Below are 115,343 nucleotides of genomic sequence, written 5' to 3'. Positions count from 1 at the left end.
GGCGCCACGCCTTCCGCGTGCGCCTGCAGGAGCTGGGCTACGAGCTCTCGGAGGAGGAGCTCAACGCCGCCTTCCAGCGCTTTAAGGAACTCTGCGACCGCAAAAAGGAGATCACCGACGACGACCTGCTGGCGCTGGTGGAGGAGGAGATAGGGCAGGTGCCTTCCACTTACGAGCTCCGTTACTTCCACATCTCCAGCGGCACTACTGTGGTGCCCACCGCCACCGTGGCCTTGAAGATAGGGGAAGAGGTAAAAGAGGAGGCCGCCTGCGGCAACGGCCCGGTAGACGCCATCTACAAAGCCATCGACAAGTTGACCGGCCGACACCTGCGCCTGGACTCTTACAGCATAGAAGCGGTGACTGAGGGTAAAGACGCCATCGGCAGCGTCACCGTCCGGGTGACTGACGAAGACAGGGGGAAGACCTACCTGGGAAGAGGTATTAGTACCGACGTCCTGGAGGCCAGCGCCCGAGCTTACATCGATGCCCTCAACAAGCTGGCGGCAGACTTCAACGGCAACCGGACCAAGCAAGCAGAGGGAGAGGTGTGAAGGCTTTATGGGGATGACCATCACCGAAAAGATCTTGGCCTTTCACGCCGGCAAAGAGTACGTGGAGCCGGGGGAGATCGTAAAGTGCCGGGTAGACGTGCTCCTGGCCAACGACATCACCGCTCCTTTGGCCATAAAGGAGTTCGAGCGCCTGGGAGTTCCCCTCTTCGACCCGAACGCCCTGGTGCTCGTACCCGACCACTTCACGCCCAACAAGGACATAAAGTCGGCCGAGCAAGCTAAGACGGTGCGCGAGTTCGCCCGCCGCCACCGGATCCCTCACTATTTCGAAGTGGGCCGGATGGGCATCGAGCATTGCCTTCTCCCCGAGCAGGGGTTGGTAGTAGCGGGGGATGTGGTCATAGGGGCCGACTCTCACACCTGCACCTACGGCGCTTTAGGGGCCTTCGCCACCGGAGTGGGCTCCACCGACCTGGCGGCGGCTATGGCCCTGGGGGAGACCTGGTTCCGGGTGCCTCCCTCCCTCAAGTTTGTCTACACCGGCAAGCTCAAGCCCTGGGTGGGGGGCAAGGACCTCATCCTTTATACCATAGGGCAAATAGGGGTGGAAGGAGCTCTTTACTGTGCCATGGAGTTCACCGGACCGGTGATCGAGGGACTCTCCATGGACGGGCGCTTCACCATGTGCAACATGGCGGTGGAGGCCGGGGCTAAAAACGGAATCATTGCTCCCGACGAAAAAACCGCCGCTTACCTGGAAGGCCGGGCCCGCCGCCCCTACAAGTTTTTCCGTAGCGACCCCGATGCCCGCTACCAGGCGGTTTACGAGTTCGACGTGAGCCAACTCGAACCCCAGGTGGCCTTGCCCCACTCTCCGGCTAACGCCCGCCCGGTAACCGAGGTTACCCATATAACCATCGACCAGGCGGTTATAGGATCTTGCACCAACGGGCGCCTGGAAGACCTGAGGGTGGCGGCCCAGGTGCTCAAGGGGAAGAAGGTTCACCCTTATGTGCGCCTGATCGTCATCCCGGGCACTCAGGAGATTTACCGCCAGGCTTTAAAGGAAGGCCTGATCGAGGTTTTCCTGGAGGCAGGAGGGGCTGTTTCCACCCCCACCTGCGGGCCCTGCCTGGGAGGGCATATGGGAGTCCTGGCGAAGGGAGAGCGGGCGGTGGCCACCACCAACCGCAACTTCGTGGGCAGGATGGGACATCCCGAAAGCGAGGTATACTTGGCCAGCCCGGCGGTGGCGGCGGCTTCGGCCGTGCTCGGCCGCCTAGCCCATCCTTCGGAGGTGGTACAAGCGTGATCGAGGGCAGGGTTTTTAAATTCGGCGACCACATCGACACCGACCTCATCATCCCGGCCCGCTACCTTAATACCAGCGACCCGGCGGAGCTGGCGAAGCACTGCTTGGAAGATGCCGACCCCAGCTTCGCCAAAGAGGTGCGCCCGGGGGATGTCATCGTGGCGGGGGTGAACTTCGGCTGCGGCTCTTCCAGAGAGCACGCTCCCCTAGCCATCAAGGCGGCGGGGGTGGCCTGCGTCGTAGCCCAGAGCTTCGCCCGGATCTTTTACCGCAACGCCTTCAACATCGGCCTTCCCCTGCTGGAGTGTCCCGATGCCCCCCGCATTCCGGCGGGGAGCCGGGTGCGGGTGGATCTCCAGAGCGGCCGAATAGAGGTGCTGGATACCGGAGAGGTGTTCACAGCTCGCCCTATTCCTCCCTTCATGCAGGAGATCATCGCGGCGGGAGGGCTTATCCCTTACGTGGAAAAGCGGCTTAAAACGAGGTGAGCGCCTTTGGACAAGGTAGTGGTCTACGATACCACTTTGCGCGACGGTGCCCAGACGGAAGGGATCTCCTTCTCGGTGGCCGACAAGCTCAAGATAGCCCGGAGGCTTGTGGAGCTCGGCTTCGATTACGTGGAAGGGGGGTGGCCGGGCTCCAATCCAAAGGACCTGGAATTTTTCGGCCAGGTAGCGGGGGATCCAGTTTTGCGGGAGAGGGTCACCGCCTTCGGCTCCACCCGGCGCAAGAACACGCGCCCCGCCGATGATGAGAATCTGCAGCGCCTCTGCTCCTGCGGGGTGAAGACCGTCACTCTTTTCGGCAAGACCTGGGATCTGCACGTCACCCGGGCGCTCAACACCACCCTGGAAGAAAACTTGGCCATGATCCGGGAGTCGGTGGCCTACCTCAAGGAGCAGGGGTTAGAGGTCATCTACGACGCCGAGCACTTCTTCGACGGCTATAAGGAGAATCCCGACTACGCCTTGGCCACCCTAGAGGCGGCGGTTAATGCGGGGGCCTCTACCCTTGTCCTCTGCGATACCAACGGGGGGAGCATGCCCTGGGAGGTAGAGGCGGCGGTGCGACGGGTGGTGGAGAGGTTCCCGGGGGTCACGGTGGGTATTCACGCCCACAACGACACTGGCATGGCGGTGGCCAACACGGTGGTGGCGGTCAAGGCGGGGGCGCGGCACGTCCAGGGAACGGTCAACGGCTACGGCGAGCGCTGCGGTAACGCCGACCTCTGCGCCGTCCTCCCCAACCTCACCTTCAAGTGCGGCTTCGCCACCTTGCCCCGTGAGAGCTTTGCGCGTCTCGTGGAGCTTTCCCGCTACGTGAGCGAGTTGGCCAATGTCCACCCCTATCCCCAGCAACCCTACGTGGGGATGAGCGCCTTTGCCCACAAGGGTGGGGTGCACGTGAGCGCCATCATGAAGGAGCCCCGCTGCTACGAGCACATCGACCCCGCTCTGGTGGGGAATCGGCGGCGGGTGCTGGTCTCGGAGCTGGCGGGGCAGTCCAACTTACTCTACAAGCTCAGGGAGCTCAACCTCGACCTTCCCTCGCAGGGGGAGGTCGCCCGGCAGATCCTGGCCGAGCTTAAGGAGCTGGAGCGGCAGGGCTTCCAGTTTGAGAGCGCGGAGGCTTCCTTTGAGCTTCTGGTGCGCCGAGCGGCCAACAGCTACGAGCGCCCCTTCGTCCTGGAGAGCCTGCGTATCCTTACCGAGTTGAAGGAAGGTGGGGCGGTGCACGCCGAAGCCACCATCAAGCTCCGGGTAGGAGACAAAGTGGTGCACACGGCGGCGGAGGGGAACGGCCCGGTGAACGCTCTGGACAACGCGCTACGTAAGGCCTTGGAGCAGTTTTATCCGGCCATCAGGCGCATGCGCCTGGTCGACTACAAGGTGCGCGTGCTGGACGGTGCTGCTGGCACGGGAGCAGTAGTGCGGGTGCTCATAGAGACCGGGGACGGGCAGAGGACTTGGGTCACCGTGGGGGTATCTCCCAACATCATCGAGGCCAGCTGGCAGGCCTTGGCGGACAGCTTCACCTACGGCCTGCTGAAACAAGCTGAGTAGCCTTATTCTCCCCTCCCGCGTAGAATGAAAGTGACAACCGGTTGACACCGGTGACGGTAGCGTAATAAAGTTTTGGGCAGAAGGGAGGGGGGATAAGCTTGGGGGTACTTTTTGGCACCGACGGGGTGCGCGGGGTAGCCAACCGGGAACTCACCCCGGAGCTGGCCTTCCGTCTGGGACGAGCCGGTGCCTTCGTACTGGCCGAGAAAACGGGGAAGAAGACCATCCTGGTAGGGCGCGATACGCGGGCTTCCGGCGACATGCTGGAGGCGGCGCTGGTAGCGGGTATAACCTCAGCCGGTCTTAACGTCTGTCTCCTCGGTGTCCTTCCTACGCCGGCCGTGGCCTTCCTTACCCGGGCGCGCGGTGCGGCGGGCGGGATCGTCATCTCCGCCTCGCACAATCCCGCCGAAGACAATGGGATCAAATTCTTCGGTCCCGACGGTTACAAACTCCCCGATGCGCTAGAGGAGGAAATAGAAAACCTGGTGCTGGGCTCAATGGAGAGGATTCCTTCCCCTACGGGGACGGGGGTAGGGCGGGCCTATTCTTGTGCCGAGGCAGTGGAGGAGTATCTGGAGCACGTGCGCCGGATCGGTCCTCCCGGTCTTAAGGGGATGAAGATAGCGGTGGACTGTGCCCACGGGGCCGCTTACGCTTTAGCTCCTACCCTACTGGAGGGCTTGGGCGCCAAAGTCATCCCCCTGGGAGTGGAGCCTGATGGCCACAACATCAATGACGGTTGCGGTTCCACCAAACCCCACAGGCTTTCCCTACTAGTAAAAGAGACGGGGGCTGACTTGGGCCTAGCCTTTGACGGAGATGCCGACCGTCTCATCGGGGTGGACGGAAGGGGCGAGGTGGCCGATGGCGATGTTGTAATTTGGGGTTGTGCACGCTACCTTAAGTCCCACCGCAGGTTGAAAGAGAACACGGTAGTAGTGACCGTGATGTCGAACCTGGGGTTGAAACGAGCTCTGCAGGCCGAGAGCATCCGGGTGCTGGAGACCAGGGTAGGAGACCGCTATGTTCTGGAGGCCATGCTCAAAAGCGGCGCCTGTCTTGGCGGGGAACAGTCGGGGCATATCATCTTTCTCGATCACAACACTACCGGCGACGGGCTCATAACCGCCATGATGCTCCTGCGCCTGCTGGTGGAGACAGGTCAGCGCCTGGAGGATCTCAACCGGTCGCTTGTTCGCTACCCGCAGCTTTTGGAAAACGTGCGGGTGAGGGATAAGGGGCGCGTCATGCAAAGCCCCAAGCTTTTGGCGGCCATCGAGGCCGAAAAGATCCGGCTGGGAGAGGAAGGGAGGGTGCTCGTCCGCCCTTCTGGCACAGAGCCGGTAATCCGGGTAATGGTGGAGGCTTTAGATCCGGAAAAGGCACGTAGCGTTCTTGATTCTCTAGTTGACGTCATAAGGGAAATCGAGGAGGGGGGTGAGTTGGCGGCGGCAGCGCAGGGGAGCTGGGGCTAGAAGGCGAAGAGGTTCATAGACTTTAAGCGCCAGGACCGGCCTCGACTTAAGCAAAAGGCCGGTTGACGAGGTGGAGGTTTATCGAGCTTTCGGCGGATGCCTCCCGGCTGGCCACGGCCGTTAGCGGTGTTACAAAACCGGCAGGCGACTGCCGGGACAAAAGCACCAGGTGGCAAAAGAGGTATTGTTGCCTTCGTCAGGAGAACGCCGGCGGTAGGCACGGCGTTCTTTAGCCTTTTTTAGGGGGTGCGAACGAGCCGTGTGTGGCATTATGGGATATACCGGGTACCGGCAGGCCCTTCCCCTTCTGCTGGAGGGGCTCAAGCGCCTGGAGTACCGGGGTTACGATTCGGCGGGCGTGGCGGTGCTGGAGGAAGGAGGTCTCTTCCTCCAAAAGAAGGCGGGAAAAATAGCGGTGCTGGAGGCTTGTCTTGACGGCTTCTGCCCTTCGGGCAAGGCGGGAATAGGGCACACCCGCTGGGCTACCCACGGCGCGCCCTGCGACCACAACGCCCACCCCCACCTCGACTGCCGGGGTGAGGTGGCGGTGGTGCACAACGGGATCATCGAGAACTACGTTTCCCTGCGGGCGGAGCTCGTAAAGCGAGGCCACCGCTTCCTCTCAGAGACCGATACCGAGGTGATACCTCACCTGCTGGAAGAAGCTTATGAGGACGACCTCCTTTCGGCCCTGCGCCGGGTACTTCCCCGCCTGCATGGTTCCTACGCCCTGGCCGCCCTTTCCGTCCGCGAACCCGGGCGTCTGGTAGTGGCGCGGCGGGACAGCCCCCTGGTCCTGGGGCTAGGAGAGGGAGAAAACTTTCTCGCCTCCGACATACCGGCGCTTCTTCCCTACACCCGCCGCACCTACATTTTGGAGGACGGGGAATTGGCGGAGATCTGGCCCGACGGGATAAAGGTTTACGACGCGGCGGGGCACCCGCTTGAAAAGAAGGTCTTCCTGGTGGAGTGGGACGCGGCGGCGGCGGAAAAGGCCCCTTATCCCCACTTCATGATCAAGGAGATCCACGAGCAGCCCCGCGCCCTGCGGGACACCCTGAGGGGGAGGATAGAAGGGGGTAGGGTGGTCTTTCCCGAACTCGAAGAAGCGGTTTCCCATCTTCGGAGGTGCCGGCGGTTCTTTCTCACCGCCTGCGGCACGGCCTTCCACGCGGGGCTGGTAGGCAAATACCTTCTGGAAAAGCTGGCCCGCCTGCCGGTGGAGGCGGACATCGCTTCCGAGTTCCGTTACCGCGACCTCATTCTGGATCCGGGCGACGTGGTATTGGTCATCAGTCAGTCGGGGGAGACGGCGGACACGCTGGCGGCCCTGCGCCTGGCTAAAGAGCGAGGGGCCAAGGTGCTGGCCATCACCAACGTGGTGGGGAGTTCGGTGGCGCGGGAGGCCGACTGGGTGCTCTACACCTGGGCGGGACCGGAAATCGCCGTGGCCTCCACCAAGGCCTACACGGCCCAGGTGCTGCTCGTCACCTTGCTGGCCCTTTACCTGGCGGAGCTAAAGGTAACCCTTCCTCCCGAGGAAATTGCTTCTCTGGTGGAGGAGATCAAGCTCCTGCCCGAGCGGGTGGCTCAGGTGCTGGCGTGGGAGGAGGAAATAGCCCGCCTGGCTCAGGCCTTGAAGGAACAGCAGCACTTCTTCTTCATCGGCCGGGGTCTGGACTGGGCCGTGGCCGAAGAAGGGGCCCTGAAGCTCAAGGAGATCTCCTACATACACGCCGAGGCCTACCCGGCGGGGGAGCTTAAGCACGGCACTCTGGCTCTCGTAACTGAGGGGGTGCCGGTGGTGGCCTTAGCCACTCAGCCCCATCTTTTGGAGAAGATGCTCAGCAACATAAAGGAGGTGAAGGCGCGGGGCGCCTGGGTCTTGGCCGTCACGGCCGACGGGCAGGTGGTAGCCGGGGAAACGGATGTCTGCTTTCACCTGCCGCCGGGAAACCCGCTCCTCATGCCGGCGGTGGCGGTGGTGCCGCTGCAGCTCCTGGCCTACCATGTGGCGGTGGCCCGGGGCTGCGACGTGGATCAGCCGCGCAACCTGGCCAAAAGCGTCACGGTGGAATGAAAAAGAAGGGGGTTCGCCCCCCTTAATCTTTTTGCTCCGGTGTGAAGCCCGGCCAAAGGTGTCGGGGGTTATCTAAGTAGCTTTGCACGTGCTGCAGGGCTTCGCCGAAGCGCTGGAAGTGCACCACTTCCCGCTCTCGCAGGAAGCTTAACACCTCGCGGACGTCCGGATCGCTGGTGGAGCAGAGCAGGCGCTCGTAGGCGGCGCGAGCCTTTTGCTCGGCGGCCATATCTTCGGTTAGGTCTGCTACCGGATCTCCCGTGGCCTGGATATAAGACGAGGTCCAGGGCTCGCCCCCGGGAGAGTTAAGGAAGTTGGCGAAGCCGTGAACGGCGTATTGCTCTCCCAGACCGGCACTGCGAAGCTGCTGCGGGGTGGCATCCCGGATCAACATATGGAAAAGCGTACCAACCATCTCCAGATGCGCCAGCTCTTCGGTCCCGATGTCAATGAGAAGGGCCTTGGTGCGCCCGGTAGGCATGGTGAAGGCCTGGGTTATGTAGCGCCAGGAGGCGGAGAACTCCCCATCGGGCCCCCCAAACTGAGTCAGAATGAGCTTAGCCAAGCCTACGTCGCATCGCGAGACGCGCACCGGCCGCTGAAGGTGTTTCACGTAGATCCACATATCTTCCTTCCCTCCTATGTTCCGATCTCCCAGGGCCAGGGCTCTTCTATCCAGGTCCAGGTGTGCCCACCAGAAGCCCCGCTAAAATTCATCAAGGGACCGTAGCGTTCCTCATAGGTCCGCTGCAAAGAATGCAGGCGCTTCGCCGCCTCGTTGTAATCCTCCAGGGCACGGCTGTCATCAGGGTGGGTATCGAGAAAAAGGGCGAGTTCCAGCACCCGGAAGCGCCACTTTTGGATTTCGTGCAAGAGTTCATACTTCTCCTTAAGGTGGGTGCCGTTCATTTCCGGTCACCCTCCTTTTCCGGAAAATAGGTTTTGACGTAGCGGCGGTACGACGTGCAGGGCACCACGTACTCCGGCTGGTAAAGGGAGGGGAACATTGTGCCTCTGCTCAGCGCTTCGTCCAGATCATAGTCCGGGTCATAGCACTGGATAGCTACATAAGCCCGGGCTAGCTTAGGATGCGGGGGCAGGGTGCCGCAGGGAGGCTGTGAGCTGAGCTTGGCGGTGGCAGGCTGCTCCATACCTTCACCTCCCCCTATAAATGGGATGATTTGCCAATATACTATGCTCCGGGGAAGCCGATAGTGCTGGAATTATACTGTGTGCGAAGAGCCTTTGCAGGAGTCGGCTACTGAAATACGGACTGCTTAGGACGTTTCTGACCCTCCCCTTCGCTAACGGGCCACCCCATGGTAACTTAGAAATTAAAAGGTAAGAGAGGGGACGAAGATTGGCGGAGAGGGGGAAGAGAGCAGTAATCGCTGCTCTCACGGCCAATAGCTTGATAGCTGCTGCTAAATTCGTGGCGGCCTGGTTGACCCACAGCTCGGCCATGTTCGCCGAGGGCTTGCACTCTCTGGCGGACGTTGGGAACCAGGTCTTGCTGCTGGTGGGGATCAACCGGAGCAGCCGCCCGCCCGACCACGAGCATCCTTTCGGCTACGGGAAGGAAAAGTACTTCTGGTCCTTCCTCGTGGCGGTCACCATGTTCTTCGTAGGCTCCGTTCTTTCTATTTACAGGGGGCTGGAGGGCATTCTTAATCCCCGCCAACTCGAAGATCCACTGGTCAACTATGTGGTCCTGGGCCTTTCGCTTCTGTTCGAAGGCTACTCTTTGCGCGTTGCCTTGAGCGAAGTGAAACAGGTAGTGCGGGGAGCCTGGCTGCACGGCCTCAAGGAGATCAAGGATCCCACCCTTCTGGTGGTCCTCTTTGAAGATAGTGCGGCTCTTCTCGGCCTCCTTCTAGCCCTTCTGGGAGTTTCTTTGAGCGCCCTTTCGGGCAAGGCCATTTTCGACGCCCTCGCCTCCATACTCATCGGGCTAATTCTGGGAGCGGTGGCCTTTTACCTGGCCAGGCACACCATGGATTTCCTCATCGGCCGGAGCGCTTCGCCAGAGCAGTGCAGACTCATCGCCGCTGCTGTCAGGGAAGTGCCCGAGGTGGCGGAGTTGGTGGAGCTGTTGACGATGCATATTGGCCCCGACCAGATACTCGTCAATCTCAGCGTAAACTTTAAAGATGGATTGGACACCGACCAGATAGAGCAAGCTATAGACAAAATAGAAAGAAACATCCGCCAGGCGGTTCCCGAGGTTAGTCGCATTTTTGTCGAGGCGGAATCCATCCGGAGAACTACCAGGGGCTAAAAGGGAGATTTTCGGGAGCAGTAAGGCTTGCGTCGGGCCTTCCGGTTGTGGTATTTTGAATTCAGCGGTAAAAACTTGCTAGGGTTAAAGGCGAGGAAGGGGCAAAGTAGCCCTGGAATGGTTTTCCCAGCGAGCCGGGGAGGGTGCGAGCCCGGTAAAGCCACCAGGCGTGAAGTTCGCCCCGGAGCTGCCGGGTGAAGCCCGGGAAAGAAAAGGGTTCCCGGGTGCGTAGTCTAGGCCGGAACTCCCACCGTTAAAAGGGAGGGGATATCGGAGAAGGTGGAACGCTTCTCCCGTATCCTGCAGAGAGTGGGTCGCCTCGATGGCGGCCAAGTAGGGTGGTACCGCGGGAAAAAATTCCCGTCCCTAAGCTTAGGGACGGGAAAAATTTTTTAAGGGGGGATGCGAGGTTGATCGTAGTGATGCGGCGAGGGGCTACCCCTCAAGAAGTGCGGCAGGTGGAGAAGCGCCTGCGGGAGCTGGGCTTCGCTACCCATCCCATCGTGGGGGTGGAGCTTACGGTTATCGGAGCCGTCGGCAGTCGGCGAGACGAGGTCATGGAGCAGGTGGCTAATCTTCCCGGGGTGGAACGGGTGGTTCCCGTGCTGCGCCCCTATAAGCTCGTGGCGCGCGAAGTGAAAGAAGAAACAACGACCATCCGCGTGGGGGACGTAGTCATCGGGGGACCGGAGGTGGTGGTGATCGCTGGCCCCTGCGCGGTAGAAAGCGAGGTGCAACTTCTCACCACCGCCAAGGCGGTAAAAGAGGCCGGGGCGCACCTCCTTCGGGGAGGCGCTTTCAAGCCCCGCACTTCCCCCTATTCGTTCCAGGGTCTGGGACTGGAGGGCCTGAAGCTTCTGGCCCAGGCGCGGGAAGTGACTGGGCTGCCGGTGGTCACCGAGGTGCTGGATACCCGGGATGTGGAGTTGGTGGCGCGTTACGCCGACGTTCTTCAGGTGGGGGCGCGGAACATGCAGAACTTCCGGTTGCTGCAGGAGGTGGGGCAGTCTGGCAAGCCGGTTTTGTTGAAGCGAGGTTTAGCGGCCACGGTGGAGGAGTGGCTCTTGGCGGCCGAATACATCGCCGCTACCGGCAACCAGCAGATAATTCTCTGCGAGCGGGGCATCCGCACCTACGAAAACAGTTTACGGAACACACTGGACATAAGTGCGGTTCCCCTGGTGAAGGAGCTCTCGCACCTGCCCATCATCGTCGACCCCAGCCACGCTACCGGCAACCAGCGGATGGTTCTGCCCCTCGCCCGAGCGGCGGTAGCAGCGGGAGCGGACGGCCTTATGATCGAGGTTCACCCCGATCCGGCCCGCGCCCTTTCTGACGGCCCTCAGTCCTTAACCCCAGCTCAGTTTTCCCGCCTCATGGGGGAGCTTCGCCGCGTGGCTCTGGCGGTGGGAAGGCATTCCCTTCCGCAGGTATCGCTTTCCTGCCAGGCGAGGTAAACGGAGTTTCGCTGGCTATTTTCGGCCGTTCAACTTCCGACCCTTTACCCTGCTCCCGGCAGCAGGTTAAGGTAGGGGATGAGGAAGAAGGGCCACGAAGGCTTGAAGGTGGCCCTATTTTTGTTTCCAGGGGCAAAAGGGGGAAGAAATGGTGTTGTGGCTGGAGTTGGCCCGGAGAAAGTATTTGCTGGGAGAGGTGGTCGAAGCAAAACTTTTAACCAAAGCTTTTCCTTTCGCCGCGGTAGCCGAGGGGATAAAGGTGACGGTTTCTGGCCCCTCCGGGCAAGCGCGGGATCTGAGCCTGGCTCTTTACAGCGGGCAAGGGGTGGTACGGTTTCTTCCCGGCGAGACGGGCATTTACCGCCTGCGGGCGACGCTTCTGCAAAGTGGGGTGCAGTACATCGCTTGGACTTACTTAGTGGTAGAGGAAGAAGGGGAGTGGCAGGAGCGAAAAGAAGAAGGTGTTTTACATATAGCCCCCGTTTTCCACGAGGGCAGTTTTTTAAGTGCTCCTGTCTGCCTGCGTGTGAGCCTGGGGGAAAGGCCTCTTGCCGGACAGAAATGCGCTTTGGCCCTAGCTCCCTGGTGCCAGGAGAAAGTGTGTCAGGAGACCGACGACGAGGGCAGGGTATGGCTAGACGGGAGGGGCTGGTGCTACTGGGAGCAGGAGGGGAAAAGGTTCCCCGCTCTGAACTTTTTCCCCTGGGGCGGGTGTTGGCTGGTGATTACCGACTGCTCCCTGCCTTCGGGGGAAAAGGTGGTGGCCACCTGCACTTTGAACCTCTAACTAGGATCCCGGCCGATGGGCGGCGAAAACTCTATTTCAAGCAAGTGATGTGAGGCTTAGAGCGAACATGGAACGGGTGGTTTTTCCCTTCACCGCTCTTATCGGACAGGAAAAGATGCGTCTGGCCCTCCTGCTTTGCAGCATCAACCCGCGGCTGGGCGGGGTGCTCATAAGGGGAGAAAAGGGCACGGCCAAATCTACGGCCGTGCGCGGGTTGGCGGCTCTTCTGCCGGAGATCACGGTAGTGGCTGGCTGTCCCTGTAACTGCGACCCCTTTCAACCCAAAGAGGTGCTCTGCCCCTTCTGCCAAGAAAGGCTGGCCAAGGGGGAAAAACTTGTGCCCGTGCGGCGGAAGGTGCCCCTGGTGGAGCTGCCGGTTTCGGCCACTGAGGACCGGGTGGTGGGGAGCCTGGACTGGGAGTATGCTTTGCAGAAGGGGAAAAGGCGCTTTGCCCCTGGTATCTTAGCGCGAGCCAACCGGGGGATAATCTACGTGGACGAGGTGAATCTCCTGGACGACCACCTGGTAGACGTGATCTTAGATGCCGCCGCTTCGGGCATTAACGTGGTGGAGCGGGAAGGGGTTACTTTCGTCCATCCCGCCAATTTTATCCTGGTAGGAACCATGAACCCGGAAGAAGGGGAGCTAAGGCCACAGTTCTTGGACCGCTTTGGGCTTTGCGTACCGGTGGAGAGTGTAGCCGATCCGGCAGCTAGGGCGGCGATCCTGCGGCGGCGGGAAGAGTTTGAAGCCGATCCCTTGAGCTTTTTGAAACGCTTTGCCCAGGCCGAGGCGGAGCTGCGTGAGAAGATCGTCCGGGCCCGGCAGTTGCTCCCCCTGGTGCGGGCGACTCCTGAGGCCGTAAGGCTGGCCGTCGCTTTAGCGCAGGAGGCCAACGCAGCCGGACATCGGGCCGAGATCATTATGGTGCAGGCCGCGCGCGCCTTGGCCGCCCTGGAGGGGGAAAGGGAAGCTTCGGAAGAGGCGGTGCGGCGGGTAGCTGAACTTGTGCTTTATCACCGCCGCCGGGAGATACCTCCGCCACCGCAGGAGGAAGAAGAGCCTCCCGAGCCGCCTTCGCCGGAAGAGCCTCCGGAAGAACTCGAAGATTCCGACCAGCGGCCAGAATCTACTCCCTCGCAGACCAGGAAGGACAGCGCGACGGGCGAGAAGGTTCCTCCCCCTCCCGGAGGAGCGCAGGAGAAAATCTTCGCCATCGGCGAGCCTTTTGCGGTGCGCCGGATAGAGCACGACCGGGACCGGCAGTTGCGCCGAGGATCGGGGAGGCGCTCCCGCACCAAAACTCCCTCGCGCAGCGGGCGCTACGTCCGGGCGGTATTTCCCCGTGGGAGGCAGGACATCGCCTTCGACGCCACGCTGCGGGCGGCGGCTCCCTACCAGCCCTGGAGGCGGCGGGAAGGGGTGGCGGTGGCCATCGAGCCGGGAGATCTGCGGGAGAAGGAGAGGGAGAAGCGCATAGGGAACTTCCTCCTCTTCGTGGTGGACGCTTCCGGCTCCATGGGGGCCCAGCAGCGGATGGTGGCAGCTAAAGGGGCCATCTTTTCTTTACTCCTCGATGCTTACCAGAAGCGGGACAAGGTAGGGATGGTGGTCTTCAAGGGGGAGCGGGCAGAAGTAGTGCTTCCTCCTACCAATAGCGTGGAACTGGCCCACATCCAGCTGAAAGAGCTTCCAACGGGGGGGCGTACCCCGCTGGCGGCGGGCTTGCTCAAAGCCTATGAGGTAGCTCGTTCTTACCTGCGCCGGGACCCTGACCTGGCTCCCCTCTTGATCGTGGTTTCCGACGGGCGGGCCAACGTTTCCATGGGGAGTGGCAACCCCTGGGAGGAAGTGGAGCGGGTGGCTTCCCTCATAAGGGAGGAAAGCAGGATAAAGGCGCTGGTAGTGGATGTGGAGCAGGGAGGATTTTTGCGCTTCGGGCTGGCCCGGCGGCTGGCCGACACGCTGGGCGCTCATTACTGCCCCTTGGAGGAGCTAAAAGCGGAGAGTTTGCTGGCCGCTGTGCGGAAAATCGAAAGACTTATCTGAACGAAACTCTGGCCCTTCCGCATCCTTGGGAAGACGGATGGTTGACGCTCTATTTTCTTTGGGAGTAGACTGAATTGAGAAGTGTAAACACTTACCCAGGGGCAAAGGGGCCCGTGCCGGTTTGCCGGTGTGGGCCCTCTTTTGGTTAAGATTTATAGAAGTCGAACGGGGGGATAAAATGTTACGGGCCTTGATTGTGCAGCATGTGGCTTGCGAGGGTCCAGGACTTCTGGCCGAAGTTCTTCCCAGTGAAGGGTGGGAGTTAGACATTCGCGTAATGGATCAACCGGGGGCTACTTTACCAGAAACAATGGCTAACTACAAAGCCTTGATAGTATTGGGCGGCCCCATGGGAGCCTACGAAGAGGAGGCCTATCCTTATCTTTACAAGGTACAAGAACTTATACGCGACGCGATAAGCAGGCGTGTACCGGTGTTGGGAATATGTCTGGGAGGACAGCTTATTGCCCGGGCGTTGGAGGCAGCAGTCAAGCCTAGCGCGGTAAAGGAGATCGGGTGGTACAAGGTACGCCTAACAGAGGCAGGGAAAAAAACACCTCTTTTTCAGAACTTGCCGGAGGAGTTTTGGGTCTTTCAATGGCACGGCGATACTTTCGACCTGCCCAAAGGCGCTATCCTCCTGGCAGAAGGAGACACCTGCACTAACCAGGCTTTCGTCTATCGGGATTGTGCCTGGGCTTTACAGTTTCACCTTGAGGTTACGCCGGCAATGGTCGCTCACTGGGCTGAGATCTACCGGGAAGAACTTGAGGACTTTGCCGGACCGGAAGCATCGGCTAGACTTAAGGAGGATACGGTGAGGCAGTGGGAAAGGGATCGGGATCTACGCGCGCGTTTTTTGGCGAACCTTTGCCGGGTCCTGGATAGTTAGCCCGAATCTCCACGGGGGTGTGCGGTGCTTGAAGTTGGCCCTGGTGCAGCTTAATCCCACGGTGGGCGACGTCAAGGGTAATACAAGGAAAATCTTGGAGGGTGTGGCTCGGGCAAAGGCCAGCCAAGCGGAGCTCGTGATTTTTCCGGAACTGGTACTGGTGGGCTATCCGCCCCGAGATCTTCTTTACCGGGAGGAGATGCTGGTAGCTGTAGAGCGGGCACTGGCGGAGGAAATAGCGCCGGCTAGCCAAGGAATAGGAATCTTGGTGGGAGCGCCTATTAGAGAAGGGGACAAGCTTTTCAACGCTGCTCTCCTTTTTGCCGATGGGAAACTTGTCGGACGACAGGACAAGACGCTTTTGCCGAGCTACGACGTTTTCGACGAAACCAGGTATTTCAAACCGGCAGCGCGGCGGCAATCTTTGACGTTCCAGGGAGAGGTGCTGGGCCTTACGGTCTGCGAAGACATCTGGAATGACAAAGATTACTGGCAAAGACCAATTTATGAAGTAGATCCAGTGGCAGAGTTGAACGCTCAAGGGGCGACGTTGTTAATCAACATCTCCGCCTCGCCGTATCATTACGGGAAGAGACGCTCGCGGGCTGACATGCTGGCCCACATCGCTCGCAAGTATCGTCGGCCGCTGGTCTACGTTAACCAGGTGGGGGGGAATGATGAGCTTATTTTTGACGGCTCGAGTATCTGTCTTGACGCGACCGGCAAGATTATCTGGGAGGGCAAACCCTTTGAGGAAGACTTTACGGTGGTGGACATCACAGCCCCGGCTGTGGGAAAGGATCCTTCCGAGGTGGCCGAAGATATATCCGACGTTTACTCGGCCCTTATATTGGGAATCCGGGATTACTTCCGCAAGACGGGCTTCAAGAAAGCGGTTTTGGGTCTTAGCGGCGGGATCGACTCCTCAGTGGTGGCAGCGCTGGCGGCGGCCGCCCTAGGGCCAGAAAACGTGCTGGGGGTAGGGATGCCCTCCCGGTACTCCTCCCCGGAAAGTTTGCGCGATGCGGAAGCGCTGGCGCGCAACCTGGGCATCGGTTGGCGGGTCATCCCCATCGAAGAGATCTTTACTGCTTACCTCAAAACCCTGAACCCCGATGGTTTGCCTTTAATTGATGTGGCGGAAGAAAATATTCAGGCGCGTATCCGCGGCAACATCCTCATGTTCATCTCCAACCGGGAGGGCCATCTGGTTCTAAGCACCGGAAATAAATCTGAACTAGCGGTGGGTTACTGCACTCTTTATGGAGATATGTCGGGGGGCTTGGCGGTTCTGGCCGACGTCCCCAAAACCATGGTTTACGAACTGGCGCGGTACATCAACCGGGAACGCGAGCTCATTCCGCAAAGCGTGCTATTGAAACCCCCGTCGGCTGAACTCCGGCCCAACCAGCGCGACGAAGACTCTTTACCCCCGTACAGGGTGCTCGATCCCATTCTTAGAGCGTACATAGAAGAAAACCTCCCTGCCCGGGAGATCGCAGCCCGGGGCTTTGACCTGGCCTTGGTAGAGGAGGTAATTAGACGGGTGGACCGGGCGGAGTACAAGCGCCGGCAGGCGGCACCGGGCCTGAGGGTGACTTCCAAAGCCTTCGGTATGGGACGGCGGATGCCGATCGCCTGGCGGCCGGGGTGGTAGCCGAGGCGCAGAGGATGGCGAAGTGATTGACAAGCTAGAACGAAATTAATATACTTGAAGCAACGAGAACGCTTGCCGGGAAAGGCCCTCTCAATGCCGGATTTTCTTGGGATCAGGAGAAAGGGGGCTGGAAGGCGAGGAAGGAGGCAGGGTAACGGTGCGAAGCGAGTCAAGAAGCTTACTTCGGAAAAATCCAAGGAGGGCGGGTGTGATGCTCCATGTCTGACAAGATCGGTGCCGTAATGGTAGTAGGCGGAGGCGTTGCTGGTATTCAGGCAGCGCTTGACCTCGCCGAAAGCGGCTATTACGTTTACTTGGTCGAACGTTCCCCGGCCATCGGCGGCGTGATGGCCCAGCTCGACAAGACTTTCCCCACCAACGACTGCTCCATGTGTATCCTCGCTCCTAAGCTAGTTGAATGCGGAAGGCATCCCAACATCAAGCTGATAACCAACGCTACCATCACCGGAATCAGCGGCGAACCTGGCAACTTCACCGTCACCATCAAGCAAGCTCCTCGCTATGTAGATCCCGAAAAGTGCGTGGCCTGTGGCGACTGCGCGGCTAAGTGCCCGGTCAAGGTTAAGGACGAATTCAATGAAGGACTGGGCGAGCGTAAGGCCATCTTCATCAAGTACTCCCAGGCGGTTCCTGCCGCCTATATGATCGATGCTTCCAAGTGCCTCCGTCTTTTGCATATGGAAAAGGCCAAGGCTGCCGGCAAAGAGCCTCCCTGTGGTCTGTGCGCCAAGGCCTGCCAGCGCGGTGCCATCAACTTCGATGACACCGAGAAGACCTTCGATTTGAACGTGGGCGCAATAGTGCTAGCTCCTGGTTTTGACGAGTACGTTCCCAAGGAACTTAAAGCTTTAGGTTACGGTGTCTATCCCAATGTGGTCACCAGCATCGAGTTTGAGCGTATTTTGAGTGCTTCCGGTCCTTACGGTGGCCACTTAGTCCGTCCTTCCGACAAGAAGGAGCCTAAGAAGATTGCCTGGATACAGTGCGTGGGCTCCCGTGACCGTAAGCTGGAAAAGGGTGCTTATTGTTCTTCGGTATGCTGTACTTATGCTATTAAGGAAGCCATTATTGCCAAGGAGCACAGCGCCGAACCCCTGGACACCGCTATCTTCTACATGGACATGCGGACCTACGGCAAGGGGTTCGAGGCTTACTACGAGAAGGCAAAGAGGGAGCATGGAGTTCGCTTCATTCGGGCGCGGATTTTCTCCGTTGAGCCCGGGGAGAAAGAAGGCGACCTGTGCATCCGCTATGCCGACGAGTCGGGCGAAATCAAGCGCGAAGATTTCGATATGGTGGTGCTTTCGGTAGGGCTGCGGCCCGCCAAGACGGCTGTCGAGACGGCCAAGGTGCTGGGCTTGGAGCTCAACCACTACGACTTCTGCAAGACTCTGGAGGCCGATCCCATAGCCACTTCGCGTCCGGGAATCTTCGTCTGCGGTACCTTCCGCACCCCGATGGACATCCCTCAGACAGTTATGGAAGCCAGTGCGGCAGCGGCAGCGGCGCAGACCTTGCTCTCCTCAGTGCGGGGCACTATGGTCAAGAAAGAGGAACTGCCTCCGGAGAGGGACGTCAGCCAGGAGGAGCCGCGCATCGGCGTCTTTGTCTGCCACTGCGGTATCAACATCGGCGGCGTGGTGAACGTGCCGGAGGTAGCGGAGTACGCCAAGACCCTGCCCAACGTGGTCTACGCCACCCACAACCTCTACACCTGCTCGCAGGATACCCAGCAGCTCATCAAGGAGAAAATCAAGGAGTACAACCTCAACCGTGTGGTAGTGGCAGCCTGCACGCCGCGCACACACGAGCCGCTTTTCCAGGCCACCATCCGCGAGGCCGGACTCAATCCCTTCCTCTTCGCCTTCGCCAGCCTGCGGGAGCAGGTCTCCTGGGTACACATGAAGGATAAAGAAGTGGCCACCCAGAAGGCCAAAGACCTGGTGCGGGCGGCGGTTAGCAAGGTGCGGCTGGCTCAGCCTCTCTCCCTCGTACCCGTGCCCATTAACCGCTCGGTCTTGGTGATCGGCGGTGGCGTAGCGGGCATGACCGCTGCCCTGGAGTTGGCCAATCAGGGGTTCAAAGTGGATCTAGTCGAAAAGGAAGGGGAGCTCGGTGGCCTGGCACGGCGCCTCCACTTTACCGGGGAAGGCACCGAAGTGGCTCCCATCCTCAACAACCTCATCGAGGCGGTCAACTCCCACCCCAACATTACCGTGCATCTCAACACCAAAGTGGTCGAGGCCAGCGGCTACGTGGGCAACTTCGTGAGCAAGCTCTCCAATGGTAAAGAAATCACCCATGGTGCCACTGTCATCGCCATCGGCGGAAGGGAGTACAAGCCCACCGAGTACCTTTACGGTCAGAACCCGCGGGTCATGACCCAGCTGGAGTTCGAGGATGCGCTGGTCAAAGGGCAGGAGCCCGTAGCCGGAGCCAACACGGTGGTTATGATCAACTGCGTAGGTTCCCGCGAGGAACCCCGGATGTACTGCAGCCGCATCTGCTGCACCGAAGCCATCCGCAACGCTCTCAAGTTCAAGGAGAAGAATCCGCAGGCCCGGGTCTACATCCTCTACCGCGACATTCGCACCTATGGCTTCAAGGAGGACCTTTACACCAAGGCTCGGGAGAAAGGTATCGTCTTCATCCGCTACAGCCTGGATCGCAAGCCTCAAGTGGAGGCGGCAGGGGATAAGCTTAAAGTTACGGTATTCGATCCCATCCTCAAGGAGGATCTGGTCATCGAGGCCGACGTCTTGGCCCTGAGTGCGGCGGTGCTCGGGCCTGAGGACGCGCGGGAAGTGGGGCAGCTTTACAAGGTCACCTGCGGCATGGACGACTTCTACCTGGAGGCGCACATGAAGCTCCGTCCGGTGGACTTCGCTACTGACGGTGTCTTCCTCTGCGGCTTGGCCCATGCACCCAAGTTCTTGGACGAGTCCATTGCTCAGGCCAAGGCGGCGGCGGCGCGGGCGGCTACCGTCCTCACCAAGGACGCCATCCTGGCTGGAGGCATCGTATCCAAGGTCGATCCGGCGAAGTGCTCCGGCTGCCGCATATGTGTAAGCCTCTGTCCCTACAATGCCATCTCCTTCGACGAGGTAAACAAGGTCTCGGTGATCAACGAGGCGGTCTGCAAAGGCTGTGGCGTGTGTGCGGCTGCCTGCCCGTCGAAAGCCATCACCATGGGCGGCTTCACTGACGAGCAGATCTTCGCCGAGATCGAGGCGCTGCTCTCCTGAAGATAAGAGGTTCGACCGGGGTTGCCGGCTTTCCCGGCAGCCCCGGTTCCTTAAAAATTTGCCTGGCGTTTTGGAGGGATTAGAATGGCATTGGAGTTAAGTAAAGTGGCCGACCCTACTTTTCGTGACGAGATAGCGCAGAAGATAGTGCCTCAGGAGACGCGGCTCGACTTCAATTATTGCCTCTCCTGTGGCACTTGTGATGCCGGCTGCGAGTTCAAGGGGCTGGTTGAGGGCATGGAGCCGCGGCGCTTCATGCGCAAGATCGCTTTGGGTTTGAGGGAAGAGGTGCTAAACGATCCTTTCGTCTGGCTTTGCAACCAGTGCGGGCGCTGCACCATGGAGTGCCCCATGGGGATTAACATGCCCAACGTGATCCGCTGCATCCGGGGCAAGTTCGGGCTCAAGGCTTCGGGCACCCTGCAGGAGACCACCGAGATGCACGTACGCACCGGCAACCAGATGGGGGTATCACTGGAAGACTTCGTGGAGACCGTCGAGTGGATGGAGGAGGAACTGCGCGACGAGCTGGGCGACGATTCGGTCAAGTTCCCGGTGGACGTCAAGGGCGCGGAAATCTTCCTCCTCCTGCACCCGCGTGAAATCGGCATTTATCCCGAAGCTTTGAAGACCATGTACCGGATCTTCTCGGCGTCGGGGGTCAGCTGGACCATCTCCACTAAGTCCTTCGACGTCACCAACTTTGGCTTGTTCGACGGCCGTGACGATATGGCTACCAAGATCATGCAGTTCACCGTAGATGCTTTCAAGGAGCTGGGCTGCAAACGCCTGGTCTGCACCGAGTGCGGCCACGGGTACTGGGCTCTGGTTTTCGGCTCCAAGTACTGGGTGCCCTTCGAGTACCCCATCCTGCACATGGTGGAGTTCTTGGCGGAGATCATCAAGGACGGCCGGATCAAGGTAGACAAGAGCAAGAACCCAGAGCGCGTCACCCTGCACGATCCCTGTAACCTCGTGCGCAAGGCTGGCGTGGCGGAGCCGCAGCGCTACGTCCTGAGCCAGGTAGCGGAGGACTTCGTGGAGATGTGGCCCAACCGGGAGTACAACATCTGCTGTGGCGGCGGAGGTGGCGCCCTGGCGCTTGACCAGAAGCGGGTGCGCATGCAGAAGGCCCTCTTGAAGAAGCAGCAGATCGAGCGCACCGGCGCTCAAATCCTGGTTTCTCCCTGCCACAACTGCTTCGACCAGTTCACCGACATGAAGCGGGAGTACAAGATGCCCATCCAGATCAAGTACCTCATGGATCTGGTGGACAACGCCCTGGTGCGCTAGCAGGAATCCAGGTGCCTTCCGGCTAAAAATAGGGTCGCAGGAAGAGGCATCATCTTCCTGCGACCTTTGCTTTGAAAGGGAGGTTTTTCTCGGGTGCGGGTGATAAGTATTCCTGACCTGGCCACGGCTCTGGAAGAGATAAGGAAGATCGGGGCTGACGAGCCCGGGCAGAAGATCATGGCCCCCAAGGCGGTCTTTCGGGCGGTAAAAGTGAGGGATCTTACGCCGGTACAGGCCAACATCCTCAAGCAGGAGATGCTGGCCCGGGGAGGGGAAGCGGTGGTGGCGCGGGGAGCTATAAACTATACTGTGGAGCGCACCGACGTCCTTCTCCTGGGCACCCTCAAGCAGTTCCGGCTGTTGATTGCCAAGCTTAAACAGCAGCCCTTCGGCCTGCCCCGGCTGGCGGAAAAGCTGGCCCAGGTCTTGGAAAATGCTGAGGGGTTCCGTCCTTTCCGGCTCAATTGCCGGGGCCGGGAACTCCGGTTGGGGGAGAGAACGCTTATCATGGGAATCTTAAACGTCACCCCAGACTCCTTCTCCGACGGAGGAAAGTACAACACGGTGGAAGCGGCGCGGGCCCGGGCTTTGGAAATGGTAGAAGAGGGGGCGGACATCATCGATCTGGGCGGAGAGTCTACCCGGCCGGGGCACACGCCGGTGGAGGCCGAAGAGGAATTGCGGCGGGTTATTCCGGTGCTGGAAGCTATTCTGCCGGAGGTCCCCGTCCCCATCTCCATCGACACCTCTAAAGCGGTGGTGGCTGAGGAAGCCCTGCGGCGCGGAGCGCACCTCATCAACGACCAGCGGGCGCTGGCCGATCCTAATATGGCGGCAGTGGTGGCGCGCTACGAGGCCCCGGTGGTGCTCATGCACAACCCCTCAACCCCCCAGTACCGCGACTTCATGGGGGACATAATAGATCACCTGGCCGAGCGAGTGGAGTACGCTGAGGCCTCCGGCATCCCGCGTGAGCATATCATTCTCGACCCGGGCATAGGTTTCGGCAAGACCCCGGAGCAGAACCTGGAAGTGGTGCGGCGGCTTGATGAGCTGAAGTCCTTGGGGCTGCCCGTACTCGTCGGCCCCTCGCGCAAGTCCTTCATCGGGTACGTTCTTGACCTGCCGGTGGAAGAGAGGCTGGAGGGGACGGCGGCGGCAGTGGCAGTGAGCATTGTCAAGGGAGCCGATATCGTCCGGGTGCATGACGTCAAACAGATGGTGCGGGTGGCCCGGATGGTCGATGCCCTGGTGAGGAGAAGGAGTTATGCACGATAAAATTTACCTTGAAGGGCTGCTCTTTCCGGGGCGGCACGGGGTTTCACCGGAAGAGCAGACCTACAGCCAGAACTTCCGTCTGGACGTGGAGCTTTACCTCGATCTCCGGCCGGCCGGGGAGAAAGACGAGCTTCATCTGACGGTCAACTACCAGGAAGCCTACCGGGTGGTGGAGGAGGTGGTAAGTCGGCGCTCTTTCCTCTTACTGGAGGCGCTGGCCGAAGCGGTGGCGGAGAGACTTCTCTCCTTTTTCCCGCTGTTGCGGCGCGTCAGGGTGCGGGTGGAAAAGCCGGGGGCTCCCCTCCCCGGCTATTTTGAGCGCGTGGGGGTGGAAATCAACCGATCCCGGAAGGTGAAGCCCGCTAAGGCTCTGGTGGGTTTGGGAAGCAACTTGGGGGATAAGCGCCGGAACTTGAAGGCGGCGCTTGCGGCTTTGAGCAAGACTCCGGGAGTCAGGCTGGAGAGAGTAGCTCCTCTTTACCGCTCTGCCCCCTGGGGGAGGACAGACCAGCCCGATTTCTTTAACACCGTGGCCTTAATCTCCACCTTTCTCTCCCCTTTTAGCCTCCTGGCGAGCCTGCTGAAGATAGAGAAGGAATTGGGGCGCAGGCGGGAAAGCGAGGAGAGGTGGGGTCCTCGCCCTATCGATCTCGACCTGCTTCTTTATGAAGATCTCGCGGTGGAAACGGAGGAACTGGTTCTCCCCCACCCCCGCCTCACCGAGCGAGCCTTTGTAGTAGCTCCTCTGGCCGATCTTGTGCCGGAACTCGAGTTACCGAACGGAAAGCGGGCAATCGATTGGGCGGAGAAACTCGGGCGGGAACAGGAAATAGAAAGGGTGGAGGGATATGGATGGGAAAGAGATTGAACGGGCGGCCGAACTTTTGCTTAAGGCCCAAAAGGCCTGTGCTTTTACCGGCGCGGGAGTGAGCACGGAAAGCGGCATCCCCGACTTTCGCTCACCGGGGACGGGTTTATGGTCCAACCCGGAGGCTCTTGCCCTGGCCACCGGCGAAGCTTTTCTCCGGGACCCAGCCCGCTTTTACCGTTTCTTCCTTCCCATGTGGCAGGACTACCGGCGCGCCCGGCCCAACCCGGCGCACCGGGCTTTGGCCGAACTGGAGGAAATGGGGATCCTGCGCGGGGTGATCACCCAGAACATAGATGGCCTGCACCGGAAGGCGGGCTCGCGGGTGGTATGGGAAGTGCACGGCAACTTGGAGAACCTCATTTGTACCCGTTGCCGCCGCACGGCCCCTTTCGATCTGGCCGAGGAGGCCTGGGCCAAAGACGATCTTCCTCCCCGCTGCGCGTGTGGGGGAATATTGCGGCCGAACATCGTCCTTTTCGGCGAGCCCATGGCCCCCGATTTTCACCGAGCGGCGGTTTTCCTCCGCCAGGGTTGCGACCTCCTGCTGGTGGTAGGGTCCAGCCTCACAGTTTACCCAGCCGCCATTTTGGTAGACTATGCCAGGGAGCTCATCATAGTCAACCGCGAGCCCACTCCTGCCGATGACCGCGCGGCGGTGGTGCTCCGCGGCCAGGCAGGGATTATCCTTCCCAAGATAGTAGAGGCAGTTAAGGCGCGTCGGCGGCGCGGTTGCTGAAAAGCGGGACTCTTTGCTATAGTATCTCGGGGGTGAAATGGTGGACGAGGAGAGCGAGGATAACACCACTGCCCGGTGGCAGGCTCCCGACAGCCTCATATGGCTCATTACCTCACGCTGCAACCTTTCCTGCCGCACCTGTTATGTGGCTGAGCGCTTCGCCTCCGAACCGGAACTCGACACCGCCGCTGCTGAAAGAATGCTGGATGAAGCCCTGGACATGGGGGTGGAGTACGTGGGGTTCACCGGGGGCGAGGCACTCCTGCGCCCTGATGTCTTCCAGCTCATGGCACGCTCCCGGGCCCGGGGAGTAAGAACCACGGTGGTGACCAATGGCTTGGCCCTCACCGAGGAGGTAGCTGCACGGCTTTCCGCCCTGGGCGTAGAGGTGTATCTGAGCGTGGATGGGGTCAAGGCGGAAACGCACGAGATGGTGCGGGGCCGGGGAACCTGGGAAAAGGTGCAGGCGGCGGCGGCCAGGCTCAGACAGGCGGGAGTCAAGTTTTACTTGGTCATGGCCCTGGGCACCCATAACGCGGCGGAGGCGCCGGCTTTTCCCCGGTTGGCCTCTTCCTGGGGTGCGCGGGCGGCCATCTACCTTCCCGTTATGCCGGCAGGTAAAGCGAGGCGGGATATGACTCTTACGAGCCCTGCCCTTTGCCGGGTGGTGCGGGAAGTGGAAAGAGAAGCGGAAAAGCTCCGTTTCCCGGTGTGGTTGTGGTGTCTGCCCTTCGCAGGGCTTATCGTTCGTTCTCCTTATGTTTACTACTACAGTTGTCGGGCCTGCACCGAGCTCGATGTGGGACCGGCGGGAGAAGTTCTCCTTTGCGACGTATTGGACATGAGGCTGGGCAATGTGAGGGAAGGATTGGCGCGGGTTTGGGCCAGGCAGGCCAAACATCCCCTGGTGCGTGCCTTGGCAGAGCCCCAGCTTTCCTCTCCCTGCCTCGATTGTCCGGTTAAAGAAGAATGCGCCGGCGGCTGCTTTGCGCGGGCTTACCTCATGAAAGGTGACCTTTTAGCTCCCGATCCCTTGTGCCCGCGGGTGGCCGCTTCCCAAGTGCTGGAGAGGAGGGGGAAAGATTTTGGAGGAGACCAAGCAGAGGTGGGGGCTTGATCCGTCGGGCAAGTGGTACTGGATGCCGGACGTAGGGGGGTACCGGGTCTACCAGGTCAAGTCCGTCCTGGCGGCCCGGCAGACCCCTTACCAGAAGCTAGAGATTATGGATATAGAGGGATGGGGAAGGTGCCTCTTCCTGGATGGCGATATCCAGTCGGCGGAAATGGACGAGTTTATCTACCACGAGCTCCTGGTGCATCCGGGGATGCTGGCCCACCCCGCACCCCGGCGGGTACTGATCTGTGGTACCGGTGAGGGGAAGGTGGTGCGGGAGGTTCTGCGTTATTCCTCCGTCAGCCAGGTGGTGGCGGTGGATATAGACCGGGAGGTGGTGGAGCTATGCCAGGAGTACTTAGGACGCACGCCGCTTGACGACCCGCGCGTCGAGCTGGTTTTTACCGATGTGGCCCGCTTCCTGCAGGATTACCAGGGAGAGCCTTTCGATGTGGCCATAGTGGACGTTACCGACGACGTAGTGGGTCCGGCCAGCACCGTCCATAATCTGGGCTTTTACCAACTTTTAGATCGAGCTTTGGCCAGCCCCGGGGTAGTGGCGGTGCAGGGGACCTCGGCTTTTTCGGGGCTCAGGAGCGCGGGCTTCGATCACCTTTATCGCCTTTTGTGTCAGGTTTTTTCTCCTGTTTTCCCTTATGCCGAGTACGTACCTTCCTTTGAGGATCTTTGGGGCTTTTTTGTCTGCCTTAAAGGCTTGCCCGATCTTGGTCCCCGGGGGAAACTGCCGGCCGGCCTTAAGTATTATGACGCAGAGACCCACCGCCGGGTTTTTAGCCTTTCCAAGCTCTTGCGGAACAAGCTGGGTATAGAATAGAATAAAACCGCTTGAGGACGGCATCCTGCGTAGAGGTAGGAGCCGTACCGAAGATCAAAGCTTTTAGAAACAACCGCGAAAATCTAAAGCCGCTTGGATCCGCTTAGGACCGAGACGGACGGTAAGGGAAGCAAAGGACCTTCCGGCAACCGTCCGGAGGGTTTTTGTTTTTCTACTGAATCTCTTCCGAGGAGGGGTATTTTTGAAGCGTCCTGCAGTGGCCATCGTGGGGGCTGGCCGGGTGGGTACGGCCCTAGCGGTGGGGCTCAAAGCGCAAGGGTACGAAATAGTGGCGGTGACCAGCCGCACGCGGGCTTCGGCCTGTCTGTTGGCCGGGCGGGTGGGTGCGGAAGTGCTGGCGCCGGCAGAAGCGGCCAGGAGAGGGGATCTGGTTTTCATCACCACACCTGATGATGCCATCGCCGGGACGGCGGAAGCGATAGCAAGGGAGGGAGGGTTTCGCGCTGGGCAGTGGGTGGCCCATACCAGTGGCTCCTTACCGGCGGAGGTGCTCCGGCCGGCCGCTGAAGCAGGGGCCATCGTCTTCTCTCTCCATCCCCTGCAATCCTTTGCCGACCGGGAGACGGCGGCGGAGCTCCTGGCCGGAAGCTTTTTCGTGTTCGAGGGGGATGAGAATGCCGAGGAGCTGGCCCGGACCCTGGTGGCCGATCTCAAAGGCTCCTTCTGGCGTCTTCGCTCCGAGGCCAAGCCTCTTTATCACGCCGCTGCCTGCGTGGCCTCTAACTACCTGGTAAGTCTTTTGCACTTCATGAAGAGGCTGGCCGTGCGGGCCGGCCTGCCCGAAGAGCAGATAATGCCTGCTTTCCTTCCCCTTATCCAGGGGACTCTGCGGAACGTTCTAGCGCTGGGTGCCGTGGGGGCTCTTACCGGGCCAGTAGCGCGGGGGGACCAGGAAACCATAAGGCGCCACAAGTCAGCTCTTGATCCTGAGGAGTGGGAGATCTACCGCGTTCTAGGTCTCTATACTCTAAAGATAGCGCGGGATAGGGGCTTAGCGGAGGAGAAGGTCAGGGCGCTTGAGGAGATCTTGGGAGGGGGTAAGAACGCGTGAACAAGGTAACCACGGCTGACTTCAAACGCTGGAAAAGGGAGAAGCGCCTTATCACCATGCTCACCGCTTACGACTACTCCTTGGCCCGCTTGGTGGACGAAGCGGGCATCGATGCCATCCTGGTAGGAGACTCGGTGGGTAACGTGGTGCTGGGGTATCCCAACACCCTGCCAGTGACCATGGAGGAGATGTTACACCACACCAGGGCGGTGGTGCGGGGGGTAAAACGGGCCCTGGTGATAGGGGATATGCCCTTCCTCTCCTACCAGGTGAGCAAGGAGGAGGCAATAAGGAACGCCGGGCGCTTTCTAAAAGAGGCGGGGGCGGAAGCGGTGAAGCTGGAGGGGGGAGAAGAAGTTGCCCCTACGGTGGAGGCTTTGGTTAAAAGCGGCATCCCGGTGATGGGGCACATAGGGCTCACTCCCCAGTACGTCCACCAGCTGGGCGGTTACCGGGTACAGGGGAAGGAAGCGGCGGCAGCCCGTAAGCTTATCCGCGATGCCCAGGCGCTGGCGGAGGCGGGGATTTTCGCTCTGGTGCTGGAGTGCGTGCCCCAGGAGGTGGCCCAGGAGATCACTGCTTCTTTGCCCGTACCCACCATAGGGATAGGGGCAGGCCCCCATTGCGATGGTCAGGTGCTGGTCACCCACGATCTTCTGGGGCTTTACGGAGGCTTCACTCCTAAGTTTGTCAAGCGCTACGCCAACCTGGTGGAGGAGATCAAGAAGGCCTTGGCCGCCTTTCGGGAGGAGGTGCAGAACCGGATCTTCCCGGGGCCGGAGCACTCTTTCTCCATGGCGCCGGAAGAGTACCGGGCCTTCAAGGAGGGGAAAGAATGAGGGTGATAAAGCGACTTTCAGACCTGCGCTCCTGGGTGGTGGCCACCAAGGCTCGGGGAGAAAAAATAGGTTTCGTTCCCACTATGGGCTTCCTGCACGAAGGGCATCTGGCCCTTATCCGCCAGGCGCGGTCCGACCAGGAAGTGGACCGAGTGGTGGTGAGTATCTTCGTCAACCCTTTACAGTTCGGCCCCCGGGAGGACTACCGCGAATACCCACGGGACTTGGAGCGGGACCAAAAGCTGGTAGAGGAGGCCGGAGCTGACCTCCTTTTTGTGCCCTCGGTGGAGGAGATGTACCCTTCGGGTTTTGCCACCTACGTGGAGGTTACCGGACAGCTAACTTCGGTGCTCTGCGGTCGGTCGCGTCCCGGCCACTTCCGGGGGGTAGCCACGGTGGTGGCCAAGCTTTTCAACCTCGTGAGCCCCGACTGCGCTTACTTCGGCCTTAAAGACGCCCAGCAGGTGGCGGTCATAAAGCGGATGGTGGAGGATCTCAACTTCCCGGTGAAGATAAAGGTGCACCCGACGGTGCGCGAGGCGGACGGACTGGCCCTGAGCTCCCGCAACACCTACCTCAGCCCAGAAGAGAGGAAGGCGGCCACGGTGCTCTTCAGGGCCCTTAAGGAGGCCGAAGAGGCGGTGAAGGCGGGAGAAAGGGAGGCTCGCCTCTTGCAAGAGAAGCTGAGCCGCACCATCCAGGCGGAGCCTCTGGCCCGGCTCGATTACGCGGAGATTGTGAGCTGGCCCGATCTCGAGCCGGCGACCCTCCTTCTGCCGGGAAGAACCTACCTCCTAGCGGTGGCCGCCTACTTCGGCCGGGCCCGCCTTATCGACAACCTCCTGGTGGAGGTGAAGGAATAGACCATGCAGTTGGTGCTTTTACGTAGTAAGATTCACGGGGCTACGGTGACGGAGACCAACCTTCACTACCAAGGGAGCCTAACTCTGGACGAGGCCCTCATGCGGGCTGCAGGCATATTCCCTTACGAGCAAGTGCAGGTGGTTAATCTCAACAACGGGGCGCGGCTGGAGACTTACGTCATACCCGGTCCGGAGGGTTCGGGGGTGGTCTGCCTCAACGGCGCGGCGGCCCGGCTGGCGGTTCCCGGGGACAAGGTAATCATCATGGCCTATGCCTGGGTGACCGAGGAGGAAGCGGGGAAGATGAAGCCGCGCGTGGTCCTGGTAGACGAGCGCAATCGGGTTGTTGCTTGACAGTAATTGCTTACGTTCCATAAAATCTAAGCAAAATCCGGGCTTTGTGCCTTTCCGGGGAGATGGTGCCCTTTGACTGATGAGGTAAAGGAGCTGCAGGAGGCCATCCTTAGGCTCAAGCGGGAGAAAGAGGCTATCATCCTGGCTCACTACTACCAGCGGCCGGAGATCCAGGATATAGCCGACTTCGTGGGCGACTCTTTGGAGCTTTCCCGCCAGGCGGCCGAGACCCCCGCTAAAGTTCTGGTTTTCTGCGGTGTTCATTTCATGGCGGAAACGGCGGCCATCCTCTCCCCGGACAAGGTGGTTCTTTTACCTGATATCAGTGCCGGTTGCCCCATGGCCGACATGGCCACGCCGGAAGCGGTTAGGGCCCGGAAAGAGGCCCTGGGCGATTGTCTGGTGGTCTGTTACGTCAACACCAGCGCAGCGGTGAAGGCAGAAAGCGACGTGGCCTGTACTTCGGCTAACGCGGTGGAAGTGGTGGGGAAGCTTCCCCGGGAGAAGACCATCCTCTTTATACCCGATCGCAACCTGGGGCTTTACGTAAAGCGCTTTTACCCGGATCGGGAAATAGTCCTTTGGGAAGGGTATTGCTGGGTGCACGAGCATGTGACGCCGGTGCACGTTCGAAAGGCGAAGGAAGCCCACCCGGAGGCCAAAGTTATGGTTCATCCCGAGTGCCGTCCCGAAGTGATAGACCTAGCTGACGCCGTGGCCAGTACTTCGGGCATGCTCCGGTACGCCTGGGAGTCCGAGGCCCGGGAGTTCATCGTGGTAACGGAGGAAGGGCTTCTGCACCAACTCCGCCGGACCTGTCCGGACAAGCGGTTCTACTTAGCCTCCCCTTGTCTGGAGTGCCCCGACATGAAGAAGATCACGCTGGCCAAGGTTTACGAGTCCCTGGTGCGGCTCGAGCCCCGGGTAGAGGTTCCGCGCCCTGTAAGAGAGCGGGCCTACCTCACGGTGGAGAGGATGCTAGGCCTTAAAGGATAAGGGGGCTTTTTAGATGCCCAAACGGTACTTAGTCAACTTTGATCTAGGCGATCTGGAAAGGGTGGAAACCGGTTTCCTGGTGATCGGCAGCGGTATCGCCGGTCTTTACACGGCGCATGCGGCCAGCTCTTACTGGGAAGACATCGTGGTTCTCACCAAAAGGGGCATCGACGATACCGCCACCGAGCACGCTCAGGGGGGGATCGCAGCGGCGGTGGGTCCGAACGATTCCCCCCTTTACCATTACGAGGACACCCTGGCTGCGGGGGCAGGGCTTTGCGACCCTACGGCGGTGGAGATCTTGGTTACCGAGGGTCCGGCCCGGGTGGAGGAGCTCATTCGCTTGGGGGCGCGCTTTGACCGGGCCGACGGCAGGCTCGACCTCACACGGGAAGGGGCGCACACCCGCCGGCGCATCCTGCACGCTATGGGCGACGCCACCGGAGCTGAAATCCAGCGCGTCCTCTCGGAGACGGTGCGAGCCAACCCCAAGATCAAGGTGTTGGAAAACCACTTCCTGGTGGATCTGCTGGTCACTAAAGGGATCTGCTGGGGGGCTTTGGCCCTGGACCACCAAGAAGGGAAGCTGAAGGCTTATTTGGCACCGGTGGTGGTTCTGGCTACCGGCGGAGCGGGGCAGATATACCAGCATACGACCAACCCCGAGGTGGTTACGGGGGACGGCATAGCGGCCGCCTACCGGGCCGGGGCAGAGGTCATGGACCTGGAGTTCGTCCAGTTCCACCCCACCGTTCTCCTACTCGAAGGCGCTCCCCGCTTCCTCATTTCCGAGGCGGTAAGGGGAGAGGGGGGGATCCTACTCAATGCTCAGGGAGAGAGGTTTATGCCCCGCTACCATCCCATGGCCGAACTAGCCCCCCGGGATGTGGTGGTGCGGGCGATCCTCAAAGAACTCGAGCGCACAGGAAGCAGGGTGGTTTACCTCTCTTTGGAGCATCTCAATCCGGAGCAGGTGCACGCCCGCTTTCCCACCATCAGCCAGCGTCTCAAGGCTTATGGGCTTGACCTGGCGCGCGACCGCATACCGGTGGCCCCTGCGGCACACTACTTCATGGGTGGGGTAAAAACCGGTTTTCACGGTGAAACTTCCTTGCAAGGGCTTTATGCTTGCGGGGAAGTGGCCTGTCCCGGGGTGCACGGGGCCAACCGCCTGGCTTCCAATTCGCTTTTAGACGGGCTTGTTTTCGGCGGCCGGATAGTGGAGCACGCCAAGAGGGTTAGACCGGAAAAGGTCTTCTCTAAGGCCGAGGCCAAAGGGGAGGGGCTCATTCCCGGTCCTCCGATAGACTACGCCCGGCTCAAGCTGGAGCTGAAGGAACTCATGCAGACCCATGTGGGGCCGGTGCGTTGCCGTAAAGGGTTGGAGGAAGCTTTAAAAGCTTTAGCCCAGTGGGAGACCCTCAACAACTACGAGGCTACTTCTCTGGAAGAGATGGAGTTCAAGAACATGCTGGAAGTAGCGTACCTCGTGGCAGAGGCGGCTTTAATGCGCACCGAGTCGCGGGGAGGACATTACCGCTCGGACTACCCTGAACCCCGTCCTCGCTGGCAGCGGCATTTAATCTTTCGTCGGCAGGTGTAAGTTTCGATGTATTTAGGGGAATGGGACGAAATCATCATCCGGGCCTTGCGGGAGGACATAGGTCCGGGGGATATCACCACCGAGCTTTTAGTGCCGCTAGAAAAGACCGGCCGCGGCATCATCCTCACCAAGGAGGAGGGGGTGGTGGCGGGCTTGCCGGTGGCGGCCCGGGTTTTTGCCTTGCTGGACCCCCGCGTTGCTTTCCTCCCCCAGGTAGAAGAAGGAGCGCGGGTGGGCAAGGGAGAGGTGCTGGCCCGAGTGGAGGGACCGCTTAGAGGGATACTGATGGGCGAAAGGGTAGCTTTGAATTTCCTTAGGCACCTCTCCGGCATAGCCACCCGCACGCGAGCCGTGGTGGAGCTGGTACAGGACTACCCAGTGCGCATACTAGATACCCGCAAGACCACGCCGGGGCTCAGGAGTATGGAGAAGTACGCCGTGCGGGTAGGAGGGGGAAGCAACCACCGCTTCGGCCTTTTTGACGGCATCCTTATTAAGGACAACCACATCCGGGCGGTGGGGAGCGTGGCCGAGGCTGTGCGGAGGGCGCGGGAAGGAGCTCCGGCCACTTTAAAGATCGAAGTGGAGACCAAGAGCCTGGCGGAGGTAGAGGAAGCTTTGGCCGCCGGGGCTGACATCATCATGCTGGACAACATGCCGGTAGGGGAAATGCGGCGGGCGGTGGAGTTGGTGAAGGGGAGGGCGCTGCTCGAAGCTTCCGGCGGTATCACCGAGAAAAACGTGCGAGAAGTGGCAGCCACAGGTGTGAATTTCATCTCTTTAGGCGCCCTTACCCACTCGGTGAAGGCTTTGGACATCTCCCTGGATCTGGAGTAATATGGACGATCCGCGCTTAAAGATACTGGAGAAGTTGAAGGAAACCGAGGACTTCGTTTCGGGGGCCCAACTGGCGGCGGAACTGGGAGTTTCGCGGGAGGCGGTGTGGAAGCAAGTAAAGCTTCTGCAGGCCATGGGCTTTCCCATCACCGCCAAGCCCCGCCGGGGCTACCGTTTGGAAGGCTGGCCCGATAGGCTTTTTCCGGCTGCTGTCCTTCCCCTCCTGCGGGGGAAGTGGGGCCGTCCTTATCATTATTACCCCCAACTTCAGTCTACCAACGAAATTTTGAAGCAGATGGCCGCCTCTCTCCCCGAGGGGGCGGTAGTGGTGGCGGAGGAGCAGACAGGAGGAAAAGGGCGCCGAGGACGCTCTTGGCACTCACCTCCCGGAGGGATATGGTTTTCCTTGCTCCTGCGCCCGGCCGTTCATCCTCTGGCGCTTCTCTCCCTACCTTTAGTCCTTTCGCTGGCGGCACTGCAGAGCCTTTCCGGCTTTTTCCCGGAGCTCGACTGGGCTTTGAAGTGGCCGAACGACATCCTCTGCCGTGGGAAGAAGCTGGGTGGGGTGCTGGTGGAGGTAGCGGCGGAGACCGAGCAAGTGCACTGGGCGGTGGTTGGTGTGGGGATCAACGTCAATATACCCTTCTTCCCCCCGGAGCTGGAGGGGAGGGCCACCTCTTTGGAACTTTGCCGAGGGAAGAAGTCTTGCCGCCCCTATCTTTTGGCGGCTATTTTGAAGCGGGCGGAAGAGCTTTACTCCCTCTGGTGCCGGGAAGGCTTCACCCCCTTAGCGGAAGACTATCAGGCGCTCTTCCTTTACCGCGGGCGCCGGGTGAGGGTGGAGGAGGAAGGAAGGATCTGGGAGGGGAAAGCGGAAGGGGTAGACGAGAAAGGCAGGTTGGTCTTGCGCTTGGACGACGGCTCACTCCGCTTCTTGCTGGGAGGCGAAGTCACCCTGAGGGAGGTTTGAAGCGGTTGCTTCTGGCTTTAGATATAGGGAACACCAACGTTACGGTGGGGGTTTTCAGGGGAGAGGAACTGATGGCCGCCTGGCGTCTGGCCACTCGCCACGAGCAGACGGCCGATGAGCTAGGGCTTTTGCTGCGCCAGTTCCTGCGGGAAGGAGGCTTCGATCCTGGGTCGGTTACAGGGGTGGTGGTCTCTTCGGTGGTACCTCCTCTCAACCGCGCCGTCGAGGAAGGGGTAGCCAAGTACTTTGGCCGGAAGCCCTTTTTCATAGGTCCCGGAATCCGCACCGGGGTCCCGGTCAGGACGGAAAACCCGCGGGAGGTGGGGGCCGATCGGGTGGTAAACGCAGCGGCGGGTTTCGCCCTTTTCGGCGGCCCGCTGATCGTGGTAGACTTCGGCACGGCTATCACCCTCGACGTGGTCTCGGAAAAGGGAGAGTATCTGGGCGGGGCCATCGCTCCCGGCATAGGCATTGCCTGCGAGGCGCTATTTGCCCGGGCGGCCAAACTACCGCGGGTGGATCTGGTCTCTCCCCCTTCAGCCATCGGACGTAACACGGTGCACAGCATGCAGGCAGGCCTGCTCTTCGGCTTTGCCGGGCTGGTGGACGCTCTGGTGAGTCGCATGTGGGAAGAACTTGGAAGCAAGACCCTGGTGGTGGCCACTGGGGGTATGGCCGAGCTCATCGCCGGCGAGAGCCGCACCATAGACCGGGTGGAACCCTATCTCACCCTGGTGGGATTGCGGATAATCTATGAGCGCAACCGCTGACTTTTTCTCTCTCCTCTTTTCCGGCTTCCCCATAGTGCTGGCTCCCATGGCCGGCATTACCGACCGCGTCTTTCGCTTGGTAGCGCGAGAGGGCGGGGCGCGCCTTTGCTGGACGGAAATGCTACCAGCTCCAGCCTTGGCCCGCTCCCCTGTGGCAAGGAAGCAACTGCTCGACTTTCTGGGAGAAGAAGGAGTGGTAGTCCAGCTTTTCGGTAGCGACCCGGAGGAGATGGCGGAGGCGGCCTTAGTGGTGGAAGAGGCAGGGGCGGTAGCCGTTGACCTCAATATGGGCTGCCCGGTGGAGAAGGTGGTGAAGACGGGAGCAGGAGCAGCTCTCTTGCGCGAACCGCGCCGGGCAGCGGCTATGGTAGAGGCAGTCTGCCGGCGGGTGAAAGTGCCGGTCACCGTCAAGCTGCGCAAGGGCTGGGACGAGAAGAGTCCCCCGGCCTGGGAGATAGCCCGCCTGCTGGAGGAAGCCGGGGCTAAGGCGCTTGTCGTGCACGGGCGCTACCGGCACGAGTTCTTCGGGGGGCAGGCCGACTGGGAGGCTATACGGAGGGTCAAAGAAGCCGTGAAAATCCCCGTCATAGGCAACGGCGATGTGCGAGCCCCGGAAGATGCCCTGCGGATGCTGGCTTCGACCGGCTGTGACGGAGTTATGGTGGGGAGAGGGGCGCGGGGCAACCCTTGGATTTTCACCAGATGCCAGCTGTACGCCCTGAGCGGCCAAATCCCTCCGCCTCCTTCGCCGGCGGAGCGGGTGGCTCAGGGCTTAAAGCACCTGGCCTTATTGCAGGCGCTTTACGGCGATAAGGCGCTCAACCGGGGAAGGATGGTGCTAGATTGGTACACACGTGGCTTACCCGGAGCCTCTACCCTCCGGGGTCAGGCCTACCAGGCCCGCGATTTTGTTACCCTCCGGTCTCTCCTGGAAAGATACCTCTATCAGGTACAAACGTGGTAAACTGGTTTGAGGGAACAGGGTCTGGAGGTTTTGCCAGTGCGGGTCGCCTGGAAGGAAGATAAGCGCCGCAAGCGTCTGCTGCTCAAAGAACTCAAGCGGATCATCTCTTTCTGCCCCCGGTTGAAGTTCAAAAAGCTTTACGTTTTCGGGTCCTTAGTCCGGGATGAGGTGACGGCGGGCAGCGACCTCGATCTTCTCGCCGTGCAGGAAACGGAGCTCCCTTGGCTTGAGCGTCTGGAGGTTTTCTTCAGGGAAGTACAGCCCCGGGTGGCGATCGATATTCTGATTTATACGCCCGAGGAGCTGGCCGAACTCGCTTCCAGCAGGGACTTTGTGCGGCGCATTCTCGAGGAGGGCAGACTGGTTTATGAGGAGAAGCCCGAGGGAAGAAGCTGAGCGCTGGTGGCGCCAGGCGCTTCATGATTACGAGGATGCCCAGTTTTGCTTCGAAGGAAAGAGGTATCACCTAACCTGCTTTTTAGCCCAGCAAAGCGCCGAAAAAGCTTTGAAAGCTTTTCTTTACTCCCGGGGTATTTCGGAGGTTCGTGGTCACTCGGTAGCGGAGCTGGCCAGCCTAGCCGCCAGGTTAGAGCGCTCCTTCAAAGAATTGCACCGTAAGGCGGCTGCTCTGGACAAGTACTACATTCCCACCCGCTACCCTAACGGCTTGCCCGGAGGGATTCCGGCGGAAGCCTTCGACGAGGTCGACGGGCAGAGGGCCCTGGAGCTAGCCCGGTTGGTGATCGACTTTGTAAGTGAGCGGCTGAAAGGATAGATTTTCGGGGGTTCAGAAAATAGGGCAAAATAGGGCACCGGGGAATTCCGGTGCCTTTTGGTTTTTTCTTAAGGAGGGCTTGTTTTTGGCCGGCAGCCTTGAACTTGGAGGCCGTTCGGTCCTACTTTGCGGCCGCCAGGACTGAGGAACTAAACGTGCACTTATCCGTGATGAGCGGTTTTGTACCGGCAACTTCTGCGGTCGGCTAACCGTTTGAACGCTTCTAGCTACTTTTCAAGGGCTTTCTGTTTATCCCTTCTTCTTCCTCCCCTAGAATGAAAGCACGAGGAAGCGAAAGGGGGGAAGAAAACTTGAAGATCTTTCTGGACACAGCCAAGGTAGAGGAGATAAAGCGGGCGGCCGAGTGGGGGGTAGTAGACGGGGTGACCACCAACCCCAGCCTGCTGGCGCGGGCCGGTCGGGCGGATGTAGAGGCGGTGGTGCGGGAAATAGCCTCCCTGGTGGATGGCCCCATAAGTGTGGAAGTGATTTCCACCACGGCGGAGGGCATGATAGAGGAAGCGCGCCGCATCGCTTCGTGGGGGCTTAATACCGCGGTGAAAATCCCCATGACGGAGGAAGGGCTCAAGGCGGTAAGGGTGCTTTCCCGCGAAGGAATAAAGACCAATGTCACCCTGGTCTTTTCCGTGTCCCAGGGCCTGCTGGCGGCCAAAGCGGGGGCCACCTTCGTCAGCCCCTTTATAGGGCGGCTGGACGATGTCTCTCACGAGGGGATGACGCTGGTACGCGATCTGGCCGGTATTTTCTCCCGCTACGGCTTTTCCACCGAGATAATCGCGGCCAGCATTCGCCACCCTCTGCACGTGGTGGAAGCGGCGCGGGCAGGGGCGCACATCGCCACCGTTCCCTTCGGCGTCTTGGCCCAGATGGTAAAGCATCCTCTGACCGATGTGGGCATCCAGCGCTTCCTAGAAGACTGGAACCGTCTGACGACAGAGGCTTTGAGCGCGGCCGGGGCGAGCAAAGTTTAGGAGGTGCGTAATCTTGCGCTACAGCGATTTCGTGGAACTCAACTACACCCCTTCTCCTTCCGACTGCCTGGCCTGCTTCTACGTGGAGCCGGCGGAGGGGGTAGACATTTACGAGGCTGCCGGGGCGGTGGCTTCGGAGTCTTCTATAGGCACCTGGACCGATGTGGCCACCATGAAGCCCAGGATATGGGAGGAGTTGCGGGCGCGGGTGTACGCCATCGAAGGTAATATAGTGCGGATAGCTTACCCCGTGGCCCTTTTCGAGCCGGGGAACATTCCCCAGTATTTGAGCAGCGTAGCCGGAAACGTATTCGGTATGAAGGCGGTAAAGAACTTAAGGCTTTTGGATCTGAGTTTCCCTCCCGAGCTCGTATCCGGGTCGCAGGGGCCGGCCTTCGGCGTCCAGGGAGTGAGGGAGATTTTAGGAGTTCACGGGCGTCCTTTGGTGGGCACCATCGTCAAGCCCAAGCTAGGGCTTGACCCCCGGGAGCAGGCCGAGGTGGTTTACGAGGCTCTGGTGGGAGGGCTTGATCTGGTCAAGGACGACGAGAACTTGACCTCCCAGCCCTTCTCCCCCTTCGAGGAGCGGGTCAAGCGGAGCCTGGAAGCTTGCGCTCGGGCGGAGGCGGAGACAGGAGAGAAGAAGGTTTACCTGCCCAATGTGACGGCGGAGACGGAAGAGATGATCCGGCGGGCGGAGCTGGTAAAGCGGGAAGGTGGGCGCTACGTGATGGTGGACATAGTGACGGCCGGCTTTTCCGGACTCTTAAGCCTGCGCAAGGCCAATTTGGGGCTTATAATCCACGCCCACCGCGCCATGTACGCTAGCTTTGCCCGAAACAAGCGGCACGGCATAGCCATGCTGGTGCTGGCCAAACTGGCCCGCCTGGCCGGTGTAGACCAACTGCACATCGGCACCGTGGTGGGGAAGATGGAGGGGGACAGAGAGGATGTGCTGCGCTGCCACGCGGCGCTGGGCAACGCCTCTCCCGTCTCCGGCGACCTCCTGCGCCCCCAAGATTGGGGCAGCATAAAGCCGGTCTTGTCGGTGGCTTCCGGCGGGCTGCATCCCGGGCATATACCGGACCTCATCTCCATCTTCGGCGTGGACTGCGTGCTGCAGTTCGGCGGGGGAGTGCATGGGCACCCCCAAGGAACCAGGGCCGGAGCCAGCGCCGTGCGGGCGGCGGTGGAGGCGGCGACCGGCGGTCAGAACTTCCAGGAAGTAGTTCGGCGGGAGAAGACCTTAGAGGAAGCCATCATGCATTGGGGAGGTTGATAACATGCGGCGTGAACCTGTGCTGGTGGGTATAGCGGGTGATAGCGGGGCAGGGAAGACCACTTTCGTGCGCAAGTTACAAGAGCTCCTGGGTCCTGAGCGGGTGAGCATCATTGAGCTTGACGGCTACCACTCTCTCAACCGGCAAGAGCGCAAGCTGGTAGGGATCACCCCTCTGCACCACCGGGCTAACAACCTGGGCCTCTTCATCGAGCACCTTTACCGGCTCCGCTCGGGGGAGCGGGTCCTGCGCCCGGTCTACGATCACGAAACGGGGGACTTCGGCGACCCGGTGTGGGTGGAACCCCGCCCCTTCATCTTGGTAGAAGGGCTGCATCCTTTCTGCTTTAAAGTGGCGGCCGATATGTACGATCTCAGAATCTACTACGATACCCACCAGGAGCTGAAGATCCACTGGAAGATCAGTCGGGACGCCTCGGTGCGGGGCTACACCGTGGAGCAGGTGGTAAAGGAGATCCGGCAGCGGCAGTGGGATATCCGTAACTTCGTGGAACCGCAGCTGGCCTACACCGACTTGGTGGTTTGCCTCTACCCGGTGACGGTCAACTCGTCCTTCCAGATCGGCGTGAAGGTTAAGGAGCCGGTGGCCCACTCCTGGTTCAAATTCCTCCACCAGAAAGTTGCGGCCAAGGGACTGGTGCGGGAGTGGGTGGGAGGCCGGGAGATGCAGGTGCTTTCTTTCGAGGAGGAGCTGCCTTACGAAGTAGCCGAGGAGCTGTTGCGGGGAGTGGGTCTGCGGGCAGAGGCGGTGCTGGCAAGGGCGGGTGGCGGAGCAAGAGTAACTCCCTACCAACTCATGTTGACCCTGCTGGTGCTGCGGTTAGAGGAGATATTGGCGGAACGGCAGGAGGTGGGAAGGAGGGAGAGGTATGCTGTTGGCTAAGCTCAACGCCTCCGGGGAGTACCGGGAACTCGAGCGCAAGGCCAGCCTTATAAGGCAGCACGTCATCCGCATGTTGATGCACGCCGGCTCGGGGCACCCTGGCGGGTCGCTGTCGGCGGTGGATATCTTAACCGCACTCTACTTTCGGGTCATGCGCATCGACCCGGAAAACCCCCAGGATCCCGACCGTGACCGGTTCGTCCTTTCGAAAGGACACGCCGCTCCAGCCCTTTACGCGGTCCTGGCCGAGAGGGGCTTTTTCCCCGTCTCCTGGCTGGAGAGCTTGAGGCGTCTGGGTTCCCCTCTGCAGGGGCACCCGGACATGCGCAAAGTGCCGGGAGTAGAGATGTCCACCGGTTCCTTGGGCCAGGGCCTGTCGGTGGGGGTGGGTATGGCGCTGGCCGCCAAGCTACGGGGCAGCGGCTGCCGGGTCTTCGTTCTCCTGGGAGACGGGGAGTGCCAGGAGGGGCAGGTCTGGGAGGCAGCCATGGCGGCGGGGCACTACCGCCTTAACAACTTGGTGGCCATCGTGGACCGCAACCGGCTGCAGATCGACGGGGAGACGGAGAAAGTCATGGCGCTCGAGCCTTTGGCCGCTAAGTGGCGGGCCTTCAACTGGTCGGTCATCGAGATTGACGGCCACAATTTCGAAGAGATAGTTCCTGCCCTGGAAAGGGTGGGTTATGCCCAGAAGCCCACCGCCATCATTGCTCACACCGTCAAGGGAAAAGGGGTTTCCTTCATGGAAAACCAGGTGGACTGGCACGGGGTGGCTCCCACCAAAGAGCAAGGCCTCCAGGCTCTGAAAGAACTCGGGGGGAGGTGAGAAGATGACCAAACCCATGGCTACCCGCGAGGGGTACGGCCAGGCCTTGGTGGAGCTCGGCCGTCGCAACGAACGGGTGGTGGTCTTGGACGCCGATCTTTCCAAGTCCACCCAGACCGTCCGCTTTGCCAAAGAGTTCCCCGAGCGCTTCTTCAACGCCGGTGTGGCGGAGGCCAACCTTATCGGCATGGCGGCCGGTCTGGCGGCGTCGGGCTTCATCCCCTTTGCCTCTACCTTCGCCATCTTTGCCACCCAGCGGGCCTACAACCAGATCTTTCAGTCGGTGGCCTATCCGGGCCTCAACGTCAAGATAGGAGCCAGCCACGGTGGAATCACGGTAGGGGAGGACGGGGCTTCGCACCAGGCCATAGACGACCTAGCTTTGATGCGCGCTCTGCCGGGTATGACAGTGCTGGTGCCGGCCGACGCGCACGAGGCTTACCAGGCTACCCTGGCGGCGGCGGAGTGGGAGGGTCCCGTGTACATCCGCCTGGGGAGGCCGGCAGTGCCCCTCATCACCCCTCCCGACCAGCCTTTCACCATCGGCCGGATTCAGGTGCTGCGGGAAGGGGATGATGTGACTCTGGCTGCCTGCGGCCACATGGTGAAGGTGGCCCTGGAGGCGGCGGAGGAGTTGGAGCGCAGGGGGTACAAAGCAGCAGTGCTGAACGTCTCCACCCTGAAGCCTCTGGATCAGGAAACCCTGCTTCACTGGGCTTCCCGCACGGGAGCGGTGGTGACTGTGGAGGAGCACAGCATCATCGGAGGCTTAGGGAGTGCGGTGGCCGAAGTGCTGTCGGAGGAGTGCCCGGTACCCCTGATTCGCTTGGGAGTGCGGGACACCTTCGGCCAGTCGGGCAAGCCGCAGGAGCTCCTGCATCACTACGGCCTCACCGCGGATAACGTGGTAGAGGCCGCCGAGAAGATCATAAAGCGAAAGGGTGGTAAAAATGGCCAAAGTGACACTTAGCGTGATCAAGGCCGACATAGGCGGCTTCGTGGGGCACAGCGCAGTGCATCCCGAGGTTAAGGCAAAAGCTCGCGCCTGCTTGGAGAAACATCCCCTGCTCATCGATCACTACGTAGCTCACGTGGGTGACGACCTGGTGCTCATCATGACCCACGAACACGGGCGCAACAACGGGGAGATCCACAAGCTGGCCTGGGACACCTTCGTGGCCTGCACGGAGGTAGCCAAGAAGCTCAAGCTCTACGGAGCGGGGCAAGACCTCTTAGCTGATGCCTTCTCCGGCAACGTCAAGGGGCTGGGGCCGGGCGTGGCGGAAATGGAGGTGGAAGAGCGGGAGAGCGAGCCGGTGGTGGTCTTGATGGCCGATAAAACCGAGCCCGGCGCCTGGAACCTGCCTCTCTACAAAATCTTCGCCGACCCCTTCAACACCATCGGGCTCATCATCGATCCTAAGATGCACTGCGGCTTCGCTTTCGAGGTAAGGGATCTCATCGAGGACAAAAAGATCATCTTCAACGCTCCAGAGGATCTTTACGACATGCTGGTCTTTATCGGTGCACCCGGCCGCTACGCCATCAAAAGGGTCTTTCACCGGGGCACGGGGGAGATAGCGGCTGTCTCCAGTACCCAGCGGCTCAACCTCCTGGCGGGGCGCTACGTGGGCAAGGACGATCCTGTTTGCATCGTCCGCTGCCAGAACGGCTATCCCTCGGTGGGAGAAGTGCTGGAACCCTTCGCCTTCCCCCACCTGGTTTCGGGCTGGATGCGCGGCTCGCACAGCGGGCCTCTTATGCCTGTGAGCATGGATGACGCCCGCCCCACCCGTTTTGACGGTCCTCCCCGTGTAGTAGCCCTGGGCTTCCAGTTGGCTGACGGCAAACTCATCGGGCCTAACGATTTCTTCAGCGACCCGGCCTTCGACAACGCGCGCCGGGTGGCGCTGGAGATCGCCGATTATCTCAGGCGGCTGGGCCCCTTCGAACCGCACCGCCTGCACCTGGACGAGATGGAATACACCACCATGCCCCAGGTGATGGAGAAACTGCGGGATCGCTTCATCGACCTCCGGTTGGCCAAAAAGGCCAGGGCGGCGGCGGGAGGGGAAGCCTAGGTGGCGGTGAAGGTAGCACCTTCCCTGCTGGCGGCCGATTTCGGCCGCCTGCGGGAGGAGGTGGCGCGGGTGGAGGCGGCGGGGGCCGACCTTCTGCACCTGGACGTCATGGACGGCCATTTCGTTCCCAATATCACCTTCGGACCACAGGTGGTGGCCGCCTTGCGACCGCACTCCCGCCTTCCTTTCGACGTCCACCTGATGATCGAGCAGCCGGAGCGCTACGCAGAGGATTTCTTGGCTGCCGGAGCCGACCTCATAACCGTGCATGTGGAGGCGGTGGTGCATCTGCATCGGTTGCTCACCCGCCTCAAGGAACGGGGGGCAATGGTGGGAGTGGCCCTCAACCCTAGCACCCCGGCGGTTATGGTGGAGGAGGTTCTCCCTCTGGTTGACGTGGTGCTGGTGATGACGGTCAATCCCGGTTTTGGGGGGCAAAAATTTATCCCCGAGGTGGTGCCCAAAATCGCACGTCTAGCCCGTATGATAGCGGCAAAAGAGAAGCAAGTGCTGATCGAGGTCGACGGGGGAATAGACGCCGCTACCGCTCCCCTGGTGGTAGAGGCGGGAGCACAGATCTTGGTGGCTGGCACTTCGGTATTCAAGGCCGACAAAGTAGAGGAGGCCATAAGAGCGCTTAAAGAAGCAGGGAAGGGGGTAGAGGTTTGTGGGCGTAACGCGGATAGGCATTAACGGCTTTGGCCGGATAGGTCGGGCGGTTTTGCGGGCGGCTTTGAACCGGCCGGACGTCGAGGTAGTGGCTGTCAACCATTACTCTCGACGCTTACCGCCAGGCCCCGGCTTCACTTCTTACCTGGCCACGGCCCTCAAGTATGACTCGGTGCACGGGGTGTTGCCTTTGCCGGTCAGGGGGGAGGAGAAAGCGCTGGTGGTAGGGGAAAGAACTGTCTCCGTCTTTGCCGAGGCCGATCCGGTTCGCATCCCCTGGGGCGAGTTGGGAGTGGAGGTGGTGGTGGAGGCCACCGGGCGACTGCGCAGCCGGGAAAAAGCTTCTGCTCACCTGGAGGCAGGAGCCAGGAAGGTGGTCATCACCGCCCCGGCCAAGGATGCGGATTTAACGGTGGTCATGGGAGTAAACGAGGGGAGTTACGACCCCACCAGGCACCACATCCTTTCCAGCGCTTCCTGCACCACCAACTGTCTGGCCCCGGTGGTAAAGGTGTTGCACCGGAGATTCGGGGTGGTGCGGGGGCTGGTCAATACGGTGCATGCTTATACCAACGACCAAGTGTTGCTCGACATGCCCCACCGTGACCCTCGTCGTGGGCGGGCTGCAGCAGCCTCCATCATACCCACCACCACCGGTGCTGCTCAGGCCATCGGACTGGTTATGCCGGAGCTGGCGGGAAAGCTCGACGGCATGGCTCTCAGGGTTCCGGTTCTGAACGTCTCTGCGCTCGATCTGGTGGTGGAGCTGGCCAAGAAGACCTCGGCGGAGGAGATAAACGCTGCGCTGGAAGAAGAGGCAAACAACGGACTGCGGGGCATCCTGGCGGTGTGCTGGGAACCTCTAGTCTCCCGTGACTTCATCGGCGATTCCCATTCGGCGGTGGTAGACGCTCCTTCCACCATGGTGGTAGAGGGGCATTCGGCGCGGGTGCTGGCCTGGTACGACAACGAGTGGGGCTACGCCTGCCGGGTGCTGGATCTGGTGTCCTACGTCGGCCAAGGAGGGACTTGAGGAGGGAGGTAGTGTGGGGGGAGGTTTTTGGGGAAGCTTCGGGCAGCGCCTGTGGAACTGCCTAGCGGATGACGGGGGCGAGCGAGAGGAAACCCTGCGCTACATCTCCGGCATCACGCCGGAAGGGAAAATAAGGCTTATACCGGTGCAGGAGATAGTTTACTGTAGCATCCACTCCAAGCGCAGCCTGGTGAAAACCGAGCAGGGCACCTACCTTTCCCGCTTTACGCTCAACGAGCTGGAACGGCGTCTCGCCCCCTTCGGCTTCTTCCGCAGTCACCGCTGCTACATCGTGAACCTCAAGTGGATTGACGAAGTGGTCTCGCTGGCCAAGGGAACCTACGATCTTATTCTCAGCGATGCGGAGCGTACCCGCATTCCCCTTTCTCGCCGGCAGGCCAAGAAGCTACGCAAAATCCTGCGCCTGGAGCGCTTCCGGCTCTAAGTGCCTTCTCCTGCTCTCCTCGGGAGCCCGCCTCTACCTGTTCTCCGGTAGCCGGTAGTGCTATAATTCTCGTTAAAAAGGAGCAAGGGAGTGGCTCCCGCGTGAAGGCAAAGAAGAAACGGGAAAAAGAGTACGCTGTGCATTCGGTGGAGCGCGCCCTGGCCATCCTGGAAGCCTTGGGCACCAATCCCGGAGGATTGGGGGTTACCCGCCTGGGCAAAGAGCTGGGGCTGCATAAAAGCACGGTCCACCGCCTGCTTGCCACCTTGGTGCGCTATGGTTTCGTAGAGCAAGACGAAAGTACCGAGTGCTACCGGTTGGGCATGCGTTTCGTCTCTTTAGGGCTTAACTACCTGCACCAACTCGACTTTCGCCGCGAGGTCTTCCCCTACCTCAAGGAGTTGGCGGAACTCACGGGGGAGACCACCCAAATGGGGGTGCTGGAGGGAGACGAAGTCTTCTTCCTGGAAAGGTGCCAGTCGTCGGAGGCCATCACAGTTAACCTGGGCCTTAAAGCTCCGGCCTACTGCTCGGCGGAAGGCAAAGTGCTCTTGGCCTATCTGTCACCGGAGCGGTTAAGGGAGTATCTCAGGCGGCAAGAGCTGAAACCCTATACCATCAACACTTTAAGCAACCCCGAGCAATTGCTCCTACACCTGGAGAAAATAAAGGCTCAGGGGTACGCGGTGAGCGCCGAGGAACTGGCGGACGGCCTGCGAGGAGTGGCGGCTCCCATATTCGACGTCAAGGGACGGGTGGTGGCAGCCATCGGGATAGCGGGTCCGGCCAGCCGTTTGACTCTGGAGCGAATCAACCGACTGGTTAACATCCTCAGAGAAACTTGCTACGTGATCTCACTACGCCTAGGATACCGGCCCACCAAGCAGCAGGAAGAAGCGCTTTCTACCTCCCTCAAGGACGCTGCGCTCCGAAGCGGGGGATAAATAATGCTTCGACCTAACCTGGAGGATTACGAGGAGGCCTACCGTACTTTTACCTGGGAACAGGCGGAGGAGGAGCTGGGGGTAAAGAACTCCTCCCGTGTCAACTTGGCCGCCCTGGCCGTGGACCAGCACTGTCAGGGGGGAAAGGGGGATAAGATAGCCCTCCGTTTTTGGGACGGGGTGAAGGAGCGCTCTTTTACCTACGCGGAGCTTAAGAGCCTCTCCGATCGCTTCGCCCTGGTCTTAGAGAGATTGGGGGTAAAGCCGGGTGACAGAGTGGCCCTCTTCGGCCCTCCCGCTCCCGAGCTTTATGCTAGTTTCCTGGGCATTATCAAGCGCGGGGCCATAGCCGTTCCTTTATTCGAAGGGTATATGCCGGAGGCGCTCGCTGAGTTTCTGCGGGAGGCAGAAGCCAAAGTACTGGTGACCTCCGCTCCCGGACGCCTCAAGTTTGATTGGCGCTCGGTTCCTGGACTCGAGCACGTTCTGGTGGTGGGCCTGGTAGAAGCGCGGGAAGCTGGAAGAGTCATAAGTTGGTACCGGGCGGTGGGAGAAGCGGTAGGCGAGCCGAAGGTAGTGGCTTTGCCCAAGGAAGCTCCTTTCGTTCTCCTCTTCACCTCCGGCTCCACGGGGAAGCCTAAGGGAATACTGCTCCCCCACCGCGCGGCAGTACAGTACTACCAAACGGGGAAGTGGGTGCTCGACCTCAAGGAAAACGATGTTTACTGGTGCACGGCTGAGCTCAGCTGGGTCACCGGGGTGGCCTACGGAGCGCTGGCCCCTTGGCTTAACCGCGTTACTGCTGTCGTGTACGGTGGCGAACCCAAGCCGGAGAGCTTTTACGAGACCTTCCGGCGCTTCGGCGTGACGGTCTGGTACACCACTCCCATGATCTTGAGGACTTTGATGGCGGCGGAGAAAACTCTGCCGCCAGTGGGCCACCGCTTGCGTCATATCCTCACCGTCGGCGAGGCTTTAAACCCGGCGCTCGTCCGCTGGAGCCGCACGGTTTTCGGCGTGGAAGTTTACGACACCTGGTTCATGACCGAGACGGGAGGACACATGATAGCTAATTTCCGCTGTCTGCCGGTCAAGGCAGGTTCGATGGGGAAGCCCGTGCCCGGAGTGAGGGTAGCGGTGCTGGATCCCCAGGGGAAGGAACTCGGCCCTTACGAAATCGGGCAGCTGGCCTTGCTTCCTCCCTGGCCGGCCATGTTTCAGGGGGTATGGCGCGACGGAGCCAGGTACCAGGAATATTTCCGCCTTACACCCTGGTACCTCACCGGCGACCTAGTGTACCGCGACAAAGAGGGTTACTACTGGTATCAAGGGAGAGTGGACGATCTTATCAAGGTAGGGGAGAGGCGTGTGGGACCCTGCGAGATAGAAAGCAAGCTTCTGGAGCATCCGGCGGTGCTGGAGGCGGGGGTCATCGGGAAGCCCGACTTCTGGCGAGGGGAGATCGTCAAGGCCTTTATCGTGCTGCGTCCGGGCTACCAATGGAGCGCCAAGTTGCAGGCGGAGCTTACCCGGTTCATCCGCACCCGCCTGGCGGATCATCTGGTTCCGCGGGAGTTCGAGGTCTTGCCTCAGCTCCCCCGGACGCCCAACGGCAAGCTTCTACGCAGGGTGCTTAAGGCGTGGGACATGGGGTTTCCTTGTGACGATGGAACTGGGAGGGGAGAAGCTTGGAGGAGCGGTCGATAGTCATAGTAGGGGGAGGCCCAGCAGGACTCACGGCGGGGATCTACGCTGCGCGGGTCGGCCTTCGTCCCTTGCTCATCGAGCGGGGGGCCCTGGGGGGTAAAGTACGTTTCACTGAACGCCTAGAAAATTTCCCTGGTTTCTCCATGGGAGTAGAGGGGCACAGGCTCATCGCGGAGATGGAGGGGCAGGCTCGCCGCTTCGGCGTAGAGTTCACTACCGCCGACATCTTTGAGGTGAAGCCGATAGACGAGCACTTAGAGGTGGTCGGCAACGGGCTCAGGATCCGGGCGGAAGCGGTGATTGTTGCTACCGGGACCGGCCCTCGCCCTTTAGGGGTCCCCGGAGAAGAGCGCCTGCGGGGGAAAGGGGTTTCCTACTGTGCCCTGAGTGATGCTTCTCTTTTCCGTCACCGCGAGGTGGCGGTAGTGGGGGGAGGGGACTCGGCGGTAAAGGAGGCTTTGTTCTTGGCCCGTTACGCTGACCGGGTCTATGTCATCCACCGCCGCGATACCCTAAGGGCGGCTCAGGTGTTGCAGGAGGCGGCCATGGCCGAGCCCAAGATAACTTTCGTATGGGATTCGGTGGTTACCGAAGTTCTGGGTTCCGACTGGGTGGAAGGGGTGAAGGTGAAGAACCTGAAGACGGGGGAAGAGGACTGCCTGGAGGTTTCCGGGCTGGTGGTCTTTATCGGCAACCAGCCCAATTCCGGTCTGGTCGGCCAAATAGTTGAACTCGACCCCCATGGCTTTATCCTCACCAACGAGGAGATGCGCACTTCTCACCCCCGCATCCTGGCCGCGGGCGATGTGCGCCGCAAGCGCCTGCGGGATGCGGTTACAGCGGTGGCCGACGGCGCCCTGGCGGCTACGGTGGCCCACGGGATCATTCGCCACCGCTAGAGCTACCGTCCTTTTGGCCGCAGGGGACGGTAATTTTAGGTACTCAGGTTGTTTCGCTATACGAAACAATCTTTCCGCCATTCGGTACAGGAAACCGACCGCTGAAAGGGGAAAAACGACTGAGCAGCGGCAAATCCTATCTTTCTCTCCTCCCGCTCTTCTACAATGGTCCTGTATCCAAGATGCGGTTGGGAGGAGAGAAAGTATGGCCAGGCAGAGTGAGGCGGTTCTGCCGGAGGAACAGATCTTCTATCCTTCGGAGAGGTTTACCCGGCAGGCTAACGTCAAGAGCCGGGAAATATACGCCAAAGCACAAGCCAGTCCCGAACTTTTCTGGGCCTTGCAGGCCGAGCGCCTGGACTGGTTCAGAAAATGGGATAAGGTGCTAGAGTGGAATCCCCCCTTTGCTCGCTGGTTCGTCAACGCCAAGCTCAACGCCTGCTACAACTGTGTGGACAGGCACCTCAAGACCTGGCGGCGCAACAAGGCGGCCCTGATTTTCGAAGGGGAGCCGGGGGATGCGCGGGTACTAACCTACTGGGATCTCTACCGGGAAGTGGGGCGGCTGGCTTCGGCGCTCAAGAAGCTGGGGGTGGGGAAAGGGGACCGGGTAGCAATCTACCTTCCTATGATTCCCGAGCTCCCCATTGCTATGCTGGCCTGTGCCCGCATAGGAGCTCCCCACCTTGTGGTCTTCGGGGGCTTCAGCGCTGAGGCTCTGCGCGACCGGATAAACGACGCCGGAGCTAAGGTCCTTATCACCGCCGACGGCGGCTGGCGTCGAGGGAAAGTGGTACCTCTACTCCGAAACGCCAGGATGGCTCTGGAAGGGGCTCCTTCGGTGGAGAGAGTCGTGGTAGTGAAGCGGATAGGACAGGAGCTAGAACTCGATCCTCGGAAGGAGTGCTGGTATCACGAACTGGTGGCAGAGGAGTCTCCCTGTCCGCCGGAAGAGGTCGATAGCGAAGACATGCTCTTTATCCTTTACACCAGCGGCACCACGGGGAAGCCCAAGGGCGTAGTCCACACTACGGGCGGCTACTTGGTGGGAGTCACCACCACTCTACACATGACTTTCGACCTCAAAGAAGAGGACGTCTACTGGTGCACGGCAGACTGCGGCTGGATCACTGGTCACAGCTATTTGGTCTACGGCCCCCTGGCCAACGGGGCCACGGTGGTCCTTTACGAGGGAGCTCCCGACTGGCCCCGGCCCGACCGCTTCTGGCAGATCATCGACCGGTACGGGGTCACCATTTTCTACACGGCCCCCACGGCCATAAGGGCCTTCATGCGCTGGGGGGAGCAGTGGCTGGACGGCTATGATCTTTCCAGCCTGCGCCTTCTGGGCACCGTAGGCGAACCCATCAACCCGGAAGCCTGGCTCTGGTTTTATCAGTACGTGGGCCGGGGCAGGTGCCCCGTAGTCGACACCTGGTGGCAGACGGAAACGGGTATGCATATCATCGCTGCCCTGCCCGGCATCACCCCCCTCAAGCCGGGCTCGGCCACCGTGCCCCTACCCGGGCTCAAGGTGGACGTGGTGGATAAGGAGGGGAATCCTTTGCCGCCGGGGAAGGAGGGGCTTTTAGTAATTAGGGAGCCCTGGCCGGCGATGATGCGCACGGTTTACGGGGATGAGGAACGCTACGTCAAGGAGTACTGGGGCAGGTTTCCGGGCAAGTGGTACTACTTCTCCGGCGACGGGGCACGCAAGGACAGCCACCACTACTTCTGGATCCTGGGGCGGGTGGACGACGTCATCAACGTGGCGGGGCACCGGCTGAGCACCATGGAACTGGAAAGCGCTCTGGTGGAGCACCCGGCGGTGGCGGAAGCGGCAGCGATCGGCAAGACGCACGAGATAAAGGGTCAGGCGGTAGTGGCCTTCGTCACCCTGAAAGACGAGGTATTTGCCGAAATAAAGAGGGGGAAGCGGAGCTGGCAGGCTATGGAAGAGGAGCTCAAAGCCCACGTGACGGCCAAGATAGGTGCCATCGCTCGTCCCGACGCCGTTTACTTCACGGCGGAATTACCCAAAACCCGTAGCGGCAAGATCATGCGGCGGCTTTTGCGGGCCATAGCGGAGGGCAAGGTCTTAGGGGACCTCTCCACCTTGGCCAACCCGGAGGTCATCGCCGAGCTTAAGCGTCGCTACGGGGACCAAGAGGTTTAAAACGACCCCCGAACGGTAATCCGGCGGTACCGAGTTTCACTCAGGCTAACAGACCCCACCTCTCTCGACAGGTGGGGTCTTCTTTTTTGCCTTTAGGAGTCGCTTGCTTAGCCGCTATTTCAGCCTCCCGATAAAATCAGAACAGCGTTCCGGAAAAAGTCTGGTAATTCTTCGGAGGAAGGAGGTGTCCGGTAGTGAAAAAGGGGAAGGAAGAGGTGGTAAACTCGCCGTCCTTTCGCCGCCTGCTTTCCCTGCGCTGGACCGTGGCCACCGTGCTCCTGCTGGTGGTGATGGTGGTTTACTACACTTTCGTGGCCTTGGCCGGAGGTCCGCGCCAGCTCTTGAGCCCGGTGGTAGATAAGCTGCCCTCGCTGTGGTTCTGGCTGGGAGTGGCGGTCATAATCATAGGGCTTGCGGCCACGGCCATCTATGTTTTCTGGGCCAACCTGGTCTACGACCCCATGGCAGAAAAGCTGGCCAAGGAAGTGGAAGAGTGAAGGGGGGATTTGACAGATGCCGGTTACTTCTCTGGGGCAACCCACGGCTTCGGGTATATTCTTCTTCCTGCTTTTCGTAGCCATCTCTTTGCTTATCACCTACTGGGCTTCGCGGCGCACGCGGACAGCGGTGGACTACTACGCGGCAGCTCGGAGCATTTCGGCGGCCCAAAACGGCCTGGCTCTGGCGGGCGACTATCTAAGCGCCGCTTCCTTCCTGGGGATTGCCGGCCTAGTAGCCCTTAAGGGGATAGACGGGATGATCTACGCCATAGGCTTCTTGGTAGGATGGCCTGTGCTCCTTTACCTGGTGGCCGAACCACTGCGTAACCTGGGCAAGTTCACCTTCGCCGACGTGCTGGCCTACCGCCTGCAGAACCGTCCCATTCGCATAGCCGCTGGCATCGGGGCCATCCTCACGGTACTGGCCTACACTACCGCCCAGATGGTCGGTGCCGGAAACTTGATAAAGCTAATGTTCGGCATCCCTTACGAGGTGTCCATCTTCATCGTTGGTATCGTAATGCTCATCTACGTTCTCTTCGGTGGCATGATCGCCACCACCTGGGTGCAGATCGTCAAGGCGGTGCTGCTCCTTATAGGAGTGACCTTGCTGGTTATCCTGGGTATGTCGAAGTTCGATTTCAGCGTGACCAAACTGATGGCCGAGATCGGCACCAAGTACGGGAAGAGCATGCTGGAGCCAGGACCGGTGAACACCAACATCTGGGAGGCCATCTCTCTGGGTGTGGGTCTGATGTTTGGCCCCCTGGGCCTGCCCCACATCCTGATGCGCTTCTACACGGTGCCCAACGCCAAGGAGGCGCGCAAGTCCCTTCTGTGGGCCACCTGGTGGATCGCCTACTTTTACTGCCTCATCCCCCTGGGCGGCTTGCTGGCGGCAGCCCTGGTGGGCAAGCAAATCATCACTCAGGTTGATAAGGGGGGGAATATGGCTGCTCCCTTGCTGGCTGAGCTCTTGGGCGGCACTCCCTTCCTGGGCTTTCTAGCCGCGGTAGCCTTCGCTACCATCTTGGCGGTGGTGGCAGGGCTCACGCTAGCTGGGGCTTCGGCCCTCTCGCACGACATCTACGTCAACGTGGTCAAGGGCGGCCGGGCTACGGAAGCCGAACAGGTCAGGGTGGCTCGCGTGGCTACCCTGATCATGGGGCTGGTGGCCATTTTCTTAGGCATTGTCTTCAAAGGGCAGAACGTGGCTTTCATGGTAGGTTTGGCCTTTGCCATCGCCTGCAGCGCCAACTTCCCGGCGCTTTTCCTCTCCATCGTATGGCGGCGGCTCAGCACAGTAGGGGCTACGGCGGCCATTGTGGTGGGGGCTCTGACGGCGGCTACCCTGATTTTCCTGAGCCCCACCGTCTGGGTGGATGTGCTGAAACACAGCGCTCCCATCTTTCCCTTGAAGAATCCGGCTCTGGTTTCCATGCCCATAGGGTTTGTCGTGGCCATCCTGGGCTCGTTCCTCTGCCCGGATAAGGAAGCTCAGGCCAAGTTTGAAGCTCAGAAGGTGCGCTCTTATCTGGCGGTGGGGGCCGAGTAAATGGGGTGCGCTCGCGAAGAGCTTTGCCGCGAGCTTCCTCCCTTCTCGGTCCTTTCCGAGAAGGGGTGGGAGAGGTGCAAGAAAGAGCTGCGCTATGAAGTCTATCCCCCGGGAAGCTACATCTTTCGGTGGGGGGAGCCTTCCCGGGGCTTCCTCTTTTTCGTGGTGGCCGGGCTGGTGGAGTTAGTGGTGCCTACGGCAGAAGGGAAGGAGCAGGTGGTGAGCTTGCGCTCCCCGGCCGAGTTTTTCGGCGAGACCGTTTTCTTCACCGACGGGACCTACCCTGCTTCCAGCCGGGCTGCGGAGGAGACCACCTGCTGTCTGCTCTCCCGGGGGCTCTGCGAGAGCCTCATGCGCGAGGAGCCGGCTTTCGCCCTCTCTCTTTCTGCTTTGCTGGCCGACCGGATAAGGCAGCTGTGGGCGGAGGTTATAAGGGAGCGCTACGCCAGCCGGGTGGAGGAGCGGCCTTTGCGCCGCCGCCTTTACGAGATCATGAGCACGCCTGTCCACACCTGTACTCCCGAGTGCACCTTGAGCACGGTGGCCGACAAGCTCACCCGCTACGGGATAAGCTCGGTGGTGGTGGTCGATCCTGCCGGACGCCCACTGGGTCTGGTCACGGAAAAGGAGCTGGTTAAAGCCATGACCACCCCGAAGTTCAGCCCGGACAGCGTCACCGTGCGGGAAGTGATGCGACAGGATCTGCTGGTTCTTTCTCCTGGAACACTCACTCGGGAGGCTTTGCTGGGTATGGTGCAGCGGCAGGCCAAGCATGTGGTCGTGGCGGAGAAAGACCGGGTTTGCGGGGTCGTCACCCTTTCCGATCTTTTGCGCAGCCAGAACCTGGACGCGGTGAGCGCCGTAGCCCAGATAGAGCGGGCCTCCACTCCCAAAGCTTTGCAGGAAGTAATGCCGCAGATAGAGAGGGTACTGGTGGGGCTGGTGCAAGGCCGGGCTACGGCGGCGGAAATCGGGCCGCTGGTGGCAGAGCTCTACGACCGCCTGACCGCTCGCCTTCTTTCCTTTGCGGAAGCGGAGTTGCAGCGGGAGGGATGGGGGAAGCCGCCGGCCAGCTACTGCTGGCTCACCATGGGGAGCGGGGGAAGGAGGGAACAGCTTTATCCCACCGATCAGGACAACGCCCTGATTTACGCCGACCCCCCTTCTGGAGAGGAGGAACGCTTTCAGTCCTACTTCCTGGCCTTAGGGAGAAAAGTGACGGAGTATCTGGCGGAGCTGGGTTTCTCCTTCTGCCCCGGGGAGGTCATGGCCAGTAATCCCCTGTGGTGCCGCTCTTTGAAGGAATGGCGGGAAAACTTGTGGGACTGGCTGCGGCATCCCACAGGGGACTGGGTACGCAAGATGACTATCTTCTTTGACTTCCGCCCGGTCTATGGCCGCTTCGAGCTAGCTGCTGCCTTAAGGGAAGCGGTTTTTAAGGGCCTGGAAGCGCAACCGGGGGTGCTGGTGCTCTTGGCTCAGGACGCGCTTAACAAACGCTTACCCCTGGGCCCCTTCCGGCAGGTGGTCACCGAGAGGGCGGGCCCGCACAAACACGAGCTCGATCTCAAGCGCGGGGTGCTCATTCACTTCGTGGACTGTGTCCGTCTTTTTGCCTTACGGGAAAAAATCGAGGAGACCTCTACCTTCGCCCGACTGGAGGCTTTGGCGGAGCGGGGGGTTTTCTCGGCGGAGGACGCCGAAGAGTTCCGGCGGGCCTACGACGCGGTCCTGACTCTGAGGCTCAGGCTCTATTTAGAAAGGCGAGCGCAAGGTAAGGCCTTTTCTAACTACGTGAATCCCCGTCATTTGAGCCCCCGGGATCAGAGTGCCTTGCGCCAGGCACTAATTTCGGCAGCGCGCCTGCACTTCCTCACGGGCAAGGCTTTCAGGGTGGGTTAGGAGGGGACGGTTATGGCTTACGGTTACTTGCGGCGAACATTGGTCATGGCCTGGCGTTTGAACGCCCGGTCCCCGCGACCCTCGGCTCTGCGGGAGTTGGTGGAAAGGATCAACCGGAGGCGCGAGCTGGACCTGCCCCTGGAAGAGGTAGAGATGGTGGCCTTCGACCTGGAGACCACTGGGCTTAAGCCCGGTGCGGGAGATGAGATCATTGCTTTGGGGGCGGTGCGTCTGCGCGGCAACGAGCTTCTTTACCCGGCTTTCGATCAACTGGTGCGGCCGGGGCGCCGGGTGCCGCCGCTGGTAGAAGAGCTGACCGGAATAAGCTCCGAGCTACTCAGGTATGCTCCTCCCCTCGGTGCCGTTCTTCCCCTCTTTCTAACCTACCTTTCCCGCGGCTTTCCTCTGGGCTTCAACGTGGCTTTCGACCTGGCCTTTCTGAATCAGGCCCTTAAGCCCCACGGGAGGCTCAGCGAGCAGGCCTTTTTGGACGTGTGGACTGTAGCCCGGGCTTTGGATGCCCGGTGGGAGCACGCCACGATGGACGAGATAGCCCGTTATCTCGAGGTTGACCTGAAGGGGCGGCACACGGCTTTAGGGGATGCTCTGATCCACGCCCACATGTGGCTCAAGCTTCGGGAGCGGCTTAAAGAAAAAGGGGTGCGCACTTTGCGCGACCTCCGTAGTTTTCTCTGGTTAAAACTCCGGCATTGCTAGGGGGGAGAAAAATTGGGTTTGTCGGTGGGCTTACGGGGCACAGCCACTTGGATGGTAAAGGAGGAGGATACGGCTATCGTTCAGGGGAGCGGCACTGTGCCCGTGCTGGCCACCCCCCGCCTTCTAGCCCTCATGGAGGCGGCAGCGGTAGCGGCAGTGGCCGGGGCTCTGCCGCCCGAGGCCACCACCGTCGGCGTTAAGGCGGAAATCGAGCATTTGGCCCCTACACCGGTGGGCATGGAGGTCACGGCGGTGGCCGAGCTGGTGGAGGTGGAGGGGAGAAGGCTGGTCTTCCGGGTGGAGGCCCGGGACCAGGTAGAGGTTATAGGCAGGGGAAGACATGAACGCGTCTTGGTGGACGTGGCCAAGTTTCTGGCCAAGGCCCAATCTAAGCGCTCCGGTTGAGGCGGGTTCTGCTTCATGAAACAGTAGTTTCGTTTTTTAACCGGTCGGGGAGAAGAAATGACCGCTCCCCTCGCCTATTCGACCGTTAACTGCGCTTTGCTTGGCCTTGTTCCTGTGGGGACTTAAGATTAGAGGCAAGGATTTATAGGGTGAAACGGAGGAGGGGGTAAAGTAGCCATGGCTCAGGAGGCGGCGCGGCCGCTGGAAGCGGGCGCTCAGGAGAAGATCTATGAGGAATTCGACCACCGCATCGTGCCTCCCAGTTGGCAGGACAGGGTCTGGAGTGCGGAGGAATACAAGCGCTTTCATGCCGAAACCGTTAAGGATAAAGCGGCCATAGAAGCTTTTTGGGCAGAGTGGGCCGAGAAACTTCCCTGGTTCAAAAAGTGGGACAAGGTGCTGGATGATAGCAATCCTCCCTTCTACCGCTGGTTTGTAGGGGGAGAGACCAACCTGGCTTATTTGGCCGTTGACTGGCAGATCAAGCAAGGCAGGAAGCACAAGGTGGCCTTCATCTGGGAAGGGGAGCCCTGGGATGAGGTAAAGCGCGAGCCCAAAGAGGTAAGGAAGATCACCTACCACGACCTTTACCGGGAGTCGAACCGCTTGGCCTTTGCTTTAAGGGAAAAGCTCCGGGTGCGCAAGGGAGAGGTTATCACCCTCTACCTCCCCATGATTCCGGAAATGGTTTATTACATGCTGGCAGTGCAGCGCCTGGGAGCGGCTCATAGCATTGTCTTTTCCGGTTTCAGCGCCCAGGCCCTGGCCCAGCGGGTTCTGGATGCCGGTTCGCGTATCATAGTCACTGCCGACGGCCTTTACCGCCGGGGTCGGGTCATACCCTTGAAACCCATGGTGGACGAGGCGGTGCGCATTTGTGCCGAGAAAGGGCACAAGGTGGAGCACGTCATCGTGGTGAGGCGCGTGGGGCTGGAGAACCTGGCCTGGGAAGAGGAGCGCGATCTGTGGCACCACCGCTTCGTGAGAGGCATCAGCCGCAACGTGCAGGTAGAGCCGGTGCCTTGCAGCTCGGAGGACTTTAGCTTTATCCTCTACACCTCCGGGACCACGGGTACGCCTAAAGGGGTCCAGCACTCGGTAGGGGGCTACGCCGTAGGTGTCTACGCCTCCGCCAAGCTCATTTTCGACCTCAACGACGAGGACGTTTACTGGTGCACGGCAGACGTGGGCTGGATCACCGGGCATAGCTACGTAATTTACGGTCCTCTGATGCTGGGGGTTACTTCCGTGATCTACGAAGGGGCTCCCGACTATCCGGCCCCTGACCGCTGGTGGAGCATCATTCACCGGCACGGGGTGACGGTTTTCTACACCGCTCCCACGGCGGTGCGCATGCTCATGAAGTTCCCCGAAGAGTTTGTGCACCGCTACGATCTTTCCACCCTGCGCATCGTCAACACGGTGGGCGAGCCTATCAACCCCGAAGCTTTCAACTGGTACTTCCGCAACCTGGGTAAGGAGGACATCGTGGCCTCCAGTTGCTGGTGGATGACTGAGACCGGCCAGATGATCCTGGCCCACACCCCGGGTCTGGGGAAGATTTACCCCCTCAAGCCCGGAACCAACGGCTTCCCCATCCCTGGTGTCGACGTAGAAGTGGTAGACGATGAAGGTAAGCCCTGCCCGCCGGGGGTTCGCGGTCACCTGGTGGTTACCACCCCCTGGCCGGCTATGATGATGACGATCTACAAGGATCCGCAGCGCTACATTGATACTTACTGGAGCAGGTTCAAGGGCAAGTTCTGCACTTCCGACTTTGCCGTTAAAGACCCGGACGGCTACATCTGGGTGCTGGGGCGGGCCGACGACGTTTTGAAGATTGCGGGTCACCGCATCGGTACGGCAGAGGTGGAGTCGGCCATGGTGTTGCACCCGGCAGTGGCGGAAGCTGCCTGCGTGGGCCGTCCCGACCCGGTCAAGGGAGAGGTCCCGGTCATCTTCACCGTACTGCGCCACGGTTTCATGGGCGAGCCAGAGTTGGTGGACGAGATCAAGCAGCACCTGCGCAAAGTCATTGGTCCCATCGTAGCCACCGATGCGGTAATAGTCTTCGTGGATAACCTGCCCAAGACCCGTAGCGGCAAAATCATGCGTCGCATCCTGCGGGCGGTGATTCACGGCCAGCCGCTGGGCGACATCACCACTCTGGAGGACGGGGTGGCGGTGGAGGAAGCCACTAAGGCCTACCAGCAGATAAAAGCCGCCTTGCGTGAGACGGCGGCTACCGGTGAATAAAGCTCTGGAGCTCTAAGAGGACCCCGCATTGAGGCGGGGTCCTTAAATATTTTTTAAGCTCTTTCCAACAGGAAAGAGGGAGTCCAGCGTAGAATGGCACTAGTTAGTTTTCTCTGCGGGCAGAGGGGGAAGAGCGCTTGGGAATAGTGGAGGCTATCGTGCTAGGAGTGGTTCAGGGCCTGGGAGAGTTCCTTCCCATTTCCAGTTCGGCGCATCTAGTACTGGTTCCGTGGCTTTTTAGCTGGCCCGATCCGGGCCTTACGTTCGACGTGGCGCTGCACCTGGGGACGCTCATAGCGGTGGTCGCTTACTTCTGGCGGGATTGGCTGGAACTCATCCAGAAAGGATTTAGGCAGGCAAGTTCAAGGGAAGGCCGCCTCTTCTGGTACTTGGTTCTAGCCACCATTCCCGGAGGCTTGGCGGGCTTGGCACTGGAACACCAGGCAGAAACGGTCTTCCGGACCCCCTGGCTAGTGGGCCTCATGCTTATTCTCATGGGACTCTTACTTTATCTGGCGGATCACAAAGGACGGAAGCAGATTAACCTCTGGGGGATCAGATGGCAGGAGGCGCTGTTAATCGGCCTGGCTCAAGCTTTCGCCATCATCCCCGGCGTTTCTCGCTCAGGGGTCACCATAGCTGCGGCGCGTGCCTTGGGGATCAACCGGGAGGCGGCCACGCGCTTCTCTTTCTTACTCTCCACTCCCATCATCTTGGGGGCAGGTGTTCTGAAGCTTAAAGACTTGAGCCCTGGTGACCTCAATCTCTTCTTCTTTAGTGGCGTGGCGGCGGCAGCAATAACCGGCTTTGCCGCCATAGCTTTCCTCCTGCGCTTCGTAACCACACACAACTTTAATATCTTCGTCTGGTACAGATTTCTTTTAGGAGCCGGCGTAATCTTTATCTTCCTGCTGCGGTTGCACTAGAGTCAAATTTAAGGCGGCCTTAAAAGGCCGCCTTTTGGAGTTTATTTTAGTGAAGCTTCTTTTCTTCGGGAAGGCGGAGTATCCGGGCTTCTTCTGTCTCGGGGCTGTAAAGTTCTTCCGGGGTTAGGGTGTAATCGGCTACTTTTTCCGTTATGTATATGGGGGAGACTGTGCGAAGGGCCAGAGCTACGGCATCACTGGGGCGCGCGTCGATTATCGCTTCCCGGTCGTTTATCTTAAGGTGGAGCTCGGCGTAGTAAGTGCCATCGCGTACATCGGTTATCACCACGCTCTTGACCTCTGCCCCTAGCTGTTCGCAGACGGACTTCAGCAGGTCGTGGGTTAAAGGTCGGCCTATACTGGCCCCCTCCAAGGCCAAGGCGATAGAGTGGGCCTCGAAGGGACCGATCCAGATGGGCAGAAGCCTCTTGCCCGCCTCATCGGTCAGCAGCAGCACGGGATTCATGGCGATGTCGAAGGCTATCTCCTTCACCTTGACCGGGATCATCGGCCTTCACCTCCCGCACCCGTGAGTGTATTAAATCATATTCGACGGTTACCCTTACTTTTTCCTGCTGCTCTTGCTAGAATTCGGGGCTTTGACCTTGGGCTCCTGAAATTTGCTGAGCCTCTTTTTCAGGTCTGGTCAGGTACCAGGTGTTTTCCTGCCCGGATACCCCATGATACTATTTTGCTAAGTGGTCAACCTGGCGGATGAAGGCCATACGTTGCCGGAGGAGTCAAAGTTTGTGCCCTGGGGCGCTCCTCCAGCTCCAGGCTCTACAACCTGGTGGTATGCTGAAAACTGGCTGGGGAGAGTCCCGGGCCCGTAAAGACACAGAGGGAAACCTCAACCTCCGCTTCGTCTGGCTTAAAGGAGAACTCTACCTCCGGATATGTGTGGGAGAGAGGCAGTGGGTCTGGGCTAAGGTCGTAAGGCCGGTCAAAAGAGAAAACGACAAATGGATAGGCTTCATCTGGAGCCTGGCTACCTGGGCGGAGAAGACCGGTGAAAGGTTGGTGGAGATATGCCGGAGGGGCAGTTGATTAAAAAAATTCCAATCCCTGGTGGTGAACGACTTGGTCAAATACTGGCTTTTGCGCCCCGGTCGCCGGGCTTAAACCTCGCGGTGTAGAGGAGCGCTGGTTGAATTGTTGGGTAAGGACGCTACCAAATTCCGGGTGGCGGTCGTCCGGGTGGCTGCCGTCTTGGCCCTGCTTTTACTCTTGCTTCTGTCCCTGTTGGCCGGGCTTTATTGCTACACCGAGCGGTTCGGCCGTCTGGCGCAGCCCCAGCCTGCCGATGCCATTATCGTCTTGGGAGCCGCGGTCTGGCCCCAAGGTCCCAGCCCGGCTTTCCAGGAGCGCCTGCTTCTGGCCGCCGAGCTCTACCGTCAAGGTTACGCCCCGGTTATCATCGTCACCGGAGGAGTGGGGGAGTACAATCCCACGCCGGAGGGCGAAGCGGGTAAAAATTTTTTGCTGGCCCGCGGAATTCCGGCTTCGGCCCTCTACGCCGAGACCGCTTCCCGCAACACCAGGGAAAATTTGCTGGGAGCGCGCTCTATCATGCGGGCACACGGCTGGCGGCGGGCCATCATTGTCACCCATGACTTCCACCTGTGGCGGGCCCTGCGCGAGGCCGAGGCGATGGGGATAGAGGCCAGCGGTGCCGGGGTTAAAGAGACCGTGCTGGTGCGGCCGCCGCTGGTTTTGCGGGAAGCCCTTGCCAACCTGGTTAGCCTTTTAAGCGGCCTTCACCGGGCTGACTCTCTTCCTTCTCCGGCAGAGCGGCTCGGGCAAAAAGATCAGCTGGCACTTTTGGGAGCAGCCAGCCTTTCTTGAGGAGTTGAACCGCGAGCAGGTCGTAGAGAAAATGGGCGATGACCGCCGTCCAGAGGCTGCCGGTGTACCAGTAAAGCCAGCCCAGAGCTCCCCCTAGGATCAGCGCCATGCCCGCCAGGAGGGGACGGGCCAGGTAGCGGAGGTGGGCGCCGGTGAAGAGGGCCGCAGCTGCTCCTATTGCCACCGGCACCGAGCCCAGGCGCAGAAGGAGTAGGTTCTGCAACGCCGCTCGGAAAAGGGTCTCTTCGATTAAGGCGGTGAGGAGCAAGAGAAAGACAAGGTGCAGGCCGCTGAGCTCTGTCAAGGCTAAAACGGCCGGATCGAACCAGAACCTCTCCGGCAGTCGCCGGAGCAGAAGGAAATAGGTCGCGGCCACGAAGGCGATTAGTCCCGCGCCTCCCCCTATCCCGAAGGCCAGCACCTGCCCTGGCGGGCCCACGCGCGTCAGAGCTTCCCAGGGAAGGTGGTAGCGGGTGTGCACCCACCAGAAAGCGGCGAAGGCCAGCGCGCCCAACAGGGCCTGCCCCAGGTAGAGGGCCCACAGGGGCGGAAGAAGGTGACTTTTACCCTGTTCCATTAAAAGCTTCCTCACCCTTCACTTTTCTTTATTTAAACAGCGTTCTAAATAGCGCGGCCACTGATGCCAATCTTTTTTTCCAGCCGTCCTTCCTGGAGACTACGGGCGAAGAGGGGCGCGCCTCCAATTGGGCGAGCTCGTGCCCGGCACCGCTCTAGGCACTCGCTGAAGTGCGAGAAGCCATATCGCCTTCTTCTTCTCCAACCGGACGGGTTTTTCCGGTACCGAGATTTTGAACCTTTTCCCTCCACTGCTCCTCTTATTATGGTGGAAAGGGCTCCTTCCCGGAGAGGGGAAGTGGGAATGGAAATTGCTGCTTTGGTGCGGCGGGTCCAGCGGGGAGAACCGGGAGCCTTCGAGGAGCTGGTGGAGGAATGCGGCGACCGAGCCCTTAAGACCGCCTACCTCATCCTGGGACGCCGGGATCTGGCCGAGGACGCCGCGCAAGAAGCTCTGATTCGGTGCTATCTGAAAATCAAGGAACTGCGCGATCCGCAGGCTTTTCCCGTCTGGTTTTGCCGCCTGCTCACTCGCACCTGCTGGGAGCTGGCCCGAAAAAACCGGAGTAGTGCACCGGAGCTGCCTTCGATGCGGGAGCTCGCCACCGGGAGCGATCCGGTGGGAGAGGGGTTGGAGGCAGAAGAAGACAGGTGGCGGTTAAGGCAGGCACTAGCGAAGCTGGACCCTCGGATGCGGGCGGTGCTGGTCCTTCGTTACTTCAATGAACTCCCCCTAAGTGAAATAGCTGGGGTGCTGGGGATACCGGAGGGTACGGTGAAATCCCGCCTGCACTACGCTCTCCGCCGTCTGGCGGCGGAGTTGAATGGTACCGACCCGCTGCCGACGGGAAAGGGGAAAAAGCGAGGTGGCGTTTATGGATCAGAATCCTTTTGACCCGCTAGAAGAAAGGCTGCGCCGCTTGCTCCGGCGGGAGGCGGAGGAAGTGCGGCTGGGCCGGGAGCGGGCGGCAGAGATAGTAGTGGCGGCGTTGCAGAGACGGCGCCGGGCCCGCTGGAAAAAAGGGCTGGTCGCTGCTGCGGCAGCGTTCGTCTTGCTGTTCGGGGCGCTCCTGAGCATTTTCCCCCAGTTCCGGGCCTGGGCGGAAATGCATATCATGCACCCCATGCTGGCCTTCACCTACCGGTATGTCCGAGTCGAGGACTCGGGCATCGGTTATCTGGTCATGGAAAAGCGGGGGGAGTGGGGGAAAGCATCGGAAAGGGTGGAAAGCACGGATACGCTGCTTCACGACCTGGAGAGCGGGGGAGGGAAGATTCTCAAGAAGGAGCGCTGGCTGGAAACCCCCACCCCCGATAATCTGGCCCAGGCCGAAGCTCAGCTGGGGTTTCCGGTTCGCTCACCCACCCGCCTCCCTCCCGGCTGGAGTCTTCTTGCGCTCGACTGGGCCCGGAATGAGATTTCCGGCCGGGGACACGCGATGCTGACTTTTGGTCCCCGCTCGGGGGACCCCCAGCTCCGTCTGTTCATAACTAACTACTCTCCGCTCGCTGGCGAGCAGCGCCCCGAGGGCGAGGAAGTGCAGAAAACCGAGGTGAATGGGAAAGTGGCTTACCTGGTTCGGGTGCCACGGAGCAGGGTGGGGGCGGACGGCAAGGTAGTGCCGGTTCCGCCGATGAACGTGCTGGAATGGGAGTTCGGAGGAGTCTTTTTCACCCTTATCGATCTCGAGGGTGCTTTCTCCCCAGAGGAACTCAGGGAAATCGCCGCCTCGGTGAAGTAAGAGTTTAGCTGAGGAGGGATAAAGGTTTATGAGTTGGCGGTGGTATTGGCTGCTACTACTAGGCGGATTGGTGCTGTGGCTAGGTTGCGCGCGCGAGGGGTTCCGGGGAGGGGAAGCTTTGACAGGGCAGTTTGACTTACCACCCAACACCTACGTCATTCACGTGAGCCGGTCCGGGGTTCTGGCTTACCGGCCCCTTCAGGAATCCGAGCCGAGCTCGAAGGGCGGTTGCGCGGGCTTCGCCTGCACCCTTTTCCGCAGCTCCTCCCCCGGCAGGGAGCTGAAGCCGGTAAGCGTTTTCGAGCAGGTGAACTATGTCTTTGGTACCTCGTCTTTTCCCTTCGTCTGGGCCCGGAAGCCGGGGGAGAAGAATTTCGCCCTCTATTTCACCCGGGATGCGGGGAAGACCTGGGAGCTCGTGCCCGGCACCGCCGGTGAATTTGCCTGCCCGCCCTGGCTGGTGGTTACAGACCCGACCGAGCCGCAAAGGGCTTACATCTTTTCCACTCCCGGTAGCGAAGCCTTGGCTTATCTCGCCGATCTGGGGGAGCTCCTTTCCCTCAAAGACTATCTGGAGACTGAAGATGAAGGGAAACACTGACAGGTCAAATCTCTGCCCGGTCAAGTCCCGGCCGGGGCTGATGGTCTGCTTTTTGATCCCCGAAACTCCAAGCGCTTATGGGTGTGGCGCGGCTCTATGGGTGGCACCTGGACCGGAGTGCAGGAATCGGAAGACGGTGGGATTACCTGGAAAAAGCTCAATGTACCGGCCGAAAACCGCATCTTTGGTTTAGCTTACAATCCCGACACGGACGAGTTAGTAGCCATGGGCCGGAATGTTTTCTCCAGCTGGCGGCAGGGGATAGGGGAAGACTTGCGGGCCAAGGGCGGCCTGGAGAAGCAAGAATTCTATGCTGGAGCTCCTTACACCCAGCCCTGGTTCGACCCCGCCCGCCGCGCCATCCTGGTGCCGGTCCTCTGCTACTCCGAGGGGGACCAGCGGCGACTTATCCTCTTCTCTTTCCGGCAGGGTGAGGTAGAGCGGCTGGCCGAACTCTCTCTGGATAAGGAGCCGATTTACGTCGGCCGCTCCGAAGGACATCTTTACGTGGCCACCGCCGGGCCGCGGGGCGGGAAGCTTTACCTGCTCTCTCTGTCCAGGGGAAGCTAGGGTGAGTGCAGAGGCGCACGTGAGTCATATTTTGGCGGCGCGGCTTGATCTGCGCGGCCTATGGCTCAGGACTTTGCTCGTGGGGTAGACCAGATGGCTCGGTTGCGAGTGGCGAAGGCGAATGGTGTTTCCTTGCTGTAGCCCGATAGGAGGAGGGCTTAAAGGCTTTAGAGATCGATAAGGCTGCCGTTGAGGAAGAAAGGCAGAGGCTGAGGAAGGTATCAGGTGAGGTGTTCGATAATCTTCCTGCTTTACGGGGTTCGGTGACTTCCCTGAACCTTGTGCTCTCAAAGCTTTGAGCCGAAATGTCAGTCTTCTCTGGTAGTTCGCTCCGGTTCGGGGTCGGTTCCTACAGTGGATTGACACAGTTCAAGGCGGTTGACGGCTTGCCGGGCAAGGAAAGCTGTGGTATGCTCGTTAGCGGTTAGCTTTAACTATTTTGGAAAGGAGCGTTCGCCAAATGCTGGGGTATATAGCGCTGGGCATAGTCCTGGCAGTGGCTCTCTACGCCGTCCTGGTTTACAACGGGTTGGTGCGCTACCGCAATTGGATCCAGGAATCCTGGGCTCAGATCGACGTGCAGCTGAAGCGCCGCCACGATCTCATCCCCAATTTGGTGGAGACGGTTAAGGGCTACATGAAGTACGAGCAAGAGACCCTAGCCAAGATCGTCGAGATGCGGAGCCGTCTGATCCAAGGAACTCCGGAAGAGCGCATGGAGGCCAACCAGGAGCTGGGTGGAGCGCTGCGGCACCTTTTCGCCCTGGCCGAGGCCTACCCCGATCTCAAGGCCAACACCACTTTCCTGCGCCTGCAGGAGGAGCTCACCACTACGGAGAATAAGATCGCTTATGCTCGCCAGCTGTATAACAAAACGGTGGCGGAGTACAACATCCGGCGGGAGGTCTTCCCGGCCAATATCTTGGCTTCGCTTTTCGGCTTTCGGAGGGTGGAGCAGCTCGCTATCCCTGAAGAGGAGCGGGAAGCCCTGCAGGTTAAGCTCACTTAGGGCGGGTCTAGGTGATGGCTATGATCTTGTACGAGGCCCTGCGGCGGAACCAGCGCCGCACCTATCTGCTCATGGGCTTTTTTGCGCTCCTGCTGGCCTCGGTGGGGGCGGCGGTGGGCTACGTCATGGGCGATACCCGCCTGGGGTTGGGCTTGGGATTGATCTTCGCCGCCTTTTACCTTCCCTTCACTTACGCCACCGCATCCTGGCAGGTGCTGAATCTGGCCGGAGCGCGTGAAGTTTCTGAGGAAGAGTACCCGGAACTGCACCACGTGGTGGAGGAGCTGGCCCTGGCTGCCCGTATGCCCAAACCTAAAGTTTACGTGGTGGACGATCCGGCCCCTAACGCCTTCGCCGTGGGCCTGCGTCCGGAGGCGGGAGCGGTGGCCTTCACCACCGGCCTCCTCCAGCTCCTGGATCGGGAAGCACTGGAGGGCGTGGCGGCCCACGAACTCTCTCACCTTCGCAACGGCGATTCCCGCCTCATGACCCTGGCCATCGCCCTGGTGGGGGTAATCGTGCTTCTATCTGACCTGGGGCAACGCTTGCTTTTCTACGGGGGGCTTTTCTCGGGCGGGCGGGAGGAGCGGCGCGACCGGGACCGGAGCGGCTTGGATGCGCTGCTTTATGTGGTGGCGGTGTTGCTGCTTTTGCTGGCTCCCCTGGCGGCGGTGCTCACTCAATTCGCTCTTTCCCGCAACCGAGAATTCCAGGCCGATGCTTCGGCGGTGGATTTGACCCGCAACCCGCAGGGCCTCATCAAGGCTCTGACCTTGCTCAAAGAGCATCACGCTACGGTCAAGCGGGCCACCCCTGCCACCGCCGGCATGTACATCGTGCATCCCTTCAAGGAAGGGGAAGGAAGCTTCTGGGCCGGCCTCTTTTCCACCCATCCGCCCATCGAAGAGCGCATCCGCCGGCTGCAGGAGATGTAGCGGGAGAAAATTTTTTACTTTTTGTTTACCACCGGCAGGATTTGACATCCCGGCAGGCGAACCCTTGCCTGAGGGAAATCTTTAACCTTCGGGAGGGACGAGGATGAAGGCAAGGAAATGGTGGCTCCTGCCGGTGATGCTGGCGCTCTTAGCGGTGGGGGCGGTAGCCGTTTGGGGCGCCGACACCGTCAAGCTGGTGGTGAACGGCAAGGAGATTAAGCCCGATGTCCCGCCGGTCATTTCCGGCGACCGGGTGCTGGTGCCGGTGCGTTGGGTGGCGGAGGCTCTTAAGTGTCGGGTGGACTGGGACGGGCGCACTTCCACCGTCTATATTTCCAACGATTTGGAGCGGCGTCTGGAGCTCCTGGAGAAAGCTTTGGCCCCGGCCACCCCGCGGGCGGCGGTGGAGGAGTGGGCCCGGGGGGTACAGACGCGCAACGGTGCGCTGCAGTACGCCCTTTTTTCTCCCGAGCTCCGGCAGCAGAAGTATGCCGATTTCGCCAGCCTGGGATGGGTGACTAGCACTTCCAGCCCCTGGGTGGAAAAGTATGGGGTGATCAAGGAAGTGTCCTTGCCCGGTGGGAAATGGCTCTACGAGGTTAAATTCGACTTAATGACTTCTACTGGGCCTGCGGGCTCCCAGGTGATGTGGGTTACAGTGGCGCCCTGCGACCAGCATTGGTGCGTGGCCAACCTGGAAGTGGATCCAGTGCTGGAGGAGCTCCAGGGACGGGCGGCGGACCTTCTGAAGGAGATGTACCAGCACTACCAGCTTTTAAACCTGGCCATCAACTGCCTGTCCTTTGCCCGTGAGGGCAAGCAGGCGGAGGCCATTTTCGCCACCCAGGTGCATTACCGGATAGGGGTGGCGTCTCCCTCGGAGTGGCCGGTGCAGAAGGGACGCATTAGGTTTCTGGAGGAGAACCGGAGTAAACTCACCCCGGAGCAAATCCGCCAGGTAGAGGAAAAGATCGCCTTCTGGGATCAGGAGCTTCGCCGGGATATGCAGCAGCCGGAGGAGGCCAACCTCTTCCTCAAGGTTGTGGCGGAGCTCAACGATCGGGGCGAGGTTTTGCCCGCCACGGTGAAGTTCTTCTACCAGGACCCGCTGGGGAACTACCTCCCCTTCAACAAGCAGGATTGGCCCCAATTCGCCAGCGCGGCCGAACTGGAGCAGCAGGGTTACGACGAGATGCGCCAGCTGGTGGTCTGGTAAAATATTCTTCTAGTGATAAAGTGCATAAGGCCAAGAAAGGGCGAAATTTGTTGGAACTTTGCCCTTCACAAGCGCTTTTATGGCATACTTTACGCCTTAAACCATTCTTGACCGTCTAGTTGTTTTTTAATTAACATGAAAACAAACTGTAACCATGGGAGGGAAAGTTAGTGCGGAGAAGGACATTCCTGGTGATCACCCTTTCGTTGTGGCTTTGCCTCAGCCTGGCTTTCGGCGCTGCGGCGCAGACCTCCTCTCCTCAAGCGATGCTGCTTGACCAGCTCAAGGGCCTCTCGACCCCTTATCCTGGCGAGTTCTACGACAAGTCCACCAGCAAGGGGCAGTTAAAAATCACACGCTTCTCGGGCAGTCTGGCTGAGATGACGGGGCTTAAGCTTCAGGGAGCGGTCATCGATCTGGATAGCAAGCTTAACGCCTCCGAAAAGAAGATGGCTATAGACATGCAGGTCAACTTGCAGGGGCATACTTACCCGGTGCGCGCGTACCTCGACGGGGATAAGGTGATCTTGGACAAAAGCTTCCTGGAGCTTTTGCGGCACATGCTTCCGCCGGAAGCCGGCCCTTCCGAAGAGGAGTTACAGCTCTTACCTACCTACCTTTACGTTCAGGGCCCGGAGCTCGGTGACATATGGAAGAATATAAGTTACTACCGCGAACAGCAAATGCCCCCCGAACTCAAAGAGCTTTTGCGCTTCTTCCTGGAAGCCATTCCTTCTAAGTATTTCCGGGTAACGCCCACCCAGTTTACCCTGGAACTCGACCAGGCCGGCTGGGAAGAGACGCTGGGCAACTTGGTAGAAAAGGTGAAGAACGAGAAGGAACGCTTCGCCGAGCTGGTAGCCAATTTCGTTTCCTCTTCTGGTGCGACTGTGAGTCTGGGGCCCGCGCCCAATTCGATGTTTACCAGAGCCGTGATGCCGTCCGATCTCGATCCGAAAAAGATGAGGGAACAGCTCAAAAGGGACATCGTCCAGAAGATCGACGAGGCGGTGAAGGCGGGCGATTATCCCACCCGGGCGGACGCGCATGAGCTGGCCCAGAACTTCCGCCTCCAGGAGTTTTGCTACCGGGCTTCGCTCCTACCTGGCGGAACCAAGGAGCTGAAGGCGGCCTGGACCTTCGTCGATGAGGGCAAGACGCTGGGTGGGCTGGAGATTAACAGCAGCTGCGTCGGCACCAGAGGGGACTCGCGGAGCAACACTGCTTTGAAGCTTCACCTGCTACTGCCCGAAGGGCTTAGGATCAGCGGGGAGCTGGCAAGCTATACCCTTATCCAAGGCCAGCAAGCCAATTCGCACGTAACTATTACCGCCAGGGCGGTGGACGAAAAGACGGGCAAAGTGCAGTTAGATCTGGAGTTGGTGGGGGACAGCATCGACCGGGTTGACCCCAACGTGAAGGTGGAAACTCCCCAGCTCACGCCGGAGAACAGCGTTAACCTGGAGACGATCGCTCCCACCCCGCCCCCCGCGCCGGTGACACCGGTTAGCCCGGCCAACGTGATCCTGAAGCTCAACGGCCAGCTCTTCTTCACCGAACCGCCGGCCTTTATCGACCAGAATAACCGCACCATGGTTCCGGCACGGGCCTTGATGGAGGCTTTGGGTTGCCAGGTGGATTGGAATCCGGTCAACCGGGAGGTTACGGTTACCAAGGGGGATAAGGTTATCAAGATGTACATCGACCAGAGCGCCTACTCGGTCAACGGCGTAACCAAGAAGATGGACACCGCGCCCATCATTGTGGGCGACCGCACCTTTGTGCCCCTGCGCTTCGTAGCGCAGGAGATGGTGGGGGTCCGGCTGGAGGTGAGCCAGGAGCGCGGATTGACTGTGGTCAACATTCTGACCAGTTAGCTGAGCTTATCCAGCCACGGGGGCCAGACGGCCCCCGTTCTCGTTTGAAGACTGCCGGTACAGGTTAGGGCTCGGCTTCCAGGCCCAGGTCGGTCAGAAGCTTTAAATCCCGCTCTATCCCCTGGCCTGGGGTGGTGAGGTAGTTCCCCGTGATCATGCCGTCCACCCCTCCCCAGAGCCCCAACCCCTGGGTATCCCTGAGATTGAACTCCCTTCCCCCGGCGTAGCGCAGGGCCACGCGGGGCAGGAGGAAGCGGAAAACGGCCAGGGAGCGCAGGATTTCCTCCGGAGAGAGCGGGAGTTGGTTCTCCAGCGGGGTGCCGGGAATAGGGTGCAGGATATTCACCGGCACCGAGACCACGGGGAGCTCCCTCAGGGCCAGGGCCAGTTCCCAGCGCTGGGCGGGGCTTTCCCCCAGGCCTATTATCCCCCCGCTGCAAAGCTCCAGGCCGGCTTCGGCAGCTGTCCAGCAGGTGGCCAGCCGATCTTCGAAACGGTGGGTGGTGCAAATACGGGGGAAAAAGCTAGGAGATGTTTCCAGGTTATGGTGGTAGCGATCCAGCCCCGCCTCCTTTAGTTCCAGGGCCTCTTTCCGGTTCAAGGCTCCCAGGGAAGCGCAAACTTTGAGCCCTGGGAGCTCCTTTTTTAAGAGGCGTATCAGGCGGCAAAGCCGCTCAAAGTCTTTACCCGGGCGAGGACCGCTGGTGACGAGACTAAAACGCCGGATTCCGGCCCGGTAAACCAACCGTGCTTTCTCCAGCACCTCCTCTTCTGGCAAGAGGGGGTAGGAAGGAGCTCTGGTCTTATAGTGAACCGACTGGGCGCAGAAGCGGCAGTCTTCCGGGCACCTGCCCGAGCGGGCATTGACAATGGCGCAGAGGCTTACCTTCTTCCCCCGGAACTTAAGCTTTATGAGGTGGGCAAAGCCCAGGAGTAAAGGGGTGTATTCCGGAGGCAGGGAAAATAGTTCTTCTGCTTCTTTGCTACCTATGTTTTCTCCGGCCAGCACCCGCTCGGCCAGGCTTTGCAGGCGCACAAGCTCCTTCATCGTTCTTCTTCCCGGCCGAAAAGTCGTAAGCGTTCCAGGAGCTCCGGGTGCTGGCGGGTAACCTCGGCGGCCACATCCTCCAGTAGCTTACGGTTTATGAACGAAAGGTCAAGCCCTTCTATCTCGGGAACCAGGGCCAGCACCGGCAGGCCGCTAAAGCTGGCAATAGTTCGAGGGTTGTCCTTGGCTACCGGGTCGGGGTTAGTGCGGGGGTAGCGGTTGATGACCACTCCCATTACACTGAGACCCGCTTGCAGGGCGGTGGCTAGAGTAAGCAGCGTGTGATTGATGGTCCCCAGTCCCGAGCGGGCTACTACTAAGAGGGGGAGTCCCAAATCCCGGGCCAGATCGGCTATCAAGTAAGAAGGTCCCAGGGGAACCATAAGCCCTCCCGCTCCCTCTACTATCACCGCGTCGTAGTGCTTGGCCAGGTAGGCGTAGCACTCGCTGATGACATCACGCCTTATTTGGCGCCCGGCCAGGCGTGCGGCCAGGTGGGGGGAGAAGGGCTCTTTAAAGACGTAGGGGCAAATGATGTCCTGGGGCTCGTCAAGTTCTAAAATCCGGGCTACGAAAGAGGGATCCGCGTTTCCTCCGGTGGCTACCGGTTTGAGGTAAGCTGCCCGCGCTCCCTGCTGCCAGTAGATGAGGCCTAAAAGGGCACTTACCACCGTTTTCCCCACCTCGGTATCCGTTCCGGTCACAAAGAGAGAAGGTAGCTTCAAGCTTCAAACCTCCTTTAGCGTTTCGGCCAGCGCCTTTAAGAAAGAGTCTATCTCATAAGGAGTGTGCAGGGCATTCACCGATACCCTGAGCCGGGCCGTGCCAGGAGGCACCGTAGGAGGCCTTATGGCGGGAACGTAGAACCCCTTGGCGAAAAGGAGAGAAGCTACCTTCAGAGCCCGTCCTTCGCTTCCCAGGACCACGGGGAAAATCGGGGTCTCCCCGCTTGCCGGGAGGCCCAGGGCTTTTAACCCCTCGGCCAGCCGGGAAATATTGGCCTTAAGGCGGGCTTGTGGCTCAGGATCTTCCTCCAGGACGCGCAAGGCGGAAATCGCGGCGGCTATTACCCGGGGGTGGTGAGTAAGCCCTAGATAGTTGTTGGAGCAGAAAAGAACCACCTCTCTGCCCCTCGATAGAGCGCGGTGCGGGGCTAGAGGCAAGAGAGGGTGGAGGTAACGCCGGAGCTTCTTCTCCTCCATTTTTCGAAGCTCTGTCTCCCACAACACCGGTGGTGACCTCTCTCCAAAACGTAAACCTAATACGGCTTTTATGGTTTACATTTTAACGCCAGGCGCGAAGCTTGGTCAAGCTTTCACTTCGGTGTAGAGGGCGCGGGGGCTACCCCGTCGAAGGAAGACTTGAAGACTTTTAAAAGTTTTTAAGGGAAGGAGTGCTTGGATGACGGGAACCCTCATTAATGTATCCACAGTGTTGCTGGGTGGATCTCTGGGACTCTTTTTTGGGGCGCAGCTGCCCGAGCGGGCGCGCGAGACAATAATAGGGGCTTTGGGCCTCTTCACTGCCGCGCTTGGCATCGCCATGTTTCTCAAAACGCATAACCCCGTCCTGGTGCTGCTGAGCCTTCTGCTGGGAGGATTGCTAGGGGAGTGGTGGCATCTGGAAGAGAGCTTGCGGCGGATAGGAGAAGGGCTGGAGCGGCGCTTCGCTGCGCCGGAAGCCGGGGCTGACGGGCATGGCTCCCGCTTCGTGCGTGGTTTTTTGACCGCTTCTCTGCTTTTTTGCGTGGGGCCGATGAGCATTTTGGGCTCCGTTCAGGACGGGCTTACGGGAGATTATACCTTGCTGGCGGTTAAGGCCTTGATGGACGGCTTTGCCGCTCTGGCCTTCGCTTCCACTTTCGGCGTGGGGGTGCTCTTTTCGGCGCTCACCGTGCTCTGCTACCAGGGGGGGCTTACCTTGCTAGCGGGGCAGCTGCAGGGGGTGGTCACCGAGGCCATGCTCGACGAACTCACAGCTACCGGGGGAGTTATCCTTTTGGCTCTAGCGGTGGGGAGCCTGCTGGCCATCAAGCCCCTGCGCGCGGGCAACCTTTTGCCGGCCTTGCTCATTGCCCCGCTACTGATGGTGCTATTGCCCTGGCTGCAGCAGCTGGGACGAATTTTATTTCCCGGTCTGGTACCTTGAGGCCCTTGTGTACGCTAAACTTTAAGTCGTGCGATTTATCAGAGTGGGGAGGAGAGGTTTTGCGCAGTCAAGAGGAGTTCCGGGATAAACTTAAGCGCATAGACGGCCGGGGATATAAGGCTTATCAGGAGCTCGAAGGGGCCTACGATTGGGGGGAGTATCAGCTCTTCATCGATCACGCCCAGAGCGATCCCTTTGCTCCCCCTTCCAAGGTGCGGGTGCGGGTAAAACAAGAGGTGGCCGGCTTCCCGCCGGAACTTTTTGCCAATAAGCCCCGGGCCGTGGCCCTGTGCGACTTCCTCACCCGGGTTTTCGGCCGGCACAGCCGCGCTTTTTCTCGCCCTTGCGGCACCGGGTCGAGCGGGCTCATCCACATCCTTCCCTGCGGCCAGGAGATCCTGGAGCGCACGGCGGTGGTGGTCAACGAAGAGTTCGTGGAGGTGCGGTTCGCGGTGGGGCTTCCGGCCCGGGGGAGGACTGTACTGGCCCGGGAGGCCCAGCGGATCTTTTTCGAAGCATTACCGGAGGTGGTGCGCCGCTCTCTCCGGTACGCCAACCTGGACAAGGAAGCCCTGTGGCTGCACGTCCACACCGCCGAAGACCAGGACTCTTTACGGCGGCAGATGGAGGAGAGGGGCTTGGTGGCCTTCGTGGCCGACGGTAGCGTCCTGCCTCGAGAGAGCGGGGCCAGTGATCGTCCCCTTTCGCGGGAAAAGGCGGTTCCCTTTCAGAGCCCTCCTGAGCTCCGGGTCTCTTTCACCCTGCCCCACCGGGGGAAGATCACCGGCATGGGAATTCCCCGAGGAGTTACCCTCATCGTGGGAGGAGGCTACCACGGTAAGACCACCCTTTTGCGGGCGATCGAGCGCGGGGTCTACGACCACATCCCTGGGGATGGCCGGGAGTTTGTGCTGACCGTCCGAGACGCGGTGAAGATAAGGGCCGAGGACGGGCGGGCGGTGACTGGGGTGGACATATCAAGCTTCATAAATAACCTTCCCGGTGGGCAGGATACCCGTTTCTTCTCCACCCCGTCGGCCAGTGGCAGCACTTCCCAGGCGGCCAACATCGCCGAAGCTTTAGAGGTGGGAACCTCGCTTCTTTTGCTTGACGAGGACACCAGCGCCACCAATTTCATGATCCGCGACGCCCGCATGCAGGCCCTGGTGGCTAAAGACAAGGAGCCTATCACCCCCTTCATCGACCGGGTGCGCCAACTCTACCAAGACCACGGCGTTTCTACCATCCTGGTGGTGGGAGGTTCGGGGGACTACTTCGACGTGGCCGACCACGTGATCATGATGGAGAACTACCGGCCCCGGGTGGTCACAGCGGCGGCACGGGAAATCGCCCGGGCGATGCCTACCCAACGCAATCAGGAAGAGGCCGGGCCTTTTAGGCCCCCTATTCCCAGGATTCTTTTGCCGGATCCCTGGCGCCTAGGTTCCAAAGATAAGGTGAAGGCTCAAGGTTTGCACGAGATTCGTTTTGGTCGGGAGACCATCGATCTGGGGGCGGTGGAGCAGCTGGTGGACCCGGCACAGACTCGGGCCATCGCCGTCATCTTGCGCCGGCTACCCTTGTACGCCGACGGGAAGCGCACCCTGCGGGAAATTCTAGAGCTTCTGGAGGAAGAAGTGGAGAGAGAAGGGCTTGAGGTGCTGGCCGGGCGGCAGGGAGAGCATCCAGGGGAGATGGCCCGGCCCCGGTGCTATGAGATAGCGGCGGCCATCAATCGTTACCGCCGCTTGGCGGTGCGTCCCGCCCGCTAAACTTTTTATTGTATTTTTATGCAGCCGGCTGTATAATTAGTAGCATTAGTGGTGGAGGGGGTGGAGGCTTTTGGTTCGGGTAGGGATCGTCGGCGCTTCGGGCTACACCGGGGCGGAGCTCATTCGTCTTCTAAGACGTCACCCCGAAGCGAGAGTCTGTTTGCTGGCAGCCCGTACGCACGCAGGGAAATCTTTGCCCGAGGTTTTCCCTCAGTTCTGGGGGCTGGAAGATGAAAGGCTAATAGCGGCTTCGCCGGAGGAGTTCGTCCGGGAAGTGGATGTCCTCTTCACCGCCTTGCCGGCGGGGGAGGCGATACCCTACGCCCGAGCGGCCTTGGAGGCGGGGAAGAAGCTCATCGACTTGGGGGCCGATTTCCGCTTCCGGGAGGCGGGGGTTTACGAGCGGTGGTACGGTATCTCCCATGGGGCACCGGAACTTTTGCGGGAGGCTGTCTACGGCCTGCCCGAGCTTTACCGCGACCAGATCAAAACGGCCCGGCTGGTGGCCAACCCCGGCTGTTATCCTACGGCGGTCCTGCTGGCTCTTGTTCCTCCTCTTAAGGCGGGGCAGATCCTGCCAGAGGGGATAGTGGTGGATGCCAAGTCGGGGGTCTCGGGGGCCGGCCGCCAGCCCAAGATAGAGACGCTGTACGCTGAAGTCAACGAGAACGTACAGGCCTACAACGTGGCAGTGCACCGGCATACGCCGGAAATGGAGCAGATCCTGCGAGACAAGCTGGGCAAAGAGGTCCGCCTGACCTTCGTTCCCCACTTAGTTCCGCAGACGCGAGGTATCCTGGCCACCATCTACGCACCGCTGGCTCCGGGAGTGACGACCGAGGACCTGCTCGCCACCTACCGGGAGTACTACCGGGAGGAGCCTTTTGTTAAGGTGCTGCCTGCCGGGGTTTACCCCCGCACCAAGAGCGTCTGGGGTTCGAACTTGGTGCAGCTGGGGGCGGTGGCCGACGGGCGCACCGGCCGGGCGGTACTGCTGGCCGCTCTGGACAATCTGGTAAAGGGGGCGGCCGGGCAGGCGGTACAGAACTTTAATCTGAGCTACGGTTTTCCGGAGACGATGGGGCTAGAAGATTCTGGCATTTATCCGTAAAGGAGGAGGCAGGAGAAAACCCGTGGTCTGGATAGAGGGTGGCGTCACGGCGCCGAAAGGCTTTCTGGCCAACGGTGTGGCGGCAGGAATTAAGAGGTACAAGAAGGATTTGGCTTTAGTGGTGAGCCAAGTGCCGGCGGCGGCGGCAGGGGTCTTCACCACCAACCGGGTAAAGGCTGCCCCGGTACTCTTGACCCAGAGCAGGGTAGCCGGGGGGCAGGCCCAAGCGGTCATCGTCAACAGCGGCAACGCCAACGCCTGCACGGGCCCGGAAGGGCTGGCGGATGCCGAGCTCATGGCCCGAGCGGCGGCCGAGGCTCTTTCCTTACCGGAGGAGATGGTGCTGGTGAGCTCCACGGGCATTATCGGGGAGCGGCTACCGGTGGAGAAGATCCTCAAAGCTTTGCCCGAGTTGGTGAAGGGGTTGAGCCGCGAGGGACACAGGGTGGCGGCCGAGGCCATTATGACCACGGACACCGTACCTAAGGAGGCGGCAGTAGAGTTTCTTCTGGAAGGTTTTACCTGCAGAATAGGGGGGATGGCCAAGGGTTCGGGGATGATTCACCCCTGTATGGCTACCATGCTAGCCTTTCTTACCACCGACGTGGCCATAACGCCCGAGCTCTTGCGGCGGGCTTTGCGGGAAGTGACGGAAGACACCTTTAATCTGATAACGGTGGACGGGGATACTAGCACCAACGATATGGTGCTGATGCTGGCCAACGGTCAGGCTTCCGCTCCCCTGATCGAGGAAGAGGGGCCTGCCTACGCCACCTTCAAGCAGGCCCTTTATGAAGTGGCCGCTTCCTTAGCCCGGCAGATAGCGCGTGACGGGGAGGGAGCCACCAAACTTATTGAAGTGCAGGTAGAAGGGGCATGCACTAAAGAAGAAGCTAGGCGGGCGGCGCGGGCGGTGGCTGCTTCCAACCTGGTAAAAGCGGCTGTCTTCGGTAAAGATCCCAACTGGGGGCGCATAGTGTGTGCCTTAGGTTATTCGGGCGCGTGCTTTGATCCGGATAAGGTGGCGGTCTGGCTGGGTCCGGTGCGGGTGGTGGCGGGGGGTAAAGGCACCTCCTTCGACGAAGAGGAGGCTCGGGCGGCCCTTTCTACCGATCCGGTGATCATCCGGGTAGACCTCGGCGCCGGAGAAGCCCGGGCCACGGCCTGGGGCTGCGACCTAACCTACGATTATGTGCGCATAAACGCGCACTACCGTACCTAAGGGGGTAAAAGAGAATCTTGGTGTTGTCGGCTTTGGAGAAGGCCAAAATTCTGGTGGAGGCCCTGCCCTATATCCGCTCCTTTTACGGTAAAATCGTGGTGATAAAGTACGGGGGCCACGCCATGCTTAACTGCGAGCTCAAGCGGGCGGTGCTCACCGATGTGGTGCTCATGAAGTATGTAGGCATGCACCCGGTGTTGGTACACGGCGGCGGCCCCGACATTTCGCGCATGCTCAAGCGGCTGGGCAAAGAAAGCGTTTTTGTCAACGGTCGGCGGGTGACTGATGAGGAAACCATGGAAGTGGTGGAGATGGTTCTGGGGCGGCTGAATAAAGAGATCGCCGCCTTCATCAACCAGCTGGGAGGAAAGGCGGTAGGCCTTTGCGGTAAGGACGCCAACCTCCTGCTGGCGGAGAAGGAAGAGGGGGAAGACCTGGGGCTGGTGGGGCGCGTGAAAGCGGTGAATCCGGAGCTTCTCTTGAGCGTCATTGCCCAGGGATACATACCGGTGGTGGCTCCCATAGGTCTTGGCCCTCGGGGAGAAGGACTTAACATCAACGCCGATACCGTAGCCGGCAAGATAGCGGCAGCCCTTAAGGCCGAGAAGCTCATTCTCCTCACCGACGTCCCCGGCATCTTGAGCAATCCGGAAGACGAAACCTCGGTGATTTCCACCATTCACCTCGGCGATATCCCCCAACTCCTGGCCTCCGGTCGGGTGAGCGGAGGCATGATACCCAAGCTGGAATGCTGTCGGGAGGCTCTGGAGGAGGGAGTGAAGCGGGCCCACATCCTGGATGGGCGGATCCCGCACGCCATCCTCTTGGAGGTCTTCACGGACGAAGGCGTGGGCACCATGGTGGTGCCCTGAGGAGGGGAAATTTGGTGTCCTGCATAGAGCTGGCAGAAGAGAAGCTCATGCCCACCTATGCCCGCCTACCGGTGGTGCTGGTCAAAGGTGAAGGGGTGCGGGTCTGGGACGCGGAAGGAAAAGAGTACCTGGATTTTGTGGCCGGTATAGCGGTCAACAGCGTGGGGCACTGTCATCCTAAAGTGGTGGCGGCCGTAAAGGAGCAGGCGGAGAAGCTGTGGCACTGCTCCAACCTCTTCTACACCTGGCCCCAGGTAAAACTGGCGCAGCGCCTCACGGGACTCACCCCTTACCAGCGGGTCTTCTTCTGCAACAGCGGAGCCGAGGCGGTGGAGGGGGCGTTGAAGCTGGCCCGCAAGTATGCCCGATCGACCAGCGGCCGGGAAGATAAGTACGAAATAGTGGTAGCCCATAACTCCTTCCACGGGCGCACTTACGGAGCGCTTACCGCCACCGGCCAGCCCCGCTACCACCAGGGCTTCGAACCCTTACTCCCCGGCTTCCGCTACATCCCCTACAACTCCCCGGAGGCCCTGGAGGAAGCGGTAGGGGAAAGGACTGCGGCTATCCTCCTGGAGCCGGTTCAGGGGGAGGGAGGAGTAGTTCCCGCCACGCCGGAATTCCTGCGGGCGGCCAGGGAACTTGCCTCCCGCTACGGGGCCTGCCTCATCTTCGACGAGGTGCAGACGGGCGTGGGGAGGACCGGGCGCTTCCTGGCCCAGGAGCATTACGGCGTGGAGGCCGACGTGGTCTGCCTGGCCAAAGGGCTGGGAGGTGGATTCCCCATCGGCGCCATCCTGGCCAAGGAGGAGGTGGCCCTGGCCTTCTCCCCCGGCGACCACGCCTCCACTTTTGGGGGCAATCCCCTGGCTACCTCGGCCAGCCTGGCGGTGCTGGAAGTGCTGGAGGAGGAGGGGCTGGTGCAGAGAGCACAGGAAGTAGGAGAGTACCTGAAGGAGCGGCTGGAAGAGCTCGGGAGGGACACCGGCAAGCTTCAGGAAGTGCGGGGTCTGGGCTTGCTCCTGGGGGCGGTGACCGCCGTTCCTGCCCGAGCAGTGGTTACGGAGTGCCTCAAGCGGGGGCTTTTACTAAACGCGGTAAAAGAGCAGGTCCTGCGCTTTGCTCCCCCGCTCACCGTGAGCAAGGAGGAGATAGACCGCGCTTTAGAGATCTTGCGGGAAGCTCTGGTTTGCGTGGAATAAGGGGGGAAAGGTAAGTGTACGCTTCTTTGCGCAAGCGTTTTCGGCACCGCGACTTTCTTTCCATAGCCGACTTTACTGGCGAAGAAATCATGGGGCTTTTAAGCTTCGCGGCCGAGCTTAAGGAAGCCAAAAAAAGGGGAGAGACCCACACCTTCTGCGCTGGCAAGAGCTTGGCCATGATCTTTCAGAAGCCCTCCACCCGGACCAGGGTCTCCTTTGAAGTGGCTATGTTTGACCTGGGGGGGTACGCCCTTTACTTAAACGCCCAAGATCTGCAGTTGGGCCGGGGGGAGAGCATTGCCGACACCGGCCGGGTCCTTTCCCGTTACGTGGACGGCTGCGTCATCCGCACCTCTCGGCAAGAAGAGGTGGAGGAGCTAGCCGAGGCGGCCACCATCCCGGTAATAAACGGCTTGACCTCCTGGGAACATCCATGTCAGATATTGGCTGATTTTCTCACCATACTGCAGAGCAAGGGACAGTTGGCAGGGCTCAAGCTGGCCTACGTAGGGGACGGCAACAACATCTGTCATTCCCTCCTTCTGGGCTGTCCTCGGGTGGGGATGTCCATCTACGTGGCCACCCCGCCCCAGTACGCGCCGCACCCAACGGTGGTGGCCAGGGCTCAAGAGGCGGCCCAGGGCACGGAGGTAGTGGTAACCGAGGATCCGGTACAGGCGGTGAAGGGGGCCGACGTGGTGGTGACCGACGTCTGGGTGAGCATGGGGCAGGAGGAAGAGGCGGAGACCAGAAAGAAAGTTTTTCTGCCTTACCAGGTGAACGGGGAACTGGTGTCTCATGCTAAGCCCGATTATATCTTCCTTCACTGTTTGCCGGCGCACCGGGGGGAAGAGGTTACGGCAGAGATAATCGACGGCCCCCACAGCCTGGTCTGGGAAGAAGCCGAGAACCGGCTGCACGTCCAGAAGGCCCTGCTGGCCCTGCTGCTTTAATCTAGACCGGGAGGTTTTAGTTGAAAATGGTAAAAAAAGTTGTGCTGGCTTACTCGGGGGGGCTTGACACCTCCATCATCATTCCCTGGCTTAAAGAAAACTACGGCTGCGAGGTAATCGCTCTCACGGTGGACCTGGGGCAGGGGGAGGACCTGGCAGCCGTCAGAGAAAAGGCTCTGAAGAGTGGTGCCGCCAAGGCCTATGTAATCGACGCCCGGGAGGAATTTTTGCGGGAATACGTCTTTCCCGTGCTTAAGGCCGGAGCCATCTACGAGGGCAAGTATCTCCTGGGCACGGCCATGGCCCGGCCCTTAATCGCTAAAAAGCTGGTAGAAGTGGCCCGACAGGAGGGGGCGGAGGCGGTGGCCCACGGAGCCACCGGTAAAGGGAACGACCAGGTGCGTTTTGAGGTGGGAGTAAGGGCTTTGGCCCCCGAGCTTAAGGTGATTGCTCCCTGGCGGGAGTGGTCGATCCGCTCGCGCACCGAGGCCATGGCTTACGCCGAAGCGCGGGGCATCCCCGTGCCCACCACTCCTTCCCAGCCTTACAGCCGCGACCAGAACCTGTGGCACTTGAGCCACGAGGGAGGCATCCTGGAAGACCCGGCGCAGGAGCCGCCCCGCGATCTTTTCCAGTTGATAAAGCCGCCAGAAGAGGCTCCCGATCGGCCCCTCTACTTGGAAGTTGCCTTTGAAAAAGGAGAGCCGGTGGCGCTCAACGGCCAAAAACTTTCCCCCGTACCCCTGCTGGAGGAACTCAACCGGCTAGCCGGGGAACAAGGGGTGGGCATAGCGGACCTGGTGGAGAACCGCCTGGTGGGGATCAAGTCGCGGGGGGTTTACGAGACACCCGGTGGAACGGTTCTTTTCTACGCTCTGCGGGAGCTCGAGCGTCTGGTCCTAGATCGTTCCACTCTTCACTTTAAGAACCTTGTGGCCCAGACCTATGCGGAGCTGGTCTACGACGGCCTGTGGTTCTCCCCACTTAAAGAGGCGCTGGATGCCTTTGTGAACTCCCTCGCCCCTTACCTCACGGGTACGGTGCGCCTGAAGCTGTACAAGGGGAACCTCTACCCGGCCGGGGTTTCTTCTCCCTATTCTCTTTACCGACAAGATCTGGCCACTTTCGAGGCCGACGAACTCTTCGATCAGCGGGACGCCGGCGGCTTCATTCGGATCTTCGGCCTGCCCCTCTGGGTACAGGCGCTAAGGGGGAGGGCCAAGTGACCCTTTTGTGGGGAGGGCGCTTCCGCAAGGAGACTGACCCGCGCGTCCGGGCCTTTCAAGACTCCATAAGTTTTGATTTTCGCCTCTGGCCTTACGAAATCAAGGTGAGCCAAGCTCACGTCCGCGGTCTGAGGAAAATAGGGGTGCTGACACCGGAAGAAGAGGAAAAGCTGCTGGCCGGGCTGGAAGAAGTGCGGCGCATCTTAGAGCGGGGAGAGGTGCAGCTGGAGGGAGTGGAGGATGTGCATACCCTGGTGGAGCGGCTGCTGGTGGAACAGGTGGGAGAGGTAGGAAAAAAGCTCCATACCGGGCGCAGCCGCAACGATCTGGTGGTCACCGACCTGCGCCTTTACCTGCGGGAAGAAATAAACAACCTCCGGGAAAAGTTGCAGGAGTTGCGCCGGGTGCTTTTGGAGCTGGCGGAGCAGCACTGCCACACCTTGATGCCCGGTTTCACCCACCTCCAGCCGGCCCAGCCGGTCACCCTGGCCCACCACCTGCTGGCCTACTACGAAATGTTCACCCGCGACGATGAGCGGCTGGCCGACTGCTACCGCCGCACCAACGTGCTTCCCTTAGGAGCGGGCGCTCTGGCAGGAAGCACTTTCCCCCTTGACCGGGAGTACGTAGCCGAACTCCTGGGCTTCGAGAAAGTGGCGGAGAACAGCATGGATGCGGTGAGCGACCGCGATTTCGTGGTGGAGTTTTGCGCGGCCGCTGTTTTGCTAATGGTACACCTCAGCCGCCTGGCGGAGGAGCTCATTTTGTGGAGCACCCCCTACTTCGACTTTGTGGAGCTGGACGACGCCTTCACAACCGGCTCCAGCATGATGCCGCAGAAAAAGAATCCTGACGTGGCCGAGCTCTGCCGGGCCAAAACGGCGCGGGTGATAGGCAACTTCACCGCCATGGCCACTTTGCTTAAGGCTCTTCCTCTGACCTACAACAAAGACCTGCAGGAAGACAAGCCCTTGCTTTTTGACACGGTGGACACTTTGAAGGCCGTCCTGGAGGTCTTTCCGCCCATGCTGGCCACCATGAAGGTGAAACGAGAGCAGATGGCGGCGGCCGCCCGCCGCGGCTTTCTTACTGCCACCGACCTGGCGGAGTACTTAGTGCGCAGGGGGCTTCCCTTCCGGGAGGCCCACCGGGTGGTAGGGGAGATAGTGCTTTACTGCCTGGAGCGGGGTAAGGACCTGGAGGAACTCACCTTGGAGGAATTTCGGCGCTTCACTCCGCTGGTAGAAGAGGACGTGCTGGAGGCGATCAAGTTGGAGCGGAGCCTAGATAAAAGGGCGTTGAGAGGAGGCCCGGCGCCGGAAGCGGTCAAGGCGCGGATAGAGGAGCTAAAAAATAGCCACAAAAGTTTAAAAAATTATGGTTGACAAGAGAAAGGGTTCCGGCTATTATGAATAATGAAAGTGTCATCTTTCACAAGTAGACGGGCGACGGGCCCGTAAGGTGGTGAGGCCCATGACCAAGCTGAGTGCCGTCTTCGCCCTGCTGGAGGCAGCAGGGTACAAGCTGAGACCGGTTCCGGGGACCAAGTGGTACGAAGTGAGCGGTCCGGAAGGTTGGGTGGTGCTGGTAAAGGAGAAGGATCTGGTCATGGCCTTCGACACGGACGAGCCGGAGCGCTTCTGGGAGTGGTTCCGTAGGCTAGAGCCTAGTGGTGAAGAAAAAGGGCGATTAGACTGCGCCATCCCGGCAACACTTTAACATACAACCCCCATCCCTAAGGCCAGGTGACCTGGCCCTTTTTTCTTTTTGGCCGGCGGTTATAATTTTTTGTTGTAGGGGAGAACGATGGAAGGAGAATGGTAGTTTTGACTCTTAACGACCTGAAATCTAGAGAGGAAGTACTTCGTACTTTGCGGGCGGAATTGCCCTATCTGCGGGAACGTTTCGGTGTAAAGCGCTTGGCGCTTTATGGCTCCTTTGCTCGGGGGGAGCAAACCGAGGATAGTCATAGACCCCACGGCTGAAGCCGGGGGCTTGTCCTCCAGGTTTCAGCCGCAGGCCTAAAAAGGGCCTCGCTATGACCAGCCTCAGAGGCCTGACCCGAAGGACAAGGGGATGAAGGCCCTACGTTACTGGGGAGAGCCAGAGTTCGCACGACTTTAGGTGCTCCTCCAGCTCCAGGCCTTGCAACCCGGCGGTTAAACAGCGAGCTGGGGGTGTAGCGAGCAGTGCCGCCGGGAGAAGGCCGCCCGGTAACATTGGCGAGGAGGGAGGCTGAGGAGAGTCCGCCTCAGCCCGTCACAAGCCCCGTAAGGGGTCCTCCGAAAGGAGGAAAGAAAGTATGGTCTTCGTGCTGGACAGAAAGGGAAGACCGCTCATGCCCTGTACTGAAAAGCGGGCGAGAAAGCTCCTGGAACAGGGCCGTGCCGTGGTGGTGCGGCTTGAGCCCTTTGTCATCCGGCTCAAAGACAGGATGGCAGAAGAAGCCTTTCTCCAGCCGCTCAGGCTCAAGATCGACCCCGGCTATGAGGTCACCGGGATCTCCGCGGTGCGGGTGGCGGAAGAAAAAGAAGTGGTCGTCTTCTTCGCCGAAGTCCACCACCGCACAGACATACCGGAGAAGCTCCTTTCCAGGAGGCAGGTAAGGAGGGACCGCCGGAGCCGCAATACCAGGTACCGCGTTCCCAGGTTTTCGAACCGCAGGAGGCCGGAGGGCTGGCTGCCGCCGAGCGCGGAGGCCCGCGTAAACCAGGTACTTTCGGTGGTCGGAAAACTCCTCCGCTGGCTGCCCGTCACGGAAATCGTGGTGGAGTCGGCCAGGTTCGACACCCAGAAGCTGCAAAACCCCGAGATTTCCGGCATCGAGTACCAGCAGGGAGAGCTCCAGGGCTACGAGGTCAGGAAGTACCTGCTGGAGAAGTTCGGCCGGAGGTGCGCCTACTGCGGGAAGGAAGGCGTGCCGCTGGAGGTAGACCACGTGGTGCCGAAGTCTAGGGGCGGGACCGACCGGGTCTCCAACCTCGCCCTGGCCTGCCGGGAGTGCAACCAGGCCAAGGGGAACAAACTTCTCCAGGAGTGGCTGGAGGAGCTGAAGAAGTCCGGGCGGGCAATTGACAGGAAGCGGGCGGAAAACATACCGAGGGTCCTGGCCCAGCTCAAGAAGTCCTTGAAGGCCGCGGCCTGCATGAACGTCACGCGGTATGTCCTGGTAGAAAAGCTCAAAGTGCTCGGCCTGCCTGTCTTCACCGCGACCGCTGCCCGGACCAAGTATAACCGGGCAAGGTTTGGCCTCCCCAAAACCCACTACTTTGATGCCTGCTGTGTGGGGGAAGTGCCCGGCAGGCTGGAAGTCACCGCGGAATACGTGCAGGTCTTCCGGGCTGTGGGGCGCGGGACGAGGCAGATGGCGAACCCCGACCGGCACGGCTTTCCCAGGGGACACCGTTCGGGAAGGAAGCTCTACTTCGGTTTCATGACGGGCGATCTGGTGATGGCGGAAGTGCCCGCCGGGAAGTATGCCGGAAGGTACATAGGCTATGTGGCCGTGCGGCAGAGCGGGTACTTCGACCTGAAGGACCTCTCTGGCAGGCGGGTGTGCCAAGGCGTTTCCTGGCGTTGCTTCAGGCTCGTCCAGCGTTTTGACGGCTGGCGTTACGAGAAGTTCAAAATTGCGGCGCTTTCCTCCCCAGGCTTAAAAGCCGGGGCCTCCAGTGCCGCTTGAGGGTGGTGAAGCGTGAGTGCCCCTCGTCACCGTCAAAGCCCAGGTGCACGCCGACCCCAAGACCCTGGCCGTCCTCAAAGACGCCATGTTTTGCGCCACCAAGGTCTACAACGGTCTTCTCTGGCACCTCTGGAAGGAGTACGAGGAGACCGGAAAAGCAAATGTTTCCCGCAGGAACCTCAACCGCATTTTAAAAGAACTCCCCCGGGCAAAAGACTACTACTCGATGTCCGTGCAGCTCACGCGGGACGAGGTAAGGGAAGCCTACAAGTCCTTCTTTGCCCTCAAGAAAAAGGGGCTTACGCAGCACAGCGCTCCCGGATTTCGTAAGGTCAAAGCTACCTCTCCCCGCTCAAGTACGTCCAGAGCGGCTTCAAGGTGGAAGGAGATAAGGTCACGGTTTCTCTGGGCACCGGACGGGAAGACGGGGTGAGGGAAGTCTCCTTCCGCATATCCCACCGTCCCGGCGTGGAGTACGAGCGGGTGCGGGAGTTCTCCGTCACCTACGACAAGGTGTCCGGGCGGATAGAAGCCCGTCTGGTGGTGGAGGTGAAGGCGAACCCGCACCCTGGGATGAAGAGGGCTGCCCTGGACCTGGGGGAAACCATCCTCATGGCAGCCGCCTTCGAGGACGGGACCGTGCTGCTCTACTCCGGCAGGTTCATCAAGTCGGTGAGGCGGTACTGGCAGAAGGTGCGGGCAAGCCTTAAGCCAAACTCCCGCAGGTGGAGGGAGGTGGCCCACCAGGAAAAGCTTCAGGTGGAGTATCTCCTTCACGCGGCCACGTCCCACTTCATAGAGGAGTGCGTGAGGCGGGGTGTGGGGGAGATAGCCATCGGAGACTTCTGCGGCATCCGCGAGAGCATCGACTATGGTGACCGGCTCAACCAGAGGCTGCACGCCTGGCCGTACCGGGAGCTTATTAACATGCTCAAGTACAAGGGTGCTCTGGCGGGGATCGCGGTCCGGGACGATGTGGATGAGAGGAACACTTCTGTGCGCTGTCACGCCTGCGGGCGCGTACTGCCCTCCAACCGGAAGCACAGGGGGCTTTATGAGTGTTCCTGCGGCTGGAGGGCGCAGGCGGACGTGAACGGCGCCTTAAACATCTTCGAGAGGGCGTACGAGGTATCTCCCGTGAAGGGGAGTAGTGGCCGGGTGGCGCGGCCTGTGGTCCTGTCGCTCCGCATGGGGTGGCACGGAGTCCACAAACCGAAGCGCAAGGGAAAGACCTTGCGCGCGTCCCTTTAAAGGGATGCCCCCGAATTCATTCGGGGGAGGACGTCACTTGGTCCTTCGGGCGTTGAACCAACCGTTCGCTCAAGTCCAAGACTGCATTTTATACGTTCTTCCCCTGCAGCCTGCCTTACTGCTGGGTACGTGCTATAATAATTTGGATGAAGTCGAGGCAGGTGGCAGGATATGGGGCTTTTTAAGCTTAGGGCCGACTTTGCTCCGGCAGGGGATCAGCCCCAGGCCATCGCCAAGCTGGTGGAAGGGGTCAGAAAAGGTTACCGTATGCAGACCCTGCTGGGGGTTACTGGTTCGGGCAAAACTTTTACTATGGCCAACGTCATCGCCCAACTCAACCGGCCCACCCTGGTGATAGCTCCCAACAAGACCCTGGCGGCCCAGCTCTGCAGTGAGTTCAAGGAATTCTTCCCGGAAAATGCGGTGGAGTACTTCATAAGCTACTACGACTACTATCAGCCGGAGGCCTACCTGCCGCAGGCCGATCTCTACATAGAGAAAGACGCCCTCATCAACGAAGAGATAGACAAGCTCCGGCACGCGGCCACGGCAGCGGTTCTGGAGCGTCGTGACGTCATCGTCGTGGCCAGCGTGTCCTGCATCTACAGCCTGGGTAATCCGGTAGATTACCGCGATCAGGTGGTTTCCCTGCGGCGAGGAGAGTGCTACGACCGCGACAGCATACTGCGGAAGCTCGTCCGCATCCGCTACGAGCGCACCGAAGGAGATTTCACCCGGGGTAAGTTCCGGGTGCGGGGGGATGTGCTCGACGTTTTCCCCGCCTCCACTTCCGAAAGGGCCATCCGGGTGGAGTTCTTCGGGGACGAGGTAGAGCGCATCCTGGAGTTTGACCCGCTGACCGGCAACATCCTAGGGGAGAGGTACCACGTTTCTTTCTTCCCGGCCACCCACTATGTCACCGCCCCGGAGCGTCTGGAAAATATCATTGCGGCCATCGAGGAGGAGCTGGCCGAGCGAGTGGCCTGGTTCAAAGCTCAGGGGCGCCTTCTGGAGGCCCAGCGGCTGGAGACCAGGACGCGCTACGATCTGGAAATGCTGCGGGAGGTAGGCTACTGCAAGGGCATCGAAAACTACTCTCGCTACTTGACGGGCAGGGCGCCGGGCGAGCCCCCTTACACCCTGCTCGACTACTTCCCCCCGGACTTTTTGGTCTTCATCGACGAGTCGCACGTGACCGTGCCGCAGCTGCACGGCATGTACGAGGGGGACCGTTCCCGCAAAGAGTCCCTGGTGGAGTACGGTTTCCGGCTCCCCTCGGCTTTCGACAACCGCCCCCTCAAGTTCGAGGAGTTCATCGAGCGGGTGAATCAGGTGATCTTCGTCTCCGCCACCCCTGGCCCTTATGAACTGGAGCACAGTGAGCAGATAGTGGAGCAGATCGTGCGTCCCACCGGTCTGGTGGATCCCCCCATGGTGGTGCGGCCGACCAAGGGGCAGATAGACGATTTACTGGGGGAAATAAAGAAGCGGGTGGCGCGAGGGGAGCGGGTACTGGTAACCACCCTGACCAAGCGGATGGCGGAAGACCTGGCCGATTACCTGCGGGAGATGGGGGTAAAGGTGCGGTATCTCCACGCCGATATCGACGCTTTAGAGCGCATGGCCATCATCCGAGATCTGCGCCTGGGGGTTTTTGACGTCTTGGTGGGAATAAACCTGCTTCGCGAGGGGCTGGACCTGCCCGAAGTTAGTCTGGTGGCCATCTTGGACGCCGATAAGGAGGGTTACCTGCGTTCGGAACGCTCGCTTATCCAGATAGCGGGGCGGGCGGCCCGCAACGTCAACGGCTTGGTGATCCTTTACGCCGACCGGATTACCGAGTCGATGCGCCGAGCCATAGAGGAAACGGAGCGCCGCCGGCGCCTGCAGATAGAATACAACCAGAAGCACGGTATCGTCCCCCGCACGGTGGAGAAGCCGGTGCGGGAAGTCATCGAGGCTACCAAGGTGGCGGAGGAAAAGGGCGTTTACGAAATTCGACCCAAGGAGCTCCCTACTCCCAAACTCAAGTCCCTGGCGGCGGCTTATGAGCGACAGATGCGCGAGGCGGCCAAGAGCCTGGATTTCGAGCTGGCGGCTCAGTTGCGCGACATCTGGCTGGAGCTCAGGGCTGAGTTGGTAGCGCGGGGAGTGGAGGTGCGCGGAGGAAGGGGTAGAAGTAAAAAGAGGTGTGCGGCATGCAAGACGCCATTATAGTGCGCGGAGCGCGCGTGCACAACTTAAAGAACATAACGGTGGCCATACCGCGGAACAAGCTCACAGTCATCACCGGGCTTTCCGGGTCGGGCAAATCCTCGCTGGCCTTCGACACCATTTACGCCGAAGGGCAGAGGCGCTACGTGGAATCCCTTTCCGCTTACGCCCGGCAGTTTCTGGGTCAGATGGATAAACCCGACGTGGACGGCATTGAGGGGCTTTCCCCGGCCATTTCCATCGACCAGAAGACCACCAGCCACAACCCTCGCTCCACGGTGGCTACGGTTACCGAAATATACGACTACCTACGTCTGCTCTTCGCCCGGGTGGGGCGACCACACTGCCCCGAGTGCGGCCGTCCCATTGCCAGCCAGACGGTCTCCCAGATGGTGGACCGCCTGCTAGAGCTCCCGGAGGGGACCCGGCTTTACGTCCTGGCGCCGGTGGTGAGGGGTAAAAAAGGGGAGCACACCCGGGTGTTTGCCGAGGCGCGTAAGCAGGGGTTCGTGCGGGTGCGGGTGGACGGGGAGATCGTGGAGCTGGAGGAGGAAATCAAGCTCGATAAAAACCGGAAGCACAACATAGAGCTGGTGATAGACAGGCTGGTATTGAAGCCGGCGGCCCGCTCCCGTCTGGCCGAGGCTTTAGAGACCGCCTTGAAGTACGCCGAGGGGCTGGCGCTGGTGCTGGTGGAGGGAGGGGAAGAGCACCTCTTTTCCAGCCTTTTTGCCTGCCCCGTCTGCGGTGTGAGCCTGCCCGAGCTTTCTCCCCGGCTCTTCTCCTTCAACAGCCCTTATGGGGCTTGCCCTGCCTGCACGGGGCTGGGAGCGCTTCCGGAGATCGATCCGGAGTTGCTGGTGGACCCTCGCCGCACCCTGGAGGAAGGGGCGGTGGCTGGCTGGTCGGCGCTCACCCACCAGTTTTACCTGCTGGAGGGGCTGGCACGTCATTACGGAATCCCCCTTGACATCCCTTACGAGCAACTCGACCCGGACCACCAGCAGATCATTCTTTACGGTACCGGCGGAGAAAGGGTCCGCTTTGTGCACTACGATCTTTACGGCCGGCGCCGGGAGTACGTAGCTTCCTTTGAGGGGGTCATTCCTTACCTCATGCGCCGCTACCGGGAGACTGCCTCCGATCAGGTGCGGGCCGAGATCGAGAAGTTCATGCGCCCCCGCCCCTGCCAGGCCTGCAAGGGGGCCAGACTCCGGCCGGAGGCCCTGGCCGTTAAGGTGGGAGGTAAGAACATCTATGAAGTGACCACCCTCTCGGTGCGGGAGGCGCTGGAATTCTTCCACCGATTGGAACTCGACGAACGGGAAAGCATAATCGCCTCCCGGGTGTTGAAGGAGCTCACGGCGCGGTTGGGCTTCCTCATGGACGTGGGGCTCGACTACCTCACCCTGGACCGGGCGGCCAACACCCTCTCCGGCGGGGAGGCGCAGCGCCTGCGCCTGGCCACCCAGATCGGCTCGGGCCTGGTAGGGGTGATCTACATCCTGGACGAGCCCAGCATCGGGCTTCACCCGCGTGACCACGACCGTTTGCTCAAGACCTTGAAAGGCCTGCGGGACTTGGGCAACACGGTCATCGTGGTGGAGCACGACCGGGACACCATCCTGGCGGCCGACTACGTTATCGACATAGGTCCGGGAGCAGGAGCCAACGGTGGAGAGGTGGTGGCCACGGGAACACCGGCGGAGATCATGCGCCACCCTACCTCCCTGACCGGCCAGTACTTGAGCGGGCGCAAGAGTATTCCCTTGTGCCCCCGCCGCCGCCCGGGCGACCGCTGGCTCAAGCTCAAAGGGTGCAGGGCTCACAACCTCAAGGGGATCGACGTGGCCTTCCCGCTGGGTCTCTTCATCTGCGTTACGGGGGTATCGGGCTCTGGTAAAAGCACCCTGGTTAACGACATCCTCTATCGGGCACTGGTCCGGGAACTGCACGGGGCGCGGGAGCTCCCCGGCCCTTACGACCGTCTGGAGGGCCTGGAGCACCTGGACAAAGTGATCAACGTAGACCAGTCCCCCATAGGTCGAACTCCCCGCTCCAATCCGGCCACCTACACTGGTGTTTTCACCGAGATCCGGGAGCTTTTTGCCATGCTGCCGGAGGCCAAGGTTCGGGGCTACAAGCCGGGGCGCTTCAGTTTCAACGTTCCGGGCGGCAGGTGTGAGGCCTGCCGCGGGGACGGCATCGTCAAAATAGAGATGCACTTCCTTCCCGATGTTTACGTGCCCTGCGCCGTCTGCAAGGGAAAGCGCTATAACCGGGAGACGCTGGAGGTCAAGTTCAGGGGGAAGAGCATCGCCGACGTGCTGGACATGACGGTGGACGAAGCTTTAGGTTTCTTTGAAAACTTCCCGAAGATCTACCGTAAGCTCAAAACCCTGCAGGATGTAGGTCTGGGCTACATTAAGCTGGGGCAGCCAGCCACCACCCTCTCCGGCGGGGAGGCGCAGCGGGTGAAGCTGGCCGCTGAGCTCTCCCGCCGGCCCACAGGCCGCACCCTTTACATCCTGGATGAGCCCACCACAGGGTTGCACTTCGCTGATGTGGCTAAGCTCCTGGACGTGCTTCATCGGCTGGTGGACGGGGGTAACACGGTGATCGTCATCGAGCACAACCTGGACGTGATCAAAACAGCAGACTACATCATCGACCTGGGGCCGGAAGGGGGAGAGCGGGGCGGTGAAGTGGTGGCGGTGGGCACGCCAGAAGAGATAGCGGCCCACCCCTACTCCCACACTGGGCGCTATCTACGCCGCGTGCTGGCGGAATCCTCTCCTGCTTCTAAGGCGGTGGGAAGTTGAAGGAAGAGCTATTGCTTAAGGCCCAAAGCCTGCCGGCCGAGCCCGGCGTCTACCTTTTCAAGGACGAGCGGGGAGAGGTCATTTACGTGGGAAAGGCGGCTTCTCTACGGCAGCGGGTAAAGAGCTATTTCCAGGCCAACCCTTCTCCTAAAGTGGAGGCCCTTTTGCGCCGGGCGGCGAGCCTCGACTTTATGGTCACCGGTAACGAGGTGGAGGCGCTCATCTTGGAGGCCAACCTTATAAAGCGCTACCGGCCTTACTTCAACGTGGTGCTGAAGGACGACAAGAGCTACCCCTACATAAAGGTGACGGTGGGGGAGGAGTACCCCCGCGTGCTGTTTACCCGCCGTCGGGACGATGGGCAAGCACGCTACTTCGGTCCTTACACCCAAGCTGGCGCCGTTTACGAGACCCTGCGCTTCTTGCGCACCCTCTTCCCCTACCGCTCCTGTTCCGGTTCTGTTCCGCGTCCCCATTCCCGTCCCTGCCTTAACTACCACATAAAGCGCTGCCCCGGTCCCTGTACCGGGCAGGTGGACCCGGAAGTCTACCGGCGCAACATCGAGGCCCTCTGCCTCTTCCTGGAGGGGCGCTACCGGCAGGTGGTACGCCAGTTGGAAAGAGAGATGAAGCAGGCGGCGGAGGAACTCGCTTTCGAACGGGCGGCGGTCTACCGGGACCGGCTCCAGGCGTTGAAACTCATTCTGGAGCGCCAGCGCGTAGTCTCCTCCCGGCCGGAGGATCTGGACGTGGTGGGGCTAGCCCGCCAAGGGGACCGAGCTCAGGCGGTGGTCCTTTTGGTCCGGGAGGGGAGGCTCATCGGTCAGGAAAGCTTTCTCCTAACCATCGCCCCGGAAGAGGAGCAGGGATTGCTGACAGGGTTTCTCAAGCAGTACTACGGTGTTATTGCTTCCTCTTTTCCTTCGGAGTTGGTGCTCCCTTCCCCTCCTCTGGAGGAGGCGCTGGTCGATCTCTTGCGCTCCCGGGCCGGTTTTGAGGTAAAGATTGTGGTGCCGCGCCGGGGGCACAAGAGAGAGCTCTTGGAGTTGGCAGAGAAAAACGCTTGGGCCGCTTTGAACGAGGGCTTGCGGGAGGCGGAGGCCCAAGTCAAAAGTCTCTCCTCCTTGGCAGAAGCCCTGGGTCTTCCCCGGGTGCCGCACCGCATAGAGGGTTACGATGCCTCCCACCTCCAGGGAGCGGCGCCGGTGGCGGTCATGGTGGTCTTCGTGGGCGGGAAGCCTTACAAGAGCGGCTACCGCCGCTTTGCCCTGACGCCGCTCGGCAAGCCCGACGACTACCAGGCCCTGCGCGAGATCTTTTACCGGCGCTTCGTGCGGGCACGGCAGGAAGAGGAAGCTATAGCGGAGGGGAGGATTGCTCCCCGGCAGGCCAAGTTCTTGCCTTTGCCCGACCTCATCCTGGTGGACGGCGGGGCAGGACAGGCGGGGGTGGCGCGGGAAGTGCTGGAGGAACTGGGCTATGACATTCCCGTTTTCGGCTTGGCCAAGGAGGAGGAATGGATTTATCCGCCGCACCAGGCCGGTAACCCCATAATTCTTCCCCGGTCGAGTCCCGCCCTGCACCTCTTGCAACGGGTACGCGACGAAGCCCACCGCTTCGCTTTAGGCTTTCACCGGCGCCGGCGGGAAAAGGAGAGCCTGCGCTCTTTGCTCAGCGAGATTGAGGGGATAGGGCCGGCCCGCCGCTCGGCTCTGCTGCGGGCTTTTCCCACCCTGGAGGCCTTGGCTAGGGCCTCGGTGGAGGAGTTGGCCCGGGTGCCGGGCATGACCCGGCCGGCGGCCGAAGCGGTTTACCGTTACTTCCACGGGAGTGGAGAAATTGACGATAAAGCTTGTGGCCATTGATCTGGACGACACCCTGCTCGATCCGGAGCTGAAAATCACCCCCCGCACCCGCCGGGTTCTGCAAGAGATAGAGAGGCGGGGGGTGCGGGTGGTGCTGGCCACGGGGCGTATGTATCGGGCCACTGCTCCTTACGCGGCCGAGCTGGGACTTAAAGGGCCGCTCATCACCTACCAGGGTGCCTGGGTGAAAAACTTTCCCGGGGAAGAGGAGTTGCTGCACTTACCCGTGCCTCTGGACCTGGCGCGGGAGGTGCTGGACTACCTTTACCCTTTGGGCTTTCACCTCCAGGTTTACGTCAACGACACCCTGTGCTTTTCTCGTCTCACTCCTGAGGGAGAAAGGTACGCTTGTATGTGCCGGGTGAGGCCCCGCATAGTAGGCGACCTGCGTCGCTTCCTCCGTGAGCCTCCCACCAAGGTACTCATGGTGGCGCCAGAAGAGGAGATCGACCGCCTCCTCCCCGAGCTCGAGGCCCGGTACCGGAGTGTCCTGAGCGTGGGCAAATCCAAACCCTACTTCCTGGAGATAGCCCATCCTCGGGCTACCAAGGGGGAGGCCTTGGCCTACCTGGCCGAATACTTTGGGCTCAGACCGGAAGAGGTCATGGCCATAGGGGACAGCTATAACGACCTCCCCATGTTCCGTTTTGCGGGACTGGCGGTGGCCATGGGTAACGCCCGGCCGGAAATTAAGGCTGAGGCCGATTTCGTCACCGCTTCCAACGCTGAAGAGGGCGTGGCCGAAGCCTTGGAAAAGTTTGTCCTTGGGGGTAAAGCCTGATGGTGGATTACGTGGTGGGAATAGATCTGGGGGGAACCAAGATCTATACCGCCTTGGCCACTTTGGACGGGAAAGTGCGGGCGGAAGTCAAGGTTCCCACCTGGCCGGAGAAAGGTTACCGGGCGGTTCTGGAACGCATGGCGGCTACTGTGGAAGAGGTGAAGCGTCTGGCCGGTTTTAATCGTCCTCCCTGCCGGGTGGGTCTGGGTGTCCCCGGGCCCTTGGATCCGGTTCGAGGAGTAGTGCACGTGGCCCCTAACCTAGGCTGGCGGGATATGCCCGTCAAGCGGGACATGGAGGAGATCCTGGGGGTTCCCGTTTACCTGGACAACGATGCCAACTTGGCGGCCTGGGGGGAGTATCGCTTCGGAGCCGGCCGCGGAACCCAGCACCTCATCTACCTGACGGTGAGCACGGGCATCGGTGGAGGTTTGGTTCTGGAGGGGAAGATTTACCGGGGAGCGCGTTACCTGGCGGGTGAGATCGGGCATATAACGCTTTGGCCCGAGGGGCCGCGCTGCCACTGCGGCAACTACGGCTGTCTTGAAGCTCTGGCTTCGGGGACGGCGGTGGCGCGGGAGGCTCGGCGACTGGTGGCCGGAGGAAAGGGGAAGGGGATCCTAGCGCAGGCGGGAGGGGATCCGGAGGCGATTACGGCCAAGACGGTGGGTATGGCGGCGGCAGCTGGAGATGCTGAGGCTCTGGCCCTCTTCCAGGAGGTAGGACGCTGGCTAGGCATAGGGCTGGCCACCCTCCTCAACCTCTTGAACCCGGAGATGATAGTTTTTGGAGGAGGGATGATGGCCAGCTCGGCCTTCTTCTGGGACACGATGGTGGCGGAGATGCAGCGGCGGGCCCTGCCGGCCACCGCATCCTCGGTGAAGCTGGCCAAGGCGGAGTTGGGAGGCCGTTCAGGGGTGCTAGGGGCGGTAGCCCTGGCTCTAGAGCCCGTTTAGGGGGGGAGAGTTTTGGTTTACCACTTCGGCAAGGAGGCCTGGCGGACATTCGAGCGCGGTTGCGAGCGGGAGTGGCTGGTTACCAACGGCTTAGGGGGGTTCGCCTCCGGCACGCTGGTGGGAGCCAATACGCGCCGCTACCACGGGCTGCTGGTAGCTGCGCTTAACCCCCCGGTCAGGCGCTGCCTTTTGCTGGCCAAGCTGGACGAGCGACTGACTTGCGGCGGTGTTACCTACAACCTGGCCACCAACTGCACGCGGGACGGAGTCACGGAGCGAGGATTTACACATTTGCAGCACGTAAAGATCGACCCCTTTCCCACCTTCACCTACCGTTGCGGCCTTATCTGGCTGGAGAAAACTGTGTTCATGCCCCGCTATCGTAACGCCACCGTGATCTTATACCGCCTAAGCTCGGGCTCCGGGCCGGCCGAACTCAGGCTCTGGCCCCTGGTCAACTACCGGGACTATCACGGCAACACTTACTGTGGCACCCTTTCTTTCCGGCAGGAAAATGTGCCCGGCGGGGTGGTAATCTGGGGGCCGGAGGGTTTGCCCCCGCTTTTCCTACAGATAAGCCGGGGGGCTTTTCACCCCTCTCCCGACTGGTACTACGGCATGTACTACCCGGCCGAGGCGGAGCGAGGTCTTAACCCCTACGAGGACCACTACCTGCCAGGCTATTTCACCGTATTCATACCTCCGGAAGAAGAGATCGAAGTGGTGGTCACCGCTTCTCTAGGGGAGGTTCTGGAGCCGGCGGCGGCAGAGGGGTTTCTGCGCGAAGCCCGGAGGCACTTGGAGGAGGTAGTGTGCCGGGCCGGCCGTGCCGACCCTTTGGCCCGGGAGCTTGTGCGGGCGGCCGACGCCTTTCTGGTCAGGCGCTCCTGCCCCGCCGGCACCTCGGTGATCGCCGGTTACCCCTGGTTTACCGACTGGGGGCGCGATGCCCTCATTTCTTTGCCCGGACTCACCCTGGTAACCGGGCGCTTTGCGGAAGCCAAGGAGATCCTGCTTCTCTACGGTTCGGCGGTAAAGGAGGGACTGGTGCCCAACTTCTTTCCAGATGAGGGAGAACCCTGGTACAATTCGGTGGACGCTTCTCTCTGGTATCTTTACGCCGTGCAGCAGTACTGGCGCTATACGGGGGACGAGGAGTTCGTCTGGAACGAGGCCTGGCCCGTCATGATGGAAATACTGCGCCGCTATGTGGAAGGCACGCGCTACGGCATCAGGATGGATCTTAGGGACGGGCTTTTACGGGCGGGCGAGCCGGGGGTACAGCTTACCTGGATGGACGCCAAAGTGGGAGACTGGGTGATCACCCCGCGGCAGGGCAAGCCGGTGGAAGTAAACGCCCTCTGGTACAACGCTGTGCGTTTCCTGGAGGAACTTTCTGGCCGTTGGAACCTACCTTTTCCTTACTCCGGCCTGGGAGACAAGATAAGGGAGGGGTTTAAAAAGTTCTGGTGCCCAGAGGGCTACCTCGCCGATGTCATCGACGACGAGGGGAGAAGGGATTTGTCTTTCCGTCCCAACCAGATACTGGCGGTGAGCCTCCCTCACTCTCCTCTTACCCAGGAGCAGGCGCGGGCGGTGGTGAAGCGGGTAGAAGAGGAACTTTATACCCCTTATGGCCTCCGCTCCCTTTCTCCTCGCGACCCCGCTTACCGGGGGAGGTATGTGGGGGATGTGCTCCAGCGCGACGCCGCTTACCACCAGGGTACGGTGTGGAGTTGGCTCATTGGTCCCTTCATTACTGCCTACCGTAAGGTTTTCGCTGGCGAGAAGGCAGCCCATCGCCAGATACGCCGCTTTTTCGATCCCTTCCGAGCTCACCTGGGGGACCACGGGGTGGGATATGTAAGCGAGATTTTTGACGGGGACGACCCCTTCTTACCGCGCGGCTGCTTCGCCCAAGCCTGGGGGGTGGCCGAGGTGCTGCGTGCCTACGTAGAAGACTTTCTGGAGGTGGAGTAATTGCCGGAAAGCGTTTGCCCCCTTTGCGGGCACAAAGGTTCTCCCGTGCCCTTCCGGGAGGTGAAGGAACGGGCCCTTAAACCCTGCGGGCACGAAGTGCCGGAAGGGCAGTACTACCGTTGTCCCAACCAAGACTGCCCTGTAGCTTACTTCGGCCCCCTGGCCCTCTCCTATCGTGATCTGAAGGAGGACGAGGTAAAATAATGATAATTGGGAGGTGAGGTTGGCGTGGGAGCTGTTCTGGTGGCTCAGGTGAGGACGGGTCGCGGCAAAGGGTACCGGAACCGGCTGGCCGCTCAGGGAAAGATACCGGCGGTAGTCTACGGAAAGGCTTTGGGCAGCGTGCCGGTGGAAGTTAGCCTGCGGGACCTGAAAAAGGTACTCGGGGGCGAAACGATCAAAGGGAAGCTCATCGACCTGAAGATCGTAGGCGACGGCTGGGAGCGCCAGGAAAAGGCCCTGGTCAAGGAGATGCAACATAACCCTTTGACCGGCGAACTCATCCACGTCGACTTTCACCAGGTTTCTTTGACCGAAGAAGTCACTGCCACGGTACCGGTGGAGCTGAGCGGCGAGCCGGTGGGAGTGAAGAAGGGAGGGGTGCTGGAGCACTTCCTGCGCGAGGTGGAGATCTCCTGCCTGCCCACAGCCCTTCCTGAAGTCATTAAGGTAGACGTCTCTTCTCTCGATGTGGGGGACACCATTTTCGTGCGCGACCTTCCTATACCGCCGGGCGTAAAGGTCCTGGCCGATCCTGGGGAGGTAGTAGCTACGGTGGTAGAGGAAGAGAAGGAAGAGGAAAAACCAGAGGAAGCGTCTTAGCTTCCTTTCTGCACCTCCGAACCCCGGTACCTGTTGACTAGCTCAAGGTTCTGGTCTATAATTAAAAGTGCGTGTGGGGCTGTGGCGCAGTGGGAGCGCGTTTCCTTGGCATGGAAAAGGTCGCGGGTTCAATTCCCGCCAGCTCCACCATAAAAGCGGCTAAAGGGGCCTCTTGCAAAAGAGGCCATTATTTTTATTTCTGTAGCGGGAGGCGAAGTGAAGAGGTGGCCGAAAGATACCCCTTTCACGCGGTAGAGAAGAAGTGGCGCCGCCGCTGGGAGGAAGAAGACCTGTACGCCGTACCCGACTTTGAAGATAAGCCCAAGTACTACTGCCTGGAGATGTTCCCTTATCCCTCGGGCAAGCTGCATATGGGGCACGTGCGCAACTACGCTATAGGGGATGTAATTGCCCGTTTTAAGCGTATGCAGGGGTATTCTGTGCTCCACCCCATGGGGTGGGACGCCTTCGGTCTCCCGGCCGAGAACGCGGCGATCAAGCACGGTATTCACCCCCACGACTGGACCTGGCAGAACATAAGCTTCATGCGGGAGCAGCTGAAGCAGCTGGGCTTCAGCTACGACTGGCACCGCGAAATTGCCACCTGCCACCCTGACTACTACCGCTGGACCCAGTGGTTGTTCCTCCAGTTTTTCCACCGGGGCTTGGCCTACCGCAAAAAAGCTCCGGTCAACTGGTGCCCTTCCTGCGCCACCGTTCTGGCCAATGAGCAGGTGGTAGGAGGGGTGTGTGAGCGCTGCAAGACGCCGGTGGTTCCCAGGGAGCTGGAGCAGTGGTTTCTCCGGATCACCGCCTACGCCGAGCGCCTGCTTCAGGATCTAGATAAGCTTACGGGCTGGCCCGAAAAGGTAAAAGTGATGCAGCGCAACTGGATCGGCAAAAGCGAAGGGGCGCTCATCAACTTCCCCGTCGTGGGGAGAGAAGAAGGGATAACGGTCTTCACCACCCGCCCGGACACGCTTTACGGTGTGACCTACCTAGTGCTGGCGCCGGAGCATCCGCTGGTGATGGAACTGGCCGCCGAGGACCGGCGGGAAGAGGTCGGCTGTTTTGTGGAGAGGGCTCGCCTCCTTCCGGCCCTCAGCCGCACCGCAGGGGAGCAGGAGAAGGAGGGTCTTTTCTTAGGAGCCTTCTGCCGGCATCCTTTGACCGGCGAGGATATTCCTATCTACGTGGCCAACTACGTGCTCATGGAGTACGGCACGGGTGCGGTGATGGGGGTTCCAGCTCACGACCAGCGTGACTTCGAGTTCGCCCGGAAATTCGGCCTTCCCATAAAAGTGGTCATCCAGCCTCCCGGGGAAGTACTAGACCCGGATACCATGACCGCTGCCTACGTGGATGAGGGGGTTCTGGTGAACTCCGGTCCCTTCGACGGGAAGCCTAACCTCCAGGCCATGGGGGAAATTGTGGCTTACTTAGAGGAAAAGGGGTTAGGGAAAAGGCAGGTCACCTACCGACTGCGCGACTGGCTGATCTCGCGGCAGCGCTACTGGGGAGCGCCTATACCTATCGTTTACTGCGACCAGTGCGGGATCGTGCCGGTCCCCGAAGAGCAGCTGCCGGTGCTTCTTCCTTATAACGTGGCTTTCAAACCCACAGGAGAGTCTCCCTTGAAGGACTGCCCAGAGTTCGTCAACACCACTTGTCCGCGCTGTGGGGCTCCGGCGCGGCGGGAGACGGACACCATGGACACCTTCATCTGCTCCTCCTGGTACTACTTCCGCTACACTAGCCCCAAGGAGGACAAGGCGCCCTGGGACAAGGCCAAGGTAAATTACTGGTTGCCAGTAGACCAGTACATCGGTGGGGTGGAGCACGCCATCCTGCACCTGCTTTATTCCCGCTTTTTCACCAAGTTCCTCTACGACATCGGCTTGGTGAGCTGCGATGAGCCCTTTACCAACCTGCTCACTCAGGGGATGGTGCTGAAGGACGGGGCCAAGATGTCGAAGTCCAAAGGGAATATAGTGAGCCCCGAAGAGATAGTTGAGCACTACGGGGCGGATACTACCCGGCTCTTCATTCTCTTTGCCGCCCCGCCGGAGAGGGATTTGGAGTGGAGCGATGAAGGAGTGGAGGGGTGCGCCCGGTTTCTCAACCGGGTCTGGCGCTTAGTGCGTTCCCTCATCCCGGTGGTGCAGGGAGCAGGAGAGCCGGCCGAGAGCTTGAGCCCCCCCAACCGGGAGCTGCGCCGCCTCACCCACCGCACCGTAGAGCGTGTCACCAAGGACATAGAAGAGTTCGGGCTCAACACGGCTGTCAGCGCCATCATGGAGTTCACCAACGGACTGGCCCGCTACTGCGAAGAGGTGAAGCCGGAGGAGCGCGATCCCGGGACCTTGCGCGAGGCGGTGGAGACGCTCATTCTACTGCTTGCCCCCTTCGCTCCCTATATGGCGGAGGAGCTGTGGGAGCAGCTGGGTAAGAAGGAAAGCGTGCACCGGCAAGCGTGGCCGCCTTACGATCCTAAACTTGTGGTGGCCGATCAGATAGAAGTAGTGATCCAGATTAACGGCAAGGTGCGGGGCAAGGTACTGGTGGCGGCTACGGCCACGCCGGCGGAGATGGAAGAGGCGGCCCGCCGCGAACCCCGCATAGAGCAACTGCTAGCCGGCAAGGAGGTCCGGAAGGTCATCACCGTTCCCGGCAAGTTGGTGAACTTTGTAGTGGGCTAGCCCTCCGGCAGGGGCTGGCCTTAATTTTGCAAAGGACTCTTCAACTCCTAAGCGAGGGGGTAAGGGAAGGGTGTTCAGGAGGGTCTTGGTGGCTATCGACGGCTCGGAGCATTGTTACCAGGCTTTGCGGCGGGCGCTGGAAGTATTGAAGTTTTCTCCTCTAACCCAGGTGGCGGTGGTGGAAGTCGTACCGCCGGTTGACCCCAGCATAGAGTACGTGCCTTGGGTGACCCCGCAGCAGCTGGAGGAAGCGGCGCGGAAAAGGGCGGCGCAGGATCTGGAGAAGGCGCTGGCCATCCTCCGGGAGGCGGGGATAGAAGGGACATCAGTCATCCGAGTGGGCAATCCGGCGGAAGAGATTGTGGCCCTGGCGCGCGAGGGGAATTACGAGCTCATTGTGATGGGACGCCGGGGAACCAATCCTCTGAAAGAGCTACTTTTGGGAGGGGTAAGTCAGCGGGTGCTGCAGCTTTCCCCCGTGCCGGTCTTTCTGGGTAAGTAGGTGCGCAAGGACTTGCACAGGTGAGAAAAATATTTCTCACTTTTATTAAAAGCGTTGCCCGAAAAGCAACGCTTTTTTGTTTGTGGGGGGTGGCACGGGATTTGCATTGGTATAGGGAGTGAAAGGGATACGGAAGAGGGCGCTTGTTGATGGAGATGCGAGTGGGCAAGTCGACCAAGGGGAAAAAGGTAATGGTAGTAGCTTTACTGGTGCTCATGGCGCTTCTCTTCCTACGCTCTACCATCCTACGGGTAGAGGAGGTGGTAGCCCCCTCGCCCGGTAGCTCAGGGCTTCCGGCGGTGACCTTAGGATTCTTGGTTCTCTTTCTGGCTGGAGTATGCTATGGTCTCTGGGTTTTGCTGGTAGAGCACTACCTGGCCTTCTCGCTGGCACGCGAGTGGCTGTTGGAAACCTTAAGGGAGCTAGAAATTCCTTCTGCTAATAGGCAAAAGGAACGCAAGCAGGTTGAAAAGTAGTAGCGCCTCTACTGTGGTAGTATGGTGAGCCAAGATTTCGGCTTGCCATACCCACCTCTTCTTAAAAATTTCTCAAAAGGGGATGAGGGTTATGGCCAAGGCAGTGGCGGGGAGCAAAGAAGTGCGGGTTTCTTGCCTCGAAGGGTTGGCGCGGAAGTTGGACCTGTCAGTTACCGATTTGTGGATCCTGGCCCTGACGGCCGTTTCTCTGGGCATACTCTATTGCATCGGGGAGGTGGCAGCTAGGCTGGGAGGAGCTTAAAGGCTTAAAGAACTCGAGCGGCGGCGTGAAGTTGGTAAAGAGTCTACTTAAAGCACCTTTGATATATGTGGCAGTGGTTCCTTCAATTTCTTGCCGCGATAGTGATTGTGAGTACTTTGTGTTAAGTCCAGCACCTTGCTTTTAAACCGGCTAATTGGTGAGGAGGGGTTAATATGAACGGTAAGCAGAATGGGCGCAAGAAGCCCTGGGGAGCGCTTTTACTGTGGGGAGCGCTGTCGCTGGGACTTTACGCGGTGGTCTTCCTCAAAGGGGATGCGGTGCAGGGGTTCATCGCGGAAGGCGGCGTAGGTAAAGCGGCGATAGTGGTGGCGGTGGCGATTATCTTCTCCCTAGTGCATGGCAACTTTACCGGGGCTTTCTTCGAAGCTCTGGGCATCCGGGCCAAAGGCCGTTAAAGAGGGGGTGAATGTATGGGGCCTAAGGAAGTTCTGGAGCTTACCCCCTTCATGCTAGTCTTCCTCCCCACGCTGGGTTTCCTGGGGGGACTGCTTAGCGGATTTATCGGCTCGGGTGGAGCCTTTGTGCTTACGCCCGGCATGATGAGCGCGGGCGTTCCTGGAGCGGTGGCCGTAGCCAGCAACATGTGTCACAAGTTCCCCAAGGCGCTGGTCGGAGCCATGAAGCGGGCCAAGTTGGGTCACGTGGACGTGTTCCTTGGGCTGGTTATGGGCCTCTCGGCCACGGCGGGAGTGCAAGTGGGAGTCAAGATTCAGAAGTGGATCAATCAGGTATGGGGGGCGGCTGGCTCTAACCTCTACGTCAGCACTATCTTCGTGCTGGTGCTGTTGACTGTAGGGCTCATCGTGCTACGCGATGCCTACCGGAGCAAGAACCAGCAGGTAGTGGTAGTCGAGCCGGGCAAGCTGGCCCAAAAGGTGCAGAAGTTCCGCATCCCGCCCATGCTCAGCTTCCCGGTAGCCAAGTCGAAGGTCAGCTTTTGGATCACCGTGCCCTTGGGATTCGCCACTGGCTTGCTGGCCGCCACCATAGCTGTAGGCGGGTTCATCGGCGTGCCTGCCATGATGTACATCCTGGGTGCCTCGAGCTTCGTGGCCAGCGGTACGGAGTTGGTGATCGCCTTTGTCATGGGGCTAACAGGCACCCTGAGCTGGGCCTACAGCGGCTATGTGGATCTCAGACTGGCGCTTTTGATCCTGTTTGGTTCCCTCTTCGGCGTACAGCTCGGTGCTATCGGGACGAGCTATGTGAAAGACTACATGATCAAGTTGGTTATGGCACTGGTTATGCTCATCGTCATGGTGAGCCGGCTGGTGAGCATACCCGTGTACCTGCGCGATCTGGGTAAGCTGGCCCTTGCTCCCTCCACGGCCGAGCTTCTCAAGAATCTCAGCTTCGCCATCATGTGCCTGGCGCTGGTAGTTAGCGGGGTTATCATCCTGGGAGCCATAGCTAAGGGTAGGCGGGCTGCCCGCACCGAGGAACTCCGGGGAATCTCGGTGGAGGTGCCGCAGCAGCCTTAAGGGCTCACCTCGCAAGAGGTTAAAACCCACCCTAACGGGGGTGGGTTTTTTATTTCTCAGTCTTCCCGGTAATCAAAGATGCGCTTGGTTTTCTTTTCGCTGCGGGGGAGGCTTCCCAGAGGCACCACTTCTACTTCTACCGTGACCCCAATGCGGCTTTTCACCGCCTGGCGACAGCTTTCTGCCACTCTTTCCGGTGCGTAGCCCGGCAGGCCTTCTATCTTGATGAGCATCTTATCCCGCACCCCTTCCCGGGTGAGGATCACCTGGTACTCACTCCCCGTGCCTTCCACTTCCCGTAGTACCCCATCCAGCTGACCGGGGTAGATGTTGACTCCCTTGATCTTGATGCGATCATCGGTGCGCCCCTTTATGCGGTCGATAAGGGGGAAAGGAGAACCGCAGGGGCAGATGAAGGGCAAGAGACGGGTGAGATCGTGCGTGCGGTAGCGTATAAGGGGCAGGCCCTCTTTGGTTAAAGTAGTTATGACCAGCTCTCCCTCTTCTCCTGGCGGGAGGGGGGTCCCCTTTTCGGGGTCGATGATTTCGAAGAAGAGGTGATCCGACCAGTAGTGCAAGCCCAGGTGGTAAGGGCAGTCTATGGCTATGCCAGGCCCGTAGACCTCGGTGAGCCCGTAAATGTCGAAGGTTTCAATGCCCAGCCCTTCGGCTATGAAACGGCGCATCTTTTCGCTCCAGCGCTCCGAGCCGAAGATCCCTATGCGCAGGGCTATCTTACCCTTGAGCCCCCTTTTGCTCACCTCCTCCGCCAGTAGCAGCCCGTAGGAGGAGGTTCCTATGAGGACTGTGGTCTTGAGATCGAGCATCATCTCGATCTGTTTCGGGGTATTCCCAGGGCCGGTGGGAACGGCCATGGCCCCCAGGCGCTCCACCCCGGCCTGAAAGCCGATGCCGGCGGTCCAGAGGCCGTACCCCGGAGTTATCTGCACCCGGTCCTGACGCTTCACCCCCGCCATCTTAAGGCAGCGAACCATCATTTCGGTCCAGACCTCGACGTCCTGGCGGGTGTAGGGGATAATCACCGGCTTGCCGGTGGTACCGGAGGAAGAGTGTATGCGCACCACTTCTTCTTCCGGGGCGGCCATGAGCTCCAAAGGATAGCCAGCGCGGAGCTCAGCCTTGGTGGTAAAGGGCAGGTGGGCGAAGTCGGCCAAGCTCTGGATTTCCTTGGGCTTGATACCTGCTTGCCGAAACTTTTCCCGGTAAAAGGGGGAACGCTCGTAAGCATACTGCAGACAAGCTTTGAGGCGAGGTAGTTGGCGAGCGTGAAGCGCCTGAAAATCAAAAAGCGGCAACCTTTCCCTCTGCGGCAGGGACATCCCTTACCCAAACCTCCTTATTTGGTGTGGGAGCCTGCCGCGAAGGCGATTTGGGCCACCTCTTGCTCGGCTCGTCTCCGCTCTTCTCGGCTCGGCTCCCCAAAGAAGGTGTGCTCTTTAAAAATTATTACGCCGGGGCCCAACTCCTTTCCTTCCTTTTGAGGATAGGAAGTTAGGCGTTATACTGATTTTAGCAGAGGTGCTGCCCGAATGAAAGTGAAGGTTTCGTCGGTCTTTTTCAGCAACGGTTTAGGATTAGCGGTGGAAGTAGGAGCGGAGGAGGCCACGGTGGAGGACTTCATAGTAGCCCTGGACTCGGCCTGGCGGCACTACCCTTTTACCCGGGTGCGCCGGCCGGGAGCGAAGGATTGCCTGGGTTGCGATGCCTGCTGTGGCGAGCGGGCTCCTCTTACCAGCGTGGATTGTCTCGTCCTCATGCGTTACCTAAAGCTACCTACGCTTGACGCTTTTTTGTCGCGCTACGCCACGGTGGAAGTAAGGGGTCCGGTGGTGGATATCACTCTGAGGCGCCTGCGTGATGGCCGGTGCGTTTTCTTGGACAGGGAGCGCCTGGTCTGCAAGGTCTATGCCGCCCGGCCCTTTGTCTGCCGCACCTTTTTCTGCTGCCCGGCTACTCCCCAATTCTGGGAAGTGCGCGAGGCTATTCTTAACCGGGGCGAAGATGAGTTGGTGCGCTGGTGGCTCACTTCCTCCCGCAGAGTGGATCGCTCTTGGAAGCCCAAGGTGCGGGAGGAAGACTGGCCTCCTACCCCTTTTGCCGGTAAGAAAAGCTACGGGGAAGTGCGGCTCAAAGAGCTGCTGCCCCCTAAGCTCTGGCATTCCATTTTTAAGGGAGGTGTGCGTCGTTGAAGCGGGCCCGCGCGCACGTGATCGTGCACGGTAAGGTGCAGGGAGTCTACTTCCGAGCCTCTACGCTGGAGAAGGCGCGGGAAGAAGGAGTTACCGGCTGGGTGCGTAACCGGCCTGACGGGACGGTGGAAGCAGTGTTTGAAGGGGAGGAGGAGAGGGTCAAGCGCATGGTAGCCTGGTGCTACCAAGGCCCTCCCTGGGCCGAAGTGAAGCGGGTGGAAGTAACCTGGGAGGACTGGCGGGGGGAGTTCACCGATTTCACGATCCGCCGCTAGACTCGGGGGAGCGGCGGGGCTCAGGAACGAGGGAGAGCAGACCGATCCCCAGGAGCAAGAGGCTACCGGCTGCCAGAAAGGTGCACCGGAAACCTAAGTGCTCGGCTATGAAGCCCCCGAAGGAGGGACCGATTATCCAGCCGATGAACCAGGTACGGTCGTACACTCCCATGGCCCAGCCGCGCTCCGCCGGAGGGGCAAGGTCGGCTACCATGGCCGAAGCGGCGGTTCCCAAGGCGGCCCAGGCGGCGCCCTCCACCGCCTGGATTAAAAAAGCCAGCTCGACCTGTCTCATAGAGGCGTAACCCAGGAAGATGGCCAAGAAACCGAGCATGGCTCCCAGGATGACCGGTTTGCGCCCGTACCGATCGGCCAGCCGTCCCAGGTGCGGCCCGGCCAGAGCACCAGCGGTAGCTCCGGTGGTGTAGATGAGCCCGATCTCACCGGTAGAGGCTCCTAGGTGGGAGAAGTAAAGAGCCAGCACGGAGTAGACCATGCCTGAGCAGATCATTACCGGCAATACGGCCAAGGAAAACAGGTAAAGGTGTTTACGTAGCAAAATCTTTCACCTCCCAAGGCGGCTAAGCTAAATTCTAGCACACCGGAAACGGGGAGGTTTTCGCTTGAGGGAAATGCGGGGTTCTTTGTGGTTTTACCGGCTTTATGACGTGGCCCAGGACATAGACCTGGCAGCGGCCGAAAAAATCTTGGCGCTTTATAAGCCCGTTTCGCGCATGCGCCTTTCCAAGGTTCGCCCGCGGGCTCTGGAAATCAAAAACCCTCCCCTGACGGTGGAGCTGGAAGGCACAGAGGTTGCGCTTAACGGCAAGACCTACCGGGTAGCAGCCAGCGCCCGGCTTTACGATTTCGGGGTTTTAAGCATCCTCTTTAAGCTGGAGTTGCCTCCCGACATGAGCTACGAGGAACTGCGGTCCCTGGCCGTGGCGGCTGGCGAAGCCTCTTCTCTTTCTCCCTGGTTTGCCGCCTGCCGCGATGAGCTCATACGGCAACTAAAGCCCGCCCTTACGGGTGATGGATTCACTGGTTTCGTAGAGGATTTTCTCATTTTCTTCTTCCAGGACTGGCCCTGTGATTGGGATCCGGTGCCGCTCCTCCTGGGAGAGGAGGAGCCGATAAGCCAGGCTATGCGGCAGGAGGTGCTCAGAAACCTCTTTTCCTACAGTGACGACCAGATAATCATCACCTGGGACGCCGCCTTCATCTACGATCCCTCTGGCTCCACCGATGTGGCCGATCTCCTGGAATTCGCCAACGCGCAGCTCTTGGAACTCCGCTATTACGATAGCGTACTTGACCGGGAACTGGCGGCCATGTATGATGCACTGGAAGAGGCGGGAAGGGGAGGCTACCGCCGCCTGCGCCAGTACCGCAACATCATGCGGCGGCTGATGGAGTTGATGGTGGAAATCACTGAGGTGACCGGGCGTATTGAGAACGCTTTGAAGGTTACCCAGGACATTTTTTACGTCCGCATTTACACCGCTGCTCTAAAGATTTTCCGGGTGGAGGAGTGGTTGGAGAGCATCGACCGCAAGATGCAGGTGGTGGAGCGCAACTACTCCCTCTTGAGTGACGAACTCATAACCCATCGCTTCATGATGATCGACATCGCTATAGTAGTGCTCATTGCTTTTGAAATCATCTTGTGGCTTTTCACCCTTAAGTAACGCAAAGGGGGTTTAAACATGCGGGTAACGGTGCTGGTGGAAAATAGCGTGGGCAAGCCTCTAGGGCTTACCGGCGAGCACGGGCTCAGTCTGTGGGTGGAGTACGAGGGGCACAAGATTCTTTACGATGCCGGCCAGCGCGGGGCAGTGGTGACCAACGCCCACTTTCTGGGCGTGGATTTGCGGGAGGCGGAAGCCATCGTTTTGAGTCACGGTCACTACGACCACACAGGGGGCCTAAGAGCGGTACTGGAGTATATCGGCAGACGCATCCCCGTCTACGCTCACCCGGACGTCTTCAGCCCCCACCGCGTTTCCTCTCCTGTGGACCGTTATGTGGGCATTCCCTACCGTCGCGAAGAGTTGGAGGCTTTGGGAGCCGAATTTCGCTGGATAAAAGAGCCTTTGGAGCTCTTCCCCGGCCTGTGGCTCAGCGGCGAAGTTCCCCGCCGGACGGAGTTCGAACGGGGGGACGAGCGAATGTACGTGCTGGTGGAGGGAAGAAAAGTTCCTGACCCCCTGGCGGACGATCTTAGCCTTTACCTCAAGACCTCCTCGGGCTTGGCCATACTGGTGGGCTGTGCTCACGCCGGGGTGATCAATATCGTCCAGCACGCCCAGGAGGTTACCGGAGAAAAGAGGGTGGCGGCCATCATTGGCGGCACCCACCTTGGCCCCGTTTCGGAAGAACAGCTGGAGGAGACCATAGAGCGCCTAACCCGGATGGATCTCGACCTTCTGGCGGCCAACCACTGCACAGGCTTGGCCGTGGCGGCGCGGCTCAGGGGGATATTCGGCGCCCGCTTTCGCTTCGGCAGCACCGGCGAGGTGCTGGAGCTTTAATGAGGAACGCTGAGGTGTGCGCCATCTTCCGGGAGATGGCAGCCATCATGGAGATCCTGGGGGAAGACCCCTACCGCATTCGGGCCTACCAGCGGGCGGTACAGAACATCGAGAACCTGCCGGAGGACATAGCGGTCATTGCCGCTCGGGGGGAACTCACCAAGATACCCGGTGTCGGCAAGGAGTTGGCCCGCAAGATAGAGGAGATCTTGGCCACCGGCACCCTCCAGAAGTACGAGGAGCTTAAGCGGAAGGTGCCGCCGGGACTGGTGGAGCTCCTGCGGGTTCCTGGCATTGGTCCCAAGACGGCTAAACTTCTTTACGAGAAGCTGGGAGTCAAGAGCTTGGCGGAGTTGGAGCGGCTGGCCAATGAGGGAAAGCTCAAGGGATTGCCAGGGATCGGAGCCAAAACCGAAGAGAACATTCGGCGGGGGATAGCCCTTCTGCGGGCAGTGGAAGAGCGGCGCCCCTTGGGTCTGGTGCTGCCGCTGGCCCGTACGGTGGCCAATCTGCTCCGCGAAAAAGCGCCGGTAGAACGGGTGGAGCTGGCTGGCAGCATCCGCCGTTTCAAGGAGACCGTAGGGGATGTGGACATTCTGGCCGCCAGCACCCGCCCGGAAGAAGTAATAAAGGTCTTTACTACTTTGCCGTTGGTAGCAGAGGTTCTAGCCCAAGGACCGACCAAGGCCAGCGTGCGCACCGGGGACGGGTTGCAAATCGATTTGCGGGTGGTTCCGCCGGAGAGCTACGGAGCGGCTCTCTGCTACTTTACCGGCTCCAAGGCGCACAACATCCGGGTGCGGGAACTAGCGGTAAAAAAGGGACTTAAGGTGAACGAATACGGGGTCTTTCGGGGAGAGGAGCGGATAGCCGGGGCCACAGAGGAAGAAGTCTACGCCGCTTTAGGGCTCCCCTACATCCCCCCGGAGATAAGAGAGGACTGGGGAGAAATCGAAGCCGCGCTGGAGGGGCGCTTGCCCGTTCTGGTGGAGCTCGGAGACATAAAGGGAGATTTTCACGTGCACTCCAAGTACAGTGACGGGGCGGCCACCCTAGAGGAAATAGCAGCGGAGGCCAGAAGACTGGGGCTGGAATGGGTGGCCGTTTGTGACCACTCCCCCGCCTTGAAGGTGGCGGGGGGACTGGACGTTCCCACCCTCCTGAAGAAGAAAGAGGCGATCGAGCGCTTCAACGCCCAAAGCCCTGATGTGAAGCTGCTGTGCGGGGCTGAGGTGGACATTCTATTGGACGGTAGGCTCGACTACCCCGACGAAATTCTGGCCCAACTCGATGTGGTGGTAGCGGCTATCCACACCGGATTGCGGCAGAGCAAGGAGGTCCAGACCAAGCGCCTGCTGGCGGCCATAGCCAACCCTTACGTGCACGCCATAGCCCACCCCACGGGGCGCCTCCTAGGGGAGCGCGAAGCCTATGAGCTCGACTTGGAAGCCATATTCACCGCCGCCGCCCGCACCGGCACCTGGCTGGAGATAAACGCCTATTACAAGCGGCTGGATCTCAACGACATCAACGCCCGCGCGGCCGCTGCCCGGGGAGTGAAGTTAACCATCGGAACCGATGCTCACCTCCTGGAGCAAATGGAGTTTTTGGAGTTGGGGGTGGGGGTGGCCCGGCGGGCCTGGCTTACCCGGGAACAGGTGATAAACACTTTGAGCTATGAGGAATTACTTGCCCGTTTGCGGGCTAAAAAGAAAAGTATAGGAGTGTGAGGCAAGCCATGGAGAATAAGATAAAAACGGCTTACGAAAAGGCTTTGGAGAGGCTTGAGAAACTCAACCTTGACCAGGTGGACACCGCCAGCCTGGAATACGTGCCGCTGGGCCGCAGCTTAGCCGCCCGCTTTTTGCAGGAGAAGGACTTCGACCTCCTAGGGGCTATCAAAGGGTACATCGGCACCGCAGCCCGTTACGTGCGCGAGGGGGTGGAGGAGACCCTTCTCCAGAACCTCCAATTACCTAGGGACGAGGCTGCGATGGAGACCAACCGGCGGGCCATGGAGGGGCTGCTTCTGCTGAAGGAGAACAAAAACCTTCTCCGGCAGATTTTTAAGGAACTGGAGTACCTCTTTAGCTATTATGCCCAGGCCCGCGAGCACGCTTACCGCAACTTAAAGGAGAACTTTGCAGCTCGCCTGGCTTCGGCCCAGGAGGCCCTGGAGCGCCAGTTGGGAGTGCGGGTCCGCGTAGAGGTGGAGCAACACCCTCTCTTCCAGGAGGAATGGCTGCGTCTAGAAGGGGAGCTCGCCTCCCAGTACGAGAGTATTCTGGCTGAGCAGAAAAGAAAGATCCGGAGCCTTAAGTAGGAGGTGAAGAGGCGGTTCTTTCCTCCGCCCCGCTGGATGAAGCGCAGCCTGCGTAACTATTTGCTCACCGGGGTAGCAGTCCTCCTGCCGGCGGCTGCTACCGTTTTTGTGCTGTGGAAGCTTTTCTCTTTGGTAGACGGTTTTGCCGGCAAGCTGGTGAGCTACTTCACTCCCTACCACATACCCGGGCTGGGAGTAGTAATCACCGTCCTGATCATCTTGCTGGTGGGGGTACTGGCCACCAACGTCATCGGGAAGCGCCTCCTGGCCTATTGGGAAGCGCTGGTTTTCCGGATCCCGCTGGTCAACACGATTTACCGCACGGCGAAGGAAATCGTGGACACCTTCAGCGAGGAGCGCAAGCAGGTCTTCCGCCAGGTAGTGCTGGTGGAATTTCCCCGGCGCGGCAGTTGGGTAGTGGGCTTCCTAGTAGGGGAAGCGGGAGAAAGCTTCCGGGGGGCCACGGGGCAGGAATTGGTGAAAGTACTGATTCCCCACGTGCCGGTACCCATGTCCGGCTTCCTCCTCCTAGTCCCTAAAGAAGAAGTTATCTTCCTCGACCTCTCGGTGGAGGAGGGGCTACGCTTTATGGTCTCCACCGGCATCATAGAGCCCGGCGGTAAACGGGGTGGTAATAACGTTTCCTAGTTTCTTGGGCTTTCTTCTTTATTTGTCTTCTGAGGCTTCGCGGGTTTTTATCCCCTTGCTGACCGAAGAGCTGGGAGGCTCTTCTTTAGCCGTGGGGTTGGTGGGGGGAGCTTACGGATTCACCTACTTTGTAGCTTCCCTCCTCTTCGGCAGGCAGGCTGACCTGCGGGGCCGCCTGTACTTTGTGCGCCTGGGCCTGGCTCTGAGTGCCCTGTGTTTCGCCGCTCAGATGGCGGCCGGCAGCGTACTCTCCCTGGCCTGGCTGCGGGCGGCGGTGGGTTTTTCCCTGGGGGTGGTAACCGGGGCCTTGCTCGTCCTGGCTTACGAAAACCGGGGCGGCGTGGGAAAGTACAGCGCCTGGTGCGCGGCGGGCTGGATCGCCGGCTCCTTCCTGGCAGCGGTTTTGCAGTATTATCGGCTGATTTTCTTGCTAAGCGCCTTGATATGTCTCCTAGCCTTTCTCCTCAGTTGGCGAATTAAAGGAGAGGTTTTGGGGGCAAAAATGAATCATCCTTCCCTCTGGCAGGTGCTCACCCGCCACCACCGGGTCTATTTCCCCTTTTTTCTGCGCCACTTAGGTGCTTCGTCGGTCTGGATTATTTTTCCTCTGTACCTGCAGCATTTGGGCGCCAGCAAGTTCTGGATAGGGATGGCCGTCATGACCAACTATCTGGGACAATCACTGCTCATGGGGGTGGCGGAACGAGGAGATGGGTTCCGCCTTTTCCGGGCGGGCTTGGGCCTTTCCGTGCTTGTCTTCCTCCTCTATCCCCTTCTCTCCTCCTTCTATCAGGTTTACCCGGTGCAACTTTTGCTGGCCGCCGCCTGGTCGGCCCTTTACGTAGGAGCTCTTTCGGTGCTCCTGCGCGAAGGGGAGGGACGGGGCACTGCGGCAGGGGCCCTGATAGGAATGATTAACCTCTGTGGTGCGTTGGGCCCTTTGGTGGGCGGTCTGCTGGCCTACTACTGGGGCTATCGGGCGGTCATGATTTTTGCAGCCCTTCTGAGCCTGGTGGGTCTTTGGTGGTCCTGGAAGCACTGAGGTTATAGCAAAAATTTATTTGACTGTTAACGCAAAGTTATACTATGCTGAGAAAAAAACAAAACCCGGGTAGGGGAGAAGGGGGAAAGATGGCTACGAAGGTCATTGTGGACCCCATGACCCGGATAGAGGGGCATCTGAAGATCGAAGTGGAAGTGGCGAACGGCAAGGTGGTGAACGCCTGGTCTTCGGGAACCCTCTTCCGGGGGATCGAAATCATCCTAAAAGGGCGTGACCCCCGGGACGCCCAGCATGTAGCGCAGCGAATTTGCGGTGTCTGTCCCCTTTCACACGGTATAGCTTCCGTCCTCTGCCTCGACGACGCCTTCCAAGCTCAAGTTCCTTCCAACGGGCGCATCATCCGCAACCTTATCCAAGGAGCCAACTACATCCAATCGCACATCCTGCACTTCTATACCCTGGCTGCCCTAGACTACGTGAAAGGTCCGGATACCTCACCCTTTGTACCCCGCTTCAAGGGGGATTACCGGCTTCCCCCGAAAGTAAACGAACTTTTAGTGCAGCATTACTTAGAGGCGTTCGATGCCCGGCGGAAGGCTCACAAAATGCTGGCCGTGTTCGGGGCGAAGGCACCCCACCCCACCGTCTTCATTCCCGGGGGAGTAACCGAAACGGTGACGGCGGAGAGGGTAGAAAAGTTCCGGGCTTATCTGGAGGAACTCATTCGTTTCATCGATCAAACCTATGTGCCCGACGTAAAGACCGTGGCCGAGTACTACAGCGACTACTGGGATATAGGCAGGGGCTGCCGCAATATGCTGGCCTATGGTGGCTTCCCGCAGGCGGACGGGCAGGCCGGCAGACGCGACCTCTTTTTCAAGCCGGGGGTTTACACTAACGGCAAGTTCGCGCCTTTCGATCCGCAGAAGATAGTGGAGGACGTGAAGTACTCCTGGTACGCCAACGACACTTCCGGGCTCCCGCCGGCCAGAGGCGAGACCGTTCCCCAGCCCCGCAAGGCCGGGGCCTACTCCTGGCTTAAAGCCCCCCGTTACGATGGACTACCGCACGAGGTAGGCCCGCTGGCCCGCTCCTGGATAAACCAGGTGCCGGAAATTCTCTCTTTGGGAGAGAGGGCCTTTTCCGTGCTGGGAAGGCATTATGCCCGGGCTTTAGAGTGCAGCCGGCTGGCCCACGCCATGCTGGACTGGCTGCGCCAGCTTAAAGTAGGCGAACCCGTGTACTTGCCGGCTCAGGTGCCGGAGGAGGCGCACGGCGTGGGACTCACCGAGGCCGCCCGGGGCGCTCTGGGGCACTGGATAGAAATCAAGAACTACCGGATAGCCAACTACCAGGCGGTAGTTCCCACCACCTGGAATGCCAGCCCCAGGGACGACCGGGGGCAGCCCGGACCCATAGAACAAGCATTGATCGGAACTCCGGTGCAAGACCCCGAAAATCCGGTCGAGATTACCCGGGTGGTGCGTTCTTTCGATCCTTGCCTGGCCTGCGCTATCCACTTGCTGGAGCTGCGGGTGTACTCGCGCCGCGGCCCGAGCAGTTTCAGGATTTAAGCCCAAAGCCTTTGTCATCCCCCCTTGCTTTCGCTTGAAGCCGGGAACTTCCCGGCCTTTTTGTCTTCGCGAAAGCGAAAGCGGAATGTTAAACTTAAAGAAAAGCGAAGAATGGGGCGGTAAGGTGGCTTTGGATCTGAAAGAGGCTTTCACCACTTTTCTTTACGGCGAAAGGGTAAAAGGAGCTCTGCTCCTGGCCACTGCGCTTTTAGAACAGGCGCAGCAGCCCGAAATGGGGGAAGGGGGGCGCAGGCTTTACCGGCTTTTTCTAGAACGGGTGCGGCAAGAAGCGCAATTCGCTTACGAGGTAACCGGCCACCCTAAATTCAGAGAAGCGAGCGCCCGGCTGAAGGAGGTGATCTGGGAGCTCCATTTGGGTCGTGCGGAAGAGGCTGCTTGCCGGCTGGGTGAGGCCATAAGCCTGGTGACCACGGCGCTGGCCCAGCCGGGGGCGCGTCTGCAGGAGGAAGGGTTGCTGTAGGGCAAAAAATTTGTGGGACAAGGAAGGAATTCTTGTGGGATCGGCGAATAGATAATTAGCGAAGTTCAAGGAACTGCGAAGGTTCCGCTAAGTATGGGCAAACGAGCGTCTTGAAAAGGTAAGGCCCCTGAATTTTTATAGAAGGTTTATTGGCGGCTACGAAGGCCAAAAGTTCGAGCTCGCTAGGAGCGGGTGGCGTAGTCGCCTTTCTTTTCGCAAGCAGGAAAGACTTTCCTTTTAAGCGAGGAGGATTAAAGTCATGCTGCGCGTGGCGGTTATAGACGGGCAAGGAGGCGGGATTGGGCGGGTAATTGTGGAAAAGCTACGCAAAGCCCTTCCCAAAGAGGAAGTAGAGATAATTGCTCTGGGTACCAACGCCATCGCTACAGCCGAGATGCTGCGGGCGGGGGCCAATGACGGGGCCAGCGGGGAGAACGCTGTAGTTTACAATGCGGAAAGGGTGGACATCATCCTTGGTACCATCGCGGCCGTTATCGCTCATAGCATGTTGGGCGAACTCACGCCTAAGATGGCTGAGGCTGTGGCCAAAAGTCCCGCCAAGAAAATCCTCTTACACTTGAACCGGGCCAATGTGGAGATAGTAGGTTCCTCTACCGAACCCTTACCTCACTTGATCGATATGATGGTAGCTCAGGTGGCAGAGGAGCTCCGGAAGCGAAAGGGAACGGAGATCCAGGATAACTCTCCTTCCGAGAGCTGGCGCCCCAGTTTTGCTCTGGCACGGCGGAAGCTAGCGGAAAGCTGAGCTTTCCCCAGCAAGGGGTTTTGCTTTTAAACAACACTTGTAGAAAGGAGTGAGGTTCTTGTCTTCCTTTGAACCCCGCATCATAGGCTTTCTATGTAACTGGTGCAGCTACGCCGGCGCCGACCTGGCGGGTGTCTCGCGCATCCAGTATCCCCCCAACATCCGCATCATACGGGTCATGTGTTCCGGGCGAGTGGATCCCCGTTTTGTGCTGAAAGCCCTCTTTTCCGGCGCCGATGGGGTGCTGGTAGCTGGCTGCCATCCGGGCGACTGCCACTACGTCAAGGGTAACTATTACGCTCACCGCCGTTTTAACCTCACCAAGCGCCTGGTGGAGCTTTTTGGAATCGAGCCGGAGCGGGTGCGGCTGGAGTGGATCTCGGCGGCAGAGGGAGCGCGCTTCGGCTCGGTAGTCACGGAGTTCACCGAGCAGATAAGGGCTTTGGGCCCCATAAAAGTGGACGAGGTTCCGCCCGACTGGGACGAGTTGGGCAAGGCGGCTTCTGTGCTGGGCTCGGCGGGCAAGGTCTTTTTGGACGAATCGGTTTCCATGGTAGACATAGTCAGGTACTTCATGGAGTACGTGCAACAAGATTCCTGTGCCGAGTGTCGCCCCTGTCCCATAGGTACTAAGTATATACTCGACATACTTAACGATCTAAGAAACGGTGGAGAGATGCCGGATCCCTCCCTGGTGAAAGAATTGGCCCGGACCCTCAAGCAGGGCTCCAAGTGCGGCCTAGGCCGGGTGGCGGGCTTGATAACGGAGAAGCTTTGGGAACGCTTTTACGATGAGTTGGAGGCCTACCGTGCGGGCCAGCCGCCTAAGACGGTAGCTCCTAACCCCGGTTGGCAGACCATTGCTGGATAGGAGGGAGAGCGTGGCTGACGTTCGCTTGACCATCGACGGCTTTTCGGTTACGGTGCCTGAGGGCACGACTATTCTCAAGGCGGCGCGGCAGGTAGGGGTCAAGATCCCCACTCTGTGTTACCTGGAAGGCATCAACGAAGTGGGGGCCTGTCGTATCTGCGTGGTGGAAGTAGAGGGCAGGGAAGAACTGGTTACTTCCTGTAACACGCCGGTGGAGGAAGGGATGGTGGTGCGCACCAACACGCCGGCGGTGCGGGAAGCGCGGCGTATGACCCTGGAGCTCATCTTGGCCAACCACCCCATGGAGTGCCCCACCTGTCCCCGCAACGGCAACTGCGAGCTACAAAGCCTGGCTCAGCAACTCAACATCCGAACTCTCAGGATTCCTGCTCTGCCCCGCAAGGAGCTCCCCCTCGACACCTCTACCGTGGCCATCATCCGCGATCCCAACAAGTGCATCGTTTGCCGGCGTTGCGAGAGCGTGTGTAACAACGTCCAGACGGTAGGCGCTATTGCTTTACAGGGCAAGGGCTTCACTGCCACGGTGGCTCCTGTAGGTGGCCGTTATCTCGACGAGACCAACTGCGTGCAGTGCGGGCAATGCGCTCTGGTCTGTCCGGTGGGAGCCATTTACGAGCGGGACGACACGGACAAGGTCTGGGCGGCCTTGGCCGATCCCACCAAGCACGTGGTGGTGCAGA

The 115,343-nt window shown here is 60.1% G+C and carries 112 protein-coding genes, 1 tRNA gene, 2 pseudogenes and 1 other annotated feature (1 of these 116 running past the window's edge); of the genes and pseudogenes, 105 read left to right on the top strand and 10 right to left on the bottom strand.

Features of this window, described 5'->3' with window-relative positions:
• The 6 genes from DXX99_RS02895 to glmS form a co-directional block, all read left to right on the top strand.
• A protein-coding gene (locus DXX99_RS02895) for a 2-isopropylmalate synthase (RefSeq protein WP_115792017.1) crosses the window boundary here: on the top strand, positions 1–554 show its 3' portion. It extends 994 nt beyond the left edge of the window; only the last 554 of its 1,548 coding nucleotides appear in the window; the start codon falls outside the window, past its left edge; its stop codon occupies positions 552–554.
• 7 nt (positions 555–561) lie between these two features.
• Positions 562–1,827, top strand: a complete 1,266-nt coding sequence (gene leuC, locus DXX99_RS02890; RefSeq protein WP_115792016.1) for a 3-isopropylmalate dehydratase large subunit — start codon at positions 562–564, stop codon at positions 1,825–1,827.
• Complete coding sequence (locus DXX99_RS02885; protein WP_338065866.1) at positions 1,827–2,315, top strand: LeuD/DmdB family oxidoreductase small subunit; 489 nt, start codon at positions 1,827–1,829, stop codon at positions 2,313–2,315. The genes leuC and DXX99_RS02885 overlap by 1 nt, the downstream gene beginning before the upstream one ends.
• 6 nt (positions 2,316–2,321) lie before the next feature.
• Complete coding sequence (cimA, locus tag DXX99_RS02880; protein ID WP_115792014.1) at positions 2,322–3,890, top strand: citramalate synthase; 1,569 nt, start codon at positions 2,322–2,324, stop codon at positions 3,888–3,890.
• 98 nt (positions 3,891–3,988) lie between these two features.
• The gene (gene glmM, locus DXX99_RS02875) at positions 3,989–5,368 is read left to right on the top strand and encodes a phosphoglucosamine mutase (protein WP_115792013.1); all 1,380 of its coding nucleotides are present in this window, start codon (positions 3,989–3,991) and stop codon (positions 5,366–5,368) included.
• Positions 5,369–5,627: 259 nt separating this feature from the next.
• The gene (glmS, locus tag DXX99_RS02870; protein ID WP_115792012.1) at positions 5,628–7,448 is read left to right on the top strand and encodes a glutamine--fructose-6-phosphate transaminase (isomerizing); all 1,821 of its coding nucleotides are present in this window, start codon (positions 5,628–5,630) and stop codon (positions 7,446–7,448) included.
• A 22-nt stretch (positions 7,449–7,470) separates the two neighbouring features.
• On the opposite strand, the gene DXX99_RS02865 is transcribed toward glmS, so the two are convergent.
• Genes DXX99_RS02865 through DXX99_RS02855 form a run of 3 tightly spaced genes read right to left on the bottom strand, consistent with a single transcriptional unit; the run spans position 7,471 to position 8,599 of the window.
• Positions 7,471–8,073: a manganese catalase family protein gene (locus DXX99_RS02865; RefSeq protein WP_115792011.1), complete on the bottom strand. Its 603-nt coding sequence runs from the start codon at positions 8,071–8,073 to the stop codon at positions 7,471–7,473.
• 14 nt (positions 8,074–8,087) lie between these two features.
• Positions 8,088–8,357, bottom strand: coding sequence for a spore coat protein CotJB (locus DXX99_RS02860; protein ID WP_115792010.1), 270 nt, complete (start codon positions 8,355–8,357; stop codon positions 8,088–8,090).
• Positions 8,354–8,599, bottom strand: a complete 246-nt coding sequence (locus DXX99_RS02855; RefSeq protein WP_115792009.1) for a spore coat associated protein CotJA — start codon at positions 8,597–8,599, stop codon at positions 8,354–8,356. The genes DXX99_RS02860 and DXX99_RS02855 overlap by 4 nt, the downstream gene beginning before the upstream one ends.
• Before the next feature lie 209 nt (positions 8,600–8,808).
• Here DXX99_RS02855 and DXX99_RS02850 point away from each other — a divergent pair, with 209 nt between their 5' ends.
• The 45 genes from DXX99_RS02850 (at position 8,809) to uppP (ending at position 58,221) form a co-directional block, all read left to right on the top strand.
• Positions 8,809–9,726: a cation diffusion facilitator family transporter gene (locus tag DXX99_RS02850; RefSeq protein WP_115792008.1), complete on the top strand. Its 918-nt coding sequence runs from the start codon at positions 8,809–8,811 to the stop codon at positions 9,724–9,726.
• An 84-nt stretch (positions 9,727–9,810) separates the two neighbouring features.
• Positions 9,811–10,097, top strand: a binding site (T-box leader).
• A gap of 39 nt (positions 10,098–10,136) precedes the next feature.
• Positions 10,137–11,183: a 3-deoxy-7-phosphoheptulonate synthase gene (gene aroF / locus DXX99_RS02845; RefSeq protein WP_115792007.1), complete on the top strand. Its 1,047-nt coding sequence runs from the start codon at positions 10,137–10,139 to the stop codon at positions 11,181–11,183.
• A 148-nt stretch (positions 11,184–11,331) separates the two neighbouring features.
• A complete protein-coding gene (locus DXX99_RS02840) occupies positions 11,332–11,970 on the top strand; it encodes a hypothetical protein (protein WP_134642942.1) in 639 nt (212 codons plus the stop codon).
• Between the two features lie 67 nt (positions 11,971–12,037).
• On the top strand, positions 12,038–14,020 hold the full coding sequence (locus tag DXX99_RS02835) for a putative cobaltochelatase (protein ID WP_115792005.1): 1,983 nt from the start codon (positions 12,038–12,040) through the stop codon (positions 14,018–14,020).
• A 178-nt stretch (positions 14,021–14,198) separates the two neighbouring features.
• A complete protein-coding gene (locus tag DXX99_RS02830) occupies positions 14,199–14,912 on the top strand; it encodes a type 1 glutamine amidotransferase (protein WP_115792100.1) in 714 nt (237 codons plus the stop codon).
• Between the two features lie 28 nt (positions 14,913–14,940).
• The gene (locus DXX99_RS02825; RefSeq protein WP_115792004.1) at positions 14,941–16,569 is read left to right on the top strand and encodes an NAD+ synthase; all 1,629 of its coding nucleotides are present in this window, start codon (positions 14,941–14,943) and stop codon (positions 16,567–16,569) included.
• Between the two features lie 218 nt (positions 16,570–16,787).
• A complete protein-coding gene (locus tag DXX99_RS02820) occupies positions 16,788–19,835 on the top strand; it encodes a CoB--CoM heterodisulfide reductase iron-sulfur subunit A family protein (RefSeq protein WP_115792003.1) in 3,048 nt (1,015 codons plus the stop codon).
• 84 nt (positions 19,836–19,919) lie between these two features.
• The gene (locus DXX99_RS02815; RefSeq protein ID WP_115792002.1) at positions 19,920–21,128 is read left to right on the top strand and encodes a (Fe-S)-binding protein; all 1,209 of its coding nucleotides are present in this window, start codon (positions 19,920–19,922) and stop codon (positions 21,126–21,128) included.
• A gap of 93 nt (positions 21,129–21,221) precedes the next feature.
• The gene (gene folP / locus DXX99_RS02810) at positions 21,222–22,406 is read left to right on the top strand and encodes a dihydropteroate synthase (RefSeq protein ID WP_115792001.1); all 1,185 of its coding nucleotides are present in this window, start codon (positions 21,222–21,224) and stop codon (positions 22,404–22,406) included.
• Entirely contained in the window at positions 22,396–23,274 is an 879-nt protein-coding gene (gene folK / locus DXX99_RS11845) for a 2-amino-4-hydroxy-6-hydroxymethyldihydropteridine diphosphokinase (RefSeq protein ID WP_115792000.1), read from the top strand. Before folP ends, folK begins: the two co-directional genes overlap by 11 nt.
• A complete protein-coding gene (locus tag DXX99_RS02800; protein ID WP_115791999.1) occupies positions 23,255–24,013 on the top strand; it encodes an SIR2 family NAD-dependent protein deacylase in 759 nt (252 codons plus the stop codon). Before folK ends, DXX99_RS02800 begins: the two co-directional genes overlap by 20 nt.
• 37 nt (positions 24,014–24,050) lie before the next feature.
• A complete protein-coding gene (locus DXX99_RS02795; RefSeq protein ID WP_115791998.1) occupies positions 24,051–25,130 on the top strand; it encodes a radical SAM/SPASM domain-containing protein in 1,080 nt (359 codons plus the stop codon).
• The gene (locus DXX99_RS02790; RefSeq protein ID WP_115791997.1) at positions 25,099–25,962 is read left to right on the top strand and encodes a spermine/spermidine synthase domain-containing protein; all 864 of its coding nucleotides are present in this window, start codon (positions 25,099–25,101) and stop codon (positions 25,960–25,962) included. Before DXX99_RS02795 ends, DXX99_RS02790 begins: the two co-directional genes overlap by 32 nt.
• Positions 25,963–26,164: 202 nt before the next feature.
• Positions 26,165–27,034, top strand: coding sequence for a Rossmann-like and DUF2520 domain-containing protein (locus tag DXX99_RS02785; protein WP_115791996.1), 870 nt, complete (start codon positions 26,165–26,167; stop codon positions 27,032–27,034).
• On the top strand, positions 27,031–27,873 hold the full coding sequence (gene panB / locus DXX99_RS02780) for a 3-methyl-2-oxobutanoate hydroxymethyltransferase (protein WP_115791995.1): 843 nt from the start codon (positions 27,031–27,033) through the stop codon (positions 27,871–27,873). The genes DXX99_RS02785 and panB overlap by 4 nt, the downstream gene beginning before the upstream one ends.
• On the top strand, positions 27,870–28,736 hold the full coding sequence (gene panC / locus DXX99_RS02775) for a pantoate--beta-alanine ligase (protein WP_115791994.1): 867 nt from the start codon (positions 27,870–27,872) through the stop codon (positions 28,734–28,736). The genes panB and panC overlap by 4 nt, the downstream gene beginning before the upstream one ends.
• Before the next feature lie 3 nt (positions 28,737–28,739).
• The gene (gene panD / locus DXX99_RS02770; RefSeq protein WP_115791993.1) at positions 28,740–29,090 is read left to right on the top strand and encodes an aspartate 1-decarboxylase; all 351 of its coding nucleotides are present in this window, start codon (positions 28,740–28,742) and stop codon (positions 29,088–29,090) included.
• A 72-nt stretch (positions 29,091–29,162) separates the two neighbouring features.
• Positions 29,163–30,086 carry a quinolinate synthase NadA gene (gene nadA, locus DXX99_RS02765; protein WP_115791992.1) on the top strand — a complete coding sequence of 308 codons (924 nt, stop codon included), beginning with the start codon at positions 29,163–29,165 and terminating at the stop codon, positions 30,084–30,086.
• A 13-nt stretch (positions 30,087–30,099) separates the two neighbouring features.
• Positions 30,100–31,689 carry an L-aspartate oxidase gene (gene nadB / locus DXX99_RS02760; protein WP_115791991.1) on the top strand — a complete coding sequence of 530 codons (1,590 nt, stop codon included), beginning with the start codon at positions 30,100–30,102 and terminating at the stop codon, positions 31,687–31,689.
• 6 nt (positions 31,690–31,695) lie between these two features.
• A complete protein-coding gene (gene nadC / locus DXX99_RS02755) occupies positions 31,696–32,526 on the top strand; it encodes a carboxylating nicotinate-nucleotide diphosphorylase (RefSeq protein ID WP_115791990.1) in 831 nt (276 codons plus the stop codon).
• A 1-nt stretch (position 32,527) separates the two neighbouring features.
• Positions 32,528–33,496, top strand: coding sequence for a biotin--[acetyl-CoA-carboxylase] ligase (locus DXX99_RS02750; RefSeq protein WP_115791989.1), 969 nt, complete (start codon positions 32,528–32,530; stop codon positions 33,494–33,496).
• Between the two features lie 5 nt (positions 33,497–33,501).
• Complete coding sequence (locus DXX99_RS02745; protein ID WP_115791988.1) at positions 33,502–34,266, top strand: type III pantothenate kinase; 765 nt, start codon at positions 33,502–33,504, stop codon at positions 34,264–34,266.
• Positions 34,250–35,230 (top strand): tRNA dihydrouridine synthase DusB, encoded by a 981-nt coding sequence (dusB, locus tag DXX99_RS02740; RefSeq protein WP_115791987.1) that lies wholly within the window; start codon positions 34,250–34,252, stop codon positions 35,228–35,230. The genes DXX99_RS02745 and dusB overlap by 17 nt, the downstream gene beginning before the upstream one ends.
• A gap of 36 nt (positions 35,231–35,266) precedes the next feature.
• Positions 35,267–35,626: a nucleotidyltransferase domain-containing protein gene (locus DXX99_RS02735; protein WP_115791986.1), complete on the top strand. Its 360-nt coding sequence runs from the start codon at positions 35,267–35,269 to the stop codon at positions 35,624–35,626.
• On the top strand, positions 35,598–36,005 hold the full coding sequence (locus DXX99_RS02730) for a HEPN domain-containing protein (RefSeq protein WP_115791985.1): 408 nt from the start codon (positions 35,598–35,600) through the stop codon (positions 36,003–36,005). The genes DXX99_RS02735 and DXX99_RS02730 overlap by 29 nt, the downstream gene beginning before the upstream one ends.
• Before the next feature lie 311 nt (positions 36,006–36,316).
• Positions 36,317–36,997, top strand: coding sequence for a fructose-6-phosphate aldolase (fsa, locus tag DXX99_RS02725; protein ID WP_115791984.1), 681 nt, complete (start codon positions 36,317–36,319; stop codon positions 36,995–36,997).
• Positions 36,998–37,010: 13 nt separating this feature from the next.
• On the top strand, positions 37,011–38,276 hold the full coding sequence (gene rbcL, locus DXX99_RS02720; protein ID WP_115791983.1) for a type III ribulose-bisphosphate carboxylase: 1,266 nt from the start codon (positions 37,011–37,013) through the stop codon (positions 38,274–38,276).
• Positions 38,277–38,280: 4 nt separating this feature from the next.
• Entirely contained in the window at positions 38,281–39,180 is a 900-nt protein-coding gene (locus DXX99_RS02715; RefSeq protein ID WP_115791982.1) for a phosphoribulokinase, read from the top strand.
• Positions 39,167–40,006, top strand: a complete 840-nt coding sequence (locus DXX99_RS02710; RefSeq protein ID WP_115791981.1) for a transketolase — start codon at positions 39,167–39,169, stop codon at positions 40,004–40,006. Before DXX99_RS02715 ends, DXX99_RS02710 begins: the two co-directional genes overlap by 14 nt.
• A gap of 4 nt (positions 40,007–40,010) precedes the next feature.
• Positions 40,011–40,976: a transketolase family protein gene (locus DXX99_RS02705; RefSeq protein ID WP_115791980.1), complete on the top strand. Its 966-nt coding sequence runs from the start codon at positions 40,011–40,013 to the stop codon at positions 40,974–40,976.
• A complete protein-coding gene (gene fbp, locus DXX99_RS02700) occupies positions 40,957–42,087 on the top strand; it encodes a fructose-1,6-bisphosphate aldolase/phosphatase (RefSeq protein ID WP_115791979.1) in 1,131 nt (376 codons plus the stop codon). The genes DXX99_RS02705 and fbp overlap by 20 nt, the downstream gene beginning before the upstream one ends.
• 6 nt (positions 42,088–42,093) lie before the next feature.
• Entirely contained in the window at positions 42,094–42,780 is a 687-nt protein-coding gene (gene rpe / locus DXX99_RS02695) for a ribulose-phosphate 3-epimerase (RefSeq protein WP_205664622.1), read from the top strand.
• Positions 42,755–43,789 carry a type I glyceraldehyde-3-phosphate dehydrogenase gene (gap, locus tag DXX99_RS02690; protein ID WP_115791977.1) on the top strand — a complete coding sequence of 345 codons (1,035 nt, stop codon included), beginning with the start codon at positions 42,755–42,757 and terminating at the stop codon, positions 43,787–43,789. Before rpe ends, gap begins: the two co-directional genes overlap by 26 nt.
• Positions 43,790–43,802: 13 nt before the next feature.
• A complete protein-coding gene (locus tag DXX99_RS02685; RefSeq protein WP_205664618.1) occupies positions 43,803–44,234 on the top strand; it encodes a LytTR family DNA-binding domain-containing protein in 432 nt (143 codons plus the stop codon).
• Between the two features lie 101 nt (positions 44,235–44,335).
• The gene (locus tag DXX99_RS02680; protein ID WP_115791975.1) at positions 44,336–45,178 is read left to right on the top strand and encodes an IclR family transcriptional regulator; all 843 of its coding nucleotides are present in this window, start codon (positions 44,336–44,338) and stop codon (positions 45,176–45,178) included.
• 3 nt (positions 45,179–45,181) lie between these two features.
• Positions 45,182–46,885 (top strand): AMP-binding protein, encoded by a 1,704-nt coding sequence (locus tag DXX99_RS02675; protein ID WP_115791974.1) that lies wholly within the window; start codon positions 45,182–45,184, stop codon positions 46,883–46,885.
• Positions 46,867–47,784 carry an NAD(P)/FAD-dependent oxidoreductase gene (locus DXX99_RS02670; RefSeq protein WP_115791973.1) on the top strand — a complete coding sequence of 306 codons (918 nt, stop codon included), beginning with the start codon at positions 46,867–46,869 and terminating at the stop codon, positions 47,782–47,784. The genes DXX99_RS02675 and DXX99_RS02670 overlap by 19 nt, the downstream gene beginning before the upstream one ends.
• A 205-nt stretch (positions 47,785–47,989) precedes the next feature.
• Positions 47,990–49,960: an acetate--CoA ligase gene (gene acs / locus DXX99_RS02665; RefSeq protein WP_115791972.1), complete on the top strand. Its 1,971-nt coding sequence runs from the start codon at positions 47,990–47,992 to the stop codon at positions 49,958–49,960.
• A gap of 194 nt (positions 49,961–50,154) precedes the next feature.
• Positions 50,155–50,457, top strand: coding sequence for a DUF485 domain-containing protein (locus DXX99_RS02660; protein WP_115791971.1), 303 nt, complete (start codon positions 50,155–50,157; stop codon positions 50,455–50,457).
• A gap of 16 nt (positions 50,458–50,473) precedes the next feature.
• Positions 50,474–52,015 carry a solute symporter family protein gene (locus DXX99_RS02655; RefSeq protein ID WP_115791970.1) on the top strand — a complete coding sequence of 514 codons (1,542 nt, stop codon included), beginning with the start codon at positions 50,474–50,476 and terminating at the stop codon, positions 52,013–52,015.
• Positions 52,016–53,917 (top strand): DUF294 nucleotidyltransferase-like domain-containing protein, encoded by a 1,902-nt coding sequence (locus tag DXX99_RS02650; RefSeq protein WP_115791969.1) that lies wholly within the window; start codon positions 52,016–52,018, stop codon positions 53,915–53,917.
• Between the two features lie 12 nt (positions 53,918–53,929).
• Positions 53,930–54,634: a 3'-5' exonuclease gene (locus DXX99_RS02645; RefSeq protein ID WP_115791968.1), complete on the top strand. Its 705-nt coding sequence runs from the start codon at positions 53,930–53,932 to the stop codon at positions 54,632–54,634.
• Between the two features lie 12 nt (positions 54,635–54,646).
• Entirely contained in the window at positions 54,647–55,039 is a 393-nt protein-coding gene (locus DXX99_RS02640; protein WP_115791967.1) for a thioesterase family protein, read from the top strand.
• Between the two features lie 177 nt (positions 55,040–55,216).
• Positions 55,217–57,295 (top strand): acetate--CoA ligase, encoded by a 2,079-nt coding sequence (acs, locus tag DXX99_RS02635; RefSeq protein WP_115791966.1) that lies wholly within the window; start codon positions 55,217–55,219, stop codon positions 57,293–57,295.
• 146 nt (positions 57,296–57,441) lie between these two features.
• Complete coding sequence (gene uppP, locus DXX99_RS02630; protein ID WP_240610797.1) at positions 57,442–58,221, top strand: undecaprenyl-diphosphatase UppP; 780 nt, start codon at positions 57,442–57,444, stop codon at positions 58,219–58,221.
• 46 nt (positions 58,222–58,267) lie between these two features.
• On the opposite strand, the gene DXX99_RS02625 is transcribed toward uppP, so the two are convergent.
• Positions 58,268–58,729, bottom strand: a complete 462-nt coding sequence (locus tag DXX99_RS02625; protein WP_115791964.1) for a bifunctional nuclease family protein — start codon at positions 58,727–58,729, stop codon at positions 58,268–58,270.
• Between the two features lie 287 nt (positions 58,730–59,016).
• Between DXX99_RS02625 and DXX99_RS02620 the strand changes: the two genes are divergently transcribed.
• Together DXX99_RS02620 and DXX99_RS02615 are read left to right on the top strand one after the other, a co-directional pair.
• Positions 59,017–59,268: a hypothetical protein gene (locus DXX99_RS02620; protein WP_240610787.1), complete on the top strand. Its 252-nt coding sequence runs from the start codon at positions 59,017–59,019 to the stop codon at positions 59,266–59,268.
• A gap of 105 nt (positions 59,269–59,373) precedes the next feature.
• Positions 59,374–60,066 carry a YdcF family protein gene (locus DXX99_RS02615; RefSeq protein ID WP_165847673.1) on the top strand — a complete coding sequence of 231 codons (693 nt, stop codon included), beginning with the start codon at positions 59,374–59,376 and terminating at the stop codon, positions 60,064–60,066.
• On the opposite strand, the gene DXX99_RS02610 is transcribed toward DXX99_RS02615, so the two are convergent.
• Positions 59,960–60,643 carry a CPBP family intramembrane glutamic endopeptidase gene (locus DXX99_RS02610; RefSeq protein WP_115791962.1) on the bottom strand — a complete coding sequence of 228 codons (684 nt, stop codon included), beginning with the start codon at positions 60,641–60,643 and terminating at the stop codon, positions 59,960–59,962. The two genes, DXX99_RS02615 and DXX99_RS02610, sit on opposite strands and share 107 nt — an antisense overlap.
• 303 nt (positions 60,644–60,946) lie before the next feature.
• Between DXX99_RS02610 and DXX99_RS02605 the strand changes: the two genes are divergently transcribed.
• The 9 genes and pseudogenes from DXX99_RS02605 (at position 60,947) to DXX99_RS02565 (ending at position 68,592) form a co-directional block, all read left to right on the top strand.
• Positions 60,947–61,537: an RNA polymerase sigma factor gene (locus DXX99_RS02605; RefSeq protein WP_240610796.1), complete on the top strand. Its 591-nt coding sequence runs from the start codon at positions 60,947–60,949 to the stop codon at positions 61,535–61,537.
• Positions 61,509–62,384, top strand: a complete 876-nt coding sequence (locus tag DXX99_RS02600) for a hypothetical protein (RefSeq protein ID WP_134642941.1) — start codon at positions 61,509–61,511, stop codon at positions 62,382–62,384. The genes DXX99_RS02605 and DXX99_RS02600 overlap by 29 nt, the downstream gene beginning before the upstream one ends.
• A gap of 28 nt (positions 62,385–62,412) precedes the next feature.
• Positions 62,413–62,985, top strand: coding sequence for a hypothetical protein (locus DXX99_RS02595; RefSeq protein ID WP_134642940.1), 573 nt, complete (start codon positions 62,413–62,415; stop codon positions 62,983–62,985).
• A gap of 96 nt (positions 62,986–63,081) precedes the next feature.
• The gene (locus DXX99_RS02590) at positions 63,082–63,555 is read left to right on the top strand and encodes a hypothetical protein (protein WP_134642939.1); all 474 of its coding nucleotides are present in this window, start codon (positions 63,082–63,084) and stop codon (positions 63,553–63,555) included.
• A gap of 1 nt (position 63,556) precedes the next feature.
• Positions 63,557–63,880 (top strand): annotated as a pseudogene (locus DXX99_RS02585) (ISLre2 family transposase); the annotation flags it as partial.
• 135 nt (positions 63,881–64,015) lie between these two features.
• Positions 64,016–64,564: a LemA family protein gene (locus DXX99_RS02580; protein WP_205664617.1), complete on the top strand. Its 549-nt coding sequence runs from the start codon at positions 64,016–64,018 to the stop codon at positions 64,562–64,564.
• A 14-nt stretch (positions 64,565–64,578) separates the two neighbouring features.
• A complete protein-coding gene (locus DXX99_RS02575; RefSeq protein ID WP_205664616.1) occupies positions 64,579–65,499 on the top strand; it encodes a M48 family metalloprotease in 921 nt (306 codons plus the stop codon).
• 103 nt (positions 65,500–65,602) lie between these two features.
• The gene (locus tag DXX99_RS02570; RefSeq protein WP_205664615.1) at positions 65,603–66,715 is read left to right on the top strand and encodes a copper amine oxidase N-terminal domain-containing protein; all 1,113 of its coding nucleotides are present in this window, start codon (positions 65,603–65,605) and stop codon (positions 66,713–66,715) included.
• 170 nt (positions 66,716–66,885) lie between these two features.
• Positions 66,886–68,592, top strand: a complete 1,707-nt coding sequence (locus tag DXX99_RS02565; RefSeq protein ID WP_134642938.1) for a copper amine oxidase N-terminal domain-containing protein — start codon at positions 66,886–66,888, stop codon at positions 68,590–68,592.
• A 64-nt stretch (positions 68,593–68,656) separates the two neighbouring features.
• Here DXX99_RS02565 and bioB read toward each other — a convergent pair whose 3' ends face one another.
• From bioB to DXX99_RS02550, 3 genes are read right to left on the bottom strand one after another with little or no spacing between them, the layout of a single operon-like run.
• On the bottom strand, positions 68,657–69,640 hold the full coding sequence (gene bioB, locus DXX99_RS02560) for a biotin synthase BioB (RefSeq protein ID WP_115791956.1): 984 nt from the start codon (positions 69,638–69,640) through the stop codon (positions 68,657–68,659).
• Positions 69,637–70,365 carry a dethiobiotin synthase gene (gene bioD, locus DXX99_RS02555; protein ID WP_115791955.1) on the bottom strand — a complete coding sequence of 243 codons (729 nt, stop codon included), beginning with the start codon at positions 70,363–70,365 and terminating at the stop codon, positions 69,637–69,639. Before bioD ends, bioB begins: the two co-directional genes overlap by 4 nt.
• Before the next feature lie 3 nt (positions 70,366–70,368).
• On the bottom strand, positions 70,369–70,842 hold the full coding sequence (locus DXX99_RS02550) for an aminotransferase class I/II-fold pyridoxal phosphate-dependent enzyme (protein WP_134642937.1): 474 nt from the start codon (positions 70,840–70,842) through the stop codon (positions 70,369–70,371).
• 199 nt (positions 70,843–71,041) lie between these two features.
• Between DXX99_RS02550 and DXX99_RS02545 the strand changes: the two genes are divergently transcribed.
• The 29 genes from DXX99_RS02545 to DXX99_RS02415 all read left to right on the top strand — a co-directional run bounded on the left by DXX99_RS02545 (position 71,042) and on the right by DXX99_RS02415 (position 101,960).
• Complete coding sequence (locus DXX99_RS02545) at positions 71,042–71,788, top strand: DUF554 domain-containing protein (protein ID WP_115791953.1); 747 nt, start codon at positions 71,042–71,044, stop codon at positions 71,786–71,788.
• A 59-nt stretch (positions 71,789–71,847) separates the two neighbouring features.
• Positions 71,848–73,560 (top strand): ABC-ATPase domain-containing protein, encoded by a 1,713-nt coding sequence (locus DXX99_RS02540; protein ID WP_115791952.1) that lies wholly within the window; start codon positions 71,848–71,850, stop codon positions 73,558–73,560.
• 70 nt (positions 73,561–73,630) lie between these two features.
• Positions 73,631–74,671 carry an N-acetyl-gamma-glutamyl-phosphate reductase gene (gene argC, locus DXX99_RS02535; RefSeq protein ID WP_115791951.1) on the top strand — a complete coding sequence of 347 codons (1,041 nt, stop codon included), beginning with the start codon at positions 73,631–73,633 and terminating at the stop codon, positions 74,669–74,671.
• A gap of 22 nt (positions 74,672–74,693) precedes the next feature.
• Positions 74,694–75,893, top strand: a complete 1,200-nt coding sequence (gene argJ / locus DXX99_RS02530) for a bifunctional glutamate N-acetyltransferase/amino-acid acetyltransferase ArgJ (protein ID WP_115791950.1) — start codon at positions 74,694–74,696, stop codon at positions 75,891–75,893.
• 17 nt (positions 75,894–75,910) lie between these two features.
• A complete protein-coding gene (gene argB, locus DXX99_RS02525; RefSeq protein WP_115791949.1) occupies positions 75,911–76,765 on the top strand; it encodes an acetylglutamate kinase in 855 nt (284 codons plus the stop codon).
• Between the two features lie 47 nt (positions 76,766–76,812).
• Entirely contained in the window at positions 76,813–77,967 is a 1,155-nt protein-coding gene (locus DXX99_RS02520; RefSeq protein ID WP_165847682.1) for an acetylornithine transaminase, read from the top strand.
• Positions 77,968–77,981: 14 nt separating this feature from the next.
• Positions 77,982–78,920: an ornithine carbamoyltransferase gene (gene argF, locus DXX99_RS02515; protein ID WP_115791947.1), complete on the top strand. Its 939-nt coding sequence runs from the start codon at positions 77,982–77,984 to the stop codon at positions 78,918–78,920.
• 26 nt (positions 78,921–78,946) lie between these two features.
• On the top strand, positions 78,947–80,146 hold the full coding sequence (locus tag DXX99_RS02510; RefSeq protein ID WP_115792096.1) for an argininosuccinate synthase: 1,200 nt from the start codon (positions 78,947–78,949) through the stop codon (positions 80,144–80,146).
• On the top strand, positions 80,143–81,531 hold the full coding sequence (gene argH, locus DXX99_RS02505; RefSeq protein ID WP_115791946.1) for an argininosuccinate lyase: 1,389 nt from the start codon (positions 80,143–80,145) through the stop codon (positions 81,529–81,531). Before DXX99_RS02510 ends, argH begins: the two co-directional genes overlap by 4 nt.
• 88 nt (positions 81,532–81,619) lie before the next feature.
• Positions 81,620–81,865, top strand: coding sequence for a hypothetical protein (locus DXX99_RS02500; RefSeq protein ID WP_115791945.1), 246 nt, complete (start codon positions 81,620–81,622; stop codon positions 81,863–81,865).
• Positions 81,866–81,963: 98 nt separating this feature from the next.
• Entirely contained in the window at positions 81,964–82,131 is a 168-nt protein-coding gene (locus DXX99_RS12080; RefSeq protein WP_115791944.1) for a nucleotidyltransferase family protein, read from the top strand.
• A 317-nt stretch (positions 82,132–82,448) separates the two neighbouring features.
• Positions 82,449–83,828 carry an RNA-guided endonuclease IscB gene (gene iscB / locus DXX99_RS02490; RefSeq protein WP_115791943.1) on the top strand — a complete coding sequence of 460 codons (1,380 nt, stop codon included), beginning with the start codon at positions 82,449–82,451 and terminating at the stop codon, positions 83,826–83,828.
• A gap of 16 nt (positions 83,829–83,844) precedes the next feature.
• The gene (locus DXX99_RS11840; protein ID WP_240610786.1) at positions 83,845–84,261 is read left to right on the top strand and encodes a hypothetical protein; all 417 of its coding nucleotides are present in this window, start codon (positions 83,845–83,847) and stop codon (positions 84,259–84,261) included.
• Positions 84,207–85,079: an RNA-guided endonuclease InsQ/TnpB family protein gene (locus DXX99_RS02485; protein WP_240610785.1), complete on the top strand. Its 873-nt coding sequence runs from the start codon at positions 84,207–84,209 to the stop codon at positions 85,077–85,079. Before DXX99_RS11840 ends, DXX99_RS02485 begins: the two co-directional genes overlap by 55 nt.
• Before the next feature lie 171 nt (positions 85,080–85,250).
• Positions 85,251–87,296, top strand: coding sequence for an excinuclease ABC subunit UvrB (uvrB, locus tag DXX99_RS02480; RefSeq protein ID WP_115791942.1), 2,046 nt, complete (start codon positions 85,251–85,253; stop codon positions 87,294–87,296).
• Positions 87,278–90,115, top strand: a complete 2,838-nt coding sequence (gene uvrA, locus DXX99_RS02475) for an excinuclease ABC subunit UvrA (protein WP_115791941.1) — start codon at positions 87,278–87,280, stop codon at positions 90,113–90,115. The genes uvrB and uvrA overlap by 19 nt, the downstream gene beginning before the upstream one ends.
• Positions 90,112–91,980 carry an excinuclease ABC subunit UvrC gene (gene uvrC / locus DXX99_RS02470; protein ID WP_115791940.1) on the top strand — a complete coding sequence of 623 codons (1,869 nt, stop codon included), beginning with the start codon at positions 90,112–90,114 and terminating at the stop codon, positions 91,978–91,980. Before uvrA ends, uvrC begins: the two co-directional genes overlap by 4 nt.
• The gene (locus DXX99_RS02465; RefSeq protein ID WP_115791939.1) at positions 91,955–92,761 is read left to right on the top strand and encodes a Cof-type HAD-IIB family hydrolase; all 807 of its coding nucleotides are present in this window, start codon (positions 91,955–91,957) and stop codon (positions 92,759–92,761) included. Before uvrC ends, DXX99_RS02465 begins: the two co-directional genes overlap by 26 nt.
• Entirely contained in the window at positions 92,761–93,717 is a 957-nt protein-coding gene (locus tag DXX99_RS02460) for an ROK family protein (RefSeq protein WP_115791938.1), read from the top strand. The genes DXX99_RS02465 and DXX99_RS02460 overlap by 1 nt, the downstream gene beginning before the upstream one ends.
• Positions 93,718–93,729: 12 nt before the next feature.
• Complete coding sequence (locus DXX99_RS02455; RefSeq protein ID WP_115791937.1) at positions 93,730–95,697, top strand: amylo-alpha-1,6-glucosidase; 1,968 nt, start codon at positions 93,730–93,732, stop codon at positions 95,695–95,697.
• The gene (locus tag DXX99_RS02450; protein ID WP_115791936.1) at positions 95,698–95,901 is read left to right on the top strand and encodes a hypothetical protein; all 204 of its coding nucleotides are present in this window, start codon (positions 95,698–95,700) and stop codon (positions 95,899–95,901) included.
• 24 nt (positions 95,902–95,925) lie between these two features.
• Positions 95,926–96,519, top strand: a complete 594-nt coding sequence (locus tag DXX99_RS02445; RefSeq protein WP_115791935.1) for a 50S ribosomal protein L25/general stress protein Ctc — start codon at positions 95,926–95,928, stop codon at positions 96,517–96,519.
• A gap of 75 nt (positions 96,520–96,594) precedes the next feature.
• Positions 96,595–96,669 (top strand) — tRNA-Ala (locus tag DXX99_RS02440).
• A gap of 74 nt (positions 96,670–96,743) precedes the next feature.
• The gene (gene leuS, locus DXX99_RS02435) at positions 96,744–99,218 is read left to right on the top strand and encodes a leucine--tRNA ligase (RefSeq protein ID WP_115791934.1); all 2,475 of its coding nucleotides are present in this window, start codon (positions 96,744–96,746) and stop codon (positions 99,216–99,218) included.
• 70 nt (positions 99,219–99,288) lie between these two features.
• Positions 99,289–99,720: a universal stress protein gene (locus DXX99_RS02430; protein WP_115791933.1), complete on the top strand. Its 432-nt coding sequence runs from the start codon at positions 99,289–99,291 to the stop codon at positions 99,718–99,720.
• A 149-nt stretch (positions 99,721–99,869) separates the two neighbouring features.
• On the top strand, positions 99,870–100,196 hold the full coding sequence (locus DXX99_RS02425) for a hypothetical protein (RefSeq protein ID WP_115791932.1): 327 nt from the start codon (positions 99,870–99,872) through the stop codon (positions 100,194–100,196).
• Positions 100,197–100,287: 91 nt separating this feature from the next.
• A complete protein-coding gene (locus tag DXX99_RS11425) occupies positions 100,288–100,458 on the top strand; it encodes a hypothetical protein (RefSeq protein WP_165847670.1) in 171 nt (56 codons plus the stop codon).
• A gap of 173 nt (positions 100,459–100,631) precedes the next feature.
• Complete coding sequence (locus tag DXX99_RS02420) at positions 100,632–100,874, top strand: hypothetical protein (RefSeq protein WP_115791931.1); 243 nt, start codon at positions 100,632–100,634, stop codon at positions 100,872–100,874.
• Positions 100,875–100,889: 15 nt separating this feature from the next.
• Positions 100,890–101,960, top strand: coding sequence for a sulfite exporter TauE/SafE family protein (locus DXX99_RS02415; protein WP_115791930.1), 1,071 nt, complete (start codon positions 100,890–100,892; stop codon positions 101,958–101,960).
• Between the two features lie 56 nt (positions 101,961–102,016).
• On the opposite strand, the gene DXX99_RS02410 is transcribed toward DXX99_RS02415, so the two are convergent.
• On the bottom strand, positions 102,017–103,300 hold the full coding sequence (locus tag DXX99_RS02410; protein WP_115791929.1) for a phenylacetate--CoA ligase family protein: 1,284 nt from the start codon (positions 103,298–103,300) through the stop codon (positions 102,017–102,019).
• Positions 103,301–103,510: 210 nt separating this feature from the next.
• Between DXX99_RS02410 and DXX99_RS02405 the strand changes: the two genes are divergently transcribed.
• Together DXX99_RS02405 and DXX99_RS02400 are read left to right on the top strand one after the other, a co-directional pair.
• On the top strand, positions 103,511–104,170 hold the full coding sequence (locus DXX99_RS02405) for a YkgJ family cysteine cluster protein (protein ID WP_115791928.1): 660 nt from the start codon (positions 103,511–103,513) through the stop codon (positions 104,168–104,170).
• Complete coding sequence (locus DXX99_RS02400; RefSeq protein ID WP_115791927.1) at positions 104,167–104,445, top strand: acylphosphatase; 279 nt, start codon at positions 104,167–104,169, stop codon at positions 104,443–104,445. Before DXX99_RS02405 ends, DXX99_RS02400 begins: the two co-directional genes overlap by 4 nt.
• Here DXX99_RS02400 and DXX99_RS02395 read toward each other — a convergent pair.
• Entirely contained in the window at positions 104,429–105,004 is a 576-nt protein-coding gene (locus DXX99_RS02395; RefSeq protein WP_165847669.1) for an MFS transporter, read from the bottom strand. The genes DXX99_RS02400 and DXX99_RS02395 overlap by 17 nt on opposite strands.
• A gap of 73 nt (positions 105,005–105,077) precedes the next feature.
• Between DXX99_RS02395 and DXX99_RS02390 the strand changes: the two genes are divergently transcribed.
• From DXX99_RS02390 to DXX99_RS02340, 12 genes and pseudogenes are all read left to right on the top strand, one after another.
• Positions 105,078–106,133 (top strand): RMD1 family protein, encoded by a 1,056-nt coding sequence (locus tag DXX99_RS02390; RefSeq protein WP_240610795.1) that lies wholly within the window; start codon positions 105,078–105,080, stop codon positions 106,131–106,133.
• An 18-nt stretch (positions 106,134–106,151) separates the two neighbouring features.
• The gene (locus DXX99_RS02385; RefSeq protein ID WP_115791924.1) at positions 106,152–106,976 is read left to right on the top strand and encodes an MBL fold metallo-hydrolase; all 825 of its coding nucleotides are present in this window, start codon (positions 106,152–106,154) and stop codon (positions 106,974–106,976) included.
• Positions 106,976–108,706: a DNA polymerase/3'-5' exonuclease PolX gene (gene polX, locus DXX99_RS02380; protein WP_115791923.1), complete on the top strand. Its 1,731-nt coding sequence runs from the start codon at positions 106,976–106,978 to the stop codon at positions 108,704–108,706. The genes DXX99_RS02385 and polX overlap by 1 nt, the downstream gene beginning before the upstream one ends.
• A gap of 8 nt (positions 108,707–108,714) precedes the next feature.
• On the top strand, positions 108,715–109,299 hold the full coding sequence (locus DXX99_RS02375) for a hypothetical protein (protein WP_115791922.1): 585 nt from the start codon (positions 108,715–108,717) through the stop codon (positions 109,297–109,299).
• A gap of 3 nt (positions 109,300–109,302) precedes the next feature.
• Positions 109,303–109,947, top strand: coding sequence for a DUF502 domain-containing protein (locus tag DXX99_RS02370; RefSeq protein ID WP_240610784.1), 645 nt, complete (start codon positions 109,303–109,305; stop codon positions 109,945–109,947).
• Entirely contained in the window at positions 109,928–110,989 is a 1,062-nt protein-coding gene (locus DXX99_RS02365) for an MFS transporter (protein ID WP_115791920.1), read from the top strand. The genes DXX99_RS02370 and DXX99_RS02365 overlap by 20 nt, the downstream gene beginning before the upstream one ends.
• Before the next feature lie 89 nt (positions 110,990–111,078).
• The gene (locus tag DXX99_RS02360; RefSeq protein ID WP_115791919.1) at positions 111,079–112,524 is read left to right on the top strand and encodes a nickel-dependent hydrogenase large subunit; all 1,446 of its coding nucleotides are present in this window, start codon (positions 111,079–111,081) and stop codon (positions 112,522–112,524) included.
• A gap of 124 nt (positions 112,525–112,648) precedes the next feature.
• Complete coding sequence (locus DXX99_RS02355; protein ID WP_165847668.1) at positions 112,649–113,005, top strand: hypothetical protein; 357 nt, start codon at positions 112,649–112,651, stop codon at positions 113,003–113,005.
• Positions 113,006–113,264: 259 nt separating this feature from the next.
• Positions 113,265–113,771, top strand: a complete 507-nt coding sequence (locus DXX99_RS02350) for a DUF3842 family protein (protein WP_115791917.1) — start codon at positions 113,265–113,267, stop codon at positions 113,769–113,771.
• Between the two features lie 49 nt (positions 113,772–113,820).
• Positions 113,821–114,228: pseudogene (locus DXX99_RS11835) on the top strand (hydrogenase iron-sulfur subunit); the annotation flags it as partial.
• Positions 114,229–114,321: 93 nt separating this feature from the next.
• A complete protein-coding gene (locus DXX99_RS11830; protein ID WP_276308325.1) occupies positions 114,322–114,642 on the top strand; it encodes an NADH-ubiquinone oxidoreductase-F iron-sulfur binding region domain-containing protein in 321 nt (106 codons plus the stop codon).
• A 10-nt stretch (positions 114,643–114,652) separates the two neighbouring features.
• The coding region (locus tag DXX99_RS02340) for a 2Fe-2S iron-sulfur cluster-binding protein (RefSeq protein ID WP_115791915.1) at positions 114,653–115,343 on the top strand (691 nt) is incomplete at its 3' end.

Origin of the sequence: Ammonifex thiophilus, assembly GCF_003368535.1 — a bacterium.
Lineage (GTDB): Bacteria > Bacillota > Desulfotomaculia > Desulfotomaculales > Ammonificaceae > Ammonifex > Ammonifex thiophilus.
The sequence above is the reverse complement of the archived record's forward strand: the minus strand, read 5'-3'. Positions and strand labels throughout refer to the sequence as shown.

Bases quoted from the DNA above. Each gene is read 5' to 3' on its own strand.
- leuC (WP_115792016.1), top strand. From the start codon at position 562: ATGGGGATGACCATCACCGAAAAGATCTTGGCCTTTCACGCCGGCAAA.
- DXX99_RS02865 (WP_115792011.1), bottom strand. From the start codon at position 8,073: ATGTGGATCTACGTGAAACACCTTCAGCGGCCGGTGCGCGTCTCGCGA.
- DXX99_RS02860 (WP_115792010.1), bottom strand. From the start codon at position 8,357: ATGAACGGCACCCACCTTAAGGAGAAGTATGAACTCTTGCACGAAATC.
- DXX99_RS02855 (WP_115792009.1), bottom strand. From the start codon at position 8,599: ATGGAGCAGCCTGCCACCGCCAAGCTCAGCTCACAGCCTCCCTGCGGC.
- DXX99_RS02840 (WP_134642942.1), top strand. From the start codon at position 11,332: ATGGTGTTGTGGCTGGAGTTGGCCCGGAGAAAGTATTTGCTGGGAGAG.
- DXX99_RS02835 (WP_115792005.1), top strand. From the start codon at position 12,038: ATGGAACGGGTGGTTTTTCCCTTCACCGCTCTTATCGGACAGGAAAAG.
- DXX99_RS02830 (WP_115792100.1), top strand. From the start codon at position 14,199: ATGTTACGGGCCTTGATTGTGCAGCATGTGGCTTGCGAGGGTCCAGGA.
- DXX99_RS02820 (WP_115792003.1), top strand. From the start codon at position 16,788: ATGTCTGACAAGATCGGTGCCGTAATGGTAGTAGGCGGAGGCGTTGCT.
- DXX99_RS02815 (WP_115792002.1), top strand. From the start codon at position 19,920: ATGGCATTGGAGTTAAGTAAAGTGGCCGACCCTACTTTTCGTGACGAG.
- folK (WP_115792000.1), top strand. From the start codon at position 22,396: ATGCACGATAAAATTTACCTTGAAGGGCTGCTCTTTCCGGGGCGGCAC.
- DXX99_RS02800 (WP_115791999.1), top strand. From the start codon at position 23,255: ATGGATGGGAAAGAGATTGAACGGGCGGCCGAACTTTTGCTTAAGGCC.
- DXX99_RS02795 (WP_115791998.1), top strand. From the start codon at position 24,051: ATGGTGGACGAGGAGAGCGAGGATAACACCACTGCCCGGTGGCAGGCT.
- panC (WP_115791994.1), top strand. From the start codon at position 27,870: ATGAGGGTGATAAAGCGACTTTCAGACCTGCGCTCCTGGGTGGTGGCC.
- panD (WP_115791993.1), top strand. From the start codon at position 28,740: ATGCAGTTGGTGCTTTTACGTAGTAAGATTCACGGGGCTACGGTGACG.
- nadB (WP_115791991.1), top strand. From the start codon at position 30,100: ATGCCCAAACGGTACTTAGTCAACTTTGATCTAGGCGATCTGGAAAGG.
- nadC (WP_115791990.1), top strand. From the start codon at position 31,696: ATGTATTTAGGGGAATGGGACGAAATCATCATCCGGGCCTTGCGGGAG.
- DXX99_RS02750 (WP_115791989.1), top strand. From the start codon at position 32,528: ATGGACGATCCGCGCTTAAAGATACTGGAGAAGTTGAAGGAAACCGAG.
- dusB (WP_115791987.1), top strand. From the start codon at position 34,250: ATGAGCGCAACCGCTGACTTTTTCTCTCTCCTCTTTTCCGGCTTCCCC.
- DXX99_RS02730 (WP_115791985.1), top strand. From the start codon at position 35,598: ATGAGGAGAAGCCCGAGGGAAGAAGCTGAGCGCTGGTGGCGCCAGGCG.
- DXX99_RS02715 (WP_115791982.1), top strand. From the start codon at position 38,281: ATGCGGCGTGAACCTGTGCTGGTGGGTATAGCGGGTGATAGCGGGGCA.
- DXX99_RS02710 (WP_115791981.1), top strand. From the start codon at position 39,167: ATGCTGTTGGCTAAGCTCAACGCCTCCGGGGAGTACCGGGAACTCGAG.
- DXX99_RS02705 (WP_115791980.1), top strand. From the start codon at position 40,011: ATGACCAAACCCATGGCTACCCGCGAGGGGTACGGCCAGGCCTTGGTG.
- fbp (WP_115791979.1), top strand. From the start codon at position 40,957: ATGGCCAAAGTGACACTTAGCGTGATCAAGGCCGACATAGGCGGCTTC.
- DXX99_RS02675 (WP_115791974.1), top strand. From the start codon at position 45,182: ATGCTTCGACCTAACCTGGAGGATTACGAGGAGGCCTACCGTACTTTT.
- acs (WP_115791972.1), top strand. From the start codon at position 47,990: ATGGCCAGGCAGAGTGAGGCGGTTCTGCCGGAGGAACAGATCTTCTAT.
- DXX99_RS02655 (WP_115791970.1), top strand. From the start codon at position 50,474: ATGCCGGTTACTTCTCTGGGGCAACCCACGGCTTCGGGTATATTCTTC.
- DXX99_RS02650 (WP_115791969.1), top strand. From the start codon at position 52,016: ATGGGGTGCGCTCGCGAAGAGCTTTGCCGCGAGCTTCCTCCCTTCTCG.
- DXX99_RS02645 (WP_115791968.1), top strand. From the start codon at position 53,930: ATGGCTTACGGTTACTTGCGGCGAACATTGGTCATGGCCTGGCGTTTG.
- acs (WP_115791966.1), top strand. From the start codon at position 55,217: ATGGCTCAGGAGGCGGCGCGGCCGCTGGAAGCGGGCGCTCAGGAGAAG.
- DXX99_RS02625 (WP_115791964.1), bottom strand. From the start codon at position 58,729: ATGATCCCGGTCAAGGTGAAGGAGATAGCCTTCGACATCGCCATGAAT.
- DXX99_RS02620 (WP_240610787.1), top strand. From the start codon at position 59,017: ATGCTGAAAACTGGCTGGGGAGAGTCCCGGGCCCGTAAAGACACAGAG.
- DXX99_RS02610 (WP_115791962.1), bottom strand. From the start codon at position 60,643: ATGGAACAGGGTAAAAGTCACCTTCTTCCGCCCCTGTGGGCCCTCTAC.
- DXX99_RS02605 (WP_240610796.1), top strand. From the start codon at position 60,947: ATGGAAATTGCTGCTTTGGTGCGGCGGGTCCAGCGGGGAGAACCGGGA.
- DXX99_RS02595 (WP_134642940.1), top strand. From the start codon at position 62,413: ATGAGTTGGCGGTGGTATTGGCTGCTACTACTAGGCGGATTGGTGCTG.
- DXX99_RS02590 (WP_134642939.1), top strand. From the start codon at position 63,082: ATGGGTGGCACCTGGACCGGAGTGCAGGAATCGGAAGACGGTGGGATT.
- DXX99_RS02580 (WP_205664617.1), top strand. From the start codon at position 64,016: ATGCTGGGGTATATAGCGCTGGGCATAGTCCTGGCAGTGGCTCTCTAC.
- DXX99_RS02575 (WP_205664616.1), top strand. From the start codon at position 64,579: ATGGCTATGATCTTGTACGAGGCCCTGCGGCGGAACCAGCGCCGCACC.
- DXX99_RS02570 (WP_205664615.1), top strand. From the start codon at position 65,603: ATGAAGGCAAGGAAATGGTGGCTCCTGCCGGTGATGCTGGCGCTCTTA.
- bioB (WP_115791956.1), bottom strand. From the start codon at position 69,640: ATGAAGGAGCTTGTGCGCCTGCAAAGCCTGGCCGAGCGGGTGCTGGCC.
- DXX99_RS02550 (WP_134642937.1), bottom strand. From the start codon at position 70,842: ATGGAGGAGAAGAAGCTCCGGCGTTACCTCCACCCTCTCTTGCCTCTA.
- DXX99_RS02545 (WP_115791953.1), top strand. From the start codon at position 71,042: ATGACGGGAACCCTCATTAATGTATCCACAGTGTTGCTGGGTGGATCT.
- DXX99_RS02520 (WP_165847682.1), top strand. From the start codon at position 76,813: ATGCCCACCTATGCCCGCCTACCGGTGGTGCTGGTCAAAGGTGAAGGG.
- DXX99_RS02510 (WP_115792096.1), top strand. From the start codon at position 78,947: ATGGTAAAAAAAGTTGTGCTGGCTTACTCGGGGGGGCTTGACACCTCC.
- DXX99_RS02500 (WP_115791945.1), top strand. From the start codon at position 81,620: ATGACCAAGCTGAGTGCCGTCTTCGCCCTGCTGGAGGCAGCAGGGTAC.
- DXX99_RS12080 (WP_115791944.1), top strand. From the start codon at position 81,964: ATGGTAGTTTTGACTCTTAACGACCTGAAATCTAGAGAGGAAGTACTT.
- iscB (WP_115791943.1), top strand. From the start codon at position 82,449: ATGGTCTTCGTGCTGGACAGAAAGGGAAGACCGCTCATGCCCTGTACT.
- uvrB (WP_115791942.1), top strand. From the start codon at position 85,251: ATGGGGCTTTTTAAGCTTAGGGCCGACTTTGCTCCGGCAGGGGATCAG.
- uvrA (WP_115791941.1), top strand. From the start codon at position 87,278: ATGCAAGACGCCATTATAGTGCGCGGAGCGCGCGTGCACAACTTAAAG.
- DXX99_RS02460 (WP_115791938.1), top strand. From the start codon at position 92,761: ATGGTGGATTACGTGGTGGGAATAGATCTGGGGGGAACCAAGATCTAT.
- DXX99_RS02425 (WP_115791932.1), top strand. From the start codon at position 99,870: ATGGAGATGCGAGTGGGCAAGTCGACCAAGGGGAAAAAGGTAATGGTA.
- DXX99_RS11425 (WP_165847670.1), top strand. From the start codon at position 100,288: ATGGCCAAGGCAGTGGCGGGGAGCAAAGAAGTGCGGGTTTCTTGCCTC.
- DXX99_RS02420 (WP_115791931.1), top strand. From the start codon at position 100,632: ATGAACGGTAAGCAGAATGGGCGCAAGAAGCCCTGGGGAGCGCTTTTA.
- DXX99_RS02415 (WP_115791930.1), top strand. From the start codon at position 100,890: ATGGGGCCTAAGGAAGTTCTGGAGCTTACCCCCTTCATGCTAGTCTTC.
- DXX99_RS02410 (WP_115791929.1), bottom strand. From the start codon at position 103,300: ATGTCCCTGCCGCAGAGGGAAAGGTTGCCGCTTTTTGATTTTCAGGCG.
- DXX99_RS02405 (WP_115791928.1), top strand. From the start codon at position 103,511: ATGAAAGTGAAGGTTTCGTCGGTCTTTTTCAGCAACGGTTTAGGATTA.
- DXX99_RS02390 (WP_240610795.1), top strand. From the start codon at position 105,078: ATGCGGGGTTCTTTGTGGTTTTACCGGCTTTATGACGTGGCCCAGGAC.
- DXX99_RS02385 (WP_115791924.1), top strand. From the start codon at position 106,152: ATGCGGGTAACGGTGCTGGTGGAAAATAGCGTGGGCAAGCCTCTAGGG.
- polX (WP_115791923.1), top strand. From the start codon at position 106,976: ATGAGGAACGCTGAGGTGTGCGCCATCTTCCGGGAGATGGCAGCCATC.
- DXX99_RS02375 (WP_115791922.1), top strand. From the start codon at position 108,715: ATGGAGAATAAGATAAAAACGGCTTACGAAAAGGCTTTGGAGAGGCTT.
- DXX99_RS02360 (WP_115791919.1), top strand. From the start codon at position 111,079: ATGGCTACGAAGGTCATTGTGGACCCCATGACCCGGATAGAGGGGCAT.
- DXX99_RS02350 (WP_115791917.1), top strand. From the start codon at position 113,265: ATGCTGCGCGTGGCGGTTATAGACGGGCAAGGAGGCGGGATTGGGCGG.
- DXX99_RS11830 (WP_276308325.1), top strand. From the start codon at position 114,322: ATGGTAGACATAGTCAGGTACTTCATGGAGTACGTGCAACAAGATTCC.